Source organism: Mesorhizobium sp. LjNodule214 (genome assembly GCF_964252735.1).
Taxonomy (GTDB): domain Bacteria; phylum Pseudomonadota; class Alphaproteobacteria; order Rhizobiales; family Rhizobiaceae; genus Mesorhizobium.
The window spans coordinates 876,869-987,492 of sequence record NZ_CAXUPE020000003.1; the positions used below are offsets into that span (position 1 = coordinate 876,869).

At 62.4% G+C, this 110,624-nt stretch carries 111 protein-coding genes, 1 tRNA gene and 2 pseudogenes (2 of these 114 running past the window's edge); 75 read left to right on the forward strand and 39 right to left on the reverse strand.

What is annotated here, in order from left to right; genetic code table 11:
• Together ACSQ3Z_RS29610 and ACSQ3Z_RS29615 are read left to right on the forward strand one after the other, a co-directional pair.
• A protein-coding gene (locus ACSQ3Z_RS29610) for a UDP-2,3-diacylglucosamine diphosphatase (protein ID WP_081482303.1) crosses the window boundary here: on the forward strand, positions 1–47 show its final stretch. Its footprint begins 769 nt before the window's first position; 47 of the gene's 816 nt are visible here — the last part of the coding sequence; the start codon falls outside the window, past its left edge; the stop codon is at positions 45–47.
• A gap of 121 nt (positions 48–168) precedes the next feature.
• A complete protein-coding gene (locus ACSQ3Z_RS29615) occupies positions 169–1,383 on the forward strand; it encodes an MFS transporter (RefSeq protein ID WP_436174781.1) in 1,215 nt (404 codons plus the stop codon).
• On the opposite strand, the gene dgcA is transcribed toward ACSQ3Z_RS29615, so the two are convergent.
• A complete protein-coding gene (gene dgcA, locus ACSQ3Z_RS29620; protein WP_436174782.1) occupies positions 1,354–2,337 on the reverse strand; it encodes an N-acetyl-D-Glu racemase DgcA in 984 nt (327 codons plus the stop codon). The two genes, ACSQ3Z_RS29615 and dgcA, sit on opposite strands and share 30 nt — an antisense overlap.
• Before the next feature lie 76 nt (positions 2,338–2,413).
• On the opposite strand from dgcA, the gene ACSQ3Z_RS29625 reads away from it, so the two are divergent.
• The 4 genes from ACSQ3Z_RS29625 to ACSQ3Z_RS29640 are packed head-to-tail and all read left to right on the forward strand — an operon-like array spanning position 2,414 to position 6,494.
• Positions 2,414–3,601 (forward strand): MlaE family lipid ABC transporter permease subunit, encoded by a 1,188-nt coding sequence (locus ACSQ3Z_RS29625; protein WP_436175186.1) that lies wholly within the window; start codon positions 2,414–2,416, stop codon positions 3,599–3,601.
• Position 3,602: 1 nt separating this feature from the next.
• The gene (locus tag ACSQ3Z_RS29630; protein ID WP_436174783.1) at positions 3,603–4,418 is read left to right on the forward strand and encodes an ABC transporter ATP-binding protein; all 816 of its coding nucleotides are present in this window, start codon (positions 3,603–3,605) and stop codon (positions 4,416–4,418) included.
• Between the two features lie 14 nt (positions 4,419–4,432).
• On the forward strand, positions 4,433–5,806 hold the full coding sequence (locus ACSQ3Z_RS29635; protein ID WP_436174784.1) for an MlaD family protein: 1,374 nt from the start codon (positions 4,433–4,435) through the stop codon (positions 5,804–5,806).
• A 37-nt stretch (positions 5,807–5,843) separates the two neighbouring features.
• Positions 5,844–6,494 carry an ABC-type transport auxiliary lipoprotein family protein gene (locus tag ACSQ3Z_RS29640; protein ID WP_436174785.1) on the forward strand — a complete coding sequence of 217 codons (651 nt, stop codon included), beginning with the start codon at positions 5,844–5,846 and terminating at the stop codon, positions 6,492–6,494.
• Between the two features lie 49 nt (positions 6,495–6,543).
• On the opposite strand, the gene ACSQ3Z_RS29645 is transcribed toward ACSQ3Z_RS29640, so the two are convergent.
• Both ACSQ3Z_RS29645 and ACSQ3Z_RS29650 read right to left on the reverse strand, forming a co-directional pair.
• On the reverse strand, positions 6,544–6,999 hold the full coding sequence (locus ACSQ3Z_RS29645) for a macro domain-containing protein (RefSeq protein WP_436174786.1): 456 nt from the start codon (positions 6,997–6,999) through the stop codon (positions 6,544–6,546).
• 133 nt (positions 7,000–7,132) lie between these two features.
• On the reverse strand, positions 7,133–13,357 hold the full coding sequence (locus tag ACSQ3Z_RS29650) for a kinesin (RefSeq protein ID WP_436174787.1): 6,225 nt from the start codon (positions 13,355–13,357) through the stop codon (positions 7,133–7,135).
• Between the two features lie 287 nt (positions 13,358–13,644).
• Between ACSQ3Z_RS29650 and ACSQ3Z_RS29655 the strand changes: the two genes are divergently transcribed.
• The 3 genes from ACSQ3Z_RS29655 (at position 13,645) to ACSQ3Z_RS29665 (ending at position 15,544) form a co-directional block, all read left to right on the forward strand.
• Positions 13,645–14,013 carry an Hpt domain-containing protein gene (locus ACSQ3Z_RS29655; RefSeq protein WP_436174788.1) on the forward strand — a complete coding sequence of 123 codons (369 nt, stop codon included), beginning with the start codon at positions 13,645–13,647 and terminating at the stop codon, positions 14,011–14,013.
• Positions 14,014–14,113: 100 nt separating this feature from the next.
• Complete coding sequence (locus ACSQ3Z_RS29660) at positions 14,114–14,434, forward strand: 2Fe-2S iron-sulfur cluster-binding protein (protein WP_006206096.1); 321 nt, start codon at positions 14,114–14,116, stop codon at positions 14,432–14,434.
• Between the two features lie 81 nt (positions 14,435–14,515).
• A complete protein-coding gene (locus tag ACSQ3Z_RS29665) occupies positions 14,516–15,544 on the forward strand; it encodes an NAD(P)/FAD-dependent oxidoreductase (RefSeq protein ID WP_436174789.1) in 1,029 nt (342 codons plus the stop codon).
• A gap of 14 nt (positions 15,545–15,558) precedes the next feature.
• On the opposite strand, the gene ACSQ3Z_RS29670 is transcribed toward ACSQ3Z_RS29665, so the two are convergent.
• Positions 15,559–17,034 carry an MDR family MFS transporter gene (locus tag ACSQ3Z_RS29670; RefSeq protein WP_436174790.1) on the reverse strand — a complete coding sequence of 492 codons (1,476 nt, stop codon included), beginning with the start codon at positions 17,032–17,034 and terminating at the stop codon, positions 15,559–15,561.
• Positions 17,035–17,268: 234 nt separating this feature from the next.
• Complete coding sequence (locus tag ACSQ3Z_RS29675; protein WP_436174791.1) at positions 17,269–17,886, reverse strand: DUF922 domain-containing Zn-dependent protease; 618 nt, start codon at positions 17,884–17,886, stop codon at positions 17,269–17,271.
• 87 nt (positions 17,887–17,973) lie between these two features.
• Between ACSQ3Z_RS29675 and folP the strand changes: the two genes are divergently transcribed.
• From folP to folK, 3 genes are read left to right on the forward strand one after another with little or no spacing between them, the layout of a single operon-like run.
• A complete protein-coding gene (gene folP, locus ACSQ3Z_RS29680) occupies positions 17,974–18,819 on the forward strand; it encodes a dihydropteroate synthase (RefSeq protein ID WP_436174792.1) in 846 nt (281 codons plus the stop codon).
• A 3-nt stretch (positions 18,820–18,822) separates the two neighbouring features.
• The gene (folB, locus tag ACSQ3Z_RS29685) at positions 18,823–19,182 is read left to right on the forward strand and encodes a dihydroneopterin aldolase (protein ID WP_436174793.1); all 360 of its coding nucleotides are present in this window, start codon (positions 18,823–18,825) and stop codon (positions 19,180–19,182) included.
• The gene (gene folK / locus ACSQ3Z_RS29690; protein WP_436174794.1) at positions 19,166–19,678 is read left to right on the forward strand and encodes a 2-amino-4-hydroxy-6-hydroxymethyldihydropteridine diphosphokinase; all 513 of its coding nucleotides are present in this window, start codon (positions 19,166–19,168) and stop codon (positions 19,676–19,678) included. The genes folB and folK overlap by 17 nt, the downstream gene beginning before the upstream one ends.
• Before the next feature lie 12 nt (positions 19,679–19,690).
• Here the strand turns inward: folK and ACSQ3Z_RS29695 are convergent, their stop codons facing one another.
• On the reverse strand, positions 19,691–20,239 hold the full coding sequence (locus ACSQ3Z_RS29695; protein ID WP_436174795.1) for a DUF924 family protein: 549 nt from the start codon (positions 20,237–20,239) through the stop codon (positions 19,691–19,693).
• 3 nt (positions 20,240–20,242) lie between these two features.
• Entirely contained in the window at positions 20,243–22,081 is a 1,839-nt protein-coding gene (locus ACSQ3Z_RS29700) for a monovalent cation:proton antiporter-2 (CPA2) family protein (protein WP_436174796.1), read from the reverse strand.
• 249 nt (positions 22,082–22,330) lie between these two features.
• Between ACSQ3Z_RS29700 and ACSQ3Z_RS29705 the strand changes: the two genes are divergently transcribed.
• Positions 22,331–22,597 carry a hypothetical protein gene (locus ACSQ3Z_RS29705; protein WP_006206106.1) on the forward strand — a complete coding sequence of 89 codons (267 nt, stop codon included), beginning with the start codon at positions 22,331–22,333 and terminating at the stop codon, positions 22,595–22,597.
• 72 nt (positions 22,598–22,669) lie between these two features.
• Here the strand turns inward: ACSQ3Z_RS29705 and ACSQ3Z_RS29710 are convergent, their stop codons facing one another.
• The 4 genes from ACSQ3Z_RS29710 to ACSQ3Z_RS29725 form a co-directional block, all read right to left on the reverse strand.
• Complete coding sequence (locus ACSQ3Z_RS29710) at positions 22,670–23,224, reverse strand: hypothetical protein (RefSeq protein ID WP_436174797.1); 555 nt, start codon at positions 23,222–23,224, stop codon at positions 22,670–22,672.
• Positions 23,225–23,314: 90 nt separating this feature from the next.
• Positions 23,315–24,412 carry a YcjF family protein gene (locus tag ACSQ3Z_RS29715; protein ID WP_436174798.1) on the reverse strand — a complete coding sequence of 366 codons (1,098 nt, stop codon included), beginning with the start codon at positions 24,410–24,412 and terminating at the stop codon, positions 23,315–23,317.
• On the reverse strand, positions 24,409–25,884 hold the full coding sequence (locus ACSQ3Z_RS29720) for a YcjX family protein (protein ID WP_436174799.1): 1,476 nt from the start codon (positions 25,882–25,884) through the stop codon (positions 24,409–24,411). Before ACSQ3Z_RS29720 ends, ACSQ3Z_RS29715 begins: the two co-directional genes overlap by 4 nt.
• 64 nt (positions 25,885–25,948) lie before the next feature.
• Positions 25,949–26,452: a SixA phosphatase family protein gene (locus tag ACSQ3Z_RS29725; RefSeq protein ID WP_436174800.1), complete on the reverse strand. Its 504-nt coding sequence runs from the start codon at positions 26,450–26,452 to the stop codon at positions 25,949–25,951.
• Positions 26,453–26,685: 233 nt separating this feature from the next.
• Between ACSQ3Z_RS29725 and dksA the strand changes: the two genes are divergently transcribed.
• Complete coding sequence (dksA, locus tag ACSQ3Z_RS29730; protein WP_006202025.1) at positions 26,686–27,102, forward strand: RNA polymerase-binding protein DksA; 417 nt, start codon at positions 26,686–26,688, stop codon at positions 27,100–27,102.
• Between the two features lie 145 nt (positions 27,103–27,247).
• On the opposite strand, the gene ACSQ3Z_RS29735 is transcribed toward dksA, so the two are convergent.
• Complete coding sequence (locus ACSQ3Z_RS29735) at positions 27,248–27,976, reverse strand: hypothetical protein (RefSeq protein WP_436174801.1); 729 nt, start codon at positions 27,974–27,976, stop codon at positions 27,248–27,250.
• Between the two features lie 214 nt (positions 27,977–28,190).
• Here ACSQ3Z_RS29735 and cckA point away from each other — a divergent pair, with 214 nt between their 5' ends.
• Entirely contained in the window at positions 28,191–30,764 is a 2,574-nt protein-coding gene (cckA, locus tag ACSQ3Z_RS29740; RefSeq protein WP_436174802.1) for a cell cycle histidine kinase CckA, read from the forward strand.
• 256 nt (positions 30,765–31,020) lie between these two features.
• On the forward strand, positions 31,021–31,728 hold the full coding sequence (locus ACSQ3Z_RS29745; RefSeq protein ID WP_436174803.1) for a phosphorylase family protein: 708 nt from the start codon (positions 31,021–31,023) through the stop codon (positions 31,726–31,728).
• A gap of 133 nt (positions 31,729–31,861) precedes the next feature.
• Here ACSQ3Z_RS29745 and ACSQ3Z_RS29750 read toward each other — a convergent pair whose 3' ends face one another.
• Positions 31,862–32,167 (reverse strand): ribbon-helix-helix domain-containing protein, encoded by a 306-nt coding sequence (locus tag ACSQ3Z_RS29750; protein ID WP_436175187.1) that lies wholly within the window; start codon positions 32,165–32,167, stop codon positions 31,862–31,864.
• A 219-nt stretch (positions 32,168–32,386) separates the two neighbouring features.
• Between ACSQ3Z_RS29750 and ACSQ3Z_RS29755 the strand changes: the two genes are divergently transcribed.
• From ACSQ3Z_RS29755 to ACSQ3Z_RS29765, 3 genes are all read left to right on the forward strand, one after another.
• Entirely contained in the window at positions 32,387–32,782 is a 396-nt protein-coding gene (locus tag ACSQ3Z_RS29755; protein ID WP_436174804.1) for a VOC family protein, read from the forward strand.
• Positions 32,783–32,860: 78 nt separating this feature from the next.
• Positions 32,861–33,391, forward strand: coding sequence for a gluconate 2-dehydrogenase subunit 3 family protein (locus ACSQ3Z_RS29760; RefSeq protein WP_436174805.1), 531 nt, complete (start codon positions 32,861–32,863; stop codon positions 33,389–33,391).
• A 48-nt stretch (positions 33,392–33,439) separates the two neighbouring features.
• Positions 33,440–35,011: a GMC family oxidoreductase gene (locus tag ACSQ3Z_RS29765; protein WP_436174806.1), complete on the forward strand. Its 1,572-nt coding sequence runs from the start codon at positions 33,440–33,442 to the stop codon at positions 35,009–35,011.
• A gap of 336 nt (positions 35,012–35,347) precedes the next feature.
• On the opposite strand, the gene ACSQ3Z_RS29770 is transcribed toward ACSQ3Z_RS29765, so the two are convergent.
• A complete protein-coding gene (locus ACSQ3Z_RS29770) occupies positions 35,348–35,743 on the reverse strand; it encodes a hypothetical protein (protein WP_436174807.1) in 396 nt (131 codons plus the stop codon).
• Positions 35,744–36,047: 304 nt separating this feature from the next.
• On the opposite strand from ACSQ3Z_RS29770, the gene urtA reads away from it, so the two are divergent.
• The 6 genes from urtA (at position 36,048) to ACSQ3Z_RS29800 (ending at position 42,279) form a co-directional block, all read left to right on the forward strand.
• A complete protein-coding gene (gene urtA, locus ACSQ3Z_RS29775; RefSeq protein WP_436174808.1) occupies positions 36,048–37,358 on the forward strand; it encodes an urea ABC transporter substrate-binding protein in 1,311 nt (436 codons plus the stop codon).
• Positions 37,359–37,479: 121 nt separating this feature from the next.
• Complete coding sequence (urtB, locus tag ACSQ3Z_RS29780; protein ID WP_436174809.1) at positions 37,480–39,096, forward strand: urea ABC transporter permease subunit UrtB; 1,617 nt, start codon at positions 37,480–37,482, stop codon at positions 39,094–39,096.
• Complete coding sequence (gene urtC / locus ACSQ3Z_RS29785; protein ID WP_436174810.1) at positions 39,093–40,325, forward strand: urea ABC transporter permease subunit UrtC; 1,233 nt, start codon at positions 39,093–39,095, stop codon at positions 40,323–40,325. Before urtB ends, urtC begins: the two co-directional genes overlap by 4 nt.
• Before the next feature lie 3 nt (positions 40,326–40,328).
• The gene (gene urtD, locus ACSQ3Z_RS29790; RefSeq protein WP_436174811.1) at positions 40,329–41,075 is read left to right on the forward strand and encodes an urea ABC transporter ATP-binding protein UrtD; all 747 of its coding nucleotides are present in this window, start codon (positions 40,329–40,331) and stop codon (positions 41,073–41,075) included.
• Between the two features lie 70 nt (positions 41,076–41,145).
• A complete protein-coding gene (gene urtE, locus ACSQ3Z_RS29795) occupies positions 41,146–41,841 on the forward strand; it encodes an urea ABC transporter ATP-binding subunit UrtE (RefSeq protein ID WP_436174812.1) in 696 nt (231 codons plus the stop codon).
• A 261-nt stretch (positions 41,842–42,102) separates the two neighbouring features.
• Complete coding sequence (locus ACSQ3Z_RS29800) at positions 42,103–42,279, forward strand: hypothetical protein (protein ID WP_436174813.1); 177 nt, start codon at positions 42,103–42,105, stop codon at positions 42,277–42,279.
• A gap of 14 nt (positions 42,280–42,293) precedes the next feature.
• Here the strand turns inward: ACSQ3Z_RS29800 and ACSQ3Z_RS29805 are convergent, their stop codons facing one another.
• From ACSQ3Z_RS29805 to ACSQ3Z_RS29845, 9 genes are all read right to left on the reverse strand, one after another.
• A complete protein-coding gene (locus ACSQ3Z_RS29805; RefSeq protein WP_436174814.1) occupies positions 42,294–43,445 on the reverse strand; it encodes a GGDEF domain-containing protein in 1,152 nt (383 codons plus the stop codon).
• A gap of 481 nt (positions 43,446–43,926) precedes the next feature.
• The gene (locus tag ACSQ3Z_RS29810; RefSeq protein WP_436174815.1) at positions 43,927–44,733 is read right to left on the reverse strand and encodes a DUF72 domain-containing protein; all 807 of its coding nucleotides are present in this window, start codon (positions 44,731–44,733) and stop codon (positions 43,927–43,929) included.
• Between the two features lie 24 nt (positions 44,734–44,757).
• Positions 44,758–45,228 carry a GNAT family N-acetyltransferase gene (locus ACSQ3Z_RS29815; RefSeq protein WP_436174816.1) on the reverse strand — a complete coding sequence of 157 codons (471 nt, stop codon included), beginning with the start codon at positions 45,226–45,228 and terminating at the stop codon, positions 44,758–44,760.
• 33 nt (positions 45,229–45,261) lie between these two features.
• Positions 45,262–48,183: an excinuclease ABC subunit UvrA gene (uvrA, locus tag ACSQ3Z_RS29820; protein ID WP_436174817.1), complete on the reverse strand. Its 2,922-nt coding sequence runs from the start codon at positions 48,181–48,183 to the stop codon at positions 45,262–45,264.
• Positions 48,184–48,904: 721 nt separating this feature from the next.
• On the reverse strand, positions 48,905–49,195 hold the full coding sequence (locus ACSQ3Z_RS29825) for a hypothetical protein (RefSeq protein WP_436174818.1): 291 nt from the start codon (positions 49,193–49,195) through the stop codon (positions 48,905–48,907).
• 72 nt (positions 49,196–49,267) lie between these two features.
• On the reverse strand, positions 49,268–49,873 hold the full coding sequence (locus ACSQ3Z_RS29830) for an ATP-dependent Clp protease proteolytic subunit (RefSeq protein WP_436174819.1): 606 nt from the start codon (positions 49,871–49,873) through the stop codon (positions 49,268–49,270).
• Between the two features lie 22 nt (positions 49,874–49,895).
• Positions 49,896–50,153, reverse strand: a complete 258-nt coding sequence (locus ACSQ3Z_RS29835) for a hypothetical protein (protein ID WP_436174820.1) — start codon at positions 50,151–50,153, stop codon at positions 49,896–49,898.
• Positions 50,154–50,229: 76 nt separating this feature from the next.
• Positions 50,230–50,544 carry an ArsR/SmtB family transcription factor gene (locus ACSQ3Z_RS29840; RefSeq protein ID WP_436174821.1) on the reverse strand — a complete coding sequence of 105 codons (315 nt, stop codon included), beginning with the start codon at positions 50,542–50,544 and terminating at the stop codon, positions 50,230–50,232.
• Between the two features lie 44 nt (positions 50,545–50,588).
• On the reverse strand, positions 50,589–50,915 hold the full coding sequence (locus ACSQ3Z_RS29845; RefSeq protein ID WP_436174822.1) for a cupin domain-containing protein: 327 nt from the start codon (positions 50,913–50,915) through the stop codon (positions 50,589–50,591).
• A gap of 276 nt (positions 50,916–51,191) precedes the next feature.
• Between ACSQ3Z_RS29845 and ssb the strand changes: the two genes are divergently transcribed.
• The 9 genes from ssb (at position 51,192) to ACSQ3Z_RS29890 (ending at position 60,102) form a co-directional block, all read left to right on the forward strand.
• Positions 51,192–51,713, forward strand: a complete 522-nt coding sequence (ssb, locus tag ACSQ3Z_RS29850) for a single-stranded DNA-binding protein (RefSeq protein ID WP_192178862.1) — start codon at positions 51,192–51,194, stop codon at positions 51,711–51,713.
• 26 nt (positions 51,714–51,739) lie between these two features.
• On the forward strand, positions 51,740–52,138 hold the full coding sequence (locus ACSQ3Z_RS29855; protein ID WP_436174823.1) for a DUF2306 domain-containing protein: 399 nt from the start codon (positions 51,740–51,742) through the stop codon (positions 52,136–52,138).
• 31 nt (positions 52,139–52,169) lie between these two features.
• Entirely contained in the window at positions 52,170–52,595 is a 426-nt protein-coding gene (locus ACSQ3Z_RS29860; RefSeq protein WP_436174824.1) for an OsmC family protein, read from the forward strand.
• Between the two features lie 259 nt (positions 52,596–52,854).
• Complete coding sequence (locus ACSQ3Z_RS29865; protein ID WP_436174825.1) at positions 52,855–53,580, forward strand: hypothetical protein; 726 nt, start codon at positions 52,855–52,857, stop codon at positions 53,578–53,580.
• Positions 53,581–53,830: 250 nt separating this feature from the next.
• Positions 53,831–54,418, forward strand: coding sequence for a hypothetical protein (locus ACSQ3Z_RS29870; RefSeq protein WP_436174826.1), 588 nt, complete (start codon positions 53,831–53,833; stop codon positions 54,416–54,418).
• Between the two features lie 150 nt (positions 54,419–54,568).
• Positions 54,569–56,395: a type I secretion system permease/ATPase gene (locus tag ACSQ3Z_RS29875; protein WP_436174827.1), complete on the forward strand. Its 1,827-nt coding sequence runs from the start codon at positions 54,569–54,571 to the stop codon at positions 56,393–56,395.
• A 65-nt stretch (positions 56,396–56,460) separates the two neighbouring features.
• On the forward strand, positions 56,461–58,128 hold the full coding sequence (locus ACSQ3Z_RS29880; RefSeq protein ID WP_436174828.1) for an HlyD family type I secretion periplasmic adaptor subunit: 1,668 nt from the start codon (positions 56,461–56,463) through the stop codon (positions 58,126–58,128).
• A gap of 2 nt (positions 58,129–58,130) precedes the next feature.
• Positions 58,131–59,153 carry a hypothetical protein gene (locus ACSQ3Z_RS29885; RefSeq protein WP_436174829.1) on the forward strand — a complete coding sequence of 341 codons (1,023 nt, stop codon included), beginning with the start codon at positions 58,131–58,133 and terminating at the stop codon, positions 59,151–59,153.
• A 169-nt stretch (positions 59,154–59,322) separates the two neighbouring features.
• Positions 59,323–60,102: a response regulator transcription factor gene (locus ACSQ3Z_RS29890; RefSeq protein WP_436174830.1), complete on the forward strand. Its 780-nt coding sequence runs from the start codon at positions 59,323–59,325 to the stop codon at positions 60,100–60,102.
• Positions 60,103–60,167: 65 nt separating this feature from the next.
• On the opposite strand, the gene ACSQ3Z_RS29895 is transcribed toward ACSQ3Z_RS29890, so the two are convergent.
• The 3 genes from ACSQ3Z_RS29895 to ACSQ3Z_RS29905 all read right to left on the reverse strand — a co-directional run bounded on the left by ACSQ3Z_RS29895 (position 60,168) and on the right by ACSQ3Z_RS29905 (position 61,832).
• On the reverse strand, positions 60,168–60,797 hold the full coding sequence (locus ACSQ3Z_RS29895; protein WP_436174831.1) for a MarC family protein: 630 nt from the start codon (positions 60,795–60,797) through the stop codon (positions 60,168–60,170).
• A 94-nt stretch (positions 60,798–60,891) separates the two neighbouring features.
• Entirely contained in the window at positions 60,892–61,269 is a 378-nt protein-coding gene (locus ACSQ3Z_RS29900; RefSeq protein WP_436174832.1) for a VOC family protein, read from the reverse strand.
• Positions 61,270–61,301: 32 nt separating this feature from the next.
• Positions 61,302–61,832: a hypothetical protein gene (locus ACSQ3Z_RS29905; protein WP_436174833.1), complete on the reverse strand. Its 531-nt coding sequence runs from the start codon at positions 61,830–61,832 to the stop codon at positions 61,302–61,304.
• 85 nt (positions 61,833–61,917) lie between these two features.
• Between ACSQ3Z_RS29905 and ACSQ3Z_RS29910 the strand changes: the two genes are divergently transcribed.
• Positions 61,918–62,745: a helix-turn-helix transcriptional regulator gene (locus ACSQ3Z_RS29910; protein WP_436174834.1), complete on the forward strand. Its 828-nt coding sequence runs from the start codon at positions 61,918–61,920 to the stop codon at positions 62,743–62,745.
• 178 nt (positions 62,746–62,923) lie between these two features.
• Positions 62,924–65,719: a DNA gyrase subunit A gene (gene gyrA, locus ACSQ3Z_RS29915; RefSeq protein WP_436174835.1), complete on the forward strand. Its 2,796-nt coding sequence runs from the start codon at positions 62,924–62,926 to the stop codon at positions 65,717–65,719.
• Positions 65,720–65,788: 69 nt separating this feature from the next.
• Here the strand turns inward: gyrA and ACSQ3Z_RS29920 are convergent, their stop codons facing one another.
• The gene (locus ACSQ3Z_RS29920; RefSeq protein ID WP_436174836.1) at positions 65,789–65,941 is read right to left on the reverse strand and encodes a hypothetical protein; all 153 of its coding nucleotides are present in this window, start codon (positions 65,939–65,941) and stop codon (positions 65,789–65,791) included.
• A gap of 194 nt (positions 65,942–66,135) precedes the next feature.
• Here ACSQ3Z_RS29920 and coaD point away from each other — a divergent pair, with 194 nt between their 5' ends.
• The 8 genes from coaD (at position 66,136) to ACSQ3Z_RS29960 (ending at position 71,511) form a co-directional block, all read left to right on the forward strand.
• Complete coding sequence (gene coaD / locus ACSQ3Z_RS29925; protein ID WP_436174837.1) at positions 66,136–66,636, forward strand: pantetheine-phosphate adenylyltransferase; 501 nt, start codon at positions 66,136–66,138, stop codon at positions 66,634–66,636.
• A gap of 110 nt (positions 66,637–66,746) precedes the next feature.
• On the forward strand, positions 66,747–67,241 hold the full coding sequence (locus tag ACSQ3Z_RS29930) for a peptidylprolyl isomerase (protein ID WP_436175188.1): 495 nt from the start codon (positions 66,747–66,749) through the stop codon (positions 67,239–67,241).
• Positions 67,242–67,268: 27 nt separating this feature from the next.
• Positions 67,269–67,781, forward strand: coding sequence for a peptidylprolyl isomerase (locus ACSQ3Z_RS29935; RefSeq protein WP_436174838.1), 513 nt, complete (start codon positions 67,269–67,271; stop codon positions 67,779–67,781).
• A 12-nt stretch (positions 67,782–67,793) separates the two neighbouring features.
• Positions 67,794–68,243 (forward strand): DMT family transporter, encoded by a 450-nt coding sequence (locus ACSQ3Z_RS29940; protein ID WP_404276922.1) that lies wholly within the window; start codon positions 67,794–67,796, stop codon positions 68,241–68,243.
• A complete protein-coding gene (gene queA / locus ACSQ3Z_RS29945; RefSeq protein WP_436174839.1) occupies positions 68,243–69,331 on the forward strand; it encodes a tRNA preQ1(34) S-adenosylmethionine ribosyltransferase-isomerase QueA in 1,089 nt (362 codons plus the stop codon). Before ACSQ3Z_RS29940 ends, queA begins: the two co-directional genes overlap by 1 nt.
• Positions 69,321–69,590, forward strand: a complete 270-nt coding sequence (locus ACSQ3Z_RS29950; protein WP_436174840.1) for a hypothetical protein — start codon at positions 69,321–69,323, stop codon at positions 69,588–69,590. Before queA ends, ACSQ3Z_RS29950 begins: the two co-directional genes overlap by 11 nt.
• Positions 69,583–70,713 (forward strand): tRNA guanosine(34) transglycosylase Tgt, encoded by a 1,131-nt coding sequence (gene tgt / locus ACSQ3Z_RS29955; protein WP_436174841.1) that lies wholly within the window; start codon positions 69,583–69,585, stop codon positions 70,711–70,713. The genes ACSQ3Z_RS29950 and tgt overlap by 8 nt, the downstream gene beginning before the upstream one ends.
• A 72-nt stretch (positions 70,714–70,785) precedes the next feature.
• Positions 70,786–71,511: an SDR family NAD(P)-dependent oxidoreductase gene (locus ACSQ3Z_RS29960; protein WP_436174842.1), complete on the forward strand. Its 726-nt coding sequence runs from the start codon at positions 70,786–70,788 to the stop codon at positions 71,509–71,511.
• A 13-nt stretch (positions 71,512–71,524) separates the two neighbouring features.
• Here the strand turns inward: ACSQ3Z_RS29960 and ACSQ3Z_RS29965 are convergent, their stop codons facing one another.
• Positions 71,525–71,944: a DUF4864 domain-containing protein gene (locus tag ACSQ3Z_RS29965; protein ID WP_436174843.1), complete on the reverse strand. Its 420-nt coding sequence runs from the start codon at positions 71,942–71,944 to the stop codon at positions 71,525–71,527.
• 206 nt (positions 71,945–72,150) lie between these two features.
• Between ACSQ3Z_RS29965 and ACSQ3Z_RS29970 the strand changes: the two genes are divergently transcribed.
• The 16 genes from ACSQ3Z_RS29970 (at position 72,151) to glpK (ending at position 88,884) form a co-directional block, all read left to right on the forward strand.
• The gene (locus tag ACSQ3Z_RS29970; RefSeq protein ID WP_120016126.1) at positions 72,151–72,387 is read left to right on the forward strand and encodes an Lrp/AsnC ligand binding domain-containing protein; all 237 of its coding nucleotides are present in this window, start codon (positions 72,151–72,153) and stop codon (positions 72,385–72,387) included.
• A gap of 169 nt (positions 72,388–72,556) precedes the next feature.
• Positions 72,557–73,969 (forward strand): circularly permuted type 2 ATP-grasp protein, encoded by a 1,413-nt coding sequence (locus ACSQ3Z_RS29975; protein WP_436174844.1) that lies wholly within the window; start codon positions 72,557–72,559, stop codon positions 73,967–73,969.
• A 124-nt stretch (positions 73,970–74,093) separates the two neighbouring features.
• Positions 74,094–75,035 (forward strand): alpha-E domain-containing protein, encoded by a 942-nt coding sequence (locus ACSQ3Z_RS29980; RefSeq protein WP_436174845.1) that lies wholly within the window; start codon positions 74,094–74,096, stop codon positions 75,033–75,035.
• A 44-nt stretch (positions 75,036–75,079) separates the two neighbouring features.
• Positions 75,080–75,874, forward strand: a complete 795-nt coding sequence (locus ACSQ3Z_RS29985; protein WP_436174846.1) for a transglutaminase family protein — start codon at positions 75,080–75,082, stop codon at positions 75,872–75,874.
• Positions 75,875–75,905: 31 nt separating this feature from the next.
• Entirely contained in the window at positions 75,906–76,637 is a 732-nt protein-coding gene (locus ACSQ3Z_RS29990) for a peptidase (RefSeq protein WP_436174847.1), read from the forward strand.
• A gap of 105 nt (positions 76,638–76,742) precedes the next feature.
• A complete protein-coding gene (locus ACSQ3Z_RS29995; RefSeq protein ID WP_436174848.1) occupies positions 76,743–78,155 on the forward strand; it encodes a pyridoxal phosphate-dependent decarboxylase family protein in 1,413 nt (470 codons plus the stop codon).
• Positions 78,156–78,281: 126 nt separating this feature from the next.
• Positions 78,282–79,049: a DeoR/GlpR family DNA-binding transcription regulator gene (locus tag ACSQ3Z_RS30000; protein WP_006202078.1), complete on the forward strand. Its 768-nt coding sequence runs from the start codon at positions 78,282–78,284 to the stop codon at positions 79,047–79,049.
• A 138-nt stretch (positions 79,050–79,187) separates the two neighbouring features.
• Entirely contained in the window at positions 79,188–80,714 is a 1,527-nt protein-coding gene (gene glpD, locus ACSQ3Z_RS30005) for a glycerol-3-phosphate dehydrogenase (RefSeq protein ID WP_436174849.1), read from the forward strand.
• A gap of 39 nt (positions 80,715–80,753) precedes the next feature.
• Entirely contained in the window at positions 80,754–81,833 is a 1,080-nt protein-coding gene (locus ACSQ3Z_RS30010; protein WP_436174850.1) for an ABC transporter ATP-binding protein, read from the forward strand.
• Positions 81,834–81,844: 11 nt separating this feature from the next.
• On the forward strand, positions 81,845–82,912 hold the full coding sequence (locus ACSQ3Z_RS30015) for an ABC transporter ATP-binding protein (RefSeq protein ID WP_436174851.1): 1,068 nt from the start codon (positions 81,845–81,847) through the stop codon (positions 82,910–82,912).
• Entirely contained in the window at positions 82,913–83,779 is an 867-nt protein-coding gene (locus ACSQ3Z_RS30020) for a carbohydrate ABC transporter permease (RefSeq protein ID WP_436174852.1), read from the forward strand.
• Position 83,780: 1 nt separating this feature from the next.
• Positions 83,781–84,704, forward strand: a complete 924-nt coding sequence (locus tag ACSQ3Z_RS30025) for a carbohydrate ABC transporter permease (protein WP_436174853.1) — start codon at positions 83,781–83,783, stop codon at positions 84,702–84,704.
• A gap of 2 nt (positions 84,705–84,706) precedes the next feature.
• A complete protein-coding gene (locus tag ACSQ3Z_RS30030) occupies positions 84,707–84,988 on the forward strand; it encodes a DUF2160 domain-containing protein (protein WP_120016135.1) in 282 nt (93 codons plus the stop codon).
• Between the two features lie 79 nt (positions 84,989–85,067).
• A complete protein-coding gene (locus ACSQ3Z_RS30035; RefSeq protein WP_436174854.1) occupies positions 85,068–86,792 on the forward strand; it encodes an ABC transporter substrate-binding protein in 1,725 nt (574 codons plus the stop codon).
• 59 nt (positions 86,793–86,851) lie between these two features.
• Positions 86,852–87,382, forward strand: a complete 531-nt coding sequence (locus tag ACSQ3Z_RS30040; RefSeq protein ID WP_436174855.1) for a hypothetical protein — start codon at positions 86,852–86,854, stop codon at positions 87,380–87,382.
• A gap of 11 nt (positions 87,383–87,393) precedes the next feature.
• The gene (gene glpK, locus ACSQ3Z_RS30045; RefSeq protein ID WP_436174856.1) at positions 87,394–88,884 is read left to right on the forward strand and encodes a glycerol kinase GlpK; all 1,491 of its coding nucleotides are present in this window, start codon (positions 87,394–87,396) and stop codon (positions 88,882–88,884) included.
• 79 nt (positions 88,885–88,963) lie between these two features.
• Here glpK and ACSQ3Z_RS30050 read toward each other — a convergent pair.
• Positions 88,964–89,134, reverse strand: a pseudogene (locus ACSQ3Z_RS30050) (BA14K family protein); the annotation flags it as partial.
• A 124-nt stretch (positions 89,135–89,258) separates the two neighbouring features.
• Here ACSQ3Z_RS30050 and ACSQ3Z_RS30055 point away from each other — a divergent pair.
• The 3 genes from ACSQ3Z_RS30055 (at position 89,259) to ACSQ3Z_RS30065 (ending at position 90,322) form a co-directional block, all read left to right on the forward strand.
• A tRNA-Lys gene (locus ACSQ3Z_RS30055) sits at positions 89,259–89,334 on the forward strand.
• 187 nt (positions 89,335–89,521) lie between these two features.
• A complete protein-coding gene (locus ACSQ3Z_RS30060) occupies positions 89,522–89,947 on the forward strand; it encodes a hypothetical protein (protein ID WP_436174857.1) in 426 nt (141 codons plus the stop codon).
• A gap of 141 nt (positions 89,948–90,088) precedes the next feature.
• Complete coding sequence (locus ACSQ3Z_RS30065) at positions 90,089–90,322, forward strand: hypothetical protein (protein ID WP_436174858.1); 234 nt, start codon at positions 90,089–90,091, stop codon at positions 90,320–90,322.
• 7 nt (positions 90,323–90,329) lie between these two features.
• Here the strand turns inward: ACSQ3Z_RS30065 and ACSQ3Z_RS30070 are convergent, their stop codons facing one another.
• From ACSQ3Z_RS30070 to ACSQ3Z_RS30080, 3 genes are all read right to left on the reverse strand, one after another.
• A complete protein-coding gene (locus ACSQ3Z_RS30070) occupies positions 90,330–90,494 on the reverse strand; it encodes a hypothetical protein (protein WP_436174859.1) in 165 nt (54 codons plus the stop codon).
• Positions 90,495–90,945: 451 nt separating this feature from the next.
• On the reverse strand, positions 90,946–91,248 hold the full coding sequence (locus ACSQ3Z_RS30075; protein WP_436174860.1) for a hypothetical protein: 303 nt from the start codon (positions 91,246–91,248) through the stop codon (positions 90,946–90,948).
• 271 nt (positions 91,249–91,519) lie between these two features.
• Positions 91,520–91,741, reverse strand: coding sequence for a DUF768 domain-containing protein (locus ACSQ3Z_RS30080; protein ID WP_436174861.1), 222 nt, complete (start codon positions 91,739–91,741; stop codon positions 91,520–91,522).
• Positions 91,742–92,068: 327 nt separating this feature from the next.
• On the opposite strand from ACSQ3Z_RS30080, the gene ACSQ3Z_RS30085 reads away from it, so the two are divergent.
• Positions 92,069–92,281, forward strand: coding sequence for an RNA-binding protein (locus tag ACSQ3Z_RS30085; RefSeq protein WP_436174862.1), 213 nt, complete (start codon positions 92,069–92,071; stop codon positions 92,279–92,281).
• Positions 92,282–93,280: 999 nt separating this feature from the next.
• On the opposite strand, the gene ACSQ3Z_RS30090 is transcribed toward ACSQ3Z_RS30085, so the two are convergent.
• Positions 93,281–93,496, reverse strand: a complete 216-nt coding sequence (locus ACSQ3Z_RS30090; protein WP_436174863.1) for a hypothetical protein — start codon at positions 93,494–93,496, stop codon at positions 93,281–93,283.
• A gap of 718 nt (positions 93,497–94,214) precedes the next feature.
• Between ACSQ3Z_RS30090 and ACSQ3Z_RS30095 the strand changes: the two genes are divergently transcribed.
• The 9 genes and pseudogenes from ACSQ3Z_RS30095 (at position 94,215) to ACSQ3Z_RS30135 (ending at position 102,587) form a co-directional block, all read left to right on the forward strand.
• Positions 94,215–94,391, forward strand: a complete 177-nt coding sequence (locus ACSQ3Z_RS30095; protein WP_436174864.1) for a hypothetical protein — start codon at positions 94,215–94,217, stop codon at positions 94,389–94,391.
• 203 nt (positions 94,392–94,594) lie between these two features.
• Complete coding sequence (locus ACSQ3Z_RS30100) at positions 94,595–94,888, forward strand: GYD domain-containing protein (protein ID WP_436174865.1); 294 nt, start codon at positions 94,595–94,597, stop codon at positions 94,886–94,888.
• A 217-nt stretch (positions 94,889–95,105) separates the two neighbouring features.
• Positions 95,106–95,312: a hypothetical protein gene (locus tag ACSQ3Z_RS30105; RefSeq protein ID WP_436174866.1), complete on the forward strand. Its 207-nt coding sequence runs from the start codon at positions 95,106–95,108 to the stop codon at positions 95,310–95,312.
• A gap of 720 nt (positions 95,313–96,032) precedes the next feature.
• Positions 96,033–96,149 (forward strand): annotated as a pseudogene (locus ACSQ3Z_RS30110) (hypothetical protein); the annotation flags it as partial.
• Positions 96,150–96,856: 707 nt separating this feature from the next.
• A complete protein-coding gene (locus ACSQ3Z_RS30115) occupies positions 96,857–97,606 on the forward strand; it encodes a hypothetical protein (protein ID WP_436174867.1) in 750 nt (249 codons plus the stop codon).
• 974 nt (positions 97,607–98,580) lie between these two features.
• The gene (locus ACSQ3Z_RS30120) at positions 98,581–99,723 is read left to right on the forward strand and encodes a hypothetical protein (protein WP_436174868.1); all 1,143 of its coding nucleotides are present in this window, start codon (positions 98,581–98,583) and stop codon (positions 99,721–99,723) included.
• A 198-nt stretch (positions 99,724–99,921) separates the two neighbouring features.
• Complete coding sequence (locus ACSQ3Z_RS30125) at positions 99,922–101,181, forward strand: glycosyltransferase family 2 protein (RefSeq protein WP_436174869.1); 1,260 nt, start codon at positions 99,922–99,924, stop codon at positions 101,179–101,181.
• A 4-nt stretch (positions 101,182–101,185) separates the two neighbouring features.
• The gene (locus ACSQ3Z_RS30130) at positions 101,186–102,136 is read left to right on the forward strand and encodes a glycosyltransferase family 2 protein (protein ID WP_436174870.1); all 951 of its coding nucleotides are present in this window, start codon (positions 101,186–101,188) and stop codon (positions 102,134–102,136) included.
• A gap of 4 nt (positions 102,137–102,140) precedes the next feature.
• Entirely contained in the window at positions 102,141–102,587 is a 447-nt protein-coding gene (locus tag ACSQ3Z_RS30135) for a GtrA family protein (RefSeq protein WP_436174871.1), read from the forward strand.
• 119 nt (positions 102,588–102,706) lie between these two features.
• Here the strand turns inward: ACSQ3Z_RS30135 and ACSQ3Z_RS30140 are convergent, their stop codons facing one another.
• The gene (locus ACSQ3Z_RS30140) at positions 102,707–103,444 is read right to left on the reverse strand and encodes a class I SAM-dependent methyltransferase (RefSeq protein WP_436174872.1); all 738 of its coding nucleotides are present in this window, start codon (positions 103,442–103,444) and stop codon (positions 102,707–102,709) included.
• Between the two features lie 317 nt (positions 103,445–103,761).
• Here ACSQ3Z_RS30140 and ACSQ3Z_RS30145 point away from each other — a divergent pair, with 317 nt between their 5' ends.
• On the forward strand, positions 103,762–105,453 hold the full coding sequence (locus tag ACSQ3Z_RS30145) for a DUF7055 domain-containing protein (protein ID WP_436174873.1): 1,692 nt from the start codon (positions 103,762–103,764) through the stop codon (positions 105,451–105,453).
• A gap of 149 nt (positions 105,454–105,602) precedes the next feature.
• On the opposite strand, the gene ACSQ3Z_RS30150 is transcribed toward ACSQ3Z_RS30145, so the two are convergent.
• From ACSQ3Z_RS30150 to ACSQ3Z_RS30170, 5 genes are read right to left on the reverse strand one after another with little or no spacing between them, the layout of a single operon-like run.
• On the reverse strand, positions 105,603–105,968 hold the full coding sequence (locus ACSQ3Z_RS30150; protein WP_436174874.1) for a hypothetical protein: 366 nt from the start codon (positions 105,966–105,968) through the stop codon (positions 105,603–105,605).
• A gap of 36 nt (positions 105,969–106,004) precedes the next feature.
• Positions 106,005–107,141, reverse strand: a complete 1,137-nt coding sequence (dprA, locus tag ACSQ3Z_RS30155) for a DNA-processing protein DprA (protein ID WP_436174875.1) — start codon at positions 107,139–107,141, stop codon at positions 106,005–106,007.
• Positions 107,138–107,725, reverse strand: a complete 588-nt coding sequence (plsY, locus tag ACSQ3Z_RS30160; RefSeq protein WP_436174876.1) for a glycerol-3-phosphate 1-O-acyltransferase PlsY — start codon at positions 107,723–107,725, stop codon at positions 107,138–107,140. The genes dprA and plsY overlap by 4 nt, the downstream gene beginning before the upstream one ends.
• Positions 107,726–107,781: 56 nt before the next feature.
• A complete protein-coding gene (locus ACSQ3Z_RS30165) occupies positions 107,782–109,068 on the reverse strand; it encodes a dihydroorotase (RefSeq protein ID WP_436174877.1) in 1,287 nt (428 codons plus the stop codon).
• Positions 109,065–110,030: an aspartate carbamoyltransferase catalytic subunit gene (locus ACSQ3Z_RS30170; RefSeq protein ID WP_436174878.1), complete on the reverse strand. Its 966-nt coding sequence runs from the start codon at positions 110,028–110,030 to the stop codon at positions 109,065–109,067. Before ACSQ3Z_RS30170 ends, ACSQ3Z_RS30165 begins: the two co-directional genes overlap by 4 nt.
• 159 nt (positions 110,031–110,189) lie before the next feature.
• Between ACSQ3Z_RS30170 and ACSQ3Z_RS30175 the strand changes: the two genes are divergently transcribed.
• On the forward strand, positions 110,190–110,624 hold the 5' portion of the coding sequence (locus ACSQ3Z_RS30175; protein ID WP_436174879.1) for a DNA alkylation response protein. It continues 1,194 nt past the right edge of the window; 435 of the gene's 1,629 nt are visible here — the first part of the coding sequence; it begins with the start codon at positions 110,190–110,192; the stop codon falls past the right edge of the window.

The following is a 110,624-nucleotide window of genomic DNA, read 5'->3' on the forward strand; positions in this document are numbered from 1 at the left end:
CTTTCATCCCGATGCTCATCGAGGACCGGGTGGTCGAAGCGGCCTGAGGTACGTTCCTGCTCTGGGATTAATCGATTAGTCCAACCGGTTTCGCCCGGTTTTTCTCCATGTTAATGGTCGATCGCGCTGCTGGTCGTCTGGTAGAACGCGGCGCAATTGGATCGATTCATGTCCCTGCCGCCGCTTTCACCCGAACAACTCGTCAAGCCGCGCCATTTCGAACTGCGCATGAGCCTGATCTTCTTCACGCTGTTCGTGTCGCTCGGCACGCATCTGCCCTATTTCCCGCTATGGCTGCAGGCCGAGGGTTTCCATGCCGAACAGATCGCGGTCATTTTGGCCGCGCCGATGTTCCTGCGCGTGGTGACGACGCCGTTGCTGACCGCCTTGGCCGACCGGGCGAAGGACCGCGCCAATGTCTATGTCGTGCTCGTCGCCGCGACGATGGTCATTTCCGCCGGCTATTTCCTTAACCCCACCTACGCCATGGTGCTCGCGGTATCGCTGGCGCTGACCATCGTCTGGACGCCGCATTCGCCGATCGCCGATTCGCTGGCGCTTTCGGGCGTGCGCCGGTTCGGCTCCAACTACACTGCCATGCGCAAATGGGGCTCGATCTCCTATCTCTGCGCCAATATCGCCGGCGGCTTCATCCTGGCCTGGACAGGCCCCAAGGCCGTGCCGGCGATCATCTTCGTCGCTCTTGCCGCCGCCCTTTTGGCCGGGTTGCTGGCGCCGCGCCTCGGCCGTCCGCGCCGCGCTTCGCCGCTTTCGGCCACCGACATCCAGCATTCGGCGCCAAAGCTGCTCAATGCCTACTTCCTGTATTTTACCTTCGGCGTCGGCATCATCACCGCCAGCCATGCCTTTCTCTACGGCTTCGTGTCGATCTACTGGAAGTCGATTGGCATCAGCGATTCCGTCGTCGGGCTGCTGTGGGCCTGGGGCGTGGTCGCCGAGGTTTGCATGTTTTTGTTTTTCAACCGCATTTTCGCCTCCGTTTCCGTCGTCCAGGTCATGGTGATCGCCGGCGTCGGCTCGATCGTGCGCTGGATCGCCTTTCCTATGATCTGGCCGCTTGGCCTTGGCGTTGCCGGCTTCTTTGGCGTCCAGACCTTGCATTCAGTGTCGGTGGCGATGGTGCTGATCGGCCTGCAGAAGATGATCGGTGAAACGGTTTCGGAAGAGCGCACCGGTGCGGCGCAAGGCATCGCCTATTTCTTCAACGGCTTCTTCATGGCTGTGGTCACGCTGGCGTCGGGCCCACTCTACGACCGCCTCGGCGTCGATGGCTTTTGGGCAATGATCCCGATCGCCATCATTGGTCTGGTGCTGATCGGGCTCGCAGCGCGCTCAGCCCCACAGCGCCCTGTCGGGGGGTGAGACCAGCGACCCCTCGTAGACGAGGCCGGGCTCGCGGTCTCGGGCCAGCAACAGCGGGCCGTCGAGATCGACGAAATCGGCGCCTTGGGCCAACAAGACGGCCGGTGCCATCGCCAGCGACGTGCCGACCATGCAGCCGACCATGATACCGAAACCGAGCTCGCGGGCACGGTCGCGCAGCACAAGAGCGGCCGTCAGGCCGCCCGACTTGTCGAGCTTGATGTTGACGGCGTCGTAGAGGCCGACAAGCGCTTCGAGGTTCTTCGCCTCGTGCACACTCTCGTCGGCGCAGATCGGTAGTGGATGCGCGATATGCCGTAAAATGCCGTCGCGGCCCGCGGGAAGTGGCTGTTCGATCAGCGCGATGCCTTGCTCGGCGGCAAAGGCGAGGTTTTCGACGATGTTCTCATCGGTCCAGCCCTCATTGGCATCAAGGATGATGCGGCTGTCCGGCGCCGCCTCCGTCACGGCACGAATGCGGGCGATGTCATCGTCGCCGCCGATCTTGACCTTGAGCAGCGGCCGCGAGGCATTGGCGCGCGCCTGCGCCGCCATCGCCTCCGGTGCGCCCAGCGACAGCGTGTAGGCTGTCTCAAGCGCTCGCAACGGAGCCTTGCAAATGCTGGCCGCAACCGGCTTGCCGCTTGTCTTTGCTTCCAGGTCCCACAGAGCGCAGTCGATGGCGTTGCGGGCGGCCCCGGCTGGCATGGCATCGAGCAGCGCGATCTGGCTGATGCCGCCGGCGATCCTGTCGCTCAGCGCTTCGATCGCGGCTCGCACGCCCTCCATGGTCTCGCCATAGCGCTTGTACGGAACGCATTCGCCGCGCCCGATATGGCCATTGTCGCCGATCGTTACGGTGATGACTTCGGCTTCCGTCTTCGAGCCGCGTGAAATGGTGAAGGCGCCGGCGATGGGAAAACGCTCGGATTCGACCGAAATGACACGCGCCATATTTTTCTTCTCAGGCTATGCGACAACGGCATGCCGGCAAATGACAGGCTGGTCCCGGCAGGCTAAACAGGACGCCATGTTGACCATCGGCAAACGCGACGCAAGCGGCACCGCCGCCAAGGAGCCAAATGGCCAGCCGCGCATCGCCGTCGGCGAGGAGGGCGGCGTTCTCGGCTGCGCCTTTTCCGGAACCTGGACGACACGCACCGTGGCGTTGGTCGACGCGGAGATGCGTCGGATCGAGAAGCGCAACGGTTTCAAGACCTTGGCGCTCGATCTTTCGCATATCGAGAAGATGGACACCGCTGGCGCCTGGCTGATCGACCGCCTGGTCAGCGCCTTCGAGAAGAAGGGCGTCGAAGTCAAATTGCAGGGGCAGAGCGAGATCGCCTCGATCCTGCTTGGTGCTGTCGGCGATGCCGTCCGGCGCGAGCCCGAATCGGGACCGTCCGGGCCGCCCAACATCATCATCCGCGCGCTCGAGGCGGTCGGGCGGCGCGTCTATGAGATGCGCGACGACTTCCTGGCCTCGATGAACATCCTTGGCGCCACCATCCGCGGCGCGCAGATGAAGCTCGGCCGTGGCCATGCCGTCAACCCGGCCGCGGTCTTCAACCAGATCGACCGCATGGGCGTCGGCGCCATTCCGGTCGTGGTGCTGATGTCGGCCATTGTCGGCGCCATCGTCGCCCAGCAGGGCGCCTACCAGCTCAGCTATTTCGGCGCCGACATCTTCGTCGTCGACCTCGTCGGCGTGCTGATCCTGCGCGAGCTCGGCGTGCTGATGACCGCGATCATGATCGCCGGCCGTTCCGGCAGCGCGATCACCGCCGAGATCGGCTCGATGAAGATGCGCGAGGAGGTCGACGCGCTGAAGGTGATCGGCCTGAACCCGATCGGCGTGCTGGTCTTCCCGCGGCTGGTCGCACTGGTGATCGCCCTGCCTTGCCTGACCATCATCGCCAATTTCGCCGCGCTTGGCGGCGGCATCGTCGCCGCATGGCTCTATTCAGACATTCCCCCGGCCGCCTTTATCGACCGTCTGCGCGTCGCCATCGATCTCAGCACGATCTTTGCCGGGCTGATCAAGGCGCCGTTCATGGCCATGATCATCGGCACCATCGCCTCCGTCGAAGGCATGAAGGTCGGCGGCAGCGCCGAATCGCTTGGCCAGCACGTGACCGCTTCGGTGGTGAAGTCGATCTTCGTGGTCATCATCCTCGACGGCCTTTTCGCCATGTTCTACGCAGCGATCGAGTTCTGACATGGCGATTGCGAATGGCAACGGGGCCAAGACGGAGGAGCAGGACGAGAGCGAGATCGTGCTTTCGGTGCGCGACGTCACCGTTGCCATTGATGACAAGCTGATCCTCGACAAACTTTCGCTCGACATCAAACGCGGCGAAATCCTGGGCTTTGTCGGCGCTTCGGGCGCCGGCAAATCGGTGCTTTTGCGCACCATCCTTGGCTTGCTGCGCAAGCAATCGGGGACGATCAAGCTGTTCGGCGTCAACGTCGACAAGGCAAGCGACATCGAGCGCTTGCGCATCGACATGCGCCTCGGCGTTCTTTTCCAGCACGGCGCGCTGTTTTCGGCGCTGACGGTGCAGGAGAACGTACAGGTGCCGATGCGCGAGTATCTCGACCTGCCCAAGAAGCTGATGGACGAGCTGGCCATGCTCAAGATCGAGCTGGTCGGCTTGCCGCCTGACGCAGCGCAGAAATTCCCCTCCGAGCTTTCCGGCGGCATGATCAAGCGCGCGGCACTGGCGCGCGCGCTGGCGCTCGACCCGGACATCGTCTTCCTCGACGAGCCGACATCCGGTCTTGACCCGATCAGCGCGGCCGAATTCGACGAACTGGTGGTCAAGCTGCGCGACACGATGGACCTGACGGTCTACATGGTCACGCACGATCTCGACACGCTGTTCACCGCTTGCGACCACGTTGCCGTGCTCGGCAAGAAGAAGGTGCTGGTCGAAGGCACGATCGACGACATGCTGAAGAGCGAGGAGCCGTGGGTAAAATCCTATTTCCGCGGAAAACGCGCGCGCCAACTTGATCTTGCGGCGCGCGCATAGCCATAAGTGGGGCAATGGAAACCAGAGCCAACTACGTCATTGTCGGCATCTTCACGCTGGCTGCGATCCTGGCGGCCTTCGGGTTCGTCTATTGGACAGCCGCGATCGGCGACAGGGGCGAGACGGCGGTGCTGCGCGTGCGCATTCCGGGCTCGGCGTCCGGCTTGGGGCGCGGCAGCTTCGTGCTGTTCAACGGCGTCAAGGTGGGTGACGTCAAGCGCGTCTATATCGATGTCGACAACCCGACCGTCGCCATCGCCGACACCGAAATCGACCGCATGACGCCGATCACCCAGTCGACGCAGGCCGATATTGGGCTTGCCGGCCTGACCGGCCAGGCCAATATCGAGCTCAAGGGTGCCGACCCCAAGGAGGTCAAGCTGCTCGACCAGGCCGAAAAGGAAGGCAAGGTTGCCGAGATCGTCGCCAATCCATCCGCCGTGACCAACCTGCTGCAGACCGCGCAGGACATCTTCACCCGCGCCGACAAGGTGCTTACGAATCTGGAAGGTTTCACCCAAGACGTTCGCGGTCCGCTGACCCAGACCGTCAAGAACGCCCAGACATTCTCCGATGCGCTGGCCAAGAATTCCGACGGCATCGACAAGTTCCTCGCCAGCGTCAGTTCGCTGTCGGATGAGCTGAAGGGCGTGTCGGGCAAACTCGACGGCACGCTGAAGGCCGCGGAAGGTCTGCTCAACGCCGTAGACAAGGACCAGATCAAGAGCATCGTCGCCAATGTCGACACCGTCACAGGCAATCTGAAGGAAACCTCGAAGCAGTTCGACGGTGTGATCAAGAATGTCGACACGGCGGTCGGGTCGATCAACAACTTCGCCCAGAAGACGCAAGGCACGCTGGACAAGGTCAATGGCGTCCTCGATGGCATCGATCCGGCCGAGGTGCGCACGGCGCTCGCCAATATCCAGAAGGCCAGTGAAAACGCCGACAAGGCTGCCGCCGACATCGCCAAGGTTACCGACAAATTCGCCAACCGGGCCGACGACATCGACCAGACGATCAAGGACGCCAAGCAACTGGCACAGCGCCTCAACGATGCCTCGGTGCGCGTCGACGGCATCCTGGCCAAGGTCGACACCTTGCTCGGCTCAGGACAGGCCGACGGCATGATGGCCGATGCCAGGGACACGCTGAAGTCGTTCAAGCAGGTCGCCGACACGCTGAATGCCCGCCTCGGCACGATCACCGACAATCTCGCTCGCTTCTCGGGCCAGGGTCTGCAGGATGTCGAGGCGCTGGTCCAGGACAGCCGCCGCTCGATCAACCGCATCGAGGAGGCCGTGACCGATCTCAGCCGCAATCCGCAGCGGATCCTGTCGGGCGGCGAGGGCGAGGTCCGGCAATATGACGGCAGGGTGCGGCGTTGACTTCGGCGGCCGTCCACCGCAAGAACATAGACCGCAATTGCGGGTTGATCTTACGATCTGGGGACAACGGGGATCGCGCGTGAAGTCGGTGTGGGTGAGAACGGGCGGATTGACATCGGCTGCGGCACTGCTTGCGCTGACGCTTGCAGGCTGCGCGGCGCTGGGCGGCAAGCCGGCGCCGCTCGATACGTTCGAGCTTTCGGCGCCGTCGATCGACGCGCATGGCCACAGCCGACGCCAGATCCTGATCGCCCAGCCCTCCGCGCTCAAGGCGTTGGACAGCCAGAACATCGTCATCAAGCCGTCCGACCGCTCGATCCAGTACCTCAAGGGCGCGCAATGGGCCGACCGGCTGCCGCTGATCGTGCAGGCAAGGCTGGCCGAGACCTTCCAGCGCTCCGGCAGCTTCGCCGGCGTCGGCAAGCCGGGTGAGGGCCTGGCGATCGACTATCAGGTGATCGTCGAGGTCCGCTCCTTCGAAGTCCGGGTCGACGGCGGCGAGCACGCCGAGGTCGACCTGTTCGTGCGCATATTGAACGACCGCACCGGCGAGGTGCGCGCCTCCAAGACCTTCACCGCGAGCGCGCCGGTCTCCGGCAGCGGCAATCCGGCCTATGTCAGCGCGCTGGACAGCGCCTTCGGCCAGGCGGCGAAAGACATCGTGCGCTGGACGGATTCGGTGATCTGATCAGGCCAAGACTGCCTTGAGGCGAGGATGCCGGAGGTCCTAGGCGGCCTCATCCAGCATATTCGACAAGTGTATGATCTTCGTCCGCGAGTTCATCTTCGATGATCGAGGCTATGGTTTCCCAATCACCTCCAGCCAGACCTGCGCCAATTTTTGGGTAGCCGATCCTTTTGCCGGTGTACTTGGATTTGACGGCCTTCATGACGTTTCGTATCGCCTCGTAGTCGGCTTTCACGCCCTTTCCCTGCCAATGGAGCTGGGTGTAGCCATTGACGACATGGAACATGCGGTTCTCTCGTTTGATCTCCGCAACTGATATGTTGCCCAGCTTGGCAGGGTCGCCCTTTAAGGTTGCGCAATCTGCGACGTACGCTTCGGGAAAACGCTGCTTTATGGAAAGCGCAATCCCTTTGCCCATTTGGCATTGGCAATTGCATCCATGCACAATGACATCGAACCTGTCATCGAGCGCTAGTTGAAGCAGATCACCGCGAATTGTCTGCATCGCTATCAAACTCCGCGCTCAGGTCGGTGCGTGAGAATCCCGATCAAATCGACCTAGGACAATCTAAGGCATCGACCAGAAAGCAGAAAGGGCGGAACCGTGGTCCCGCCCTTTTCAGTTTCCTATCGCCCGCTCAGTGCAGGCGGCCGCTGGCGTGCGCCAGCATGGTGTAGACCTTGCCGGTGTCCGACGTCAGATAGGTCTGCGCCATGATGTTGTCGCGGTCGTTGCGCGACACGTCCTTGAGCAGCTTCTCGAAATCGTCGCAGTAGCGGTCGACAGCGGCGCGGAACTCTGCCTCCGTCTGATATTTGCGGCGGATCTCGTCGAAGGTCTGCTGGCCCTTCAGCGTGTAGAGGCGCCGCGTGAACACGTCACGCTCGCCGCGCCGGTAGCGGTTCCACAGCTCGATCGACGCCTCGTGGTCGATGGCCCGCGCGATGTCGACCGACAGCGAGTTCAGCGACTCCATGACGTGAAGCGGCGAGCGCTGCGCCGGAGCGGAACGTTCTGCGGGCACGGCAGGCCTCGCATCCTCCTCACGCGATGCGCCGGTGAGCAGGTCGCGCACCCAGCCGCCCTGTGGCGTGCGGCCATTGGGATCGCGGCGCGGAGCCGCCTCGGCGGGGCGTTCGAGATCGAGCGTGCCGCGCAGCGTTGCGCCGCCCAACGGCGCCTGAGGCTCCGGACGCTCCGGCTGCTGCGGCGCTGGCGGACGGCGCTGTGGCTCAGGCGCACGCGCAACGGGCGCCTGGGGTGCGGGCCGCAAATTGCGCTGCTCCGCGCTGTCGTTGCCACCGCGGCCCGATTTCGCAACGATGTCCGACAGTTCCTTGAGCGCGTTGATCTGCTCGGAGACGGCGCGGCGGATGGCCGAGGTCGATTCCTTGGCTTCTTCCGGCATCTCGATGACGCCCTTCTTGAGTTCGGCGCGGGTCAGGTCGAGCTCGCTCTTGATCGAGCCGGCCGTACGCCGCATCTCCTCGGTGGCGTCGGCGAAGCGCTTGGTTGCCGAATCGACGACGTCGGCAATGGCGGTGCGGATCTTTTCCGCCGATTCCATCGTCCGGCCCTCGGCATTCTGCATCGTCTGGCCGACCAGGTTCTCGAACGAACGCATCACCTTCTCGAGGTCTTCCGACTTCTTGACCAGGCCGACGGCGAGGTCTTCCAGCGACGACTGCCGTTCCAGCGTGTGCTCCAGGTTGCTCTGGGCCGAGCTCAGCAAGTCCGAAGCGGAAGACAGCAACCTGCTGTGCTCGTCGAACTTGGTGGCGATCGAGGCGACCTCGCGCAAGGTGGCGGACGACAGTTCGGTGAGCCGCGTCGTGTTCGAATCGACCAGGCGTGCCGAACTGGCGAAGGTCTGCGCGGCCTTTTCCGTCGTTGCCGCGAAGCTCTGCGTGCTGCCGGTCAGGCGTTCGTCGACCTGGCCGAGATTGAGCGCCGCCTGGTCGATCAGCTGACCGAGCTGCGCGCTGGAAGTGCTCATGCGGCCGATGAGGTCGGCGACGCTTTCGGCGAGCGTCGAACGCGCGCCTTCGACCGCCGACAAGGTCTCGGCCGTGCGGCTGGCGAGCGCGTTGACGAGGGCCGCGTTTTCGCTGCGCAGCTTCTCGGTCGCCCGCTCGGTGACCTCTTCCATGCTCTTTTGCAGTTCCGAGCCGCCCTGGGCAAAGCGTTCGACCAGCGGCCGCGCCGTCTCGTCGAGGATCCTCGACATTTCGGCCGAGCGCGCCGCGAGCATGGTGTTGAGCTCGCGGGTGTTGGCGCCGATGGTCTTGGCTGCGTCGTTGGTGCTCTGGCCGATATGCTGGCCGACCGCGGTGAAGGTTTCGGCGATCACGTTGGCGCGCGAGATGAGCTGCGCCTCGGCACCCGAAATCTGCTCGTTGAGCTTCTGGCCCATCGTTTCAGCCGTGTAGGCAAGGCGGTTCTCGACGCCGGCGACCTGTTCCTCGACACGGGCGGCTGCCGCCGCAGCGCTCGAAGCCAGGCGTTCGTCGGCGCCCGTCAGCGCCTGCTCGATCTCGCGGGCATGGACGGCCAGGTCCTGACCGGTCTGGCGTGCCCGGTCGGCAACGCGCTGCTCGGTGCTGGCAAACGCGCCGACAATGGTCTCGGCGTGTCCGCCGATCGCGGTGCTGCTGTCGGCGATGCGCGACACCAGGCGCTGGTCCGCATCGTCGAAGATGCGGGCGATCTCGGATGCACGCGACGACAGCGCTTCCGAACCTTCGGCGATGCGCGAGAGCAGGTGCTGGTCGGCGGCATCGAAGATGCGGCCGAGGTCCGTGGCGCGCGCCGCCAGCGCTTCGGCCGATTCGCCGATGCGCATGCTCAGCCGCTGGTCGGCGCCTTCGAAGTTGCGCAGAATGTCGCCGGCGCGAGCCGCCAGCGACTGCGCCGTTTCGACAGCGCGGGCAACGAGCTTTTGGTCCGCCGCGTCGAAGGTGCCGGCGATCTCGCTGGCACGAGCGGCCAGTTGTTCGGCTGTCGCCTCGGCGCGAGCCAGCAGCGAATTCGAGGTCTCGTCGTGCCGGGCAAGCAGCGCGCTGGTGGTGTCCTCGGTACGCGCAAGCAGCGCACTGGTGGTATCTTCCGCACGCGCATGCAGGCGACGATCCGCCTCCTCGAAGGCGTGCGCGATGTCCTCGGCCCTGGCGAGCAGGGCGGCCGAGGTCTGCTCGGCGCGCTCGGCGATTTTGCGGTCGGCGTCGCTGAAGGCGAGCCCGGCCTGCTCGTGCAGGGCGCTGGTGACCTCCATGACCTTCTCGCGCAACTGGCCGGCGACGAAGACGGCGCTCTTTTCCAACACGCTGCGAACACTGTCGACGCCGGTCGACAGCGCGCGCTCCATGGTTCCGGCGCGCTCCTCGATGATGCCGGTCTGGCGGCTGAACGCCTGCTCGATCTTTTCGACATCGGCGGCGATTGCCGCGGAGATGTCCGTGCTTTTGGCGGCGATCTGGTCAATGTGGCCGGACAGGGAGCGGTCGACGTCCTTGCGCGTGTCGGCGAGCTTGGCGAGATCGTCTTCCAGCGCGCGGGCCAGCATGTCGCGGCCTTCGGCCAGCTTGCCGACATGCCCGGCGATGATGTCGTCGACATCGCTGCGGCTGGTCGCGATCTTCTGCAGATCCGCCTCGAGCGCGCGCCTGAGGATATCACGGCCTTCGGCCAGCTTCTCGACCTGGCCGGCGACCAGCCCGTCGATCGAGGAGCGGCTTTCCGCCAGCTTGGCGAGATCGTCTTCCAGCGCCTTGGACAGCGTCGAGCGATCCTGCGTCAGCCTGTCGGAGTGGCTCTGGAGGAGGCCGTTGACATTCTCCAGATCGGCTTCCAGCACCCGTGCGAACTCCGAACGGTTTTCGGTCAGCCTCTGCGACTGGTCGGTAATGGCGCTCCTGATCGTGTTGAGATCGGCCTCCAGCGCGCGCTTGAGGATATCGCGGCCCTCGGCCAGCTTCTCGACCTGGCCGGCGACCAGCCCGTCGATCGAGGAGCGGCTTTCCGCCAGCTTGGCGAGATCGTCCTCGAGCGCTTTTGACAGGGTCGAGCGATCCTGGAACAGCCTGTTCGCGTGGTCGTCCATGATGCCGCTCACGCTCCGCAGATCGTCCTCGACGGCTCTCGACAGCGTCGAGCGATCCTGGACAAGCCGGTTCGTATGATCGGCGATCAGGCTGTTCATATTCTGCAGGTCGTCCTCGATGGCTTTCGAAAGCGTCGAGCGATCCTGGACAAGCCTGTTCGTGTGATCGGCGATCAGGCTGTTCACATTCTGCAGATCGGCTTCCAGGGCCTTCGAAAGCTGGCTGCGCTCGTCCGCCACCTGCTCGGAATGACCCGCTATGGCGCCCTTGATCGTGTTGATATCGGCTTCCAGGGCGCGCTTGAGGATGTCGCGGCCTTCGGCCAGCTTCTCGACCTGGCCGGCGACCAGCCCGTCGATTGACGAGCGGCCTTCCGCCAGCTTGGCAAGGTCGGCCTCCAGCGTCTGCGACAGCAGGCTGCGGTCGTCGGCGAGCCTGACGGAATGACCCTCGATCAGGTTTCTGATGCCCGACAGATCGCCATCCAGCGAACGGCTGAGTTCGCTCCTGTCCTCGGCGAGTTTCGCGGAATGGGTCTCGATCAGGCCCTTGATGCCGACAATGTCGGTCTCCAGGGCCTTTGCCAGGACCGCACGGCCCTCGGCGATCTTCTCGACCTGGCCGGCGACCAGACCGTCGATGCTGGCGCGGCTATCGGCCAGCTTGCCGAGGTCAGCGTCCAGGGCACGCGAAAGAATGCTACGGCCTTCGGCAAGTTTCCCAACGTGCCCGGCAACCATTTCGTCAATGATCGTACGAGCTTGTACAAGTTTGCCGGAGTCCTCATTCAAAGCCTGGGTAAGCCGGTTGCGGCCTTCCTCGAGCTGTTCGAGATGGCTGCCCAGCGAGGCGTCGATGGCAGCGCGCGATTCGTTGACCTTGCGCAGGTCCTCTTCCAGCGCGCGCGAAATGAGACTGCGGCCTTCCGCCAGCTTCTGCACCTGGTTGGTAACGGCGTCGTCGATGCCGGCGCGGTCTTCCGCGAACCTTGCGAGGTCCGCCTGCATGGCCTCGGCCATACGGTCGCGGCTCTCGGCAAGCTTGCGGCTGTGGTTCTCGACGGCTTCCTCGATGCCGACGCGGGCATCCGCAAGCCGCTGGATATCGCTATCGAACGACCGCGAGACCACATGCCGGGCCGCTTCCATGCGGCCGGCGAAATCGCCGGCGCGGGCTTCGAGCATCGACGAGGTGGACGAGATGATGTCGGCCATGTCGGCGCCGATCTGGGTCTTGCCCTGATCGATCATCGACGACAGCGCGTCCTTGCTCTCGGCGAACGTATGGGCGATTTCGCGCGCGCGCTCGACCAGCGTCTCGTTGATCTGGCGGGCGCGGGCCTCGAGTGCTGCGTTGAGCTTCTGCGTGCCGGTGTCCAGTGCCTCGGCGCGGGTCTGGAACTCGCTGATCAGTGCCTGGCCGCGTTCGGCCAGGGTGCGCTCGATGCCGTCGAGGCTGGCCTCGAATTCGGAGCTCAGCGTGCGCGCAGCACCGCCGAGCAGAGACACCATGCCGGTGGTGCGGTCGTCGAGCAGGTCGGTCAGCGAGCGGGTAAGGCCGTCGGTCGTGTCCGTCAGCTTGGCGATGCGGGTATCGAGCAGCGAGGCGAAGGCCTCGCCCGAGGTGGACAGCTTGTCGGTGATCGTATCGAGACGGCCTTCGACCGAATCGAAGATCGACATCGAGCTCTCGTTGATCCTGTCGATCAGCGTGTCGCCGGAATTGGTGATCGTCATCGACAGCTTGGTCGAGGCATTGAGGATGCTGTCGCGGATGATGTCGCTGGCCGAGCCGATTTCGTCCCGGAGCGTCTCATGGGCGCCGGCAATCGAGGCACGCACGCGCTCGGCGTGAGTGACGACAGCCTCGCGCTCGCTGCCAAGCCCGTCGACCAGCGAGCGGATACGGGCTTCATTCTCCGAATAGGAGCGCTCGATCTGGTTGACTTCGCTGTGGACCAGCGTTTCGAGCTCGACGGCGCGCGCAAGCGTGCGTTCGATGCCTTCGCCCATCGCCGCCACTTCACGGCGAACGGCCTGGCCGATCATCATGACGCGATCCTGGGCGAGGTTTTCCGGCTCGGCGAGGCGGAACGCCACTTCCGTCATGGACTGCGCGGCAATGCGCATTTCCTGGGCGCGGCGCACCATGGCCGCGAAGGCCCAGAACAGGATGATCGGAATGATCGCCGCGACCGCCAGACCGATCAGCTCGGGGCGAGCGAAGAACTGGTCGAGGGTGCGGATCTTCCAGATACTCGAGCCAAACAAAAGGTTCGCGAGGCCACCGGCACCGGCGATCCAGGCCAGCGAAATGAACGCCACCACCCAGTAGATCGTGCTCGATGCGCGCCGGTTGAGGCCGTGCAGAAGCGTCCGGTAGTCTTTCTGGCGGTCGTCATTGGCGGGTGTGAAGCCCGCCGGCTGCGTGCCGTTGCGGTTTTCCACCGGGCGCAGCTCGGTCGGCTTGGTCGTGGCCGACGTCGTTCCGTTCTGACCCTGATTCCCGTTCTGGCTCAGATTTGCGGTCTGGTTCAGATTGGCGGTCTGGCCTTGATTGACCGCCGGCTCGGCTTTCTGGCTGCGCCCTTCGCGCGCCAATTCGTCCGCCGCCTGCGAAATCTGCGCTTCCAGATCTTCCATCGACGCCGCCATATCGAGGCCGCCGTCGCCATCTCCGCTCAAATCCAGGTCGAGCGCTTTTTCGAGTTCCCTGGCTACGTCGCTGTCGAGACTACGTGTCGTCGTTGGTTTCTTCGCCATGCCTTCGCTACCCTGTACTAGCTGCCGAGGGACTTATGATTTTGGCCTGATTCTGGCTTCTCTTATCCCGTGCAGGAGGCTGAAAATGGACCCTCGTATCGTAATGACACACAGGGGTAAAGAAAACCTGCATTCGCGACGATACGTAAAACTTTAAATATAGGGTTAACGCAGACGTGATTTCGCCGCCTCCATCGCAACATTTTTCCGGGCCAATCATTAACCCGTTAGCTACGCGAATGGCCTAGATTTCCCGGCCAGTCAAACCTCAAGGAGCTGCAATTCTCATGCGCGGCGAAAGCGGCATTGCCTTCTCCATGCCCGGCGGTGATGTGTCGGGAACGGCCCGGTCTCGACCTGTGGATCTCGCGCATCTCGCGCGCCAGACGATGGGCGATCGCGGGCTCGAACAGGAGGTGCTGGCGCTGTTCGTACAGCAGGCGCTTTCCGTGCGCGACAGGATCCTCGAAGCCGACGTCAAGGAAAGGCTGCTTCTGGCGCACGGCCTGAAAGGCTCGGCGCGCGGGGTGGGGGCCTTCGCCATCGCCGATTGCGCCGCGGCTATCGAGGAGCAGCCGGAGGACGTCAAAACCCTCGGGCGGCTTGGCGTCCTGATCGAGGAAGTGCGCGATTTCATCGCCGCCATCAATCGGTAGGTTGGTTTTCCAGAAAAACGTCACGGAGCGGCGCTTTCGCGCCGCAGTTGACTTGTCCGGCCAAGTGATTATCTCGGCTGGAACTCCCTTCAGGTGACAAATGACCAAGCTGACCTTCATTGCCCATGACGGCACACAATTCGACGTGGACGCCGAAAACGGCTCGACCGTCATGGAAAACGCCATCCGCAACGCCGTGCCGGGCATCGAGGCCGAATGTGGTGGCGCCTGTGCATGCGCGACCTGCCATGTCTATGTCGACGAGGCCTGGACGGCTGAGGTCGGCGAGCCGGAGGCGATGGAGGAGGACATGCTGGACTTCGCCTACGAGGTCCAGCCCAATTCGCGGCTGTCCTGCCAGATCAAGGTGCGCGACGCCCTTGACGGCCTGGTGGTGCGCGTGCCTGCCCGCCAGGGCTGATATCAGGATTTTTCCCGCCGCCGCTTGGCAGCGGGTCAATGCTCATGCAGTGTCGCGCCAGTTTGGCACAAGGCGCAACGCATGACCGACACGATCAAGACAGACGCACTCATTGTCGGGGCAGGGCCGGTCGGCCTGTTCGCCGTGTTCGAGCTCGGCCTCTTCGACATGAAGTGCCATCTGATCGACATCCTCGACCGCCCCGGCGGCCAATGCGCCGAGCTCTATCCGGAAAAGCCGATCTACGACATTCCCGGCTGGCCGTTGATCACGGCGCAGGGCCTGGTCGACAAGCTGCTCGAGCAGATCCACCCGTTCAAGCCGGACTTCACCTACAACCGCATGGTCTCCAGCCTCGAAAAGCTTGAGGACGGCACCTTCCGCGTCACCACCGACGAGAACGAGGTGTTCGAGGCCAAGGTGGTGGTGATCGCTGCTGGCGGTGGCTCGTTCCAACCCAAGCGACCGCCGATTCCGGGCATCGAAGCCTATGAAGGCAAGAGCGTCTTCTATTCGGTGCGCCGAATGGAGGATTTCCGCGGCCATGATCTCGTCATCGTCGGCGGCGGCGATTCCGCACTCGACTGGACGCTGAACCTTCAGCCGGTGGCAAAGAGCGTGACGCTCGTCCACCGGCGCCCGGAATTCCGCGCAGCACCGGACAGCGTCAACAAGATGTACGCCATGCACGAGATGAAGGAACTGGACTTCCAGGTCGGCCAGGTCACCGGTCTGACCGGCGCCGACGGCCAGCTTGCATCCGCGATCATCAAAGGCCCCGAGGGCGACGTGGAGGTGCCATGCACGCGCATGCTGCCCTTCTTCGGCCTGACCATGAAGCTCGGACCGATCGCCGAATGGGGGCTCAACCTGCATGAGAACCTGATCCCGGTCGACACCGAAAAATTCCAGACCTCGGTACCCGGCATCTTCGCCATCGGCGACATCAACTGGTACCCCGGCAAGCTGAAGCTGATCCTGTCGGGTTTTCACGAGGTGGCGCTGATGGCGCAGGCGGCCAAGCGCATCGTCAGTCCCGGCGAGCGCATCGTATTCCAGTACACCACTTCGTCGACCAGCCTGCAGAAGAAGCTCGGCGTTCACGACTGAGGGTTGCTGAGGCCCTATTCGGCGAGCACCGGCGCCGCGGCTTCGTCGCGGCCGCGCAGCGGCTTTTCCGGCATCAGCGCGAGTGCGGCCAACGCCAGCACCAGCGTGACGGCCGCGACCAGGAAGATCATCACGAACGGCATCACCGACGTGACCTGGCCAGCGGTCAGCGAGCCTTCCTCGGCAAGCGGCAACCCGTATCCGAGAGCGACGGCGCCAAGCATGGCAACGCCGAGTGCGCTGCCCAGCGAACGCAGGAAGGTCAGCACGCCGGTGGCAACGCCGAGATGCATGCGGTCGACCGCGTTCTGCACCGAGACCGTGGCGACGGGGAACGTCGTGCCCGTGCCAAGCCCGATTGCCGTCGTCAGCAGCTCGACCACCAGCAGGGACGCATGTCCGGCGACGAGGCTGAGCAATCCCAGACACAGGATGGCGAAGGTCACGCCAACCATGGCGATCCGCTTGTAGTGGACAAAGCGCGGGATCATGCGCCCGCTGAACGTTGCGCCGGCGACGGTGCCGAGCAGCAGCCCGAGCATGGCGGTGCCCGACTGGCTGACCGAGAGGCCGACGATCGATTGCAGGTAGACGGGCAGGTAGACGGCTAGGCCGATATTGGCGGCTTGCAGCAGGAACATGGACAGCGTGCCGGCCCGAACGATCGGATTGGCGAGCACTTCGAGCGAGATCAGCGGTTCGGCCGCTCGCAGCAGGCGTAGCGCGAAAGCGCCCCAGAAAGCCGCCGAGCAAGCGACAAGTCCGAGGATTTCGCGCGATAGCCAAGGATAGGCGCTGCCGCCCCAGTTCAGCGCCAGCAGCAGCAATGCCGTGGCTACGACGAGCAGCAGCGCGCCGAGCGCATCGATGCGATGGCGCTTGGCGGCAATCGGCAGCTTCTTCAGCGGCCTGTTGATGATCGCCATCGCCAGAAGGCCGAGCGGGATGTTGATCCAGAAGATCAACGACCAGTGCAGGTGCTCGGCGAAGGTGCCGCCGAGCAGCGGCCCGGCGATGCTGGCGACCGCCCATGTCCCGGAAATCCAGGCGGCATAGCGCGCCCGCTCGCGCGGCGGCACGAGGTCGCCGATGACCGTTTGCGTCAGGGCGAATAGGCCGCCGCCGCCGGCGCCCTGGATCGCCCGGCCGACCACCAGCATCAGCATGTTGGGAGCCATGGCGCTGACCAGCGATCCGATGAGGAAGATGAGGATCGCGGCATAGATGGTCGGGCGACGCCCGTAGACGTCGGAGATCTTGCCGTAGAGCGGCGCCATGGCGGTCGCGGTCAGGAGGTAGGCCGTGACGATCCATGGCAGATATTCGGCATGGCCGAGCGCGTGCGCAATGGTCGGCAGGGCCGGCGCGACGATGGTCTGGTCAAGGGCCGCCAATAGCATCGACAGGAGAACGCCGCCGATGATGGCGTTCTTTTCGCTCTCCGTCAGCGGCGATGCCGCTCCCGTCAGTCTGTCGACAGCCTGGTCCATATTCCTGGTCTTTCATGGGCTTGCGGCGCGCTGCCATGGGCGGCCGGCCTGGCCGGTCCGGTGCGTCTGCCGCGTCGATTGGTTATCTCGTGCTTCGAGGGTTCCGCGCTTGCGAACCTGACATATGTCGTTCCGTATAGGCCGATTTCGACAGGGGCTCGAAAGTTTTTCCGGCCTGGCACTATGCTTCGGCGAAATTGGCTTGCGTCGTTTACGCTCCTCACCGGGCGAAAATCAGGCCGGCGGCAGCCGACCATTCTCGATGCCCTCGATCCGGTAGCGCAAGAGCCGCAGGATGCGGCTTTCGAAATTGACGCTCTCGACGCGGTCGAACCGCAACTGGTCCTGGTCGTGCTCGGCGAGTTCAGCCGCGGTGATCGCGGCCGCCTTCGCCTTTGCCGCCGCGCAGGTCCTTTGCGGATAGCTCGCCTTCAGCGCGTCCTCGAGCTGCTTGCCATGGTTCTTGGCGATCTCGACATGGCGCTCCTCGTGGCGTTTGATGTCGGCGAACAGCGTGTCCCAGAACAGCCGCACATCCGGGCCTGCCTTGCGCGAACGGCGCCATTCCGGAAGGATCACCTTGACCTTCACGGTCACGATGGCGTCGGCGATGCGGCAGGAGCCCGGCTTTTCCGCGTAGCTGACGCGGGTGGTGAACGCCATTTGCGTGGCGCCCGGATGCCTCGACCCGGTGCTTTTCACCTGCGGCCCGTTCTTCGACAGCTGTTTTTCGATATCGTCGAGCGTGCGGCCGCCAATTGCGAAGTAGCTGTAGGTCTTGACCAGATTGGCCGCACCCGCCGGCAGGGCGGTCAAGGCGAGCATCAGGGCGCAGAGCAGGTGTTGTTTCATCAGGTTGCCTCTTTAGCCACCTTGCGTTACGGCCGTGCCCGGCGCAACGGATTTGATTTCCGGCGGATCAAAGATGGTTGATGGGCGATGACGACAAGGCGGTGGCAGCTGGCGCACGGACGTCATCTCGATCTTGGCGGCAAGGCCGTGGTCGTTGGCATCCTCAACGTCACGCCGGACAGTTTTTCCGATGGCGGCCTGTTCGCCTCCCGCGAGCAGGCAGTGGCCCAGGCGCGCCGCATGGTCGAGGAGGGGGCCAAAGTCATCGACGTCGGCGGAGAATCGACCCGGCCCGGTGCGTCTCCCGTGACAATCGAGGAAGAGCAGGCCCGCGTGCTGCCGGTCATCGAGGCGCTTGCTGGTCTCGGCGAAGCGCTGATTTCGGTCGATACCTATCGCGAGGACACCGCCCGGCTGGCCGTCGCCGCCGGCGCGCACATCGTCAACGATGTCTGGGGCCTGCAGCGCGAACCGGGTATCGCCCGCGTCGCCGCCGAGACCGGGGCCGGACTGGTCATCATGCACACTGGGCGCGACAGGCAAAAACTGCCCGACGTGATTGAGGACCAGTTCTTCTTTCTCAGGAAATCGCTGGAGATCGCGCATGCCAGCGGTGTTGCCGACGTCCAGATCGTGCTCGACGCCGGCTTCGGCTTCGCCAAGGAAACGGCGGAGGAAAACCTCGATCTGATGGCGCGGTTTTCGGAGCTGGCGGCACTAGGCTACCCGCTGATGGCCGGCACGTCGCGAAAGCGTTTCATCGGCAACGTCACCGGGCGCGACGCGATGGACAGGGCTGCGGGCACGGCGGCCACCAGCGTTATTTTGAGGCTCAAGGGCGCGCATTTGTTTCGCGTCCACGATGTCGCAATCAACGTGGACGCTCTGGCTGTCACCGATGCTATGCTGGCGCGCGAAATTCCGGGAAGCTGAGCCATGTACATTATCCGCATGAAGAACTGCGCCTTCTTTGCCCGCCATGGCGTGCTGGACGAGGAGGAGACGCTTGGCCAGCGCTTTTATGTCGATGCGGCTTTGACCGTTGAGCCCGGCCGCGCGCTCGTCGACGATTCCATCGACGATACCGTCAATTACGGCGTCGCCTTTGCGGTCATCGAAAAGATCATCACCGGGCAGCGGCGCTTTCTGATCGAGGCGCTGGCACTGGAGGTGGCACGGGCGCTGACTGCGCGGTTTCCGCAGATCAAGAAGGCCGAGATCACCGTGCGCAAGCCAAACGCCCCGGTGCCCGGCGTGCTCGATCATGTCGAGGTGACCGTTGTCTGGCCAGAATAACACCGTCTATCTCAGCCTCGGCGGCAATCTCGGCGATCCGGCCAAGTCGATGGCGGCCGCGCTGCGCATTCTGGACGGCGACGACAAGACCCGTGTCGTTGCGGTCTCCTCGCTCTACTGCACACCGCCCTGGGGCAAGCTCGACCAGCCAGATTTTCTCAATGCCGCCGCGGCGATCGCCACGACTCTCGCGCCGCGCGCATTGCTCGACCTTTGCCTCGATGCCGAACGCCGGCTGAAGCGGGTGCGCGAGGAACGTTGGGGCCCGCGCCTGATCGACATCGACATCCTGGTGTTCGGCGACCGCATCATCCACGAAACCGGCCTGGAAGTGCCGCATCCGCGCATGCTGGAGCGCGCCTTCGTGCTGGCGCCATTGGCCGAGATCGCGCCGGAGCTTGCCATTGGCGGCAAAAGCGTGTCGGAGCGGCTGAGCAGCGTCGACATCGCAGGAATAGAGAAATTGCCGTCGGGCCGGGACTGGTGGCTGGCCTGACGTCGCCCGAGATCAGCCGGAAAACCCGCCGCCATCGAGAAACGCCTTTTCCTCCGGCGTCGTCGCGCGGCCCAGCATTTTATTGCGATGCGGGAAGCGGCCGAAGCGCTGGATGATGTCGCGGTGCTCCAGCGCATATTTCACATAGTCCGGCGCGTTGGCATGGGTAAGCTCGACCGACCTTTCCTGGTCGGCGAGCAACTCCGAATGCTCATAGGGCAGATAGAAGAAGACCCGCAGGTCCTCCTCGAGCAAGAGGTCGTGGCCAGCGGCGATGGCCTTGCCGGCAAAATGCCTGGCCAATTCGTCGGTCGCATACATATGGCCGGTGCCGCGAAAGCAATTGCGCGGAAACTGGTCGAGCAGGATCATCAGTGCCAGCGACCCCTCGGCATGCTCCGACCAGGCATCGCATTCACGCCGGGCGACAGCGTAATGCAGGTCGAGAAACCGGGCGTGGAAGTCGGTATCGAAGGCGTCGTCCTTCTCGAACCACGCATCTTCGCCGGCATCGCGCCAGAATTTGGCGACTGAAACAGCCCGCTTGTCCGGTTCGGTCATTGCTTACTCCTCAGCAGACTCGGATTTGTGCAGCACGCCGGCGGTCTCCTCGTTGAGTGCCTGGCCGGCACGCCGCGGCGGCGTCAGCGGCGCCGGAATCGGCGTGCCAATATTGCCCTTGAGGAAGCGCGCGCCGGCACGAACGCCTTCGGCCAATTGCGTTTCGAAGCGGGCGGTGTCACGGCGGCGGACGTCCTCGATCACCTCGGCGACGTCGTCCGGGTCGATACCCAGCGCCTCCAGGGCGGAGCCGCCGAAGACAAGCGCCGATTCGAAGGTTTCACGCAGCTGGAAGTCGACGCCGGCGCGAATGAGCTGCAAGGCGGTGCCGCGATCGAAGGCGCGCGCCAGCACCGTCAGCAGGGGAAATTCGGCCTTGATCAACTGGGCAATGCGCACGGCGGCATCGGGCTTGTCGACGCAGATCAGCACCGCGCGTGCCCGGCCGGCGCCCGCCGCACGCAATATGTCCAGCCGCGTGCCGTCGCCATAATAGACCTTGAAGCCGAAATCGGCCGCCGCCTGGATCATCTCGACCTCATTGTCGATGATCGACACGTCGATCCCGCGCAACAAAAGCGGCTGGCTGGCGATCTGGCCGAAGCGGCCAAAGCCGATGATCAGAACGCTGCCGGAAAGGTCCGCGGCGACATCGACTCCATCGAGCGACTGCTCGTCGCGCGGCGTGAGATAGCGCAGCGCGATGATGGCTAACGGCGTCAGCACCATGGAGATGATGACGATCGCGGTCAGCGTCGCATTCGCCTGGCTGTCGATGATGCCGACCGCCGCTGCGGCCGAATAGAGCACAAAGGCGAATTCGCCGCCTTGCGCCATGAACACGGCGCGTTCGAGCGCTTCGCGATGATCTGTCTTGAGCATGCGGGCGACCAGGTAGATGCCAAGCGCCTTCATCACCATGTAGGCGACGACATAGATGGCGACGATGCGCCAGTTCACTGCCACGACATGCAGATCGAGCGACATGCCGACGGCGAGGAAGAACAGGCCGAGCAGGATGCCACGGAACGGTTCGATGTCGGCCTCCAGTTGGTGGCGGAACGTCGATTCGGACAGCAGTACGCCGGCCAGGAATGCGCCCATCGCCATCGACAGTCCGGAGAGCTGCATGGCTAGAGCCGACCCCAGGACGACCAGCAGCGCGGCCGCCGTCATCACCTCGCGGGCCCGGGCATCCGCCAGGATGCGGAAGAACGGATTGAGCAGGTAGCGACCCGCCACCACCAGCCCGACGATCGCGCCAAGGCCGATGCCGATTTCCGTCAGCCGTTGCGACAGGCTCATTTCGGCGCCGCCCGGTGCCAGGAAGGCGATCAACGCCAAGAGCGGCACGATCGCCAGATCTTCCAGCAACAGAATCGATACGATGCGCTGGCCCTTGGGCGTGGCGATCTCGCCGCGCTCTTCCAGCAGTTGCATGACGATCGCCGTCGAGGTCAGCACGAAACCGGCGCCGGCGACGAACGATACCGCGATCGGAAAGCCGCCGGCCAGGCCGACACTGGTCAGCAACAAGGCGCAGACTCCGACCTGCAGGGCGCCGAGGCCGAAGATTTCGCGGCGAAGGCCCCAAAGCCGTGACGGCTGCATCTCCAGCCCGATGATGAACAGGAACATGACGACGCCGAGTTCGGCGACATGAAGAATGGCTTCCGATTCGGAAAAGATGCGAAGTCCGAACGGCCCGATCACCACCCCGGCCGCGAGATAGCCGAGAATCGAGCCTAGCCCTATGCGTTTGAAGATCGGAACGGCCACCACGCCGGCGGCAAGCAGCGCCACCACCTGAATGAGTTCGCTGCCCGATGCTTCCGCCGCCATGCCTGCTCGTCCGTTTCCTGGAGGTTCCTCGCATATGCTGCGGAATCGAGACCAAGGATAGGGACTTCGGCCGGGATCGAACAGAGCGAATCGGCGTGGCGGCCTGGGCACTGTTGCAGCCGCGTTACACAAGTTTATGCGGTACTCGCGTTGCGTGTCGCCACAATCAGCGGTTAAGGGACGCTCGGCTTCGGCCATTGGAGGGGGGCGACGATCAAGTCGCCGCCCTTTTTTGAGGAGATGACTGACATGAAGAAGTTTTTGCTCGTTGCCGTGGGTGTTGCGGCGCTTGCCGGTTCGGCCTGCTCGAAGGCGCCTGAGTGCACCGCCGAAATGGCGACAAAGAAGGCGCAGGACATGACGACCGCGTTGCAGGAGGCCATCACCAAGGATCCGTCCAAGGCGGCCGATCTGACGGCCAAGGTGCAGGCGGTGACGACCAAGTATCAGGGCGCCACGACGCTGGACGAGGCCTGCAAGGCTTATGATGAGCTGACGGCCACCATCAAGGGCTGATTGACCGTTCGGGGATTGAAGAAGGCGGTGGCTCTGGTGGGCGCCGCCTTTTTTATTGCCCGCTGCTGGGTCTCAGTTCGGCGTGATGGAGCCGACTTCGACGGCGTCGACCCGCTTCAGGCTCATGCCGATGACCGGCACCAGCTGCTCGTCGACGCGCACCGCGACCGTCACCGTCATCGAGTTGTCGTCGGGAATGCGGGCCTGCATGACACCGCGCAGCTGTTTGCGGTTGATGGTGAAGACGACCTTGTGGGCGTCGACGACATTGCCGCCGATAATGTCGAGGCCTGATCCCGCGGCGCCGCCCATGAAGTTGCCCTTGTAGCCGTCGCGGCCCTTGCGTTCGACGGACGCCGACATTTTCTGGGTGAACATGCCGACCCGGCATCCGCCGTCGAGCGCCATGCCGGTCTTGCCGTCGGGCGTCGAGCCGTTGAAACTGCAGGTGAATTTCGTGCCCTTGTACTTGCCGGCGACGATTTCGCCGGGACCGACCCACTTGCCTTCCACCGATTGAAAGAACTGCTTGTCGGGTTCCGCGCCAAACGCCTTTTCAGCGAGGCCGAGAGGGGCTGCAACCGCGACCGCGACAGGCAGGACGCTGGATAGAATTACGCTTTTCATCGACCACACCCGGCAACAAGGAAGCTGTTCTTGGAACACTTCCGACCATGAACAAGATTGGTTAATGCTTGGTGACTGTGGGGCGCTTCTTCACTTGCCGGGGGCCGATGTTTCACTTTCTTTCTTTGTCGCGAACGATGTCAGCGCGGACAGGAAATCGCCCAGTCCCGGCCGCCTGGCGGCGATGAAGGGCAGGGGCCGCGCCGTCTCCATCGCGGCTATGCCGATGCGTGCCGTCATCATGCCGTTGACGACGCCTTCGCCGAGCTTTGCCGATAGGCGTGCGGCGAGGCCATGGCCGATGATCTGCTGCACGAAACTGTCACCGACCGCTATCGAACCGGTGACCGCGAGATGGGCAAGAACGCTGCGCGCCAGCCGGAAGAAGCCGAGCGTGCCCGGCCGGCCGCCGTAAAGTTCCGACAGGCGGCGAATGAGCCGCCCGGCCTCGAATACGACATAGGCGACGTCGACGACGGCCCGCGGGCTGACCGCCGTCACCAGCGAGACGCGCTTGGCCGCTTCGAGGATCATCACCTTGGCCCTGATATCCAGCGGCCCGAGGATTTCGGTCTCGGCCAGCCGCACCAGATTGCCGCCGTCGATGATCTCGCCGCGCAGTTCGGCCAGCGAGCGCCTGCCGGCCGCGGTTTCGGGTTTTGCCGCGACAAAGGCCGAAAGCTCGTCGACGACGGCCCTGGCGGCCTTCGGATCGTCGCGCGCCACGGCATCCAGCGACCGCTTCTGCAGTTTTTCGACCTCGGCGAGGCGGGCAATCGCCAGGAATTCGCGCACCAGGATGACCACCAGCGCCAGCACCGCGATGGCAGCCATTCCGGCCGCCAGCCAGCCCAGCCATTCGGCGCGCTCGAACAGGTCGCGTATGAGCTGGTCGGTCCACAGGCCGACGGCCAGCGAAACCAGAACACCCATTGCGCCGAAGAACAGCCTGCCAAGCAGCGAACGCTTGCGCGGCGCGGTAGCCGGCGGCGGTTCGGCGGCGACGATGTCGGGTTCGTCGAAAACATCGATCTCGGCCGGCACGACGACAGCGACGCCGGCCGCAGCGGCGCGCGGCTTGCGTGTCTGCGGCGGCTCGGCATGGGCGCGGCGCGTTTCGCGCGCCTCCTGCTTGGGCTCGGTCTCCGGCTCGATGCGGAATGCCGCGGGTCTGCGAGGCGCTGTCATGCCAGTTGGTCTCCGATCAGGAACTGCAAGGCGCGGTCGAGCCTGATATGCGGCAGCGAGAGCGTAACGCCTTCGGCCGTGCGCTCGAGCTTTGGCGGACGAAAGCGAACGAAACGGATCGCCGGGCCCTCGCTGTCTGCCTGCTGCGACTGAGAAACATCGAACACTGCATCAGCTTTCTCGGGTAAATCACCAGGAAATATGGCAGTTTCGGCTTTTCCGTCGAATGTATCGCCATTGATCCTTTCGCCCTTGAGCGGTGTGCCGATGATGACGGGCAGGGTTTCCCGGCCCTGTTTGACCGTGCCTTCGCGGGTCGCGCGTACGGCCGCCATGGCGACCACGTCGACATCGGCGCCGGTGAAATTCGCCCGCGCCACCGCCCGGTCGGCCAGCCGGCGCACGATCGCCTGCAGCCGGTCGTGGCTTTCGTGATGCAAATGATCCGCTTTGGTCGCAGCCACCAGGATGCGGTCGATGCGCCGCGAGAACAGGTCGGTGAGGAAATTGCCACGGCCGGGCCGGAAGCAGGAGAGGATTTCGGTGACGGCGCGTTCCAGGTCGGCCATGGCGCCGGGGCCGGCATTAAGTGCCTGCATGGCGTCGATCAGCACGATCTGACGGTCGAGGCGGGTGACGTGCTCACGGAAGAACGGTTTGACGACATGCGTCTTGTAGGCCTCGTAGCGCCGTTCCATCATCGCCTGTAGCGACCCGGAACGCGGCCGCCGGTCGCTCGGCGTCGGCAAGGGCGAGAAGGTCAGCGCGGGCGAGCCCTCGAGGTCGCCCGGCATCAGGAAGCGGCCCGGCGGCAAGGTTGAAAGCGCCCGTTCGTCGAGCTTGCATGCCTTGAGATAGGCGGCAAAGCTCTCGGCGAGGCGGCGCGCTGTCATTTCGTCGGCGTCGGCGTTCGGATCGATCGTGGCGGCAAGCGCCCGCCAGGCTTGAGAAAGGTCGGCGCGCACCGGCAGCGCCGCCGTCTCGACCGCCTCACGCGAAAAATCGGTGAAGGATTTGCCGAGCAAGGGCAGGTCGAGCAGCCATTCACCGGGGTAGTCGACGATATCGATCGACAGTTTGCCGGCCGAAAACATGCGATTCCAGCTGGAAGCCGATTCGTATTCGATGGTCAGCCTGAGTTCCGAGATGGCGCGCGTCGATTCGGGCCAGATGCGATCGTTGACCAGGGCGGCGATATGATCCTCGTACTGGAAGCGGGGGACCGCATCATCGGGCTGTTCTTCGAGGAAAGCCCGGGCAATGCGCCCCGATTTCTGCGCCTCGAACAACGGCAGGCGCCCGCCATGGATCAGATTGTGGACAAGGGCCGAGATGAACACCGTCTTGCCGGCGCGGGAAAGACCGGTCACGCCCAGCCGCAGCGAAGGGGAAAAGAGTCCGGCGGCCCGGCCTGAAAGTGTGTCGAGCGCAATCTTGGCTTCGTCGGAGAATGTGGTCAGCGATGATGCCAAAATGGGGTCTCTCGGGCGCTTGTCAGGCTCCGATATAGGCTTTGGAATTGTGGTTTGAAATGGTTCAGAGGTCGGCAGGCGTGAGAAAGGCTTCAAGATAGCCATTGCCTTGCGCAGCACTGGCAAGGGCGCCGGCGAAGCGCACGACCGCGAGACCGGATGTAGGAAAACCGTGGTTCATCATGCCACGGGCAGCTTCCTCGCCGTCACCAGAGACCGCCATGGCCAGGTCCTCCGTCATCGGATTGTGGCCGATGACCAGCAGCGAGCCGGGCCCGCCATTGTCACGGATGAGGGTGAGGTAACCGGCGGCGTCCTCGCTGTATAAAGTGTCGAAGAACAGCACCCGGCCGGTGTCGGTCTGCCCGGCCAGGCCTTCCAGTGTCTGGCGCGCCCGCTTGGCGTTGGAGCAGAGGGTGATGTCGGGAACATAGTTGCGCACCCGCATGGCCTCGCCCATCAACTCGGCGTCGGCCATGCCCGATGCATCGAGCGGTCGATCGAAGTCACGGACGCCCGGCAACGCCCATCCGGCCTTGGCATGCCTCAACAGGTAAAGTCTGCCCACGGCTCCCTCACGCCACAAGACACCGGCCCGATTAGCCATCAGAACGGCCCGCTGCACAATGGCCGGCACCACTCAAGCACAACAAATCATGTCAGAATTCGCTCGCGCCCTTGAAGCAGAAGGGTTCCACGATCAACTGCTAACATTTGCGTGACTCTATCGCCGATTGCGCTTGTGCAGGCTTCGGTCCGCGAATATATAGGCGCCAAAATTGGGGTTGTTGGGTGAGTCGAATGAACGACATCGTTACCGCCGATTACGTACCCTCCGAAGACGAGCCGTTCATGAACGAACGGCAGAAATCGTACTTCCGCCTAAAGCTCGTCACCTGGAAGAACGACATTCTGCGCGAAGCGCGCGAAACTCTCGAAATTCTGCAGCAGGAAAACGCCAACCATCCCGATCTCGCCGACCGCGCCTCGTCGGAAACCGACCGCGCTATCGAGCTTCGTGCCCGCGATCGCCAGCGTAAGCTCATTTCGAAGATCGATTCGGCGCTGCAGCGCATCGACGAAGGCACCTACGGCTATTGCGAGGAAACCGGCGAGCCCATCGCGCTGAAGCGGCTCGATGCGCGCCCGATCGCGACCTTGTCGATCGAAGCGCAGGAGCGTCACGAGCGCCGCGAGAAGGTTTATCGCGACGACTGACGCGTGCAAAACCAGGCAATTTCACATTCATGGCCGGGTTTCCCGGCCATTTTTGTGTCTGGCTGATCCGGAGCAATGCCGGGAAAAGTGCGCAGCGGGTTTCCGTCCGGAATTGCTCAAAAACAAAGGGTTGAGCGCTTCAGCTCTAGCGCTTGTGGTTGGCCAGTTCGCCGAGAAGCTTCGTCATCTCGTCGTCGAGCGATTGCGGTGGCGCATTGGCCGCCGTTTTGCTCGCAGGCCTGGGGTGCGAGTTGTCCAGCGAGACCTCGAGTTCCTGCATCAGCGTGTCGTCGATGGATTCGTGCTTTGCCGGCGCTGGCGTATGCCTGGCGGTGCTGATGGTCGATCCATAGGCCGGTAGCGGCGTGACATTGCTCGCCTGATAGTTGGGCACGGCCGGTTTCGGTGCCGGCGCCGGCGTGACAGGGCGGGGTCGGGCAGGGGCCGGAGCGGCGGCAACCGGCTGCGGTGGCGGCGCCTGCTTTGCCGGTGCCGGGGCGGGCTGGACCGCGCGCGGCCGCGGCGCCTGGGCCTGCTGCTGGCCGCCATCTCCGGTCAGCGCCGGGCGGCGCGGTGCCGCCAGCCTGATGTCGCGTTCGACGACGACGTCGGTTGGGCCGCCGATCAGCAGCAGGTGCTCGATGTCGTCGCGGCGAACCAGCACCAGCCGGCGGTGGCTGTCGACGGCGGTGGCATCCATGACGGCGAGCCGCGTCTTGCGGTTCCTGCCGCCGGCGACGAACGTCCCGAACGTCAGGCTGCGGACAAGCTTGATGATGAGCAGAACGACGACCAGCAGAATCAGCGCGGCAAATGTCCACAGGATTGCTGCGACATATCCAGGACCCGCCACGCCATCCAGCCACTGCAGCATCGGTGCCCCCAAATCGGCTTTTGAAGTGACGCGACACTAGACTGTAGCGGCAGGCCACCGCAAGTTACCTTTCACGCTTCGTGGACAGCTTGAAACAGCAGCAGCCGAACGGCGCCATTTTTATCTGACATTTGCGGCCGGGGCCTTTTCCGGAATAGGAGAATGTGATTCAACCGGGCAGCGCCGGTAGACCGGATTCACGAGCAGGGGGCACATGGCCAAGGAAACGCGCGGCGATTTCTATCCGGTACCTATCGTCGATCAGAACGCGCGTCCGGGCGCTGTCACCCGGCTCATCATCTTCATTGCCGTCCTGACCGGCGCCGCGATCATCTTCGGGCTTTTCCGCGAGCGCCTTGGCGATCCCTTCCTGCTTGGAATGCTGGGCGTGCTGGCGATGATCGGCGTCGGCTTCCTGTTCGCCACGGCAATCGGTTTCGTTCAGGTCGCGCCGCGCTCGACCAGCGACGAACTGTCGAAAGCCTTCGTCGATTCGATGTCGCAGGGCCTTCTGGTCACCGACACCAAAGGCCGTGTCGTCTACGCCAACCGCGCCTATGCCGATATGACGGGCGCCGGCTCGGCAACCGACCTCAAGACGGTCGAAGGGCTGCTTTCCGACGTTCCCGAGGCTTCGATGACCATCTACCGGCTGGCATCGGGCCTGCGCGACGGCCAGCCGGGCGACGGTGAGTTCAGGCTTGCGCAGTCAATCAAGCCCGGCGCCGAGCCCGGCGCGCGCTGGTACCGCGCCCGCGCCCGCACCTTCGCCGTTCCCGGCCAGCGTTTGCCCATGCTCGCCTGGCAGCTTGCCGACATCTCGCAGGAGCGGGCCGAGCAGGAGCGCTTCTTCCTCGACCTGCAAAAGGCCATCGACCACCTCGACCACGCGCCGGCCGGCTTCTTTTCGGCCGACCAGGAAGGCCGCGTCACCTATATCAACGCCACGCTCGCGGAGTGGCTGGGCATCGACCTTGCCAGCTTCACGCCCGGCGCCGTCACTTTGCCGGAGATCGTCGCCGGCGACGGCATGGCGCTGGTCCGCTCGGTCAAGGCCGATCCGGGCACGACCCGCAACGCCGTCATCGATCTCGACCTGACGACGATGACTGGCGAGGCGCTGCCCGTGCGCTTCATGCACCGTGTCTCGGCGAGTCGCGAGGGCATTGGCAGTCCGACCCGCACCATCGTGCTGAACCGCACGCAGGGCGAGGATGCTTCCGCCGATCTTCGCGCCTCGGAGGTCCGCTTCACCCGCTTCTTCAATTCGACGCCGATGGCGATCGCCGGCGTCGATGCCAGCGGGCGCATCCTGCGCACCAATGCGCCGTTCCTGTCGCTGTTTTCCTCCGTCGTCGACCGCGACGCGGTCGACCGCCGCGTGCGGCTCGACACGGTCATCCACGAGCGCGACCGGCCGGCCTTTGCCGAGGCCTTCGAAAAGGCGCGGCAACGGCAGGCCGACATCGAGCCGATCGACACACTGCTGCCCGGCAATGACAATCGCCACATCCGTTTCTACGTCAATGCGGTCGCCGACGGCACCGGCGGCGAGGGGGCCGAGGAATCGGCCATCGTCTACGCCGTCGAGACCACCGAGCAGAAGGCGCTCGAGGGCCAGATGGCGCAGAGCCAGAAGATGCAGGCGGTCGGCCAGCTTGCCGGCGGCATCGCTCACGATTTCAACAATGTGCTGACCGCCATCATCATGGCATCCGACCTTTTGTTGACCAACCACCGGCCGTCGGATCCGTCCTTCCCCGACATTATGAACATCAAGCAGAACGCCAACCGGGCAGCGTCGCTGGTGCGCCAGCTTCTGGCCTTCTCGCGCAAGCAGACCTTGCGGCCGGAAGTGCTCAACCTGACCGACGTGCTTGCCGACCTCAGGATGCTGCTCGCCCGCCTGGTCGGCAACGACATCAAGCTGAAGGTCGACCATGGTCGCGACCTGTGGCCGGTCAAGGTCGATATCGGCCAATTCGAGCAGGTGGTGGTGAACCTCGCCGTCAACGCACGCGATGCGATGCCGGCCGGCGGCGACCTCACGGTGCGCACCCGCAACGTCACGGCGGAGGAATGCAAGACCTTCTCCTATCGCGAGCTCACCCCGGCCGACTATGTGGTGGTCGAGGTCGAGGACACCGGCAGCGGCATCGCGCCCGATGTGCTGAAGAAGATATTCGAACCCTTCTTCACCACCAAGGAGGTCGGCAAGGGCACCGGCCTCGGCCTGTCGATGGTCTACGGCATCATCAAGCAGACAGGCGGCTTCATCTTCTGCGATTCCGAAGTCGGCAAGGGCTCGGTGTTCCGCATCTTCCTGCCGCGCCACATCGCCGAGGTCAGGGCGGCAAGCGAGTCCGGCGAAGCGCCGGCGGCCCCTGTCAAGGCGGCCGACTCGGCCAAGGATCTGTCGGGGTCGGCCACCGTGCTGCTGGTTGAGGACGAGGATGCCGTGCGCATGGGCGGCATGCGGGCGCTGACGTCGCGCGGCTACACCGTCCACGAGGCCTCTTCGGGCGTCGAGGCGCTGGAGGTGTTCGAGGCGCTCGGCGGCAAGGTCGACATCGTCGTTTCCGACGTGGTGATGCCGGAAATGGACGGACCGACGCTGCTTGGCGAGTTGCGCAAGCGCCAGCCGGACATCAAATTCGTCTTCGTCTCGGGCTATGCCGAGGACGCGTTCGCCAAAAACCTGCCGGCCGACGCGCATTTCGGCTTCCTGCCGAAGCCGTTCTCGCTCAAGCAGTTGGCCACGATCGTCAAGGACGTGCTGGAATCCTAAGGCAATTCCAGGAAAAGTGCGTAGCGGTTTTCCGTCCGGAATTGCGTAAAAACAAATAGTCGCCTGCCCGCCCGAATGTGAACGATCACACAGACGTCCGCGCCATGCCGTTTACAGGTGGCGGCGCCGGAGAACGAGCCGTCCGTTCATAACCAGTGAGGTCCGGCCACTGGAGCTTCGCAATCGCCGCTTGCGCATCGACGCCAGCCTGCCATGATTGCGGTGAAAAACGCGGCGGGGATTTGGGGTAGATGCCGTGACGCCGCACAATGAGGCTGGCAAGGGCGATTATGCCGAAACGGTGCTGTTGCCGGGTGACCCGCAGCGCGCCGAGTGGATGGCTGAGACCTTTCTGGAAGCGCCGCGCTGCGTCAACCGCCGCAGGGGCGCGCTTGGCTTCACCGGGTTGTTTCGGGGCAAGCCCGTCAGCATCCAGTCGACCGGCATCGGCGCCTCGTCCTTCCTGATCTACGCCCACGAGCTGTTGGACTTCCATGGTGTCAAAACGCTCATCCGCACCGGGACCTGCGGTGGCCTGAGCGAGAAGGTAGCGCTGCGCAGCGTCGTCATTTCCAGCGCCGTCCGCGCCGAGAGTGAACGCAGCGGCCAGGTCTTCGGGCTGTACGAACCGGCGGGTCCCGATCCGGCGCTCCATGCGCTGGCGTTGCAAAGGGCTGCGGACCTCGGCATCGTGTGGAGCGCGGGGCTGACGGTCTGCAGCGACATATTCTATCACCCCGACGGGCGCGCCCGCTTTGCCGACGCGCAGGCGCTTGGGGCAGTGGCGGTCGATATGGAAACCATCGCCCTCTACCGCATCTCAGCCCATTTCGGTGCGCGTGCCCTGTCGCTGCTGAATGTGGTCGACCATATCACCACCGGCGAGCAGACCGACTATTCCGAACGCCAGGCGCTTTTCACCGACATGACGCGGCTGGCGCTCGAAGTCGCCGCAGACAGCTAGAGCAATTCCAGGAAAAGTGTGAAACGGTTTTCCGTCCGGAATTGCGTCAAAACAAACAGAACCGGCGGGCTTTACGGCGCCAATTCCTTACGCACCGCCGCCACATCGTCGGATGAGACTGCCGGACTCCGCGTCAGGCGGCTTCCCGCTTCGGCGTCATCTGTTCTTCCACACCCGGCCGATGGCCGCGCAGATAAAGCGCGCAGGTGGTGCGCAGCATCGACGCGAAGTTGGGGATCTGGCCATTGATCTCGATCGCCTCGTCATAGAGCTTCGAGATGAATTTCGGTGTCGTCAAACCTTGGCTGTCGGCGATCTCGTCGAGCAATGCCCAGAACGTTGCCTCGAGTTGGATACTGGTCGAGTGCCCGTCGATGCGAATCGACCGGTTGATCTGGCGGTAGCCTTCCGGGTCCTGCCCGGCAAAAACCCTGCACATGCTTACCTCCCATTTTGTTGGTTTTGGGCGCGACCGGCAGAGATCGGCACCTTTGAGCAGTCGCTTATCTTCAATCGGAAAACAGAAAACAGCAATCGGACTTTCGTCTTTGGCAGGAATGGCATCGGGCTTGCGGGAGTTTTTCGTGGTAACCGGCTGCCACCACCTTTTCCCATCGCCGCCCATAATCGCTCCAGGCACGCAGCAACGGAGACTGATTTGGCGAAGGCGATCCACACCATGATCCGGGTTCTCGACGAGACCCGGTCCGTCGATTTTTACCGGAGCGCCTTTGGGCTGGACGTTGCCGACCGGCTCGATTTCGAAACCTTCACGCTCATCTATCTCAGCAATGCCGACATACCCTTTGAAGTCGAATTGACCGTCAACAAGGGCCGGCAGGAGCCTTATGCGCTGGGTGACGGCTACGGCCATTTGGCGGTTTCAGTCGCCGACCTGGACAGCGAGCATGACCGGCTCGGCGCGCTTGGCTTGAACCCGAAGAAGATCGTCGAGTTCAGCCGCGATGGCGCATTGCTGGCGCGCTTCTTCTTCATCGAGGATCCCGACGGCTACAAGATCGAGGTCCTGCAGCGTGGAGGGCGCTTCCAATAGGGGATATCGGCCGCGCCAACCAGCGCGGCGCCAGCAACGGCACCTCTTGGGGTGCGAACAGCCAGCAGGGAGGAAACTATGGTCACGATCTATGAAAGGAAGCCCGGACTGTCGCGGCGCGAGCTTCTGAAACGCGGCGGCGCCAGCGCATTGCTCGTCATTTCAGGCAGCGCCGTCATCAGTCCGCAACATGCCTGGGGCCTCGAGACATCGGCACTGAAGCCCGAAACGATGGTGACGCTGATCCAGATGGCGCGCGACATCTACCCGCACGACCAGGTGCCCGACAAATATTACGCCATCGCCGTCAAGTCGCATGACGAGCAGGCCGGCAAGGACCCGGCCCATAAGGATCTCATCGAAAACGGCATTGCCGATCTCGACAAGAAGGCCGGCAGCGGCGGCTACCGCGGGCTTGGTTGGGAGGAGCAGCGTGTTGCGCTGCTGAAGGACATCGAGGCCTCACCGTTCTTCCAGGCCGTGCGCGGCGGCCTCGTCGTCAGCCTCTACAACCAGAAGGAGGTCTGGCCGATCTTTGGCTACGAGGGCGAATCCTATTCCAAGGGCGGCTACATCGCGCGCGGTTTCGACGACATCGAGTGGCTCTGAGCCTCGTTCGTCTCCAACCGCATCAGTCAGACATCATGGGAGGAAACCATGGCAGCACCATTTGATCTCAACAACGACGGCGTCGTCGTCATCATCGGTTCGGGCGCCGGCGGCGGCACGCTCGGCAACGAACTAGCCCAGAAGGGCGTCGATGTCGTCATCCTGGAGGCGGGCGCCCGTCACGAATATGATGATTTCGTCAACGACGAGTGGGACTCCTTCGCCCAGCTTGCCTGGACGGACAAGCGCACGACCTCGGGCGACTGGCGGGTGGCGAAGGATTTCCCCAACCTGCCGGCCTGGATCGTCAAATCCGTCGGCGGTTCGACCACGCACTGGGCGGGCGCCTCGCTGCGCTTCCAGGAGCACGAGTTCAAGGCGCTCTCGACCTACGGCAAGGTGGAAGGCGCCAGCCTGCTCGATTGGCCGATCACGCTCGCCGAGATGGAACCCTACTACGCCAAGGCCGAAGCCAAGATGGGCGTCACCGGCACCAATGACTGGCCAAGGCTGCCGGGCAATAACAACTTCAAGGTTCTGAAGGCCGGCGCCGACAAGCTCGGCTACAAGGAATGCCACACCGGCAACATGGCCATCAATTCGGTTGAGCGCGATGACCGCATGTCCTGCCAGCAGACCGGCTTCTGTTTCCAGGGTTGCAAATGGGGCGCCAAATGGTCGACGCTCTACACGGAGATCCCCAAGGGCGAGGCGACCGGCCATCTCGAGGTCCGGCCGAATGCCATGGCGGTCAAGATCAACAATGACGCCTCAGGCAAGGTGACGGGCGTCGTCTATGCCGACAAGGACGGCAAGCTGCAGGAGCAGAAGGCCCGCATCGTCGCCGTCGCCGGAAATTCGATCGAAAGCCCGCGCCTGCTGCTCAATTCGGAATCGAGCAAATTCCCGCATGGGCTCGCCAATTCGTCGGGGCAGGTGGGCAAGAACTACATGCGCCACACCACCGGTTCGGTCTACGCCATCTTCGACAAGCCGGTGCACATGTATCGCGGCACAACCATGGCCGGCATCATCCGCGACGAGGCGCGCCATGATCCGTCACGCGGCTTCGTCGGTGGCTATGAAATGGAGACGCTCGCGCTCGGCCTGCCGTTCATGGCTGCCTTCCTCAACCCTGGTGGCTGGGGCCGCTCCTTCACCACCGCGCTCGACCACTACGACCACATGGCGGGTCTATGGATCGTCGGCGAGGACATGCCGCGTGCGGAAAACCGCATCACGTTGCATGCCGACGAGAAGGACGAGCATGGCATGCCGATCGCCGACGTCCATTTCGACGACCATGCCAACGACACCGCAATGCGCGATCACGCCTACAAACAAGGCCAGGCGCTCTATGCGGCGGTCGGCGCCACCCGGACTTTCCCGACGCCGCCCTATCCCTCGACCCACAATCTCGGCACCAACCGGATGAGCGAGAAGGCGGCCGAAGGCGTCGTCAACAAGCATGGCCAGACGCACGACATCAAGAACCTGTTCGTGTCCGACGGCAGCCAATTCACCACCGGCGGGGCAGAAAACCCGACGCTGACAATCGTCTCGCTGGCGATCCGCCAGGCCGACTACATCGCCAACCAGATGTCGGAAAAGAGCATTTAGAGCAATTCCAGGAAAAGTGCGTTGCGGTTTTCCGTCTGGAATCGCGTAAAAACAAATACTTAGCGCGGTTCAGCTTTTCTATCAAAAGCCAACCGCTCTAGGCATACCCTCCTGACTGCCTGTTGGCGCGGAACATATCTGGCATGTTCCGCGCCCCTTTTTTGCCATGCTGCGTTATGCGCCGACCGGCTGCGTATCCTTGCGGCGGATGGCGACAACCGAGGGGCGTGGATGGTGACGGCGCACCGCTGCCTAGTGCTTCGGCAACATCCCGATGACATGAGAGGAAAACGTTTCGCCGCGACGGTGCGGCAGGCCAGCGCCAGGCGTCGCCGCTCAGCTCTTCGTACAGGTCGAAGCAGTAAAGGCGCCGTCGGGCTGCTTCATGATGATGTCGAAGGAGGGGCTGGTCTGGCCGTCGAGCGTAGCTTGCGTCAGCGAGATCGAGTTGCCACCGGTGGTGTAGCCGCCAAGCGGCCCCAGCCAGCTGATCACGCCGTTGGCGTCCATCTGGTAATTGTAGGCTTGCGGCGCGGTCCCGAACGTCACCGGGCCGGTATAGACATTGCCCTTGATGGTGATGTCGCCGAGGTTGAGGAACAGGCCGAGCAGGTAGACCTCGCAATGGTAGGTTCCGTCGGGCAGCTTGCCGTCGGTGAAGTCGGCACGTGCGCTGCCCGTGCCGGCAGACAGAAGCAAGATGCTGAAAATGCAGGAAAGCCTGGATGCCATGACGTCGCTCGTTGAAGGCCGACCTTGCCCCATTTCCATGCCGCGCCGCAACCGTTGACGCAAATCGTCGTGATGTCGCAGGCTCAAAATTTAGGCATTGGCCAAATTTGGGCAAAATCTAGGCAAGTGTGCGCAATTTCTCCTCATTCGGGCTTTTGGTCGGCACCATTCATGCTTGGCGTCTAATATAGTAACCGGCTGATAAGGCTGGGATATCCCGGCGTGACCGACCTCGTTTCACAGTTTGGCACGGTGGTTGCATAGCTTTGTTGCGGTGCAATCAACCAGCTCGGGAGTGTGGAATATGAGGGGAAATTTCTCAAAAATAACAAAAATGTTTTCGGCAAGCGTGGTTGCTGCCGGCCTGTTGGCGTCGGCTCCCGCGAGGGCGGCGGACGACACGATCAAGGTCGGTATCCTGCATTCGCTGTCGGGGACCATGGCGATTTCGGAGACGACGCTGAAGGATGCCATGCTGATGCTCATCGAGGAGCAGAATGCCAAGGGCGGTCTGCTCGGCAAGAAACTCGAGGCGGTCGTCGTCGATCCGGCGTCCAACTGGCCGCTGTTCGCTGAAAAGGCGCGCGAGCTGATCTCCAAGGACAAGGTCGCCGCCGTGTTCGGCTGCTGGACCTCTGTGTCGCGCAAATCGGTGCTGCCGGTCTTCTCAGAGCTCGACAACATCCTGTTCTACCCCGTCCAGTATGAGGGCGAGGAAAGCGAGCGCAACGTGTTCTACACGGGTGCCGCACCCAACCAGCAGGCGATTCCCGCCGTCGACTACCTGATGAGCGAGGACGGCGGTTCGGTGAAGCGCTGGGTGCTCGAAGGCACCGACTATGTCTATCCGCGCACCACCAACAAGATCCTCGAAGCCTATCTGAAGGCGAAGGGCGTCGCGGCGGAAGACATCATGGTCAACTACACGCCGTTCGGCTTCTCCGACTGGCAGACCGAGGTCTCGGCAATCAAGAAGTTCGGTTCGGCCGGCAAGAAGACCGCCGTCGTCTCGACCGTCAATGGCGACGCCAATGTGCCGTTCTACAAGGAACTCGGCAACCAGGGCATCAAGGCCGAGGACATCCCGGTCATGGCCTTCTCGGTCGGCGAGGAAGAGCTTGCCGGTCTCGACACCGCGCCGCTGGTCGGCCATCTCGCCGCCTGGAACTACTTCGAAAGCATCGACACGCCGGAGAACGAGAAGTTCATCGCCGACTGGCACAAGTTCATCAAGAACGACAAGCGCACCACCAACGACCCGATGGAAGCTCACTATATCGGCTTCAACATGTGGGTGAAGGCGGTCGAGAAGGCTGGCACAACCGATCCGGACAAGGTCATCGACGCCATGATCGGCGTCTCCGTTCCGAACCTGACCGGCGGCTATTCGACGATGATGCCGAACCATCACATCACCAAGCCGGTGCTGATCGGCGAAATCCAGGCCGACGGCCAGTTCGAGACGGTGTCGCAGACCCCCGGTCTCGTGATGGGCGACGAATGGTCCGACTACCTGCCTGACTCCAAGGACCTGATCTCCGATTGGCGCGCGCCTTTGTCCTGCGGCAACTTCAATGTTGCCACCGGCAAGTGCGGCGGCAAGGGGACCAACTGATCCTCCCGGGTCTGACCGGTCGCGGATTCTTCCGCGACCCAGGCCGCGAAGCGTCCGGGCGAGCTTCTCCTCCAGTCCGCCCGGACGCGCAATTCCAGATCACAGAAGAGTATCTGAACGGATGATCCTGTTGCGCGCTCTCGGCCTCACGCTGTTGTTCCTGATGGCAAGCCTGTTGCCGTCGAACGCAGCCGAAGCCGATCTGCGCGCCATCATCGCCAAATTCGCGGCGGGTACCGGCTTTTCGGCCACCGAGGCAGTGGTGCGTGAACTTGCCGCCACTGGCGACCCTCTGGTCGAACGTCCGCTCGCGGCACTGGCCGAGGGCAATCTCTACATCCGCAAGTCCGATGCCGCGGTCTTCGTCGGCAATGAAAGCGGCGACGGCGTCGCTCTTCTCGACCCGCTGAGCGGCGAGAAATCGGCCGAGGCCGCCAAGGCCGACCTCACCAAGATCAAGGTCAATAACACGCTGCGCCGCGTCATCCGCGATGCGCTGGGCACGCTGACGCTGCGCGCCAAGGATCCGACCGTCCGCATCGCCGCCGCCGACACCATGTTCAAGACCCCCGATGCCGCCAACATCGGGCCGCTCGACGCGGCCATCGCCGCCGAAACCGACGCGAACGTCAAAGCGCTGTTCGAGCAGGCCCGCGCGGCGTCGGTTCTCGTTTCCGACAAGCCCGAGGCCGACAAGCTCGCCGCTGTCGCCCTGATCGGCGCGCGCGGCGATCGCGACGCGCTCTCGCTGCTCACCTCGGTGGAAGCCAATTCGCAGGGCGCGGTCAAGGACGCGGCGACGGCCGCGATCGGCGCCATCAATGCGTCGCTGGCGCTCTGGGATGCCGGCCAGAACATCTGGTACGGCATCTCGCTGGGCTCGGTGCTGCTGCTCGCGGCGATCGGCCTCGCCATCACCTTCGGCGTCATGGGCGTCATCAACATGGCGCATGGCGAGATGGTCATGCTCGGCGCCTACACCACCTTTGTCGTCCAGCAGGTGATCCGCACCTCCTTTCCCGGCCTGTTCGACTGGTCGCTGGTCATCGCCCTGCCACTGGCTTTCCTCGTCGCCGCCTTGGTCGGGCTCATCATCGAGCGCGGGGTCATCCGTTTTCTCTACGGCCGGCCGCTCGAAACCCTCCTGGCAACCTGGGGCGTCTCGCTGATCCTGCAGCAGGCGGTGCGCAGTATCTTCGGACCGACCAACCAGGAGGTCGGCAACCCGTCCTGGATGTCCGGCTCCGTCGACATAGGCCAACTGGCCGTGACCTGGAACCGGCTCTGGATCCTGGTCTTCGCGCTCGGCGTCTTCGCCGTGCTGCTCTATGTCATGAAGCGCACGCCGTGGGGCCTGCAGATGCGGGCCGTCACCGCCAACCGCCGCATGGCCGCCTCCATGGGCATCAGGACACCCTGGGTCGACGCACTGACCTTTGCGCTCGGTTCCGGCATTGCCGGCATCGCAGGTGTGGCGCTCAGCCAGATCGACAATGTCTCGCCCAATCTCGGCCGCGGCTACATCATCGACAGTTTCATGGTCGTCGTCTTCGGTGGCGTCGGCAACCTCTGGGGCACGCTGGTCGGCGCCTTTTCGCTCGGCATCGTGAACAAGTTCCTCGAACCCTATGCCGGCGCGGTGCTCGGCAAGATCGTCGTTCTCGTCCTCATCATCCTGTTCATCCAGAAACGCCCGCGCGGCCTGTTCGCGCTGAAGGGCAGGGCGGTGGAAGCATGATCACCGGACGCTTCTTCGCCGCGGGTGCAGACCGCCGCATCGCCATCACGATTCTGATCCTGCTAGCGGCCGCCTTTGTCGTGCCGCTGCTCAATCTCACGGCGTCGCCGGCGAGCGCCTTCTATGTCCCGTCCTACATCGTTGCGCTCACCGGCAAGTATCTCTGCTACGCGCTGCTCGCTTTGGCGCTCGACCTTGTCTGGGGCTATTGCGGCATCCTTTCGCTCGGCCACGGCGCCTTCTTCGCGCTCGGCGGCTATGCGATGGGCATGTATCTGATGCGCCAGATCGGTTCGCGCGGCGTCTACGGCAATCCTCTGTTGCCCGATTTCATGGTGTTCCTCAACTACAAGGAACTGCCGTGGTTCTGGTACGGCTTCGACCATTTCTGGTTCGCGGCGATCATGGTGTTGGCGGTGCCGGGCCTGCTCGCCTTCGTCTTCGGCTGGTTCGCCTTCCGCAGTCGCGTCACCGGCGTCTATCTGTCGATCATCACCCAGGCCATGACCTACGCACTGCTGCTTGCCTTCTTCCGCAACGACATGGGCTTTGGCGGCAATAACGGCCTGACCGATTTCAAGGACATTCTGGGCTTCAACGTGCAGACCGACGCGACCCGCTCGGCGCTGTTTGCGGCCAGTGCCGTAACCCTTGCGCTTGGCGTCTTCGTCACCTGGGCGATCGTCGGCTCCAAATACGGCAAGCTGCTGATGGCGGTGCGCGATGCCGAAAGCCGCACGCGCTTCCTTGGCTGGCGGGCCGAGAACGTCAAACTGTTCGCCTTCACCGTGTCGGCGGTGATGGCCGGCATTGCCGGCGCGCTCTATGTGCCGCAGGTCGGCATCATCAATCCCGGTGAGTTCGAGCCGTCCAATTCGATCGAAGTCGTGGTCTGGGCCGCGGTCGGCGGACGCGGCACCATCGTCGGGCCGATCATCGGCGCGCTGCTCGTCAATGCCGGAAAATCCTGGTTCACTGGCGCGCTGCCGGAGTTCTGGCTGTTCGCGCTCGGCGGATTGTTCGTCGCCGTCACGCTGTTCCTGCCCAAGGGCATCATCGGCATGTGGGACAGCTGGCGCGGCAACGCCAGGGCAATGCGGGCGGCCTCGATTGCCGAGGAAGCCGGCAGCGATCCCGACGACGCGCCGCCGCCAAAGGTCGTTCGCAGCGCAGCGACAAGACCAGGCGACTGGTCCGCGTCCGGCCCCGAACCACAGCCGGCGGAGTGAACGATGTCGAAGTCGAACACCATCCTCTATCTCGACGGCGTCTCGGTCTCCTTCGACGGTTTTCGCGCCATCAACAATCTTTCGTTGGTGCTCGACAAGGGCGAGATGCGGGCGATCATCGGTCCCAATGGCGCCGGCAAAACCACGATGATGGACATCGTCACCGGCAGGACGCGGCCCGACGAGGGCGAGGTCTTCTTCGACGGCCAGATCGATCTCACCAAGCACGACGAGGCCGAGATCGCCATGATGGGCATCGGCCGGAAATTCCAGAAGCCGACCGTCTTCGAAAGTCACACCATCGAAGAGAATCTGATGCTGGCGCTGAAGGGCCCGCGCTCGATCTTCCCGGCGTTGTTCCACCGCCGCTCGTCGGCCGAGGCAAGGCGGATCGACGACATCCTCGGCATCATCCGGCTCGGCGACAAGCGCAACGAACTGGCCGCCAATCTCAGCCATGGGCAGAAGCAGTGGCTGGAGATCGGCATGCTGCTGGCGCAGGATCCAAAACTGCTGCTGGTCGATGAGCCGGTCGCCGGCATGACCGACGCCGAGACCGAAGAGACCGCGCGCCTGCTGAAGGACATCGCCCGCGACCATTCGGTCGTCGTCGTCGAGCATGACATGCATTTCGTCCGCGAGCTTGGTGTCAAGGTCACCTGCCTGCACGAGGGTTCGGTGCTGTCCGAAGGCTCGCTCGATTTCGTCTCTGCCGACGAGCGGGTCGTCGAAGTCTATCTCGGGAGATGATCATGGTCTGGCGGGTTTCGTTCCATCGTTTCGACCTGTCCTTCTTCAAGCGTTGGAGAAGGCACTGACCATGCTCGAAGTCTCCAACGCCACATTGCATTACGGCGCCGCCCAGGCGCTGCGCGGCGTCTCGCTCAGCGCCGGCGCCGGCAAGATCACTTGCGTGCTCGGCCGCAACGGCGTCGGCAAGACCAGTTTGATGAGATCGATCGTCGGCCACCACCGGCTGACGAGCGGAAGTGTTGCCTTCGAGGGGAAGGCGCTCGACCGGAGCGCGGCGTATGACCGCGCCCGGTCGGGCATCGCATTCGTGCCGCAGGGCAGGGAGATTTTTCCGCTGCTGACGGTCAAGGAAAACCTCGAATCGGGCTTTGCACCGCTGAAGCGTGCCGAGCGCAACATTCCAGGCCACGTCTTCGAGCTGTTTCCGGTGCTGAAGCAGATGCTGTCGCGCCGCGGCGGCGATCTGTCGGGCGGCCAGCAGCAGCAGCTCGCCATCGGCAGGGCGCTGGTCATGCGGCCGAAGCTCTTGGTGCTCGACGAGCCGACCGAAGGCATCCAGCCCTCGATCATCAAGGATATCGGCCGCGCCATCCGCTATCTGCGCGACCAGGCCGGCATCGCCGTGCTCCTCGTCGAACAATATCTCGACTTCTGCCGCGAACTCGCCGACGAGGTCAACATCATGGACCGCGGCCAGATCGTCCATACTGGCCCGGCGGAAGATCTCGACAGGGCGGATGTCAGGAAGTTCCTGACGGTGTAGACCGCTCGTCGGCCTTTCTTCTCCGGCGGCTTCAGTCTTTCTCCGATCATGCTGTCTGCAACTCTGGCGCGCCAAGAACTACATGCTACTCTTTGCTTGGCCTTGGTGAGTCGGCCACTTTTCCGTACCAGTCTGTTTCGGGTCAGATCAAAGGGACGGCGCGGGCTCGGCGGCAAGTTCCACGCAAGCATGGCCTCCTATCCTCCTCCTGCGATCTGAGTTGTTCAACGCGTTTGGGCAATCTGGCTAGGGGAACGGCCAATGGAGCGTTTTGTCGAGGACTACCAGAAACGGCGGCTCACCGAGCGCGTCGACATCATCACCGCCATCAACATCCTGAGGTCGCAGGGCTACGATCTCGACGAACTGATCGGCGAGATCACCAAGGTCTTCTACGTCGACCTCGACGCCTACAACGAGATCGTCATGGCGGCGTGACGGCTGGCGAACAGCTAGCTCGCGCGCCGGAATGTTGAAGCAAAGACACGGTTTCGGCCGCCGTGCTTGGCGGCATAGAGCGCCTTGTCGGCGGCGCTGAGCACCTTGTCGAAACTCATGCCGTCCTTGTTCCCGAAAGCATAGCCGGCGCTGACCGTGCATGACAGCGGGCGCGTCTCGGTCTCGATCCGCCGTGCGGCGAAGGACGCACGGATGCGTTCGGCGGCGAATTCCACCTTCTCGGGCAAGGTGCGCTTCATAACCAGCGCGAATTCCTCGCCACCCATGCGCGCGGCGGCATCGTTCGGCAGCAGATTGTCGGTGAGCTCCTCGGCGAACACTTTCAGCACTTGATCGCCGGTGGCATGGCCGAACTCGTCGTTGATGGCCTTGAAGCCGTCGAGGTCGAAGACCACCACGGCCGTGAAGGCACCGACCGGCGCATCGCCATGCAGGTCGAACAAGGCGCGGCGGTTGAGCAGGCCGGTCAGCGGATCGGTCAGCGCATTGCGGCGATGATGCTGCGCCAGACGCCCCTGGTTGAGCGCCAGCGACAGCGCGCCGATGCCGGTCATGCAGGCGATGACGATGACGAGGCTGAGATCCTCGGCCCAGTTGCTCGGCGCATGGCCGAGCACGAGCTTGCCGTCCCGCGCCAGAACCGTTGCGCACAACAGGAAGGATACGGCGGTGATCGAATAGAGCGAGGCGACGCCGATGATCGGGACGGGGGATTCGCTGCGCCCCTTCCAGTATTCGAGAGCTGTGGCAAACAGTAGCAGCGCGGCAAAGGAATTTTCCAGGATGAAGCCCAGCCCGTCATAACCGAGCGCCATCGGCGGCAGGGCCACGGCCAGCGAGATGCCGGCGCCGAGCGCGATGCGCGGCAGCGGTGAGCGGCCTGTCGTGAACTGGTAGGCCGCACCCAGCATGGTCGAGAAGCCGAGCAACAGCAGAGTGAGCGTGGCGAGGCCGAGCATTGGTCCGGGCTTGTCGATATAGGCCTTGTAGGCAAAGACGTCGCCGACGACCAGCAGCACGCTGACCGCCCAGGTCAGCAGGAATTTTTCCGAGCGCGCGGTCAGCCAGATGCCGAACAACGTCAGGCTCAGGCAGGCGGCGGAAAAGCCGACGGCGAGCAGCAGTGAGTTGTAGTCGAGCGCCATGCCTCGTCCTTGCCCGCGCTGGTGCAGCTCAGCGCCCGGTTGGATTCATGCAGCAAGGAGGTATCGATAAGGTTACGATATCGGCGAAGATGTCGAGATTCCGCCTGGTTAGAGGATGGCCACCGACAAAAGCAGAATGAGGCCAACCCCCATCATCAGCAGTCCCGGCCAATTCTGTGAAAGGCCGAGGAAACCGAGCCCGCGCCGGCCTGGCTCGAGCGTTGGGCCCCGGGTTGCGAGATGTGGCATCGACCGATCAGAGGCTGCAGGCGCCGGACCGCTAAGCCGCCCCCGCCTGAGGACTGCACCCGCCATGTACACAACGCCAGCGACAGTCAACAACGCTCCAATGAGGATGACAGCCATCTTCCTCGCCTCTGATCGCGTCCGCGGGCGACCGCCCGGTTGCCCGCAATGCAAACGATCAAGATGCCTTGCAGGTTCCGACTGGGGCTGCTGAATGCGGTGAAGGCTCGCTGCTTTATTCCGTCACTCGCTTCATCAGCGCCATGGCGCCGAAGGGCGCGCGCACCTTGCCTTCGGTGATGAAGTAGGCGAACACGTCGCGCGGCTTGACCGGCGCCTCGGTCGAAGGGTCGGCGCGCGGCAGATCGGCAGGCGCCTTGCCTTCCGCCCAGGTCTTGGCGCGAGCGGCCCATTCGTCGAGACCCTTCGGCGCGTAGCAGTCGGGATTGTCGTCGCTGCCGGTCTGCAGCCGCGCATAGATGAAATCGCCGGTGATGTCGGCAATCGCTGGATATTTGGCATGGTCGGCATAGACGATCGCCACCTTGTATTTGCGCGCAAGTGCTGGGAATTCCGGCACGATGAAACTGTCGTGCCGCACTTCCACCGCATGGCGCAACGCGACGCCATCCTGCTTTTCCGGCAGCAGCTTGAGAAAGGCTTCGAAATCGACCGGATCGAATTTCTTGGTCGGCGCGAACTGCCACAGGATCGGCCCGAGCTTGTCACCGAGCGCCGCCACCCCGGAACCGAGGAAACGCGTCATCGATTCACCGGCCTCGCCGAGCACGCGCCGGTTGGTGACGAAGCGGTTGCCCTTCAGCGAATAAACGAAGTCATCAGGCGCCTCGCTGGCCCATTTGACGAAGGTCGGTTCCTTGAAGCTGGAATAATAGGTGCCGTTGACCTCGATGCTCGGCACCTGACGGCTGGCGTATTGCAGTTGCTTCGCCTTGGAAAGCTTGTCCGGATAGAAGGACGTGTCCCACGGCTCGAAGGTCCAGCCGCCCATGCCGGCGCGGATTTTTCCCTGGCTGCTCATCGTCGTCCTCCCAATGTTCGAAAATCAGACCACCACGGCGCTGTCGACGGGCTTAGCCATGTCGACAACTGTCCATCCTGGCCGGTAGGGATTGGGCCGTCGACCCGTTTCCCGGAAACCATAGGCCGCGTAGAGCGCAATGTTCCGCTCCATGCGCGAATTGGTGTAGAGCCGCACCTCCGGCAAGCCCCACAGCCGCGTCTGCTCGTCGGCGAAATCGAGCAGCCTGATGCCGAGTTTCTTGCCCTGGAAGGCCGGCGCGACCGCGACGCTGAAGATCATCGCATGGTCGGGATGCCGCTCGATAACGATCAGCCCGGCCAGGTCGGAGCCGCTCTCCAGCAGCCAGACCTCGCCGCGTTCGATCCGCGGTGCATAGTCCTCGGTGACCGGGATCGGCGGCGCGCCCAACAAGGCGGTGTAGGGTGCATAGGCGGCTTCAGTCAGCGAGACGACAGTTTGCTGGTCACCGGCAAGCGCTTGTCTGATAGTCATTCAAAAACTCTCCAGACACCGCGCGCTGTCCGCCTACTCCGCCGCCTGAGCCCTCTTCCCCGGACGCCGCTCGAGCAGCTCCTTGAGGAACTGGCCGGTGTAGCTGCGCTTCTCGCGCACGACCGCTTCCGGCGTTCCTGAGGCGACCAGCTCGCCGCCGCCGTCGCCGCCCTCGGGGCCGAGGTCGAGCACCCAGTCGGCGGTTTTTATCACCTCGAGATTGTGCTCGATCACCACCACCGTGTTGCCCTGGTCGACCAGTTCGTGCAGCACTTCCAACAGCTTGGCGACGTCGTGGAAATGCAGGCCGGTGGTCGGCTCGTCGAGGATGTAGAGCGTCTTGCCGGTCGCCTTGCGCGACAATTCCTTGGCGAGCTTGATGCGCTGCGCCTCGCCGCCCGACAGCGTCGTCGCCTGTTGGCCGATATGGATATAGCCGAGGCCGACCTGCTTCAGCGTCTCCAACTTGTCGCGCACGCCGGGCACGGCGGCGAAGAAGTCGACGCCTTCCTCGACCGTCATGTCCAAGACGTCGGCGATCGACTTGCCCTTGAACAGGACATCGAGCGTCTCGCGGTTGTAGCGTTTGCCGTGACAGACGTCGCAGGTGACGTAGACATCGGGCAGGAAGTGCATCTCGATCTTGATGACGCCGTCGCCCTGACAGGCCTCGCAGCGGCCGCCCTTGACGTTGAACGAGAAGCGGCCCGGCTGATAGCCGCGCGCCTTGGCCTCCGGTAGGCCCGCGAACCAGTCGCGGATCGGCGTGAAGGCGCCGGTATAGGTGGCCGGATTCGAACGCGGCGTGCGGCCGATCGGCGACTGGTCGATGTCGATCACCTTGTCGAGGAATTCGAGACCCTCGATGCGATCGTGATCGGCCGGATGCTCGCGCGAGCCCATGATGCGGCGCGACGCCGCCTTGAACAGCGTCTCGATCAGGAAGGTCGACTTGCCGCCGCCCGACACGCCGGTGACCGCGGTGAAGGTGCCGAGCGGGATTTCCGCCGTCACGTTCTTCAGATTGTTGCCGCGCGCGCCGACGATCTTCAACCGCCGGTTCTTCTTGGCTTCACGCCGCACCGCCGGAGTCGCCACTTCGAGCTCGCCCGACAGATATTTGCCGGTGATCGAGGCCGGCGTCGCCATGATCTGCTGCGGTGTTCCTTGAGCGATGATCTCGCCGCCATGGATGCCCGCGGCCGGACCGATGTCGACGACATAGTCGGCATGCAGGATTGCATCCTCGTCATGCTCGACGACGATGACCGTGTTGCCGATGTCGCGCAGATGCTTCAGCGTATCGAGCAGGCGGGCATTGTCGCGCTGGTGCAGGCCGATCGACGGTTCGTCCAGCACATAGAGCACGCCGGTGAGGCCGGAGCCGATCTGCGACGCCAGGCGGATGCGCTGGCTCTCGCCGCCCGACAGCGTGCCGGAATTGCGCGACAGCGTCAGATAGTCGAGCCCGACATCGTTGAGGAAGCGCAGCCGCTCGCGGATCTCCTTCAGCACCCGCACGGCGATCTCGTTCTGCTTGTCGTTGAGCTGCGCCGGCAGGTCGGTGAACCACTGGTCTGCCTTGCGGATCGACTGCTCGGTCACCTCGCCGATGTGTTTTCCCGCGATCTTCACCGCCAGCGCCTCCGGCTTCAGCCGGTAGCCTTTGCAGACGGGGCAGGGCGTCGCCGACATGAAGCGCTCGATCTCCTCGCGCATCCAGGCGGATTCGGTTTCCTTCCAGCGCCGCTCGAGATTGGGGATGACGCCTTCGAAAGTCTTGGTCGTCTTGTAGGAGCGCAGGCCGTCATCATACTGGAAGGTGATCTCGCGCTCGCCCGTGCCGTGCAGGATGGCTTCCTGGGCTTCCGCGGCCAGGTCCTTGAACTTGTCGCCGAGCTTGAAGCCATAGGCCTTGCCCAGCGCTTCCAGCGTCTGCGCGTAATAGGGCGAGGTCGATTTCGCCCACGGGCTGACCGCGCCGTCGCGCAGCGAGACGTTCTCGTCCGGCACGACCAGATTGCCGTCGATGGCGCGCTGGCTGCCGAGACCGTCGCAGGTCGGACAGGCGCCGAACGGATTGTTGAACGAGAACAGCCTGGGCTCGATCTCCGGAATGGTGAAGCCGGACACCGGGCAGGCGAATTTTTCCGAGAACAGGATGCGCTCATGCGTCTCGTTCTTCGACTTGTTGACCGAATCCTCGCCGGTCTGGCTGGCGTCGAGCGGCCTGTCGGCGAATTCGGCCACGGCCAGGCCTTCGGCAAGTTTCAGCGCCGTTTCGATGGAATCGGCAAGCCGGGTGGCGAGGTCGCCGCGCACCACGATGCGGTCGACGACGACGTCGAGGTCATGCTTGTACTTCTTGTCCAGAGCCGGCACGTCGGCGATCTCGTAGAAGACTCCGTCGACCTTGACGCGCTGAAAACCCTTCTTCTGCAGTTCCAGCAGTTCCTTGCGGTACTCGCCTTTCCTGCCGCGCACGATCGGCGCCAGGATAAACAGCCGCGTGCCTTCCTCGACGGCCAGCACGCGGTCGACCATCTGCGACACCGTCTGGCTCTCGATCGGCAGGCCGGTGGCCGGCGAATAGGGAATGCCGACACGCGCGAACAGAAGCCGCATGTAGTCGTAGATCTCGGTGACGGTGCCGACCGTCGAGCGCGGGTTCTTTGAGGTGGTCTTCTGCTCGATGGAGATGGCAGGCGACAGACCGTCGATCTGGTCGACGTCGGGCTTCTGCATCATTTCGAGGAATTGCCGCGCGTAGGCCGACAGGCTCTCGACATAACGGCGCTGGCCCTCGGCATAGATGGTGTCGAAGGCAAGCGACGACTTGCCGGACCCAGACAGGCCGGTCATGACGATCAGGCTGTCACGCGGCAGGTCGAGATCGACATTCTTCAGGTTGTGTTCGCGCGCCCCGCGAATTGAAAGGTATTTATGGTCGGCCATTGCCGGTCGCCGCCTCAGGTCTGGAATTCGTGGGATCGGCGGGTTTTCCCGGCCATCCCCTATGTAGGTATTTTTGCCGCCACGTCGAGAGACGCCACAAATCTCGACAGAAGCGTTTAACCGTCTTTCGCGCGAGGGGGCAAGCGGAAAGAACAAAGGCCGAACACGCTCCTGACAAAGTGCTGTGAAGAACCGGAAAGGCGGGCACTCCGTTGAGCAGGTTCCGGCATACTGCCTTACCTGGACGTAACCTCCCGGCGATCACATTTTCCGTAACCGGCTATTCAAAGGTTGACGCTGCCGACTCAGGGGCGCAGTGTCCAGCGGTCAACGGAGCCGGCCGTCTTTCGATGGCCTCGCCGCCTCAGGCGGCTTGCGAGACGCCGCAGGCTTTTGCGATTTGCGCTTCGGACGACATTGTCGCAACGGACAGAGGAGTGGAGCATGACGCCACCGGACAGTCCCTTGAGGCTCCAGATATGGCTGGAGCCGCGGCAGGCATAAGTGCCAGGGTGGGCGTGAGCGCCCGACCCGACAAACCGTGACCTGCCTCCCCTGACAATCAGAGACCACTGGTCGGATCGTCGGCTGAATGCCGCGAAGCATCCGAAATCAAAGTCGGTATAACACTACCGACACATTGGATTTAAGATCCATAAAAGGCCCCGTCCGTTTGCGGAAGCAGCGGCGGGGCCGTTCGTTTGAGGAGATGACCCGAAAGCTACCGGCCGGATGGCTTGATCGCGCCGGCGCCGATATCGACGGTGATGCTGCCGGAAATCCTGACATCGGTGTCGCCGATCTTGAACTGACCGCTGCCGCCGGCAGGGAGCGCGTCGTCGGGTTCGGGCTGAGGAGCCGGCTTGGCGATGCGATAGTCGCTGGTTACACCGGGCAGCGCGCCTTTCTGGGTCGAACTGTCCTCGGCAAAGGCGGCTCCAGCCAGCATGCTGGCGCTCGCGAGGGCGGCAGTGACGGTGCAGAAAAGTCTGGACAAGCGGATGTCGGTCATTGCCGAACTATAGGGTCGCGGCGCAGGCGAGGCCAGACCGCCGCGATCAAATTGCTGCGCGCCCCAGGCTCCTCAAGCAGCCCTCTTGCGGGTGTCGAAAACATGGTCGACGAGACCCCAGGCCTTCGCCTCTTCGGCGGTCATGAAATAGTCGCGGTCGAGCGTGCGTTCGACCTCTTCGTAAGTACGCCCGCAATGATGCGCGTAGAGCTCGGTCATGCGCCGCTTGGTGCGCAATATGCCCTCGGCATGGCGCTGGATGTCGGAAGCCTGGCCCTGGAAGCCGCCCAGCGGCTGGTGCAGCACGATGCTGGTGTTGGGCAGCGCGATGCGCCGCCCTGGTGTGCCGGCCATCAGCAGGAAAGAAGCCATCGAGGCGGCAAAGCCCATGCAGACGGTCGATACCGGGCAGGAGATGTATTGCATCGTGTCGTAGATGGCGAAGCCGCTGGTCACCACGCCGCCCGGCGAGTTGATGTAGAGCGAGATCTCCTTTTCGGGATTATCCGATTCCAGCGACAGAAGCTGGGCGCAGACCAGTGCCGATACGCCGTCGTTGATCTCTCCATTGATGAAGACGATGCGCTCGCGCAGCAGCCGCGAAAATATGTCGAAGGCGCGTTCGCCACGGCTCGATTGCTCGATCACCATCGGCACCAGATTGGCAAGGCCGCTCATCTTCTTTCTCCGATCTCGTTGGTCAGGCCGCGCGCAGCAGCATGTACGGCGCATTCGCGGCGACAGGCAGTTTGGATTGGGGTGCATCGAGCGACAGCCGGCAGCCGGCGCCTGCCATGGCGACCACGGGCGTTGCCGCCCGGGCGAACCCGTCATGGACAATGCGCAGATGCGTGCCGCCCGAAGCCGTACGGTCGAGGGTAAACGTGACGATGCTGTCGAGCGCTTGGCTGGCATCATCCAGGCCGCGAGCAGCTTCGGCTCGGTCAGCGCGCGCCACACTTTCTCCGGCGGCTCCGGCAATTCGAATTCGAATTCGAGCGAGTCCGCAGCACTTTTAGCATGTTCTTTCAGTGTCATTGGTCCATGTCCTTCAAGACAACCTTCAGCCTTTCGATGCGCTCCGGCCAGAACGCACGGTAGCGCTCGATCCAGCCGAGCAGCGGGTCGAGCCCTTGCGGATCGGCACGGTAGTAGGCGTTGCGGCCGGCCCGCCGCTCGGTGACCAGGCCGGCGCCGCGCAGCACCGCCAGATGCTGGGAGACCGCCGGCTGCGACACCGTCATGCCGGTGCGCAACTCCGACACCGTCATCTCGCTGGCGGCAAGCCGCTCGTAGACGGCGCGGCGCGTCGGGTCGGCAAGGGCGCGAAAAATCTCTGCTTCGATCATGCTCAAAGCATAAGTGGATACTTATCGATTTGGCAAGTGCTGTTTTATGGCGTCGCCGGAAGCCAGCGTCTCACCGGCTCGGCAGATCCGTCAAAAATTGCCTCGAAGATCGGGGATGCCAGCACGGCATGGATGTGAAGCGTCTCGGTGCCGACGTTCCGAAAACCGTGCTTCCTCTCTGCGGGCACAACAAGCGACTGTCCCGCCGTCAGCGTCATGCGGTCGTCGTCGATCCACATTTCGGCGGTTCCGCTGATGACGGTAAGCACCTCTTCGACCGAGTGCCAATGTGTCGGAGCCCCGACACCCGGCTGAACCCATTGTTCAAATAGGCAGAGTTGGCTGGCACCGTTGCCGGCGGAAACCTGCATCCGGGTTTCCACGCCTGCTCGCCACGGCTCTCGCGGATGACCCATGTGTGCGATGACCCTCATTCGCAGCCGCCGCCTTTCGATCCCGACATATCGCAATTTCAAACGGGCACCCTACCTCTTGCTGACATTCCTTGACAGCCGGGAGTGACAAGAATAGAACAAAAAAAGAACAAAAACCTTGTGGGAAAAGGCAGCCACAGCAGGCGGGGATTGTCCGTAGCCTGTAAGGTGCGGTCGGCAAAAATTTGTTTCGGATGAGCGCGGAGAAGTATGATGGCGGGTAGCATCAACAAGGTCATTCTGGTGGGCAATCTCGGGGCGGACCCTGAAATCCGCCGCCTGAACTCGGGTGAGCCGGTCGTCAACATCCGCATCGCCACGTCGGAAAGCTGGCGCGACAAGAATTCCGGCGAGCGCAAGGAAAAGACCGAGTGGCACAACGTCGTCATCTTCAACGACCAGATCGCCAAGGTTGCCGAGCAGTATCTGAAGAAGGGCATGAAGGTCTATGTCGAGGGCCAGTTGCAGACGCGCAAATGGCAGGACCAGACAGGCAATGACCGCTATACGACCGAGATCGTGCTGCAGAAATTCCGCGGTGAATTGCAGATGCTCGACGCGCGCGGCGAGGGCGGCGGCCAGGTCGGCAACTATGCCGGCGGCGGCAACAGCAGCCGCGGTTCCGATTTCGGCCAGTCCGGCCCGAACGAAGGTTTTAGCCGCGGCGGCGGTGGCGCCAAGGGCGGTGGCGGTGGTGGTTCGTCGCGCGAGCTGGACGACGAAATCCCGTTCTGAGCCAATCGACTGCAGGAGTGGGCGCCATGTCGCTGGGACCGCTGCTTACCGCGCCCCCTCCCATTCCATGGCATGCGTTCGCGGCCTTTGCCGCGCTGGCTGTTGGCGGAGCGCAACTGGCGCTGCCGAAAGGCACGCTGCGCCACCGTGCGATGGGCTATGTCTGGGCCGCGCTGATGCTGGTCATCGCCATCTCGAGTTTCTGGATCCAGCAGATCCGCGTCTTCGGCCGCTTCAGCCCGATCCATCTGATGTCGATCCTGGTGCTGGTCACGGTACCGTTGGCGGTCTGGCACGCGCGCACCCATCGCGTCGAAAAGCATCGCCGCGTCATGATTGCGCTCTATGTTTTCGCTCTGATCGGCGCCGGCGTGTTCACGCTGATGCCGGGCCGCATCATGCACGCGGTCGTGTTCGGCCAGTAATCAGCGCGATGCACTTGCAGGGAAGAATCCAGTGAAAGCACGCGTGAAATGGGTCGAGGAACGCACCTTTGTCGGCGAGTCCGGCAGCGGTCATAAAGTCGTGCTGGGCACCGCTTTCGGCCCTGAAGGCAGGACGCCGGGTCCGAGCCCGATGGAACTGGTCCTGATCGGCACCGGTGGCTGCTCGGCCTATGACGTGGTCCACATCCTGGAAAAGGGCCGCGAGGCGGTCGAGGACTGCGTCGTCGAGCTCGACGCCGACCGGGCGGAAACCGAACCAAAAGTGTTCACCCGCATCCACATGCATTTCATCGTCAAGGGCCGCGCGCTGTCACACGACAAGGTGAAGCGGGCGATTGATCTGTCGATCGAAAAATACTGCTCGGCGACTGCGATGATGGCCAAGACAGCGGCTGTCACCCACGATTTTGAAGTCATAGACACCTCGGCGAAGTAGCGCTGGCGGTTTGCCGCGTGAGTTGAAACCGCGTCGGGGGACTCTCGACTCGTCGAACATCCGGAATTGCCCGTACGGATTAGTCTCAACGAGTGATACCGCCAAGAAGCAGCGTGGTCTCAGTGCCTGCGGGCCAGTGCTCCAGGGATTCCTTCGTTGCTTCCTGCATCGCGGCATCACCCGACTTGGCGTCTATCACTGCGTTTTGGAAGATGGGATGCTGGGTCGCTGACGTCGACATGAACCATGGAGGCGCACGATGGAGCCTGATGAGAAGGCCAAGAACGACGCCACGGTGGGTGACCACTCGAAAGAGAACGGGGCCGCCGAAGTCGCCGCACTCGACCACGACGAGCACGACATCTCCGAACATGGTGTCGCGGATCCTGGTGACCTCGACATCGGCGTGAACCAGGTCTCGGAGACTGGCGACGACGTCGGTATGGGGGTATCGATCATCGGTTCGCAGCCTGCCACCGTGAAACTCGACGCGGAGGTCGACCAGGACGGCGAGATAGATCAGGACGCGGAGATCGCGAGCGAAACGGGCGTTTCCGGAGGCCGGCACATCGAAGTCGCGGCCGATCAGAGGCCCGAGGTCGATCAGAGGATAGAAGTCGATGTCGAAGTCAGCGAAGACGACGGGATTATCATCGTCGAAATCGACGCCGAGGTGGAAGACGATGTCGAAATCGAGAGCGATCTGGATGTCGACGTCGACGATGACGACGAAGACAGCCTCGATGCCGAGATTAATCAGGAGACTGAGACTGACGGAAACCTCGATGTCGATGTGGAAGTCCGCGATGACCTCGATGCCGAGGTCGATGTAGACATCGCCACCCTCATCAAGACCGCCTTGCTGGGCGCCGTGGATGTCACGGAGAACGATGATGTGACCGAAATCGATGTCGACCTGTACGAGAAAGCCGCCGCCGATGGAGATGTCGGGGTCATCGTCGACTTGAGCGACATCGACGCCTGAGTTTTCACGGCCAGAGCAATTCCAGGAAAAGTGTGCAGCGGTTTTCCGTCCGCAATTGCGTAAAAACAAATACTTAGAGCGGTTTTGTCAGAACCGCTCTAAGGGAAAGCAAGCCGGGGTTCGCCCCGGCTTTTTCGTGCTTCGACTTGCGCGACTGCAGCGCTTCGACTTTGGGTTACCCGGAGTGGTCCACCTGTTCGGGTCGTCCATCATCCATAGGGACGAGCCAACTTGCATTGGGAATTGCCAATTGGGCCGAATGCTCATTGGTAACTATTTTCCACGGCGTGAAACAGGGATGATTGCGGCATCGGCGGGCTGTCACAGGATCCGCTTGGATCGTAACCGTCGGTCCGCTCCGCAAGCAAAGCGCTCGCCAGGGCGGCTGTCCTCGAACAGGGAGGGTGAACCCTTGTCTAAGAAAGCTTACGGCAAATTTGATCCGACCGAATTCAACATCGACGTCGATGCCGACATCGACCAGAAGCTCGATCAGGACCAGGATCAGGATGTGGACGTCGATACCGACCAGGACTCCGACGTCGATATCGACAACGAAAATTATGCTGACATCGACAACAAGACCGACCAGGACGCAGACACCGACAACGACGCCAAGGCTCGCGCCGACGCGGACGATGAAGGCGATGCAGACGCGACGGCCGACGCCGACGGCGACGCCGACAATGACAACGATACCGACATCAAAGTCGATCAAGACAACGACAACGACGTGGCTGTCGACCAGACACAGGCCGTCGACGTCGATGTCACCCAGGATCAATACGCTGAACAGGACGCCGACATAGACGTGAATTTCGACTTTGCCTTCGCCTGATAAGTCTTACTCGTAAGGGGCGTCCGGATTTCATCCGGGCGCTTCCCGAGGCGGCCTGTAACGAGCGCACGGCGGTGAGTGCGGCCTCGGGCTTGCCCTTCCGCCAGCGCCAGGCCGCTACTCTGACGCCGTCGCGGAGACATGTCAGCCATGAGTTTTCCCAAGGCCTTTGCGACGACCGAAGTCGAGCGCGCATTCCATCATTGCAGGGTCTCGCTGCTCCTGGTCTTCGTGCTCAGCTTCTTCGTCAACCTGCTCGCTCTGACAGTCCCTCTCTATCTCCTGCATGTCTATGATCATGTCCTGTCGAGCCACAGTCTCGACACGCTGGTAATGCTGACCGTGATCGTGATCGTGGCGCTGGCGGTGCACGCAACACTCGAAGCCCTGCGTCGCGCGATACTCGCCCGGATCGGCGTCTGGCTCGACGACCGGCTTCAGACCTCCGTTCTTGTCGCGGCTGTCCAGTCGGCGTTGCGTAGCGATCCGGCCGCGGCGGCGCAGGCCTGGCGTGATATCGGTGGCCTGCGCTCCTTCTTCGGCGGCAGCGCCTGCACTTCTCTGTTCGATCTGCCCTGGACGCCCATCTTCATTCTGGCAATGATCATATTGCATCCACTTCTCGGCCTGATCGGCCTTGTCGCGTCAGTTGTCCTGTTCGGGCTGGCGATGCTCAACGAAGTAGCGACTCGCAAGCCATTCGCCCGCTCCAGTGCCGCCTGGGCAGAGAGCCAGCACCGGTTCGAGGCGCTCCTGCGCAATGTCGAGGTCATCAGCGCCATGGGCATGCTGCCAGGGGTGGCCCGCCTGCTGAATGACGATCAGTCACAGGCGAAAGAGGCTCAGCTCTCGGCCGCCGCACGCGCCAACGTCATCCAGTCCCTTGCTCGCTTCGTGCGGCTACTCGCTCAAGTCATCGTCATGGCCTGTGCCGCTTGGCTAGTGATCCTGCAGGATGTCAGCCCGGCGGCGATCTTTGCGACGTCGATCCTGCTCGGGCGGTCCCTGGCGCCGGTTGAGGCCGCCATCGGCACCTGGAAGGCGGTTTCGAGCGTGCGCCTGGGCTACGTCCGTCTCAGGAAGATCATGGCGGCGGCGCCACAGCCTCGAAAAGCCATGGAACTGCCACGCCCCAATGGGCAGTTGTCCGTTGAACAGGTAACCTTCCTGCCGCCAGGCGCGAACACGGCGGCGTTGCGCCGGCTGAGCTTTGTGGTCAACCCGGGGGAGATCCTGGGAGTGATTGGTCCGTCCGGAGCGGGAAAGTCGACCCTTGGACGCCTTATCTCCGGCACGATCGCTCCAACTGCGGGGCATGTGCGCCTTGACAGCGCGGACATGGGGATCTGGCTGGCCGCCGGCGGTCACCGACACTTCGGATACCTTCCGCAGGACATAGAAATCTTCGGCGGCACTGTTCGGGAGAACATAGCCCGCCTGCAGGATGCGTCGGCCGATGAGGTGATCGCCGCCGCCGCCATGGTGGGGTTTCACGACACGATCATGCGGCTTCCGCTGGGCTATGAGACCGATATCGGCGAGGGCGGCATGAGGCTGTCCGGCGGGCAACGGCAGAGGCTTGGCCTTGCGAGGGCATTCTTCGGACATCCTCGCGTCATCGTGCTGGACGAGCCGAACGCCAGCCTCGATTTCGAAGGCGAAGAGGCCTTGCGGCAGGCGATCCAGGAGATGCGCCGACGGGGATCGACGATCATCATCATCGCCCAACGGCTTCGCGTCCTGAACATGTCCGACAAGGTTCTGGTGCTCGACAATGGCATGATGAACGCCTTCGGGAACCGTCGGGAAGTCGCCGGCAAGATCAAGACCGTGCGCGCCACCGTTCCGACCGGGCAACAACAGATCATCACTGCCCGCAGTAGCGTCAGGCAATTGGGTCGTGAGGGCGTCCTGGAGCCCGCAAGGCACAAGACAGCGAAGAGGCCCGTTCCAGGGGAGCAATCCGGCGTGTCGTGAAACACTCAAGGCACATAGTTGCACTCTGCCTGGCGGCTGTCCGCTCGCAGCGGTCGGGAACGCTGATGCGCCGCTCGCGCCTCATCGGCGCAAAGGTCCTGGCGGACGCCGGCATTTTCGTGATCGGCTTCGGCGCCGCCTGCCTTCGGTGGCTGGAGTCGACGAGTGACTCGGCCAGACAATGGGTCTCATCGGCAAGGACGTGCCTGGCCGGCATCACTGCCAATTTTCCTTCAATCGTGCCGGTCGGTGACCGGCTGCGCGCAGGCTGGATGGCTCTCGGCGCGGTGATGACCAGGCTCCGAGGAAGCGTGGGAGCAGCCAGCTCCCGAAACGGAGAAAGCAGGCGCTTCAGCAAAGGGCTCTGGGTGGAGCGCGCCACGATCGGCTGGAACCGCACCGTCACCAATGCGCTTGCTTCTATCCCGGCGCTACCGACGACGCCGTTTCATCGCCTGCGTCTGCTTTTCGCGAGCGCCTTTGCAGTCGTCGGCGTGTTCATGATCGGCTTCGGCGTCTGGGCGGCCTATGCCCCGTTGGAAAGTGCTGCAATCGCCGCGGGTGCCATCGAAGCCGAGTCGAGCCGCAAGACCATCCAGCACCTGGAGGGCGGCATAGTCGGGCGCATTCTGGTAAACGATGGCGATGAGGTGGTCGCCGGCCAACCCCTCATCGGCCTTGACGACACCAAGGCTCGCGCCACCGTCCAGATGCTCCAGATGCAGCTCTGGGACGCGCAGGCGCTGGAGGCACGCCTGGTGGCGGAGCGCGACGACCGGGAGCGCATCCAGTTTCCGCAGGACATCGTGGCGGCGGCCCGGCAGTATCCTGCCGCGGCGGGAATTGTCGCAGGGCAGACCCGGATTTTCGACACCCGCCGCAGGCTCAATTCATCGCGGATCGACATGATCCAGCGGCGCATAGCCCAGACCGAGCAGGAAATCGCCGGGCTGCGTTTTCAGGCCAATGCGGCCACGTCGCGTGCGACGATTGTCAAGGGAGAGATTGCCGACGTCGCCCCCCTGGTCGCCAAGCGTCTTCTGACCCGCTCGCGTTTGCGGCAGCTGGAACGTGAACAGGCGGAGATCGATGGTCGGATCGGCGAGGCAACGTCCCAGATATCACGTGCGGAGCAGGCGGTCGGAGAATCGCAGGCGATGATCTTCAAGCTCGAGAGCGACCATCAGAGCGAGGTCGCGCAGAACCTGCGCGATACCCAGGCCCAGATCCTGCAGTTTATTGAACGCATTCAGGCGGCAAGGGACGTGCTCGCCCGAACGATGGTTCGCGCGCCGGAGGCTGGCACCATCACCGATCTGCGGATCCATACGACCGGAGGGGTCATAGCCCCCGGCGAGCCGTTGCTAGACCTCGTGCCGAGTGATGACCGCCTCATCGTGCTGGTCCAGGTCAAGCCGGAAGATATCGACCTGGTTCGTCCAGGTCTCCCAGCCCGCGTCCGGCTGCTGTCCTACAAGCATCGCCGCGTGCCGCCCGTGGAGGGCGTCCTCACCTATGTCTCTGCAGACCGTTTGATCGATAGTGAAACGAGACGGCCCTACTATACCGCCCGTGTCCGGATCAGCGAGGCTTCCCTGCGCGCATTGCCGGAGGTCGATATCATGCCGGGAATGCCTGTCGAAGTGCTGATCAAGACAGGACAATTCACGGTAGCCCATTACACACTGCGCCCGGTTTTCGACGCCTTCGATCGTGCCTTTCGGGAGGATTGACGATGTATCGCGTCGACCCGGGCACTCGGCATCTCCCGCCCGCCATTGTATCCGATCCGGATGAAATCGTCGGACCGGAGATGGCGCTTGCTGGCAGCTTTGTCGATGCTCCCGCGTTGGCGCCCCCAGCCGCCGTATCAGCAACACAACCGGCAGGCGATTTGCTCGAGCAAGACACCGATTGGGAAGTCTCACCGATGACGATAAAGGGGCCGGCGTCGTCCATCGTCTCCCATGGCACGCAGACACTAGGGGGAGGCGCCGAGTGGCCCCATTTCATGCCCGAGAGCTTCACTCCGCCAAAACCCCCGGTGCTCGCCCATCGGGACGTGGCCAGCGAGCCCGCCCACCCCGAGGAAGGGCAGGATGGGCGAGCCGGGTTTGAAAGCGATGACGCCAGCCGGCCGCACGATGCCGATGGCGTGCCTTCCGAAATCGACGACGTCGACAGCATCAACGTCACGCAAGTCGCGCTGGTTGACCAGGACGCGAGCATCATCGTCAACGGCTATGTGGGCGACGTGGTCACGCGCCTGCTGGTCGACCAAGACCTGATGATGGACCAGAACGCGGACATTGGCTTCACCATCGACGGCGACGGACATTTCATCGTTCTGATCGATCAGGACATGCGCATAGATCAGGATGTCCAGATCGACGTCGATATGTTCGACGTCGACGGTGTGCTCTATGTGGATATTCTCCTGCGTGACACGATCGAGATTGAACAAGACACGGCTATCGACGTGCGCATCACCGACGGACCTCCCGGCGGCACGGTCGACGTGAACCAAAGCATCGTGATGGATCAAGATGTGGACATAGACATCGACATCGAGGACGAGTTGGAAGAGCGCTATGTCGTGGATGTGGATGTCCTGGTCAGCCAGACGATCGACGCCGATCAAGATGCCGTCGTGGACATCAAGGACTGGAATGGGGAGATCGACATGGATCTGGACGCCATCCAAGCGGCGACCGTAGATCAGCAAACCATCGTGCAGGCCGATCTTGTGTTGATCTAGCCCACCCGACGTTCATCGAGCTCGTCGCGACCAGTTCGGGGTCCGAGGGTCGGTGACCACTGCCCCGCGATTCAAACGAATTTGAATCAAATGCGCTCATTCTTAACCATATCCCGAACTATCGGTAGATTAGCGCGAGCTAACACGATTAGATGCCCTTGGGGCGGCAATGACGGGGAAGCAATTGACTCTCTCGTTTTCGGCCGAACAGAACGGCTTAGCGCATGACCGCCCTTCCATTGTCGTTATCGACCACCATCCGCTATGGCGAAGTTGCCTGGCCCGGATTCTTAGCGCCGAGTTCCAGGAGTTCGCCGTCCTGGAAATCGAGACCGCGCACCACTGGGATTCCATCATCGGCAAAGACATCAGACTCGTCGCTCTCAACACAGGGAGCTTGATCGTCACGGACGAGCGAGTGCTGGAGAACCTCGCCTACCTTCGTCGATCTCTGCGCGAGGGACATCTCGTGCTCCTCACGGAGATCGACGAGTCGACGATAACCGATGCGATGATCTCCGAACTCAGCAGATATGGCGTAAGAGGCTACATTGCAGCTTCCGCCTCCGTCGAGATCGCGCTCGCGGCGTTTCGGCTTGTGATGGCAGGCGGGGTCTATTTTCCACGATCGGTGATCATGGACTGCTCCGACTGGACGCCGGTCTCACCTGACAACATCGTCGCCCTGCAACCGGCCGCGACCATAATTGGAATGGCGCCTGCCATCGCCAACACGGCCTGCGCCATATTCACGGAACGCGAGCGACAGGTTATGGCATCCCTGCTACGTGGCCTGTCGAACAAGGTCATCGCCAGCGAACTGAATCTGTCGCAGAATACGGTCAAGTCGCACATCTCGCACATCATGCGCAAACTGCATGCGACGAACCGGACCGAAGCAGTCGTACTCTCTCAGCACGCCGGACCCGTTACAAATGGAGGGTTGTAGCGGGGCATTTCCGATGCGCCCTCGGCTTCGGCTGTTGAACTGGATCGGCCGCGCCGGGGTTTGGGTTACCCCGCCATCAGCGCCTTGATGCCGTCCGCCACGAACTGCACGGCCAGGGCCGCCAGGATGACGCCGAGCAGCCGGGTCAGGATCGAGCGGCCGGTCTGGCCGAGGATCCGGTCGATGCGCTCGGCCAGCACGAACACCAGATAGGTGATGGCGAGGCAGAGGAAAATGATGCCGACCAGTGCCGCCTGCGCGCCAAAACCCTGAAACGAGCCGGAAAGCAGCACCGTCGCCGAAATCGCGCCGGGGCCGGCGATCAGCGGGATCGCCAGCGGAAAGGCCGCGATGTTGTGGATCATGTCCTTGGTGATGGCGACGTCGCCGATCTTTTCCTTGCGGTCCTGCCGCCGCTCGAAAACCATTTCGAAGGCGATGAAGAACAACAGGAAACCGCCAGCGACGCGGAAGGCCGGCAGCGTGATGCCGAACACCGACAGGATCGATGCGCCGGCAACCGCGAACAGCGCCATCACCAGGAAGCCGATGGTCGAAGCGCGCACCGAAACCTGCTGGCGCTCCTCGCGGTTCATGCCGCGTGTCACGGCGAGAAACAGCGGCGCCAGCCCGGGCGGATCGATGGTCACCAGGATGGTGACGAAGGCGTTGAATAGGCTGTCGAAGCTCGGCATCTTTCACCCCTCCCGCCGGGCAAGGCCCGTACCCCTCAATTGGTAGAGCAAAGCAGGGGCGCTGGAAACAGCGCGGGAGGAGGATTTGAGCCGGCTAGCCGGCAGCGCTGCAATAGGCTTCGATGCGGTAGCCATCCGGGTCGATGACGAAGGCAGCATAGTAGTTTTCGCCATAGTCGGCGCGCAGGCCGGGCGCGCCATTGTCGCGGCCGCCTTCGCTGAGCGCTGCCGCGTGGAACGCATCGACACTGGCGCGCGTCGGCGCGGCGAAGCAGAAATGCAAGCCGGACTTCGCGTCCGCCGTCACCGGCCGCGGCGCTTCGTTCACCCATAGCGCCACTGTCTTCCCGCCATAGCCAAGCGAGCCGGGTGACTGGCTGAGGCATGTGTAGCCGAGCGGTTTCAGCGCGGCGTCATAAAAATGTTTCGCGGCATTGGCGTCGCGGACGCCGATCGAGACGTGGTCAAGCATAGTTTCCTCCATGTTTGCAAATGGTTGGTTGATCAGGCTGGAGTAACGCGGCGCGCCAGGAACTCGACCTCGAGGCGCCAGTCCTCGCTGCCGTCATGCGAACACTCGCCCAGCCATCGGAACGAGTTTTCGGTGATCCGGAAAAAGCTCCAGCGTACGGAGGAGCCGCGGGCGTCGACACCTTGCTGGACGATCGTGTCGCCTTCGGCACGGCCGAGCTGGCGGCTGAAATACTGGTTGCGCGGATCGCTCCAGAAAATGTGCCAGGCATCGACGCCGGGATCGTAGACGCGCAATGTCGTGCCATAGAACGTCCACGTGCCGAGCGACGGCAAGGGATCGGCATCGCGCGCGGGCAGGATCCATACGTCCTGGATTGCCTTGCCTTCCAGGACCCAGCCGAAATGCACCTCGCCGCGCCCGGTAAGAACCGTGCCGTCTTCGAGGTGGCGTGTGGCATCGAAAGTCCAGGCGCCGACGAAGCGGCCGTAAAGGTCCAGCTTTTCGGCCAGGTCGGGGTAGGGTCCGTCGCTATGCAGGGCTTCGGTAAAGGGATCGGTCATGGTTGCTGCCTCGTTTGTCAGGAGACCGCGACCAATAGGGGCATGGCAGGGTTCTGCGCTTGGGAAAAATTGCTATCTTTCGGCCATGACGACGAGCGAGCAAAACCTTGCATCGGGGCAGGGCTGGCACGTGGCGGACGTGGTGTGCACGGCCGGCGCCGGCGACAGCCCGTTCGAGGAAGAGCACCGGACCTTTTGTGTTGCCGCTGTGACTCAAGGCACCTTCCGCTACCGCACGCGCCAGGGCACGGCGATGCTGGCGCCAGGCGCCATCCTGCTCGGCAATCCCGGCGCCTGCTATGAATGCGGCCACGAGCATGGCGCCGGCGACCGCTGCCTCTCCTTCCATTTTACCCCGGCCTATATGGAAGGCATCGTCGCTGAGGTGCCTGGAGCGAGGCGGCTGGGCTTTGGGGTGCCTCGCTTGCCGCCCTTGCCGGCGCTGGCGCCGCTGCTGGCGGAGGCGGAGGCCGCGCGCGAGACGGCCGACGGCGACGTGTTGGAGGAACTCGGTCTGCGCATTGCCGGAGCGGTGGTGGCCGTTGCCGCCGACGCCGCGCATGTTGGCCGCGCGCCGAGCCGCCGCGACCAGAAACGCGTCACAGAAGCTGTGCGGCGGATCGAGCTCGATGCCGACCGGCCAATCTCGCTCGCAGAACTTGCCAGCTGCACGGCGACCAGTCCCTACCATTTCCTGCGCACCTTCCGGCATGTCGCCGGAATGACGCCTTACCAGTTCCTGCTGAAAACCAGGCTGCACCGGGCCGCGGTGCGGCTGCGCACGTCGGACGAGGCGATCTCGACCATCGCCTTCGAGGCCGGCTTCAACGACCTGTCGACCTTCAACCGCCGCTTCCGGCGTGAAATGGGGCAGGCGCCCGGCGCCTATCGCGCCCGTCGGCGTATCGCCTAGCGTTCACCCGCTTTGCCCGGCGGCGGCGAAAAGCGCCTTGGCCATATCGTCGCAATTGACGGTATCCTTTTGAAATTGCCGCCGAAATTGTCTTTGGAAAAGCCGTCGCTGACGTTGGAGTTTCGGCCGCGCTTCCTATATAAGCAGCCAGTGATTCCTGACTGGATTGTGACCTGATTTGACCGACCAGAAGACACCGCGCGGCGCCGACGGCGGCCCGACCGGCATCGAGCCGATATCCATCATCGAGGAGATGCAGCGCTCCTATCTCGATTACGCCATGAGCGTGATCGTCAGCCGCGCGCTGCCGGACGTGCGCGACGGCCTGAAGCCGGTGCATCGCCGCATTCTCTATGCCTCGCATGAGAGCAGCTACCACTGGAACCGCAAATATGTGAAATCGGCCCGCCCGGTCGCCGACGTGATGGGTAAATACCATCCGCATGGTGACGCCTCGATCTATGACGCCCTGGTGCGCATGGCGCAGGACTGGTCGCTGCGCGTGCCGCTGATCGACGGGCAGGGCAATTTCGGCTCGATCGACGGCGATCCACCGGCGGCGATGCGCTACACCGAGTCGCGCCTGACCAAGGTCGCGCATGAATTGCTCGAGGATATCGACAAGGAAACCGTCGATTTCCAGGACACTTACGACGCGTCGGGCAGCGAGCCGAAGGTGCTGCCGGCGCGATTCCCCAACCTTTTGGTCAACGGCTCCGGCGGCATCGCCGTCGGCATGGCCACCAACATCCCGCCGCACAATCTCGGCGAAGTCTGCAACGGCGCCATCGCCCTCATCGACAATCCGGCGATCGACCTGCCGGCGCTGATGGAGATCATCCCCGGGCCGGATTTCCCGACCGGCGGCATCGTGCTCGGCCGTTCCGGCATCTACAGCGCCTATTCGACCGGCCGTGGCTCCATCGTCATGCGCGGCAAGGTCAACATCGAACAGCGCGGCAACGACCGCGAGTCGATCATCATCACCGAGGTTCCCTACCAGGTGAACAAGTCGTCGATGATTGAGAAGATGGCCGAACTGGTGCGCGACAAGCGTATCGAGGGCATTTCCGACATTCGCGACGAGAGCGACCGGCAGGGCTACCGCGTCGTCATCGAGTTGAAGCGCGACGCCGTCGCCGACGTTATCCTCAACCAGCTCTATCGTTTCACGCCGCTGCAGACTTCCTTCGGCGCCAACATGGTGGCGCTGAATGGCGGCAAGCCGGAACTGCTGACGCTGACCGACATGCTGAAGGCCTTTGTGGCTTTCCGCGAGGAGGTGATCACCCGGCGCACCAAATTCCTGCTGCGCAAGGCGCGCGATCGCGCCCATGTGCTGGTCGGTCTCGCCATCGCCGTCGCCAACATCGACGAAGTCATAAAGCTGATCCGCAGCGCGCCGGACCCGCAGACCGCGCGCGAACAGTTGATGGAGCGGCGCTGGCCGTCCGGCGACGTCGAATCGCTGATCCTTCTTATCGACGATCCGCGCCACCGCATCAACGAGGACGGCACCTACAACCTGTCCGAGGAGCAGGCGCGCGCCATCCTCGAGCTGCGTCTGCAGCGCCTGACCGCGCTCGGCCGCGACGAGATCGCCGACGAATTGAACACGATCGGCGCCGAAATCATCGACTATCTCGACATCCTGTCGTCTCGCGCCCGTGTCCAGCAGATCGTCAAGGACGAGCTTGCCGCCGTGCGCGACGAGTTCGGCACGCCGCGCCGCACCGAGCTCTCCGAGGGCGGGGCGGATATGGAAGACGAAGACCTCATCCAGCGCGAGGACATGGTCGTCACGGTCAGCCATTCCGGCTACATCAAGCGCGTGCCGCTGTCGCTTTATCGGGCGCAGCGCCGCGGCGGCAAGGGCCGCTCCGGCATGTCGACCAAGGAAGAGGACTTCGTCACCCGGCTGTTCGTCGCCAACACGCACACGCCGGTGCTGTTCTTCTCCTCACGCGGCATCGTCTACAAGGAAAAGGTGTGGCGCTTGCCGATCGGCAACCCGCAGTCGCGCGGCAAGGCGCTGATCAACATGCTGCCGCTGGAGCAGGGCGAGCGCATCACCACGATCATGCCGCTGCCGGAGGACGAGACCAGCTGGGGCGAGCTCGACGTGATGTTCGCCACCACGCGCGGCACCGTGCGCCGCAACAAGCTGTCCGACTTCGTCCAGGTCAACCGCAACGGCAAGATCGCCATGAAGCTGGAGGAGGAAGGCGACGAGATCCTCGGCGTCGAGACCTGCACCGACAATGACGACGTGCTTTTGACCGCAAGCTCCGGCCAGTGCATCCGCTTTTCGGTCGGCGATGTGCGCGTCTTCCAGAGCCGCAACTCGGTCGGCGTGCGCGGTATCGCCATGGCCGAAGCCGACAGGGTGATTTCCATGGCGGTCATCGAGAATGTCGATGCTCCGCCGGCTGAGCGCGCCGCCTATCTCAAGCGAGCGGCGGCCGAACGGCGGCTCGCCGCAGGCATTGCCGCTGGTGAAGAGGAAGAAATCGCGCTGACCAATGAGGAGATCGGCGAGGAGACGGAACTTTCCGACGAACGCTACGAATTCCTGAAGGCGCATGAGCAGTACGTGCTGACGGTGACCGAATATGGCTACGGCAAGCGCTCATCGTCCTATGATTTCCGCCTGACCGGGCGTGGCGGCAAGGGCATCCGGGCCACCGACGTCTCGAAAGTGGCCGAGATCGGCCGGCTGGTTGCGACCTTCCCGGTCGGCAATGACGATCAGATCATGCTGGTCTCGGACGGCGGCACGGTCATTCGCGTGCCGGTCGAGGGCATCCGTTTCGCCAGCCGCGCCACCAAGGGCGTGACCATCTTCAACACCGCCGAAGACGAGAAAGTGGTGTCTGTCGAGCGGATCTCGGAACCGCAGTCGGACGAGGAAGAGATCGTCGAGGGCGAGGCGGATACCGCAGGCGGCGACGCCGGTCCGGACAACGCCGAATAGGCCTGCAAACAGCGACGCCGGCCCGATGGGCCGGCGCGGTCGAAACTACCAGGCAAGATGCCGGTGAATTCAGTAGTGGCGGTACGGCTTGCGGGGGCCAAAACCTTCGAAGCGCTTCGTGGTGGCCCTGGCGCGAACGCGCCCAGCTTCCTGATGCAGCCCGAATACAGTGGCGATCAGCATGGCGACGGTCATTGCGGTGGCTAGCATGTAGATCAGCATGTGCGTGTTCTCCTGCGCCTAATAACGGTTAGATGGGGATTTGGTTTCATCATCTGAAGTGGCAACCTAGTGAACGCTGCGTGAAGCCTTCGTGATCAACGCATTCATCTGTCGTTCATGTCTGCGAAAAGGTTCACGGACCTGATCTCGATCGGATTTGCCTTCCGCCCGCGCGCCCGCTAGAAGCACCAGCCATGACCGAACGCATCGCCCTCTATGCCGGCTCCTTCGACCCGCTGACCAACGGCCATCTCGACGTGCTGAAGGCCTCGCTGGCCGTCGCCGACATCGTCTATGCGGCGATCGGCATACATCCCGGCAAGAAGCCTCTGTTTTCCTTCGAGGAACGGGTGAACCTGATCGAGACCGCAACAAAGGCGGAATTCGGCAGTGACGGCGCCCGCATCAGGGTCGTCGCCTTCGACGGGCTGGTGATCGATGCGGCCAGGAGAGAGGGCGCCTCGATCATGATCCGCGGCCTGCGCGACGGCACCGATCTCGACTATGAGATGCAGATGGCCGGCATGAACGAGACCATGGCGCCGGAACTGCAGACGGTTTTTCTGCCCGCCAGCCCCTCGGTCAGAACCATTACCGCCACACTTGTCCGCCAGATAGCTTCGATGGGAGGCGACATCCGCCCCTTCGTGCCGGCGGCGGTTGCCGGTGCGCTCACCGCCAAATTCGCAAAATAGGTTTCTCGGAGAAGATCATGCAGCTGAAAAAGCTCGCCTCGTTCCTCGTTGTGCTTGCCGGTCTCGTGACCGCATCCGTTTCGGCCTTTGCCGCCGATGCGGAAAACACCATGATCATCACGCTGAAGGACGGCGATGTCACCGTCGCGCTGCGGCCCGATCTGGCACCCAAGCATGTCGCGCAGATCAAGAAGCTGGTGCGCGAAGGTGCCTATGACAATGTCGCCTTCCACCGTGTCATCGACGGCTTCATGGCGCAGACCGGCGACGTCAAGTTCGGCAACATGGAGAAGGGCTTCAACTCCCAGGCTGTCGGCACCGGCGGCTCCGATCTTCCTGACTTGCCGGCCGAGTTCTCGCAGAGCGAACGCTACAAGCGCGGCGTGGTCGGCATGGCCCGCTCGCAGGATCCGAACTCGGCCAACTCGCAGTTCTTCATCATGTTCGCGCCGGCGCCGCCGCTCGATGGCCAGTACACCATCGTCGGCAATGTCGTCAGCGGCATGGAACTGGTCGACCACATCGAGAAGGGCGACGAGGCCGACAACGGCACGGTCACCGACCCCGACAGGATGATCAAAGTGCGCATCGCCGCCGACAAATAAATCTGTTTTTTCAAAAGGATATCTGACATGGCTGAGATCAAGGACCGCGAGAACGCGCTCATCATGGAAACGACCAAGGGCCAGGTCGTCATCGAACTTTTGCCCGATCTGGCGCCCGGACACGTCGCCCGCATCAAGGAACTGACCCGCGAAGGCGCCTATGACGGCGTGGTCTTCCACCGCGTCATCGACGGCTTCATGGCGCAGACCGGCGACGTCAAGTTCGGCAATTCCTCGAAGCCGACTTTTGCGCCGTCGCGCGCCGGCATGGGCGGCTCAGACAAGCCCGATTTGAAGGCCGAGTTCTCCAACGCCAACCACGGCCGCGGCACCTGCTCGATGGCCCGGGCGCAGAACCCGAATTCGGCCAACTCGCAGTTCTTCATCTGCTTCGACGATGCCGCCTTCCTCAATCGCCAATACACGGTCTGGGGTCAGGTCATCGAAGGCATGGACAATGTCGACAAGATCAAGCGCGGCGAGCCGGTGCAGGATCCCGACAAGATCGTGTCGCTGAAGGTCGCGGCCGACGTCAAGTAAGGCGAAACGACGATGATGGGCGCTGTCTGGTCCTTGCTCGGCATACTGTCCGGCGCCTTCATCGCCGTACAGGCGCCCATCAATTCGCAGCTGGCGCGCGGCCTGGGTCTCCCGGTCGCCGCGGCTGCGTTCTCGTTCCTGTCGGGCGCGATTGTGCTCGGCATCATCGCCGTCGCGGTGGTGAAGCTGCAGGGCATCTCGCTCGATTGGAAGGCACCGGCGCCATGGCTGTTCGTCGCCGGCGGCATGCTCGGCGGCTTCTATGTCACGCTTTCGACCATCCTGACGCCACGCATCGGCGCCGCCGCCCTGATGGCGTTCCTGGTTGCCGGGCAGTTGCTGGCCGGCATGCTCATCGATCGCGCCGGATTCCTTGGCGTCGCCGTGCGCGAGATTTCGCTCGGCCGTGTCGCCGGTGCAGTTCTGCTGCTGGCCGGAGCGTTGCTTATCCGGCTCTACTGATGCGCGTCGATCTCTTCGATTTTGACTTGCCGGAGGAGCGCATCGCGCTGCGTCCGGCCGAACCGCGCGACAGCGCGCGCATGCTGGTGGTCAAGCCCGGCCAGGGGCTCGACGACCGGACGGTGCGCGACCTGCCATCGTTTCTCGAAGCCGGCGACGTGCTGGTCTTCAACGACACCAAGGTCATTCCGGCGCAGCTGAAAGGCATCAGGCGGCGCGGCGAGGCGCAGGCGCAGGTCGAGGCCACGCTGCATATGCGCGTGGCGCCGGACCGCTGGCAGGCTTTCATGCGGCCGGGCAAGCGCATCGCCGCCGGCGACCGCATCCATTTCGGCCATGACGGCAATTCCTGCTTCCTCGGCCAGCTCGACGCCACGGTGATCGAGAAGGGCGAGGCCGGCGAGGTCCTGCTCGGCTTCGATCTGTCTGGCGCATTCCTCGACGAGGCACTGCACGCCGTCGGCCATATCCCGCTGCCGCCCTACATCGCCTCCAAGCGCGACGACGACGAGCGCGACCGCAGCGATTACCAGACAATCTACGCCAAAGAGGAGGGCGCGGTCGCCGCGCCCACCGCCGGCCTGCATTTCACGCCGGAGCTGTTTGCAGCACTCGACGCCAAAGGCATCGAGTGCCGCTTCGTCACCTTGCATGTCGGCGCCGGCACCTTCCTGCCGGTCAAGGCCGAAGACACCGCCGACCACAAGATGCATGCCGAGACCGGCTCGGTCAGCCTGGAGACCGCAGAGGCGCTGAACGCTGCGAAGGCGAGGGGCGGACGCATCATCGCTGTCGGCACGACCTCGCTGCGCCTGCTGGAGAGTGCTGCGCGAGAGGACGGTACGCTCTCCGTATGGTCTGGGCCGACCGACATCTTCATCACGCCCGGCTACCGCTTCAGGACGGCCGACATGCTGATGACCAATTTCCATCTGCCGCGCTCGACTCTGTTCATGCTGGTTTCGGCGTTCTCAGGACTCGATACGATGCGCGCGGCCTATGCGCATGCCATCGACAACAGCTACAGATTCTACTCCTACGGAGATGCCAGCCTGCTTTATCCAGCGGAGACGAGCGATGGACGATGACCTCGTTAGCCTTGACCGCGACGCCCTGATCGCGGAAGTGAAGAAATTGCGTGCCGGCATTCGCCAGCATCGCGATGCCACCGGCCACGACCTCTGCTGGCATCATCCCGATCTTTGGGATCTTTTGCCGGAAAAGACCGAGCCGGCGATCGCCGTGCCGCCCTGGCCAAAATTCATGCGCGGCTGCATCCGCTACCGGCAGTCGCTGGACGAACAGGCTCCGGGCGCGCCGGTGCACGACAAGGAATTCAATGGCTGACGCGTTCTCGTTCAAGGTGCTGGCCACCGACGGCAAGGCGCGGCGCGGCGTGATCGATATGCCGCGCGGCGAGATCCGCACGCCGGCCTTCATGCCGGTCGGCACCGGTGGCACCGTCAAGACCATGTACATGGATCAGGTGCGCAGCCTCGGCGCCGACGTCATCCTCGGCAATACCTATCATTTGATGCTGCGGCCGGGCGCCGAACGCGTGGCGCGGCTCGGCGGCCTGCATGAATTTGCCCGCTGGCCGCATCCGATCCTGACCGACAGTGGCGGTTTTCAGGTGATGTCGCTCTCGAAGCTGAGGAAGCTCACCGAAAAAGGCGTCACCTTCCGCTCGCATATCGACGGCGCCGCCTATGAGATGTCGCCCGAACGTTCGATCGAGATCCAGGGGCTGCTTGATTCCGACATCCAGATGCAGCTCGACGAATGCACGGCGCTGCCGGCCAAGGAGAAGGAAATCGAGCGCGCGATGGAACTGTCGCTGCGCTGGGCCGAGCGCTGCAACACGGCGTTCGGCGACCAGCCGGGCAAGGCGATGTTCGGCATCGTCCAGGGCGGCGATGTGCGGTCGCTCAGGGTGCGCTCGGCGCAAGCGCTGAAGACGATGGAGCTGAAGGGCTACGCCGTCGGCGGCCTGGCTGTTGGCGAGCCGCAAGCGGTGATGCTCGATATGCTCGACATCACTTGCGCCGAATTGCCCGAAGACAAGCCGCGCTATCTGATGGGCGTCGGCACCCCGGACGACATCATCAAGTCGGTGGCGCGCGGCATCGACATGTTCGATTGCGTGATGCCGACCCGGGCCGGCCGCCACGGCCTCGCCTATACCAGGCGCGGCAAGGTCAATCTGCGCAACGCCCGCCATGCCGACGATCCGCGCCCATTGGACGAGGAGAGCGACTGCCCGGCCGCTCGAGACTATTCGCGCGCCTATCTGCACCATCTGGTGCGCTCGCAGGAGGCGCTGGGCGCGATGCTGCTCACCTGGAACAACCTCTCCTATTATCAGAAGCTGATGCAGGACATCCGCGCCGCGATCGAAGCCCAAGCCTTCGAAGCGCGTGCAGCCGAGATTTCAGAAGGGTGGGCGCGGGGTGATATTCCTGCCCTTTGAGCGGCGCCTTACCAGCGTCATGTGATTGACGGGCTGGTTGCCGGCGCGCAGAGTTCCGCTGAGGGGCGTGTCATGACCGTGACATATGACTTTGGCGGCAAGACCGCGATCGTAACTGGCGGCGCAAGAGGCATCGGCAGGACCGTCGCCCAGCTATTGGCGCGGTCGGGAGCTGACGTCTGGATATGGGATGCCGATGTCGTGCCGGCCGACGGAACCCACAGCCAGACGGTCGACGTAACCAAGGCGAGCGACATAAAGAACGCCCTGACCGAGATTGTCGCCAAGGCCGGCCGGATCGACATTCTGGTCAACAATGCAGGCTATCTTGGCCCCTACCGCGACTTCGAAGCCTTCGACCCGGCCGAGTGGCAGCGCATCATCGGTGTGAATCTCATCGGCGTGTTTGAGATCACGCACCAGGTTTTGCCGGTCATGCGAAAGACCGGGAGCGGCCGCATCGTCAACATGGGGTCTCTCGCGGGCAAGGAAGGATTGCCGAGCCTTGCAGCCTATTCCGCGGCGAGCGCGGGCGTCATTGCTTTCACCAAAGCCCTGTCGCGAGAGGTTTGCGATACCGACATCCGCGTCAATTGCGTCGCGCCCGGCCCAATCGATACCGATCTTATCAGGCGTCTTGGAAACAAGGTCGTCAGCGACATGATCGGCGCCAGTCCGCTGAAACGGCTTGGGTCCGTCGATGAGGTTGCGGCGTTGGTACTCTGGCTGTGTTCCGATGCCAGCAGCTTCAACACCGGGGCCGTGTTTGACATGTCTGGCGGCAGGGCCCGGTACTGATATCGACTTTGCCTCAGGTGCTGACCGAGGTCGACGCGCGCAGGCTGCAGCCGGTGATCTGGAAACTGCCGTCCGGCTGCTGCTCCAGCGTGTACACAGCCTCGTAGTCCTTGCCGTCGGGCCCGACGATCAGCACCTGCTGGACGATCGAGGTCGGTCCGGTCTGCTGCACCTTGCCGAATGAATAGTTCTGCGGCTGGCGCACCGGCGCGTAGCCGTTGGTGACCATGTTCATGAAGGTGTCGACGGTCGGGAAGATGCGTTTCACATTCGGCGCCGCGTAGCTGTAGGCGGTGGCGCCGTCATTGGCGATGAAGGCTTTCAACTGACTGTCGATGACCGTCTGCGCCGCCTTGATCTCGGCATCGCCGGCAAACGCCGAAGACGCGAGAATGAACGGAACGACTGCGAATGCCAGTAAGGTGCGGCGCATGGCCTGCCTCCGGTGTCCCCAGGAAAATCGCTGCTCGAGGACGACACTATACCATACGCATTTCGGTGCTTCGCGGTTTCAACAAGGGCGGAACAATCGCGACGATACCGCAGCGGCGGCTACCTGAGCGCCCAAATGCTTGAAAGCCGGGCGGCAGTCTGCCACAAGGGCCGCTTATTCGCGCAGAGACTAGGCAGGACCCGGCAATGAAGGCGTTTTTCGTGCAGATAAAGTGCGACCTGGGCAAGGCCTATGATGTTGCCAGCGCGCTCGCCGACGCCGAGATCGCCTCGGAAATCTACTCGACCGCCGGAAATTACGACCTGCTCGCCAAATTCTATGTCGAGGACGAAGAAGACATCGGCCACTTCGTCAACGAGAAGGTGCAGATTCTGCCCGGCATCAAGGACACGTTCACCGTCGTCACCTTCCGGGCCTTCTGACCGAATCGAGGCTTGCCCGGGCGCGAGGCAGAGCCTGACCCGACCCTGTCGGCGCTGCCTTAATCTTAGGCAGTTGTGACATACTGACCGCCGCCATGCCCCAAATCACCGATTGCGCTTGATTTTCTCCGGCGACGCCAGTGAAATGGCGTCACAGGGGAGTATGCGATTGGCAGCGTTCGACGAAATGCTTCCGGAAGTTTCCGGATTGAGAAAACCGTATTCGGCTTACGACCGCTGGCTGAAGGAGCAGGATCCGGCCAGGCTTACCGAGAAAATGCAGGACGCCGAGCGCGTCTTCCGCAAGACCGGCATCACCTTCGCCGTCTACGGCGAACAGGAAGCCTCGGAACGCCTGATCCCCTTCGACATCGTTCCCCGCATCATCTCAGGCAATGAATGGCGCCGGCTGACGCAAGGCATCGAGCAGCGCGTGCAGGCGCTCAACGCCTTCCTCGACGACATCTATCACCGCCAGGAGATCCTGCGGGCTGGCCGTGTCCCAAGGGAGTTGGTTGCCAAGAACGAGGCCTTCCTGCCGGAGATGATCGGGGTCAGGCCGCCGGCCGGTGTCTACACCCACATTATCGGCGTCGATATCGTCCGTATCAGCGAGAACGAGTTCTACGTGCTGGAGGACAATGCCCGCACGCCGTCCGGCGTCTCCTACATGCTGGAGAACCGCGAGACGATGATGCAGCTCTTCCCGGAGCTGTTCCAGCAAATCAAGGTGCGGCCGGTGGAGAACTATCCGCAGCTGCTGCGCCAGTCGCTGGCGGCGGTCAGGCCGCAGAGCACCAAGGGCACGCCGACCATCGCCGTGCTGACGCCGGGCAGCTTCAATTCCGCCTATTTCGAACACGCCTTCCTGGCCGACCAGATGGGCGTGCAGCTTGTCGAGGGGCAGGATCTGCGTGTCATCGACGGCCATGTCGCCATGCGCACGACCGAAGGCTACAAGCAGATCGACGTGCTTTACCGCAGGGTGGACGATTCTTTCCTCGACCCGCTGACCTTCCGTCCGGACTCGGCCCTTGGCGTACCGGGAATCATGGACGTCTACCGCGCCGGCAACATCACCATCGCCAATGCGCCGGGAACGGGCATCGCCGACGACAAGGCGATCTATTCCTACATGCCAGAGATCGTCGAATTCTATACCGGCCGCAAGGCGATCCTCGGCAACATCCCGACCTGGCGCTGTTCCGAGCCGGACAGTTTGAAATATGTGCTCGAGCACATCCACGAACTGGTGATCAAGGAAGTGCATGGCTCCGGCGGCTACGGCATGCTGGTCGGGCCGGCGGCGACCAAGAAGGAATGCCAGGATTTCGCCAAGAAACTCCAGGCAAAGCCGTCGAGCTACATCGCCCAGCCAACGCTGGCGCTGTCGACCTGCCCGATCCTGACCGAAAAGGGCCTGTCGCCGCGCCATGTCGACCTCAGGCCCTATGTGCTGGTTTCCGACCGCATCCAGATCGTGCCTGGCGGCTTGACCCGCGTGGCGCTGAAGGAAGGTTCGCTGGTCGTGAATTCCTCGCAAGGCGGCGGGACGAAGGATACCTGGGTGCTGGACGACTGAGATGGGGGAGTAGTCAGTAGTGAGTAGTAGAGGGGACAGGGCAATGCCGGATTCGATCGAGATGCAAACATTCACTATTCATTACTCACCATTCACTGCTCACTAGCCCGAAGGGCCGTTTCCCATGCTTCTCGGCCGCACCGCCAACGGGCTCTACTGGATGAACCGCTATATCGAGCGGGCGGAAAACATGGCCCGCCTGGTCGATGCCGGCCTGCGCATGGCGCTGACGCGCACGCAGAACGCCTCGGAAGAGTGGAATTCGGTGCTGCTCAGTGCCGGCTCCGACGTTACCTTCACGCAGAAATACCAGGACTACACGGCAGCTAATGTCGCCGATTTCCTTTTGCGCGACACGTCGAACCCGTCGAGCACGATGTCGGCGATCGAGACGGCCCGCAACAATGCCCGCATGGTGCGCACGGCGCTGACGCGCGAAACCTGGGAAAGCATCAATGAAGCCTGGATGTCGCTGAAGCGGATGCTGGCGAAACCCATCGACGAACGCGATCTGCCGAACGTGCTCGATGCCATCAAGCGCGAGACGGCGCTGATCCGCGGCTCTTTCTACGGCACCATGCTGCGCAACGAGATCTTCGATTTCTCGCAGCTCGGCACCTATGTCGAACGTGCCGACAACACGGCGCGCATCCTCGACGTGAAATATTACGTGCTGTTGCCCTCGATCTCCTGGGTCGGTTCCACGCTAGACAACTATCAATGGGAATCGATCCTGCGTTCGGTCTCGGCGCACCGCTCCTATCGCTGGGTCTACGAAGCCGACTACAAGCCGACCAACATCGCCGACTATCTGATCCTCAATGTCCGCATGCCGCGCTCGCTGACCTTCTGCTACCGCTTCCTCGCCGAACATCTGAAATTCCTCGGCGACGACTATGGCGAACGCCATGCCTGCCATGCGACCGCCGACAAGACGCAGGCCATGCTGAGGGCGGGCTCGATCAAGGATATATTCGACACCGGCCTGCACGAGTTCCTGGCCAATTTCATTCGCGACAACACCCGGCTCGGCGACGAGATCGCGCAGGACTACAAGTTCTACTGAGTACGATCCCGCAAGATCATGCTCGCAAATGGAAAATGACGCCCATGCGGCTCAAGATCACCCACCGAACCGAATACCGCTACGATGCGCCGGTTCAGTATCTGCTGCAGCGCCTGCGGTTGCTTCCGCTCAGCGGGCACACGCAGACCGTGCTGTCCTGGGAACTGAAGATCGACGGCGCGCGCGAGGAAGTGCGCTTCACCGACCATTTCGGCAATGACACGCGGCTGCTGAGCGTCGAGGGCGAGCAGCATACCATCACCATCGAGGCATCGGGCGAAGTGGTGACGCGCGACACCACGGGCGTTTCGGGACCGCATCAGGGTTTTGCGCCGCTCTGGCTGTTTGGCCAGGAAACGCCGTTGACTGCCATTGGCGAAGGCATTCGAGACCTTGCCGCCTCAGTGGGCAAGGGCACCGACATCGAGAGGCTGCACCGGTTGATGGCCGTCATCGGCGAGCGCGTCGCCTACAAGCCTGGCGCCACCAATGTGATGACGCCGGCCGAGGAGGCGCTGGCGCTCAAGACCGGTGTCTGCCAGGACCACAGCCATATCTTCGCCGCTGCCGCGCGTGCCATGGGTTTTCCGGCCCGCTATATCAGCGGCTATCTGATGATGGACGCGACGGTCGAGCAGGCGGCGAGCCATGCTTGGGCCGAAGCGCATGTTTCGGGGCTCGGCTGGGTCGCCTTCGATGCCGCCAACGGTATTTCCCCCGACGAGCGCTATGTGAGAGTGGCAACCGGCCGAGATTATCGCGACGCCTCGCCGGTTTCGGGGATCAGGCTGGGACAAGCGCAAGAACAGCTTGCGGTCACCGTCACGGTAGAGCAGTAATTCCAGCGGAATCGCTGCTAAAAGAGAATCGATGACCTATTGCGTCGGCCTGAAGATCGATCGCGGACTCGTGTTCATGTCGGACACGCGCACCAATGCCGGCATGGATTCGATCTCGACTTTCAAGAAGATGCATGTCTGGGAGGAGCCGGGCGAGCGCGTCATCGTGCTGATGTCGGCCGGCAACCTGGCGACGACGCAGGCCGTCGTCAGCCTGCTCGACGAGCGCACCAAGGCGGTCGCCGACCGCCACGCAACCCTGCTCGAGACGCCGTCCATGTACCAGACGGTGCGGTTGGTCGGCGACACGGTCAAGGAAGTCATCGCCCATTCGTCGCCGGCGGGCGAGAAGGCGGATTCCTATTTCAATGCCTCCTTCATCCTCGGCGGACAGATCAGGGGCAGCGCAGCACGCCTGTTCATGATCTATCCAGAAGGCAATTTCATCGAATCAACCGACGACACGCCGTTCTTCCAGATCGGCGAGACCAAATACGGCAAGCCGATCATCATCCGCGCCTATGAAAAGACGATGAGCCTTGCCGAGACGGTGAAGCTGCTGCTGGTGTCGTTCGATTCGACGCTGAAGTCGAACCTGTCGGTCGGCCTGCCGCTCGACCTGCTGTTCTACGAGAAGGACGCCTTCAAGATCAGCCTGAAGAAGCGGATCGGCCAGGACGATCAATATTACCGGACCATCTCGGATGGCTGGTCGAGTGCGCTGAAGGCTGCCTTTGCCAGTCTGCCTGACTTTCCCGGGTAGGGCGTTTTCGGCTTCACGGCTGTTGCTGCATTATATTTAACGTGTTAATCACAATGGCAGAAGATGCTGGCTGGGAACCGGCCACCATGCGTTTCGGGAGGATGCATGAACAACGATGAGTTCCGTGCGTGGTCGAGGCGCGCCGCCGACTGGGGTGCGGACTATCGCGACACGTTGCGGGAAAGGCCGGTTCGGCCGGCGCTTTCGCCGGGAGCAATCTTCCGCAGCATCGAAGCCTCGCCGCCTGAAGCGGCCGAATCGATGGACCGGATCTTTGCCGATTTCGAGCAGAAGATCGTGCCCGGTATGACGCATTGGCAACATCCGCGCTTCTTCGCTTACTTCCCGGCCAATGCGGCCCCTGTCTCGGTGGTGGCCGAATATCTGGTCTCGGCGATGGCCGCGCAATGCATGCTGTGGCAGACCTCGCCGGCAGCGACCGAACTCGAGACGCGCACCGTCGACTGGATGCGCCAGGCGCTCGGCCTGCCCGACGGGTTCTCCGGCGTCATCCAGGACTCGGCCTCATCGGCAACGCTGGCGGCCGTGCTGACCATGCGCGAGCGTGCGCTCGACTGGCAGGGCAACAAAAAAGGGCTGGCAGGGCAGGCGAGGGTGCGCGTCTATTCCTCCGACCAGGTGCATACCTCGATCGACCGCGCGATCTGGGTCGCCGGCATCGGCGAGGAAAATCTTGCCCGCATCCCGGTCGCCGGCCGTTTTCGCGCCATGGATGCGGCAGCACTTGAAGCGGCGATCGTCTCTGACCGTGAGGCCGGCATGCTGCCGGCGGGCATCATCGCTTGCGTCGGCGGCACCAGCACCGGCGGCACCGACGACATAGCCGCGGTCGCCGCGGTTGCCAGGCGGCACGGGCTTTATCTGCATGTCGATGCCGCCTGGGCCGGATCGGCGATGATCTGCCCGGAGTACCGGCATTTCTGGACCGGCGTCGAACAGACCGATTCCGTCGTCTTCAATCCGCACAAATGGCTGGGCGCGCAGTTCGATTGCTCGATCCAGTTCATCCGGCAACCGGAAGACCTCGTTCGCACGCTGGCCATCAAGCCGGATTATCTGAAGACCCACGGCCATGACGGCATCATCAACTATTCCGAATGGTCGGTGCCGCTCGGCCGCCGGTTCCGTGCCCTGAAACTCTGGTTCCTGTTGCGCGCCCATGGCCTGGAGGGCCTGCGCGCCATGATCCGCAACCATGTCACCTGGAGCGAGGGCCTCGCCGCGCGCCTGGCAAAGGAGACGGATTTCGAGATCGTCACCGAACCGATGCTGTCGCTGTTTTCGTTCCGGCATCGGGCAGGGGCGGGCGCCGATCCCGACGAACACAACCTTCGCCTGGTCAACGCCATCAATGATGATGGCCGCATCTATCTCACCCAGACACGCGTTGATGGCCGCGTCGCGGTCCGCTTCCAGGCCGGCCAGTTCGAGGCGACGGCGGCCGATGTCGATGCGGCATTCGATGTCGTGACGGAAATCGCACGCGGGCTTGCTTGAAACGACCCCGGCAGCCGCGCGCGGGTTTGTCTTCGCAATCGGATGATTGTCATTAGCCGGCTTATGCCTTTTCATCGCTTTCGTTTTCAGGTATAGACAAGAAAAACGAAAACGGGAGGCTTTCTGATGTATCTGTCGCCGCGCCACGCCGAAATCATCCAGATGGCCAAGGACCAGGGCCGCGTCCTGGTCGACGATCTGGCAACGCATTTCAACGTGACGCCGCAGACCATCCGCAAGGACCTCAACGATCTCTGCGACCAGCGGCTGCTTTCGCGCATCCATGGCGGCGCGCTTTTCCCGTCCGGCATCGAGAACATGGAATATGAGGCGCGGCGCAAGATCGCCGCCGACGAGAAGGAGGCGATCGGCCGTGCGGCGGCCAGGCTGATTCCCGACAATGCCTCACTGTTCATCAACATCGGCACCACGACGGAATCGGTCAGCAAGGCGCTTCTGGACCACAACGGCCTCATGGTCATCACCAATAACATCAATGTTGCCAATAGGATGCGCGTGTATCCTTCGATCGAGGTGGTGATTGCCGGCGGTGTCGTTCGCGGCTCCGACGGCGGCGTGGTCGGCGAGGCGGCGGTCGATTTCATCCGGCAGTTCAAGGTCGACTACGCAGTCATCGGCGCTTCGGCCATCGACCATGACGGCGCGCTGCTCGATTTCGACTTTCGCGAAGTGAAAGTAGCGCAAGCCATCATCGCCAATGCCAGGCACGTCATCCTGGTTTCCGACCAGACCAAGTTCGAACGCACCGCACCCGTTCGCATCGGTCATCTGTCGCAGGTCAACACCTTCATCACCGACCGTTGCGACATCCCTTCGGTACGCAAGATCTGCCAGGAGGCGGAGGTTCAGTTGATCGAGACGGCGCTCGGCTAGGCGGTTTTTGAGGTCGCATCACCGCCCTCTCACATGTCCGTGATATTTCGTTTGACATTCGTTCCCATTTCGAAATAATCCCGAAACGGTTTCGCAAATGACCAAAAATGCTGCAATGCGAAATCGCTGGAGGACTTCTTGGACGCATCTCCGATCCATGACATTTTCGTCATCGGCGGCGGCATCAACGGCTGCGGCATCGCCCGCGACGCCGCTGGGCGTGGCTTTTCGGTTTTTCTGGCCGAGATGAACGATCTGGCCAGCGGAACGTCGTCCGGCTCGACCAAGCTGATCCATGGCGGCCTGCGCTATCTCGAATTCTATGAATTCCGCCTGGTGCGCGAAGCGCTGATGGAGCGCGAGGTGCTCTGGAAGAACGCGCCGCACATCATCTGGCCGATGCGCTTCGTGCTGCCCTACGCCAAGGGCCTGCGTCCGGCCTGGCTGATCCGGCTCGGCCTGTTCCTCTACGACCATATTGGCGGGCGCAAATTGCTGCCGGCGACCAAGACGCTGGACATGGCGAAGGACCCGGCCGGCAAGCCGCTGAAACCGCTGTTTCGCAAGGCTTTCGAGTATTCCGACGGCTGGGTCAACGATGCCAGGCTGGTGGCGCTCAACGCGCGCGATGCGGCCGACCGCGGCGCAACCATCCGAACCCGCACGAAGGTCGTCAGCGCACGCCGCGAGGGTGATCTCTGGGCGATAAGGCTGGAAGACGTCCACACCGGGCAGGCCGAAGAGGTCAAGGCGCGGCTTCTGGTCAATGCCGCCGGCCCTTGGGTCGACCAGGTGCTGTCGGCGACGGTCGGCCTGAACGACGTGCACAATGTCCGCCTGGTGCAGGGCAGCCACATCGTCATCAACAAGAAGTTCGACGATCCGCGCGCCTATTTCTTCCAGAACAAGGATGGCCGCATCATTTTCGCCATCCCTTATGAGGAAGAGTTCACCCTTATCGGCACCACTGACCGCGACTATCCGGGCGATCCGCACGAGGTGAAGATCAGCGACACCGAGATCGACTATCTGTGTGCTGCGGCAAGCGAATATTTCGCGCAAGGCGTCAAGCGTTCGGACATCGTCTGGACCTATTCCGCCGTACGCCCGCTCTATGACGATGGCGCCTCGAAGGCACAGGAAGCGACCCGCGACTATGTGCTCAAGGCCGACGGCGGCGAGGGCGCAGCCCCGATCATCAACGCCTTTGGCGGCAAGATCACCACCTATCGCCGGCTGTCGGAATCGATGCTGGAAAAGATCGAGGCCTTCCTCGGCAAACGCGGCAAGCCGTGGACCGCCAACGCTCCTTTGCCCGGCGGCGATTTCCCGGCCACCGGTTTCGACTTCGAAGTGGCGAAGCTGAAGACCGCCTATCCGTTTCTCGATGCGCGCCTGGCCCGCCGCCTGACCCGCCTTTACGGCACCCGCGCTCGCACGCTGCTGGGCCTCGCCAGGTCGAATGCCGATCTCGGCCGGAATTTCGGCGCCGACCTCTACGAGGCCGAGGTGCGCTATCTCGTTCAAAACGAGTGGGCGATGACGGCGGAAGATGTATTGTGGCGCCGGACCAAGCGCGGCCTGCAGTTGAGCCGCGAGCAGGCGGGTGCACTGGACGAATTCATGCGCGGAATAAGCCGGCGCCATGTCGCGGCGGCAGAATAAGGATGGCTGGCTGATGCAGAAAGCCTGGGAGGAGGCATCATGCTGGAACTGAGAAACGTCACCAAGACGGTCGGCGCCGCGGAGCATATCCGTGACGTGTCGCTGACGCTTCAGCATGGCTCGCTCAACGTCCTGCTTGGACCGACGCTGTCTGGCAAGACCAGCCTGATGCGGCTGATGGCCGGCCTCGACGTGCCGACCTCCGGCTCGGTCTGGTTCGACGGCAAGGACGTCACCGGAATGCCGGTGCAGAAGCGCAACGTCGCCATGGTCTACCAGCAGTTCATCAACTACCCGGCGATGACGGTCTACGAGAACATAGCCTCGCCGCTGCGCGTGGCCGGCACCGACCAGGCAAAGATCGACAAGGAAGTGCGCAACGCAGCAGGACTTCTGAAGCTGACGCCCTATCTCGACCGCACGCCGCTCAGCCTGTCCGGCGGCCAGCAGCAGCGCACGGCTCTTGCCCGCGCCATCGTCAAGAACGCCAGCCTGGTGCTGCTCGACGAGCCGCTCGCCAATCTCGACTACAAGCTGCGCGAGGAATTGCGCGCCGAGCTGCCGAAGATCTTCGCCGCTGCCGGCACCATCTTCGTCTACGCCACGACCGAGCCGCATGAAGCGCTGCTGCTCGGCGGCAACACGGCGACGCTTTCGCAGGGAAGCATCACCCAGTTCGGGCCGACCATCGACGTGTTCCGCAAGCCGGTCGACCTGGTGACGGCAAAGACCTTTGCCGACCCGCCGCTCAACACCATCGTGCTGGCCAAGAAGGGTCCGGATTTCCTGCTCGAGGGTGGCGTCAAATTGCCGGTACCGGCCGAACTCGCCGGCATTGTCGATGCCAACTACACGATCGGCTTCCAGCCGCACCACCTGTCGCTCGAGCGGCCAAACGCCGCCGCCGTGCCGGTGCGGGCAAAGGTCACCATTACCGAGATCACCGGCTCGGAGAGCTTCATCCATCTCGACTTTGCAGACGCGCGCTGGGTCATGCTGACCCACGGCATCCGCGATTTCGAACCCGACGCAGAGGTCGAGGTGTTCATCGATCCGCGCCACATCATGGTCTTCGACGAGCACGGCCGCGCCGTGGCCGCGCCGAAGCTGGCGGCATAGGGAGGCAAGCGATGGCGCGCATCGACGTCAACCATATCAGGCACTCCTATCTGCCGAACCCGCAGAACGACGCCGATTTCGCCCTGAAGGAAGTGCACCACACTTTCGAGGATGGCGGCGCCTATGCGCTGCTCGGTCCGTCCGGCTGCGGCAAGACCACGCTGCTCAACATCATCTCGGGGCTGCTGCACCCCTCGCACGGCCAGCTGCTGTTCAACAGCAAGGACGTGACCAGGCTGTCGACGCAGGAGCGCAACATCGCCCAGGTGTTCCAGTTCCCGGTCATCTACGACACCATGACCGTCTACGACAATCTGGCCTTCCCGCTGCGCAACCGCGGCGTGCCGGAGGCCGACGTCGATCGCAAGGTGCGCGAGACGCTCGACATGATCGACCTCGCCGAACTGGCGAAAAAGAAGGCGCGCGGGCTGACCGCCGACCAGAAGCAGAAGATCTCGCTCGGCCGCGGCCTGGTGCGTTCGGATGTCAACGCCATCCTGTTCGACGAGCCGCTGACCGTCATCGACCCGCATATGAAGTGGGTGCTGCGCTCGCAGCTGAAGCAGCTCCACCGTCGCTTCGGCTACACCATGGTCTATGTCACCCACGACCAGACCGAGGCGCTGACCTTCGCCGACAGGGTCGTGGTCATGTATGACGGCGAGATCGTCCAGATCGGCACACCGGCCGAATTGTTCGAGCGGCCGCGCCACACCTTCGTCGGCTACTTCATCGGCTCGCCCGGCATGAACGTCATGCCGGTGGCGATTGACGGCAAGACAGCGACGATCGGCAGCCAGCGCATCGAACTGCCCGGCGTGCCCAAGGCGGGCGCAGGCGCCATCGAGCTCGGCATCCGCCCCGAATATGTCAGGCTCGGCCGCGATGGCATGTCGGTAAAGATCAGCAAGGTTGAGGATCTCGGCCGCCACAAGGTGGTCCGCGCCAATCTCGAAGGCCGCGAGATCGCTGCCGTCATCGGCGAGGACGAGACCGTTCCTGCCGATCCGAAAGTGCGGTTCGACCCGGCCGGCATCAACATCTATGCCGATTCCTGGCGCGTCGAGATGGGGGCATAGATGGAAAAGACCTGGAACAACAAGGCCTGGTTCATGGTGCTGCCGGTGCTGCTGCTGGTGGCGTTCTCGGCGGTGATCCCGCTGATGACGGTGGTCAATTATTCGGTACAGGACACGTTCGGCAACAACGTCTTCTTCTGGAACGGCTCGGACTGGTTCACCGAAATCCTGGAGTCGGAACGTTTCTGGCTGTCGATGGTCCGCAACCTGATCTTCTCCGCAATCATCCTCGTCATCGAGATTCCGCTCGGCATCTTCATCGCCCTCAACATGCCCAAGAAAGGCTGGGGCGTGCCCGTCTGCCTGGTGCTGATGGCCCTGCCGCTGCTCATCCCGTGGAACGTCGTCGGCACGATCTGGCAGGTGTTCGGCCGCATCGACATCGGCCTGCTCGGCTATACGCTGTCGGCGCTCGGCTTCGACTACAACTACGTCAACGACCCGACCGACGCCTGGGTGACGGTCATCCTGATGGACGTATGGCACTGGACGAGCCTCGTCGTTCTGCTTTGCTACGCCGGCCTCGTCTCCATACCGGATGCTTATTATCAAGCCGCCAAGATCGATGGCGCGTCGCGCTGGGCGATCTTCCGCTACATCCAGCTGCCGAAGATGAACCGCGTGCTTCTGATTGCCGTGCTGCTGCGCTTCATGGACAGTTTCATGATCTACACCGAGCCCTTCGTCGTCACCGGTGGTGGCCCCGGCAATTCGACGACGTTCATGTCGATTGACCTGGTCAAGATCGCCGTCGGCCAGTTCGACCTCGGGCCGGCAGCCGCCATGTCGATCATCTACTTCTTGATCGTCCTGCTGCTGTCATGGGTGTTCTACACCGTCATGACCACCGTCGATGCGGAGGGCTGAGATGAGCGGCGCCAACGAAAGAACGACGAGGCAGGACCGAGTGAGCGGGACGGCGGTTTCGGACGGGCTCGCCAGCACCTTGTCGCAGGAACAGATCGCGCGGCTGATGCGCCGGCGCGGCGAAGAATCCCGGTTCTGGTGGCTGGTGCCGACGATCTACATCATCGTCCTGATGCTGCCGATTTACTGGCTGGTCAATATGAGCTTCAAGACCAATCAGGAGATCCTGGGCACCTTTTCGCTGTGGCCTCAGCACCCGACCATCGCCAACTACATGGTGATCTTCACCGACCCGTCCTGGTACAAGGGCTACATCAATTCGATCATCTATGTCGTCATGAACATGGTGATCTCGGTTTCGGTGGCGCTGCCTGCCGCCTACGCCTTCTCCCGCTACCGATTCCTCGGCGACAAGCACCTCTTCTTCTGGCTGCTGACCAACCGCATGGCGCCGCCGGCGGTGTTCGCGCTGCCGTTCTTCCAGCTCTATTCGGCCTTCGGCCTGATCGACACGCACATCGCCGTGGCGTTGGCGCACTGCCTGTTCAACGTGCCGCTGGCGGTCTGGATCCTCGAAGGTTTCATGTCCGGCGTGCCGAAGGAGATCGACGAGACGGCCTATATCGACGGCTATTCCTTTCCGCGCTTCTTCCTGAAGATATTCATGCCGCTGATCGCGAGCGGCATCGGCGTGGCCTGCTTCTTCTGCTTCATGTTCTCATGGGTGGAGCTGCTGATCGCGCGTACCTTGACCACGACCGCCGCCAAGCCGATCGCGGCGATCATGACGCGAACGGTCTCGGCCTCGGGCCTCGACTGGGGCGTGCTCGCCGCCGCCGGCGTGCTCACCATCTTGCCAGGCGCGCTCGTGATCTGGTTCGTCCGCAACTACATCGCCAAGGGCTTTGCCCTGGGGAGGGTATGACCATGAACCTCACCTGGATGGCATGGACGCTGCCAACGGCGCTGTTTTTCATCACGATCCTGGTGCTGCTCTGCGGCATGGCGGTCTGGGAATACGCCTCGCCGGGCGGCAATCCGCGCGTAGGCATCCTGCGCTTCGAGACGACGCGCGGCGACCGCCTCTTTGTTTCGCTGCTCGGCAGCGCCTTTATCCATCTCGCTTGGCTGGGTCTTGTCGGACCCAACCTGTGGTGGGCTCTCGCTCTCTCCGTAGTCTACGCCGTCGGCGTGTTCCGCTACGTATAGAGGGGGAAACTGTTGGAGCGGCCGCGTGCCGACGGCCGCTCCAGATCGCACTTGAAACCTGAAAAGTGGAGGAAACGAAATGCGAAGGCAATTTTTAACATCAACGACTGCGCTTGTCCTGCTCTGGGGAGCAGGCCAGGCCTACGCCGGAATGGATGAAGCCAAAACCTTCCTCGATACCGAAATCAAGGACTTGTCGACGCTCGATCGCGGCGCGCAGGAAGCCGAAATGCAATGGTTCATCGACGCCGCGAAGCCTTTTGCCGGCATGGACATCAAGGTGGTCTCCGAACCGATTGCAACTCACGACTACGAAGCGAAGGTACTGGCCCCGGCCTTCACGGCCATCACCGGCATCAAGATCACACATGACGAGATCGGCGAGGGTGATGTCATTGAAAAGCTGCAGACCCAGATGCAGTCGGGCGAGAACATCTATGACGCCTATGTCAACGACTCCGACCTGATCGGCACCCACTGGCGCTACCAGCAGGTGCGCAGCCTGACCAAGTGGATGGCGAATGAGGGCAAGGATGTCACCAACCCCAACCTCGACATCGCCGACTTCATCGGCACCAAGTTCACGACCGCTCCGGACGGCGATCTTTACCAGCTGCCCGACCAGCAGTTCGCGAACCTCTACTGGTTCCGCTACGACTGGTTCAACGACGAGAAGAACAAGGCCGACTTCAAGGCCAAGTACGGCTACGACCTTGGCGTTCCCGTCAACTGGTCGGCCTATGAGGACATCGCCGAATTCTTCACCGGCCGCGAGATCGACGGCAAGAAGGTCTATGGCCACATGGACTACGGCAAGAAGGACCCGTCGCTCGGCTGGCGGTTCACCGACGCATGGCTGTCGATGGCCGGTAACGGCGACAAGGGCCTGCCCAACGGTCTTCCGGTCGACGAATGGGGCATCAAGGTCAACGAGAAGTCGCAGCCTGTCGGCTCGTGCGTCGCGCGCGGCGGCGACACCAACGGCCCGGCTGCCGTGTATTCGATCCAGAAGTACCTGGATTGGCTGAAGGCCTATGCGCCGCCGGAAGCCCAGGGCATGACGTTCGGCGAATCCGGCCCCGTCCCGTCGCAGGGCACGGTCGCGCAGCAGATGTTCACCTACACCGCCTTCACCGCCTCCTTCGTCAAGGACGGGCTGCCGGTCGTGAACGCGGACGGCACCCCGAAGTGGCGCTTTGCTCCGTCGCCGCATGGCGTGTACTGGAAGGATGGCATGAAGCTTGGCTACCAGGACGTCGGTTCGTGGACGCTCCTCAAGTCGACGCCTGACGATCGCGCCAAGGCCGCCTGGCTCTATGCGCAGTTCGTCGTGTCGAAGACGGTCGACGTGAAGAAGAGCCATGTCGGCTTGACGCTCATCCGCGAGTCGACGATCCAGGACAAGAGCTTCACGGAACGCGCTCCGAAGCTCGGCGGCTTGATCGAGTTCTACCGCTCGCCGGCCCGCGTCCAGTGGTCGCCGACCGGCACGAACGTGCCGGACTATCCGAAGCTGGCACAGCTCTGGTGGCAGGCGGTCGGCGATGCCTCGTCGGGCGCCAAGACGCCGCAGGAGGCGATGGACTCGCTCTGCGCCGAGCAGGAGAAGGTCATGGAACGCCTGGAAAAGGCAGGCATCCAGGGCGATATCGGCCCGAAGATGGCCGAAGAGCATGACCTCGCCTACTGGAACGCCGACGCGGTCAAGAACGGCCATCTCGCGCCTCAGCTCAAGATCGAGAACGAGAAGGAAAAGCCGGTCACCATCAACTACGACGAACTGGTGAAGAGCTGGCAGAAGTAAGTTTCTGCAACTACAGTTTGCCGGGGCGCAATGCCCCGGCAAACGCTACGGAGCCACCGTTGATTTTCTCGCTTTTTCGGCGCGGTGCACCTTGGACTCCAGCTGCCGTCAGTGAGAACGGGGAGGTGCTTTTCACCCCGGAGTTCACCCACGAACTGGCCACACTGCGCCTTTCAGACAATGGATATCGCAGCGAAATCGAGGCCAGGACGAAGCTCGCTTCGAATCAATTGGACCTGATCTTGCAGAATCCGGAGTTGCGGATGGGTTATGAACTTGTTCCAGAAATCATAGCGGAATACGCGTTAAGAAAGATCTCTGCTCCAAGGGACTTTGAATACGTGCTTGGCGACCGGCACGGCCGACCTCACTCTTTCAAAGTCGCCCAGCACCCAGCGTTTCAATCGGTCCATGATAATCTCGCGCACGAGCTGCTGCCGGCTTCCGCAGTGCGAACCATCGCAGAAGGCTCCAGCTATGCAGCTGCAGTATCCAGAGCGCTGAATGCGGGCGAGAAGTTGGAAAACCTGTCTGTCTGCGTTGCACCCATTGGGTTGCACCTTCATCAAGGCAGGCTTGTGATCAAATAGGATTGCCGAACTTGACCAGATACATCCTAGCCATCGACCAGGGCACGACATCGAGCAGGGCGATCCTGTTCGACGACAAGATGAAGGTTGCAGGCACAGGCCAGCAGGAATTCACCCAGCATTATCCGGCCTCCGGCTGGGTCGAGCACGACCCGGAGGAGATCTGGGGAAGCGTCGTCGCCACGGTGAAGGCCGCGCTGAAGAATGCCGGCAGCGCAGCTTCGGACGTCGCCGCCATCGGCATCACCAACCAGCGCGAAACCGTCGTCATCTGGGACAGGGCGACCGGCAAGCCGATCCACAATGCCATCGTCTGGCAGGACCGCCGCACCGCGCCGCTGTGCCAGAAACTGAAGAAGCAGGGCTTGGAAAAAAAGTTCACCCGCAAGACCGGCCTGCTGCTCGATCCCTACTTCTCCGGCACCAAGATCGCCTGGATGCTGGACAAGGTGAGGGGCGCCCGCAAACGCGGCGAGAAGGGCGAACTGCTCGCCGGCACCATCGACAGTTTCCTGATCTGGCGGCTGACCGGCGGCAAGGTCCATGCCACCGATGCGACCAACGCCTCGCGCACGCTGGTCTACAACATCGAGAAGAATGCCTGGGACGACGAGTTGCTTTCCATCCTGCGCATCCCGGTCGCCATGCTGCCGGAAGTGAAGGATTGCGCTGATGACTATGGAGTCACAGAGAAAAACCTGTTTGGCGCCGAGATAAGAATCCTTGGCGTCGCCGGCGACCAGCACGCCGCGACCATTGGCCAGGCCTGTTTCGAGCCGGGCATGATGAAGTCCACCTATGGCACCGGCTGCTTCGCGCTGCTCAACACCGGCGCCGACTTGGTGCGCTCGAAGAACCGGCTGTTGACCACCATCGCCTACCGCCTGAATGGCAAGACCACCTATGCGCTGGAAGGCTCGATCTTCATCGCGGGTGCCGCCGTGCAATGGCTACGCGACGGCATCAAGGTGATCGGCAAGGCCGAGCAGAGCGGCGCGCTGGCGGCAAGCGCCGATCCGACGCAGGATGTCTATCTGGTGCCGGCCTTCGTCGGCCTCGGCGCACCGCATTGGGACGCCGCGGCACGCGGCGCTATCTTCGGCCTGACCCGCAACTCCGGTCCGGCCGAGTTCGCCCGCGCGGCGCTGGAATCCGTCGCCTACCAGACCCGCGACCTGCTCGATGCCATGCGCAAGGACTGGAAGGGCGCTTCAGCCAAGACGGTGCTTCGGGTCGATGGCGGCATGGTGGCGTCCGACTGGACCATGCAGCGGATGGCCGACATCCTCGATGCGCCGGTCGACCGGCCGACCATCCTGGAGACGACCGCTCTCGGTGCTGCCTGGCTTGCGGGCTCGAAGGCGGGGGTGTGGCCAAAGGCTAAGGAATTCGCCAGGAGCTGGGCGCTCGAGCGGCGCTTCAAGCCGGACATGGAGGCCGCAGTCCGTTCGGCCAAGCTTGCCGGCTGGCGCGATGCAGTGCGCAGGACCTTGAGCTCGTAGTTCTGCCGGCAAAATGAAAGCCCGCACCGTCACCGGCACGGGCTTCCATCAGCCTCCCGTGTTCGATCCGTCCAGAACCCTAGTACGGCGAATAGCACTGCTGACGCGAGCCGTCATAAGGCTGGAAGGTGTTGTCCCAGGCGCGGTAGGATCTGTAGCGGTCGTAGTACCACCGCACATGCGCGTCGCCGCCGCGATAGACCCGGTTCTGGTTGTTGATGATTGCGCCGGTGATCAATGCGCCCGAAGCCCGGTGGCACCATGCCGAGCCCCGGGAAAATCCGCCTTCCATGCCCCGCTTTTTCCGGTTGACCGGCCGAAGCACTCTCCCTATGTTCCGCGCAATTTCGAGGGCAGCCTTTTCGCGCCCGCGGGAGCGCGTAGCTCAGCCGGTAGAGCAACTGACTTTTAATCAGTAGGTCATGGGTTCGAATCCCATCGCGCTCACCAAAAACCCAATAAAATTAATGAGATGCAGAAGGTGAGCCGGCGCTTTGCCATGTTCGTAAAACCTGTGTCCGCGCAGTGTCCGCAAAAAGGGCAGGGGCAGAGAATGAATCGTGGCGTGGCCCCTCCATTGATTTCCCGAGGCTTCCTGCGACTATCGGCAGGTCGATGCGACATAGGGGATCGCTCAATGGATCTAAAAGACTTCATCTCAGCAAGTTTGTTGCAAATAATCGAGGGCGTGAAGAACGCTCAGGCCGAAGCGGGCGGAGACAACATCAACGCAGCGCAATTCAGCCAGCAACCGGGCGGGAACATCATCCACGCTGGCGAATATGGCCTATTCAGCCGAGTTGATTTCGATGTTGCGGTTTCGGCCGAGACCGCGGGGAAAGGTGGAGTTGACCTGAAGGTCTTCGGCGTTGGCATCGGAGCAGGAGCCGATAAGAAAGCCACAGCCGCAAACTGCATAGTTTTCAGCGTCCCTGTCCGCTTGCCATACGGCGACCAGAACGTGGCGAAGGAGATCTCCGATAGACGGGCCGCTGCCGAGAAGGAGCGGCAAGAACGCCGGGCACGTAGCCGAAACACGCGTACAAGCTTTTGGATGGAATAAAAGTCGGATTCACTGGCCTCCGATCATTGGGGGTTCTCGATGCCGACTTCTTCACTGTGTGGCGGGTCGGCCGCGGGCTCCATTTGAGCGCCGGCGAAAGTGACGAGCGACCTGCCGGGGTAAGGCTGAGAGGAAGGGGAAATGATCGCAACCCTGAACATCGTTGGACTGCTACTGTCGCTAGTCGGGGTCATTGTTCTGTTCCGATACGGAATGCCCTATAGAGTGCGGAGCGGCGGCTTCGACGTCATTGTCATCGAGCAGACAAATCAAGACGAAATTGCCCTTGAAAGGCGATACGATTACTTCGGGATCTGCGGCTTGGTGTTGATCATTTTGGGCACCGGCCTCCAAATCGTCGCCAACATCGTGTGAGGGCGCTCTAGCGCCTCTTCGGCTTCGGCGTGGTCTCCTCGATCTGGACCTTATCGCCGATCTGCTTGGCCAGGGCTTCTGCTTTGGCCTTGTCGTTCGTGGTCAGCACCGTGCGCCAATGCGGCTTCTCGAACACGCTCACGACATAGGTCGTGACAGGCTTGTCGGTCATCCTGCTTAGATCATTTGGGGTGTTCCGATCATATTAGCAGTAGCGTATATATTAACCAGCCGGCGCCGCCACTGAGCCCCGCCGGTTAGGCCCGGTATTTGCTGGCCTACCCCGCTCGCGAGTGCCGGGCCGCGCCCCATTCAGCGCCGCTGCATTAACCACTTGCGCCGACAAGGCGGAGCCAAAACCAATGTGCGGGGTTTACCTGCATGGAACATTCTCAACACAGATTCTATTGCCACATTGAGGCCGGTGGAACGTGGGGCGTTTGGGACCGCATCACTAACAGGCCGGCCAGGTTGGGAGGACGCGATCTCCTCGGTTGCAAACCCCAGAGAGCTGAGGCTGCCGAAGGCGTTCTGACGCGGATTTATGACAACGGATTGGAAGCGCTCGGCGTTCGCATAGCTGGGATAGCGCGCTAGCGCTTTCCTCGGCTTCGCCCCGTTTCTTAGCGATCTCGATCGGCCTTACCGAACGTCGGCTTCCAGTCGCGGTTGCGCTCCTCTTGCTGGCCTTTGTAGTCAGGAATGCATGTGAAGAACACCGCGCGGCGGTTGCGGCCCTCGGCCTTGCATTTCGAGCAACCAAAGAGCCCGACCAAATCCTGATGCATTGCGCCGTGATCGGGATCGAGCCTGTCGATCAGTGCCTGGATATCGAGCTTTGTCGATTTGCAGCACATCGGGTGCCCGCAATTGACGTAGACGGTTTCGCGGGCTGCCAAGGTGTCGGCGAGGGTCTTCTGGGGCATGGCGATCTCCGTTGAAGGGTTCGCCGCAACGGAGGATTATATTCCTACATCGATCGAGCGGGCAAGGCCGCATTGCGAAAACTCGCCGGGCGAAGACCCCAACCACCTCGAGCCCGGCGAGCCTAACCTGATCAGAGTATGCGATCAGGACCGGGATCAACCGGCAAGCTAGCAGGTGCAAGATGGATGCCAGGATTTGCTCCCGGAATGGGACACGGGGACCTGCGCTCGCCGTGACACGCGTTGCACATCTGAAATAGCGAAAGTTCGGTCAGTCCGCCAAGCCTGGGCCATGGTAGTGGGCCACGGCGTCTAGGATCGTTTCGTAGACGCTACCCGTGCCCACGATTTCTGCCCCCTCGATTCCCTGCTTTTGAGCATCGGCAAACAGTTTATCGGTCGCCTTGCCCGCGGAGATGACGTCAGCGCCGGCGACGTCGGGCACGTTGTCGGCAAGCCACCGTTCCAGGAACTCTCTTCCGCGAGTGGTCATAACCGTTAAGTTCGGATCGGTCGTCAGGTTCCCAGCAAAACGCCGATTCGACTTCGGCTCATCCGATTTGAGAGGCAGAGGAGCCAGCCCTTCGGTTTTGCTAAATTAGGGTTGACGTGTATAATCGGGTATGCCGACAAATTCCCCTCTCTGTCGGCTTAGGCCCGGCGGCCGAAACACCCACCCCAACCGCCCTCGACCGCCGGACCGCGGGTGTGCATTTGTTTAGCCTGCAGTCAAAGCTGCTTGATCCCCTCAAGCCCCGATTGAAATCCGCGTAGCCTGTGGCAAAATACAAGGCAGGGTTGGCAATTGAGGGCGGCCCTTATGGCTTTGACACGCTACAGCGGTGTATTCGAGCCTGCCGATCTGGACTTGCTCCAGCGGGTGTTTGACCAACTTTGCAGAGAGCGCCGTCTAGCCCAAAAAGACAGGGAACAGCGGGAAGCCCTCGCCGAGGAAGTCGTCATCATTTTCCAGAATGGCGTCATGAACGAAGCGGAGCTATGGCAGTCGCTTTCGAAGCGCCGCAGGGCCTAGGCCCGGCAGCCGGGGGATGAGAGGCGACTGGAGATCGCCGGCAAGCTTTTGGGCGTTAGCCTTGGACATAGCTGTGCCACCCCGGCCAAGATGGATCTTGGTCCGCCGCCGCGTCGACCTATTTGCAGGAAAAACCCCCTTAACCCTTACCGCAAAACATGGCCGAGAATCGGGCTGGACACAATACGCATTCAAGCTTTAATTTTTCCTTCCGCAGTCGCAACGCGTTTTCGCCTAGTTAAGTAAGGCGTTTTCGCCTAAGTTGTCAAGTTTGATTATGCGAAAACGCCAATTTGTACTCTCACCATATTTCGGCTGGACTCTAAGTGTAGTCTGTAGAATCCATATCAGCAGCAAGAACACGGGGGCTGAACCCATACATGACGCGCTTATCTTCGATGACATTTCCAAAATCATTGCAAAGCCGCGGAGCGGCTGGCGCCGGATGGCGTTCGCCGTCGCCGTCGAATATGGCGGCAAGCTGGTGGCTGGTCTGGTGATGGGCCTTGGGTTCGCGATCGGCCTGGCGCTGACTGGCTGAACCGTCGCTGGCCTAGAAAGAGGCCATCTGGAACGAGTTGGCACCCGACTGAGTTGATCTCCGTGAGGTGATCAAGATGCCAGTCAAGAAAGAAGACTACCGGACAAACAGGGCCGACTACCTTATCGCGAAGAAGCCGATTTTAAGGACTGAGCCCACGCCGAAAAAGAACGCGGGTCGGCTTCATGATCAGCGTTCAGCTAGACTCTCCGAGAACCCCTCAGAGACGTCCGAGAGGCACAGATCGAGCCGTTCCGACAGATGATCTGTTTTTTCGCGTCTAGAGGATCGCTGAATGCGTCGGGTCCGCTGCCGGGGAGACAGCGGACTCAAACTCGGGCCAAGAGGGGACAAGGCCCTTTATGATCCCTATGCGGGGATCATGGTGATAACACGGGGCGGGTACAAACGTTCCGTCGGCTGAAAGATATATCCGGTCGATTGCGACAGCGCTCATGCTAGTCGTCCAAAAGTGGAGTCTCATTGTGACGATTGCCATCATCAGGAGGCCATATCTGCCTGTCGCCCAGCATCAAGCGGTAGCGCCGGTCCAGATGATTGATGACCTCGTGCGCTTCGGCCGTCGTGTAAAAGATGGCTATGCCTTCCACCGTTTCGCCGTCGACGCGCTCAAGGCGATAAGCATCCTGCCGCGGAGGGTCTTTGTAGGCCAATGATAAGCGCTCCCCAAGAGGGGTATTTTAGGCGCGTTTCATGAACATTTCTTAAGGCGGCAAAGCGAGCAGCCATCTGGCGCCTCTTTCGGGCTTCGGCGCGATCTCTGGTTTAGCGCTCTGGCTTGGCGCCATCGAAAAAAGTCGGTTTCCAATTGCGGTTCCGCTCTCGCTGCTGGCCTTCGCAATCCGGAATGCATGTGAAGAACACCGGGCGGCGATCGCGGCCCTCGGCTTTGCATTTTGAGCAGCCAAAGAGGCCGACCAAATCCTGATGCATGGAGCCGTGATCCGGTCCAAGCCTGTCGACCAGCGCCTGGATATCGAGCTTTGTCGATTTGCAGCACATCGGGTGTCCGCAATTGACGTAGATGGTTTCGCGGGCGGCCGAGGGTCTCGGCGAGGGTCTTTTGGGGCGTGGCGATCTCCGTTGAAGGGTTCGCCGCAACGGGAGGATTATATTCCTGAAATCGATGGCGCCGGCAAGTGCCGCGTTCATCCGATGGCATGGGACAGGGCCGGTGAAGTAGTGGTCTCTACACCGGCCCTTTTTCCGCGTTGCTGGAGAACTTGTCGGGTCGGCGTCCGGCCGTTAGCTCCAATTTCTTAGGCTCGATAGCCCATTATATTTAATGGCGCTGGCAAGGGCTGTAGAGTATCCTTGCGCGTATAAGTTGCGGGGCTGACCTATGAAAAGGCGATATTGGGGGGCAATTGGATGAACGAGCGACCGTGGAAGACTTCGGTCGAGACCGAGGAACTTGGAAATAGGCACTACGTGCGGGTCATCGAGGACGGCACGGTAAGCATCAAGGGCTTCCGTTCCCAGGCAGATGCCAAAGCCTTCGCCCAAGGCGAACAAGCGCGGCTCGGCCAGGCGTCGCGGAAAGACTAGCCCGGCCTGTTTGGCTTAATTGCGTTATTGCTAATATAAGTATAGTCTGATTGACGCGGGAGGAACCAAGCCCCACCGCAGTGGTGGTGCGGCCTTGCACCGCAAAAGGTTGCCACCGTGCCGACCACTCTCGTGTTGTCGTAGTTTCGGGAGACGGCGGACGCGCCGTGAGTGCCCGCCCGCTCCCTATTTGGGAGGAATCAATGGCTTATTACGTATTGCTGTCGAATTTCACAGATCAAGGTATCAAGAGCATCAAGGACACGCAGAAGCGTGCCGAGGCTTTCAAGGCGATGGCCAGCAAGAGCGGCGTCAAGGTTCACACGCTGTTGTGGACGCTTGGTCAGTATGACGTCGTGGCGATTGCAGAAGCCGAAGACGAGATTGCCGCGACCGCTCTAGGCCTGTCAATCGCATCGCTAGGCAACATCAGAACCCAGACATTGAGGGCGTTCGACACGGCAGATATGGCCAAGATCTTGGCAAAGATGGCCTGACCGCCACTGTGCTGCAGGTGCGCCGGCGATCGAAGCCGACTGCCGAGCGGAAAGGCGGGGGCTCCTCTTTTCCTTGAAGCGAAAACTCTGGGGCGAGGCCAGTAACGCTTGTCGTCCTGGGCCGCCATGAGTCCACAGTGAGGTTGCGCAAGAATCGGGTGGCGGAGCGCTGACAGATATGCCGGAATTTGAGCACCCTGGAGGGAGGGGCTTCCCGATGCGCACGGCAGCAGCACTGCGGCTTCGATCGATCCGACAAGTGCTGTTGCCACTGATGGGGTTTACCGACTGGCACGAAGGTGTCAACGCGGCGGGCACCCCCGTTTGGAAACGCTACATCGCGGGAACTGACTCATGGGAGTTCCGTCCGATGACGCCCGAAGAGGAAGCCGAGGCTTTCTGGTGGTGTCATCCACCGTATTGAACCCGTCTAGCGCTTTTCCTTTTGGCGCGGCGTGATCTCCCTGATCTGCACCTTGTCGACGATCTCCTTGGCTTGCCCCGCGTCCTTCGTTCGCATGCTACGCCGGCGCCGTCTGGCGCTATATGCAGCGCGACTATGATCGGCATGTGCGCCCTACCTCTGATGGCATTGGGCTATACGTGCTACTGCGTTAGGCTTTGCGCGCGACAGCCCGCTGCCGGGGTGACACAGGTGGCGCGGGCCGTCGACTCAAGCGCTAGAACGGCCAGTCGGTCGAGCGTCCAGCCCATTTTTGTAAATCCGCACGAGCACGTCGCGAGCAGACTCGGCGCGCTCCCGAGTGCAGCCCATCAGTATTTTTCCGCCCAAGGTCGCGGGCTCGCCGGCAACGTCATCCCATACCGTCCAAGCACCAGTCGGCTCGAGAAGGCAACTAAATCTACCTGGGCTTTCTTCCATCACCCCATTCCCCAACGGGAGGAGCCTTTCATTATTTTAGCAACTACGCAAGTAAAGGCCGACGCGAGATCACTGCCTCATTTGGTCAAGGTTAATTGCGATGCAGAGGAGAGCCGGCTCAGCGAAAGTGGTAAGGAAGCATAGGGCTGGCTCCTAGCGCCTCTTCGGCTTCGGCATAATCTCCTCGATCCGCACGAAACGCGTTAGCGTATGCCGTGATCGCAGAGTCTGATTTTCGAATTGTTCAGTAGTAGTTGCAGGATGGGGGGACGGCTCTACGGACTGGACGCTCTGCGCGGGGTTGCGGCGATAGCGGTCGCCGTCCATCATCTGGCGCGCACCTATCATCTTCCGGCCCTGCCACTAAACCCCGCGATCGCTGTCGACCTGTTTTTCATCCTGTCCGGCTTCGTCATGACTAGGACGTATGAAGACCGACTGCGCAGAGGCGCATCTCTGGCGCTACCGGCAGCGCGACATGGTCGGCATGGCCGCCTGCCTGCCGATGGCCTGCATGGGCGCCTACGTCGTGTTTCGCTAGCCGTGAGGCTTCATCCGGCTTAGGCGTGATCTCTTCCGATTTGCACCTTGTCGCCGATCTCCTTCGCGATACTTGGCCGTCCAATCGGGACCGCGACGGGTGAATATCCGCACGCCCTCGGCATCCCTGACGATCTGGGAACGCTAGCCGTCGAATTTCACTTCATGCAGCCACCCGTCGCCCTCCGGCGGCTTCTCCAACAAAAGAGGAAGCGATTCGCAGGGATGATGAGTGGCTGCTTTCCACGATCTTTAAGATCAGCGATCCTGTCGATCCGACACCATTCTTACAGTGCTTCTGCAATGCACTGCCAGAACGACCCCTAATCACAAAAACCCAGGAAGCTGAACCTTTACTCGATCCACAAGGCAAGAAGGTGAAGAGCTATTGCCTTGAAACCTCGATTGGTCGATTGCGAGCAACTAAGACGTCTGAGGGTATGCTCCTTACACCATTCGAAGACATCGACATATCCACAAAAAAAGGTGGACAGGCTTTCCTGAAGACTGCCCATGTATGCATTCCACTCGAGTGGGAGTGTAGTATGGAGCATATTGGATACGCAGAGTACGCCGCCACCGTTGGAACCGAGATGCTTCGAGAAATGTCGAAGCCAAAACAGATTTACTTTCACGCAAGGTTCACACACCCGAGTATGGGACTCAACGAGCCTGACGGTTATTGCTTTCTGTTTCGACTAGAAGATCAGTCCGAACTCTTTCTGATAATATCTGACAGCGGCGCTATCCTTACGGCGCCCGAACCGCCATTTGAAATCATTGCCGGCAAGTCGAAAGAGGAAACAGAAAAAGCACTGGCGGATTTTCGTGCCAGAAATCGCGAAGAGCTCAATCCGATGCGCGCTACCGCGAAAGTTCCGGTTTACATCCCCAAACACGATAGGCCTGCCCGAGAAGTAGCTGAGAGGATGGCTGCGAATACCGTGGGCAAAGTCCGCCGTTCTCAAGACAATCGGTACAACCGCCGAAGGCATGGCAAGAGCTATCCTTCCGGTGGTTTGTTTTACTGGGCCAAGATTATTGCCGGCATCGCGGTGATTGTTGGCTTCCTAGCCTTTCAGATCTATCCCGCGCTCGTGGACTGCAACATCAGCGACGACTCCCGACAACGCATCCTGATTAACCTGTTGAAGGACGGCGAGCGATGGTTCTGCAGCATGACGATGCGGCCGGCTGGCGAAAGGCAAGGCGATGAAAGCAGTCGCCGGCCTGGCTATCCTGATCGTCCTGGCGATTGGCGCGCTTCTCTCGCAAGCGCGCGGGAGCAAAAGTGATTATGTCCTCAGCGCCAGACAGGTTACGTTACGTTGGAACGAAAGGGGAAAGACGATGAAAACGTTGCTGGCAATAGCCGCCGCATTCGGCCTCTCCATATCCGCCGCATCCGCAGAGTGCCCTGGGCATTCGAAGGCACAGGCATCGGTCGACACACAGACGAAGACTGCGAGTGTCGCGCCCGCCGACACTGCAACGACCGCGGATACTCAGACGATCAAGAAAGAAGTGCCACCGGAGACCGAATAGCGGTTAAGCTCAGTCACCGGAGGCCGCGCAGCGACTGCACGGCTTCGGCCTGCAAGGCGCGGGAGCCGCGTCAGCCCGCCACGGACATGCTGGCTGCGCAAGTTCACGATGTCTTTGAAGGCATTGCCGGTCCGGGTACCTGAAGCCCCCGGGCGATTCTCAAACGGAGGTCGCCGGACACAAGGACCCAAAGCTGATCTCACAGGCAATTTGGAGCGCTTTCTGGCAGACGCGGAACGGCTACAGACCCCCTCTCTACATTAGCAATCACTTGTATTTCCCCTAAATCAAGATCATGCTGAGCCAGACGGTGTGGGGCCACTGGATCGGGATTAGGTGCGTTTGAAGGGGTAAAGCGCCATGGAATTCGCAAGTTGCTTTGACCAAAGCGGAACTGTTCTTGCGTCGACGATCTTCCTTAGCATCACAGCGGTTTTCATAATCCTGGCCGCATTTGCCGCTGCGCGTTTGATTGCAACGTCAGGCGCAGGTTCCATCGAACGGCTTCGGACCGCGTAAAGCCAGCGAGGGACCTCGCCCGCGCCCTGTTGCGGCGCACGAATGCACCCGTGCTCGTCGGCCTCGACAACCGTGGGGCGGGCCAATCTGTAATCTGCTTTGCCTGTGATCGATTGGTCGCCCCGTCGGGAACACTTGGCAGCCTCAACCTTGTCGCCACACAGGTCGATGGCTAAACTCAGCCTTCCCAAGGGAGGGCTCGCACATGGCACTTCACCTTTCGGCGGAAACTGTAGCTCCCAGAGCGGCGGCAACTCAAAAATATCTCTTCGGCCCGGTTGCCGACTTCCTCATGCTCGGTGGCAGCGCATTTCTGATCCTGCCGTTTCTGTTTTTGGTGCCGCTTGAGTACGAAGGCGCAGTGGCCGCAACGATGGTCTTTGTGGCCTACCTGATAAACTATCCCCACTTCGCCCACTCATACCAGCTTTTCTACCGCAACTTTGGCCGCAAGGTGAGCGGGGACGGATACGACAGGGGCCTCCAGCTTCGCTACATTTTCGCCGGCATCGTCGTTCCCGTCATCATGGGCGCGTTCTTTGCGTATGGCGCGGCGGCGGCGAACGCACGCCTGCTGGGATATGCAACCAATGCGATGTTCTTTTTCGTCGGCTGGCATTACGTCAAGCAAGGCTACGGCATGCTGATGGTGGATGCCGTCCTGAAGCGCAAATTCTTCGACGATCGAGACAAGAAGGTGCTGCTGGTCAACAGCTATGCCGTGTGGATCCTGGCATGGCTTCAGACGAATACGGCGGTTACCCAGGGCAAATATTATGGCCTGGAATATTACACGTTTGCGGCCCCGGCGTGGATCACCAACATTGCCGTGCTGACGGCCATTGCCTCCACGGCGGCCACGGTTCTGATGCTGGTCAATCGCTGGCGATCAAACGGCGGCAACCTGCCGTATAACGGCGTCGTGGCCTACGTCGCATCGCTTTACCTTTGGATTCTGATTGCGAGGATAAACCCGCTCTGGCTGCTTGTTGTGCCCGCGCTCCACTCGCTCCAGTACCTGGCGGTGGTCTGGCGGTATCAGACCAATGTCGAGCGCGACGATCCCGGCGCCGTCGGAGATCCGCCGCTGAAGCTCCTGGCCTTTCTTGGCCCGCTCTACAGGCTGCGGGTCTTGGGATTCATCGTCGGTGGTGCCGCACTTGGATATCTCGGTTTCTGGCTGATCCCGTTCGTGCTGACGGCTTTGATCCCGTACGATAAGCAGGTGCTTGGGTCATCGCTTTTCTTCTTCATCGTGCTGATATTCATCAACGTGCATCATTACTTCCTGGACAACGTGATGTGGCGTCGCGGCAACCCGGAGGTGTCAAAGTATCTGTTCCGCTAGGCTGTTCAGCGACAGCCCGCTATGAGAGCTGAAACCTCACCAAGAATACCAGATAGCACCCAACTGGATCGACAGTGCAAAGCTCTTGTATATCATTAACTTGTTCTTGTTATATCGCAGGTGGGGTAGCAAGAATGCGTGGGGTGCATGTCCGAGGTTGTCGGTATAGCTGACGCCTGGGTTGCAGCGGGTGGCACGATGGCTGAAAAGTCAGATTTTGCGGCGGTCCAGACCGATCTGGGCAGTCCGCGCGCCGATGAAGCGGGGGCTCCTGTTGTATCGGCGATTATCCCTTGCCTGAACGAAGAGCGCACGCTCGGCATCTGCATTCGCAAGGCTCTTGATGTCTTCGCCAAGCGTGGCGTCACGGGTGAGGTGGTGGTTGGGGACAACGGGTCAAGCGATCGATCGGTTGAGATTGCCGAGGCCCTCGGCGCGCGTGTCGTGCACCAGCGGGTCAAAGGATACGGCGCGGCGATCAGTGCGGCGGCTGAATCTGCGCGAGGCAAGTACCTGATCATGGCAGATGCAGACGATTCCTACGACTGGAGCGAACTCGGCCACTTCATCGACGCGTTGGAGGATGGTGCCGACCTGGTCATGGGCAATCGCTTTGCGGGCGGTATCGAGCCTGGCGCCATGCCTCCGCTGCACCGATATCTCGGCAATCCGGTGCTTTCAATGATTGCCCGCTGGCTTCACCACTCTTCGGTACACGATTTCCATTGCGGCATGCGGGGTTTCACCCGCGATGCGTTCCGCAAGATAGGCGCGCGCTCGCCCGGCATGGAATTCGCCTCGGAGATGGTCATCAACGCGCATCGCGCAGGCCTGGTGATCCGCGAAGTGCCGATCAAACTCCATCGGGACAAGCGTGACCGCCCACCTCATCTGCGCTCATTCCGCGACGGTTGGCGACACCTGCGGCTGATCGTAGCCCATGCGCCCGATACCATGTATCTCATACCGGGCGTGACCTTGCTGGTGCCTGGCATTGTTGGCCTTGCAATCCTTGCTGCTGGGCCTGTTCGCATCGGTGGGTGGTATTTCGGAATTCACTTCGTCGCGCTCTCAGCCATGGCGACTCTGATTGGCCTTTCAGCCATCTTGTTCGGGATGCTGGCCAAGGTCGCGATCGCAATCTACCAACCAGTCCACGGAGGTAGACTTGTGCCCAGGCTGATGCGCGGTCGCCCGTTGGAATGGCTGCTCTTCTCAGGTGGCGTGCTTGCCGTGGCTGGCTTTGCCGCGGACGTATTGCTGGCGCTACGCTGGATTTTTGTCGGCGGGCCAATGGAGCAGTCGGTGCACCTGACCTTTGTCATCACCACCGCCTGCGTGGCCGGCATGTCCATGGTGCTATCCGGTTTCGTGCTCAAGCTGTTGCTTGATAATTTGGATGACAGGCATGCGTTCCAATCATCCGACTGCCTTCCGAGCGGAAACTCGAGCAGGTAGCTGCGTGATCGAAAAGCCATTTCTGAGTGTCGTCATGCCGGTCCACGAAGGAGCGGTATGGATTGGCGCGACACTTGACTCGCTGGCTGCTGAGCCGACCGACGGCCTGGAGATAATCGTTATCGACAGCAGCCCGACGAGCACCACCGCTGCCATTGTTGAGCAATTTGTCCACCGATTGCCACTTCGGCTGGTTCAGCGAAGGGATCTCGGGCCGTGGCAGACGAAGACCAACCTGGGCGTCGAGCTAGCGGCCGCTGATCACGTCTGCATGCTTCACCAAGACGACCTGTGGCTGCCCGGGCGCGTTGAGGCTGCTCGCCGCTGGCTTGCAGACGGATCCGAAGCCGTGCTTCATTTGGCCCCGACCGCTATCGTCGACCGCTACGGCCGGCGAATGGGGCGGTGGAACTGTCCTTTGCCGGCTGACCAGGTGCTCGGAGCTGAATTCCTGCTAGAACGGCTGCTCGTGCAAAATTTTGTCTCGGTGCCCGCGCCGGTATTCCGACGAAGCGCATGGCTGGCGTGCGGGGGCTTGGATGAGGGACTCTGGTATACGGCGGATTGGGACATATGGGCGAAGCTCGCCAGTACGGGACCGGTGACCTATCACGACGAGATCACGACGGCTTTTCGGGTTCACGGCAGCTCGCTGACTGTTACCGGATCCCGCGACGCGAGCGAGTTCCGGTCACAAATGCAGATTGTCTTGGAACGCCATTTGCACCGACTTCCGGCGAGCAGTCGCCTTCGGGTAGAGCCCGCCGCCCGTGCGTCGATCAGCGTCAATGTGTTGCTGGCTGCTGCGTCGGGCGGCAACTTGAAGGCCTTGGTTCGCGCGACCGGTGTTGTGCTGTCGCTCGGGCCGATCGGAATGAGGCGCTATTTGCGCGACTCACGGTTGCGTGAGCGCACCGTGAGCCGACTTCGCGCGAAACTGACAGGAGCTTTTTGAGCCAATGCCCAGGCCTGCTATGGATTCCGGTGAGCAGGTGGGGGAGAAGCGTGCCCGTGAAAGACCACTTTTGGAACGAGGGTGGCGATACACGCTGGTGGGGTTGGTGTGCGCCATTGCGCACAACGCCATCATGATTGCTGTCGATCAAGTGGGGGTGCATTACCTGCTTGGCACCGTGATTTCATTCTTGGCTGTGACGCCTATCGGATACGCACTGCACAGCCGCTTCACCTTTGCCGAGCCTCTTCGCCTGAAGGCATTCACGCGTTTCGTAGGAGGCGTGGCCACGGCCTATCCAGTCTCGGTGGCCATGATGATCGTCCTCTGTTCCGGCCTCGGTCTTAGTGTTGCGATTGCGACACCGATCGCCACCGTCGCTCTATTCGTCTGGAATTTTGCAGCTGCGCACTGGGCCATCCTGCCGCGGCTCTATCTGCGGCGGCGGTGACGCGCGTATCGAGCGGCTTCTGAATCGACGCCCTGATCCGGCGATTAGGACGTGCGATCAAGATCGCTGCAATCCTTGCCATTTCTGATTTCCTTAAACGGCGAGCCGGTGTTTGCTGGTTATTCCTTGGTGGCAATCACCCTAATTGCTGTCGGATTGCGTGCCAGGACTTCCCCTAGGACTTGCAATGGGTGCGCCAAGATACCCAGTAGCAGCCAGAACAGATTGTTAGTTCCTCCGAAAATGTTGGCGAATGATCTCCCCATTGTCGGAACAGTCACCCCATGCACGGACTCAACTTTAAGGCCGTTGCGCTGCATCAATCTAACTAGTGAGCCCCGGGTAAAATGGTGCCTGTGGTACGGCAGGTACCAAGCATCCCAAAACTTTCCGAACGCCGTAGCCCACACACAATCGATGTTCGGAACCTCGATCACGACCTTGCCGCCTTGGCGCGCGTACCCGGATATGGTCGTGAGCAATCCAGCGGCATCATCATCATGTTCCAAAACGTGCAATGCCATGACGATGTCAAAGCTTTCCCTGCAGGAATTGAGTTCCGAAGGATCGAGATATGACCTTTCACCCAGCTCGACCGGAGGTTCGGCGTGCATGTCGGCACCAATGACTTCCGACGCACCACCAACCATTTCACCAAGGACTCTTGTGAACTGTCCGCTTCCGCAACCAAAATCGAGAATCCTTCCGTCCGCGCCGCCAAGTTGCCGCAATAATTTTCTGGCCTGTGAGCGGAAGGCAATATCCTTGATTGCGTGTGAGAGGCCTTTCGCGTCAGGCTGAAAATCCTGACTCTCGCGGTTTTGGTAGAGAAAGGCCACATCCGGCAACGGCGGCATGGAGACGCCGTGACCACAACGCATGCAACGGACAACCTCGGAGTGCCCGAACTTGCCGCTACGATCCAGGAATTTGCCTAGCGACACATACTGGCAAGTTCCCGAATCATCACCAAGGCAGGCCACTCGGAGTACCCCTTAACTGTGCATCGCCGTCCGGATTGGCACAAGACAATATCAACATTCCATTCGAGTGCTGGCAACAGCTAATGCAATTACCGCGAGCTGCCTTGTGAGCGCGCATTTCATGTGCACAATGCGCCTTCTACAACGATCAGGCTCGCCGTGGCTGCAAAGAATTTGGCATCGCAGATTCAATGAAAATAGAAGCGGGGCGATCAGGTAATGATGAGGCGTTACCCAGAATTGCAACTGCATTTATAAATACCGCCGTCGCTATAAAGATCGTCATTCTATTCGTCCTCGCGTACAATAGCCGCTTCGTCATGGACGAATTCGTCCAACTCGGATGGGCCAAATATTTCTCCAGCGGCCTGTTCGTTACGATCTGGCATGCCAAGGCGGTCGGTTATGCAGTTTTTTACGAGATTGCCCACCTGATCGGCTGGGATGCCACGTCGATTCTGCTTGCAGGCCGCATGCAGACCGCATTGCTGGCTTGCGGGACCATCGCTTCCGTCTACGCATGCGCTCGCGCTCTTGGCGAAAACCACGTCCGCGCCATGGCAATCGTCCTCATCCTCCTGTGCTTCTCGAATTTCATGGAGCGCGTCTTTCGAACCATCGCCGAACCACTGGCGGTGTTCTTCGCTGTGGCGGCGCTGCTGGTCATCCTGCGCGCACGTGCATTGACAGGACCGCAGCTTGTTATCGCCGGCGTCATAAGCGGCTTGGCTTTCCTCGCGACTCAGAAATCAGTCTATTTCAATGTTGCGCTTGGGCTTGGCTTGGTCGCTGACGCATCTTTGAACAGACGCTACGCGACAGGTGCAGTGCGCGGGGCATGGCTCGTGCTTGGATGGACTGTTCCGATAATTGCCTATTGCTTCATCTTCGGCGGCAGCGACCCTGTTCCCATTGCCAAGAACCTCGTATTCGGTCCGGTCGAGGTAGCGACGCGTGGGGGCGGTGAATACGGGGGGCTGAGGCGCTTCGTGCTGCAGACGCTCCTGCGGAACTACGTCCTTTATGTCCTCTGTTTCGCCGGCATGGCTCTGTCTCTGATGCAGATCACGAAACTCGATGAACGAAGGCGAGTTGCGTTGATCTTCACTGTCGTCATCACCGTGCTGGTTTTCGCGCACGACCAGCCGTGGCCCTACGTGTTCATTATGGCTCTGCCATTCATGTCACTGTGGTCGCTGACACTGCTCGACGGCATCGCAACCCACGCGCGTTACCTGCGCCTTGCATGGGTGGCACTGATCACAAGCATGGCCATAAGCTACGTGAGCAATGTCATTTATCTACGCACTGACAACAATGCGGCCCAACTTGAACTGGTCGCGCGTGCAGAGTCGTTACTCGCACCCGATGAGCGTTATTTCGACGGTATCGGGATGTTGCCCAATCGGCAGGAGCCGACGATTTTGTGGCTCGACAGGCACTCTATATTCGCGACCTTGCGGGAAGGCAGGAATTCCGAGGCCTACAATGTCTTTAGCAAGTCTCCGCCGAAGATGATCCTGTGGTCTTACCGGATGGACAATATCTATCCCGTGGTCGCGCCTCTGATTGCGAACAGTTACGTCAGCGTCGCCCCAAATCTCAGGATCGCTGGCTGTCGCCTTAATCCCGGTGAGAAGAAGTTTTTCGATGTCCCGATTGCCGGAAGCTATGCGCTCTACAGCGCAACCGGGACGCCCTTGCAAGGATCGGTCGAAATTGACGGCGCCGTGCTTCATCCGCCATTTCACCTTGAGACCGGATCAAGAACCCTGACATTGCAAGCCAGCTCAGGCGAAGCATTGCTGCTGCCGACAGGTTCCTACGCCGGACACTTCAAGGCGGGCAGTGACATTGATCTATTTGCCAACATCTACGACTGAGTCGATTCACGGTTTCGCGCTTACGGCAAATGCATTGCCGACAAGAATAATGTTTAGCCGGTTGCACAGCAGCTGGACCCTGAAGGTGCTCACATTCCTACATTCGCGGGGACGAGCCGGACGCGCAAGGCGCCGCGCTCGCACAAGGTCTAGCCGCCAGCGCCGTCATCCATCATTGTGTTGGTGAACGCCTCATAGGCCGTGCTGCATGTGTTGGAACGCGGACAATCCTTCACGATGAGCACGGGCGCCACCGTAAGGATCGCGGCAACCAGGATTTGCAGGCCGAGAGTGATGGCTTTCATCGTCTTGCCGAACAGGACGGTAAACATGAAATAGAGACCCTGAGCCATGCAGGCCGCCGTCAGAATGCCCAGAAGCGGGCGGGTGGCTGTTGCAAAAGGGGTTATGTAACCGTCCGGAAAACCTACCATGCTGAGTTCCATGGACCATTGCAGGGCCAGCACAACGCTCAGCCCCGCCCAGACAAGAGCGGCCGTGCGCGTAAACAGCATTTGCTTCGACCCTTCGCCGGCGGTTGGCTCCAAACGTCAAGCCCCTGCGAAAACCAGCGAGACATTGCCGCCGGCGTGGCGCTCCAGCCGGCCGGCGAGGTCGAGCTCCAGCAGCACCATGGAAACCTGCGCGGCGCTAAGGCCGGTATGGCGGATGACCTCGTCCACCGCGACCGGCGTCGGGCCGAGCACTTCGAGCACACCGGCACGCTCGTCCTCGCCGGGCGGCGGCGTTGCCGACAGTTCGGGCGGCTCGGCAAGCGGCGCCGTCCTTGGCGGCCGGGTGCCGGCGAGCGGCGCGATCGCGCTTGCGATGTCGGCCGCTTCGGTAACGAGCGTGGCACCGTCCTTGAGCAGGCCATTGGAGCCGGCGGCGCGCGGATCGAGCGGCGAGCCGGGCACGGCAAAGACCAGCCGGCCCATCTCGCCGGCCAGCCTGGCGCTGATCAGCGATCCCGAGCGTTGCGCTGCTTCGATCACGACCAGCCCGAGCGCAGCGCCGGCCACGAGCCGGTTGCGGCGTGGAAAATCCTGCGCGCGCGGCTGCCAGCCGAACGGCATTTCCGAAATGATGGCGCCGCCGCGCTCGGCGATCTCGTTGCAGAGACCGGCATTTTCGGGTGGGTAGGGCAGGTCGAGCCCGCCGGCCAGCACGCCGATCGTTCCCGTTGCTATGCTGCCCTGATGCGCCGATGTGTCGATACCGCGCGCCAGCCCGGAGACGATCGCGTAGCCGTCGCGGCCAAGATCCGCTGCCAGCATCCGTGCCATCTTGATGCCGGCAAGCGAGGCGTTGCGGGCGCCGACGATGGCGACCGCCGGCAGGCGGAACACCGCGGCCTCGCCTTTCACGGCGAGCAGCGGCGGCGGGTTGTCCATGTTTTTCAGCAAGGGTGGATAGTCGGCCTCGCCGATGCCGACGAAGCGGGCGCCGGCCTGGCCGGCCGCCTCCAGTTCCGCTTCGGCCTCGGCGACCGAAGGAATGCGGGCAATGCGGCTGGCGCCGCCGGAGATCATCAGCTCGGGCAGCATCTCGAGCGCTGCCTCGGCCGAGCCGAAACGGTTGATGAGCTGGCGGAAGGAGGCCGGGCCGACATTCGGTGTGCGGATCAGGCGAAGCCAGCTCAGCCGCTGCCGGTCGCTGAGGCGCGGCCCGACGGCAGGCTTGCTCACCCCTTGGCTCCGATCTTGCCCTCGGTGCCGGCAAGCAGCCGCGAAATGTTGGCGCGGTGTTTTGTGATGGCGATCAGGCTCATCACCGCGAACAGCCCGGCAATCTCGGGCGTGCTCAGGAAATAGAGCGCGATCGGCACGACCACGGCGGCCACCAGTGCCGCCAGCGAGGAGTAGCGGAACAGGAAGGCGACTGCGAGCCACACGACGGCGAAGATCAGCGCCACTTGCCAGGCCAGCCCGATCAGCACGCCGAGATAGGTGGCGATGCCCTTGCCGCCCTTGAAGCCCAGCCAGGCCGGGAACAGATGGCCGAGAAAGGCACCAAAGCCGGCCCAGAGCCCGAAGTCCGGCCCGAAGCGGGCAGCGATCAGCACCGCTGCCGTACCCTTCAGCGCGTCGAGCAACAGCGTCGCCGCGGCGAGCCCCTTATTGCCCGTGCGCAGCACATTGGTGGCGCCGATATTGCCGGAGCCAATCTTGCGCACATCGCCGAGGCCGGCGGCACGGGTGACCAAGAGGCCGAAGGGAATCGAGCCGAGCAGATAGCCGAACAGCAATGCCAGGATGACGCCGTAACCCATTGTTTCCCCCCGCGTTTCCCCAACCGATCGGAATAGCGCAATGCGCCGTGGCCGATCTAGGCCGAAAACACTGTGCGGCCCGCCACCATCGTTTGCAAGACCTTGCCCTGCAGCCGCGCGCCTTCGAAACAGGTGTTCTTCGAGCGCGAGCGGATGCCGCTTTCGCTGACGATCCACGGCTCGTCAAGGTCGATGACCGCCAGGTCGGCGACGGCGCCAGGCTTCAGCGTGCCGCCGGGCAGGCCGAACAGTCTTGCCGGCGCGGTGGACAGCGTCTCGATCAGCCGCAGCAGCGGCACATCGCCATTGTGGTAGAGTCTGAGTGCCGCGCCCAGCAGCGTCTCCAGGCCAATTGCGCCGGCCGCCGCATCGGCGAAGGGCAGGCGTTTGGTGTCGACGTCCTGCGGATCGTGCGAGGAGACGATAATGTCGATAGTGCCGTCCTTGACCGCCTCGATCATCGCCAGCCGGTCTTCCTCGGCCCGCAACGGCGGCGTCAGCCGGAAGAAGGTGCGGTATTCGCCGACATCGTTCTCGTTGAGCGACAGATTGTGGATCGAAACGCCCGCCGTGACATTGGCGCCGTCGGCCTTCGCCCGCGTCACCGCTTCCGCCGCCATCGCCGTCGAGATCTTGGCCGCGTGATAGGCGCCACGCGTCAGCCGCGCCAGCGCCAGGTCGCGCTCCAGCGGGATCGATTCGGCCTCGCGGGGAATGCCGGCCAAGCCAAGCCAGCTTGCGTAGAGGCCTTCATTCATGACGCCTGCCGAGGCGAGGTCGGCATCCTGGGTCTCATGGGCGATGACACCGCCGAAATCGCGCGCATAGGTCAGCGCCCGGCGCATCACCAAGGCGCTTGAAATGGTGTGGCGCCCGTCGGTGAAGGCGACCGCGCCGGCTTCGCGCAACAGACCGAATTCGGTCATCTCGCGGCCGGCAAGACCCTTGGTGATCGCCGCCGCCGGGAAGATGTTGACCACGGCCGTGTCCTTGGCGGTGCGCAGCACAAACTCTACCAAAGCGACATTGTCGATCACCGGATCGGTATCGGGCATCATCACGATGGAGGTGACGCCGCCAGCCGCCGCGGCGACACTTGCCGAGGCAATCGTCTCGCGGTGCTCGCCGCCAGGTTCGCCGATGAAGACGCGGGCGTCGATCAGGCCAGGGATGACCGCTTTGCCGGCGCAGTCGACGACGATGGCGCCCTCCGGCATGCCCTGGTTCAGGGCGGCCTTGCCGGCAGCAACGATCTTGCGGCCCTCGACTATGACGGTGCCGATCTCGTCGACACCACGCGACGGGTCGACGATATGCGCCTTGCTGAAGACCGTTGTCGTCATGCGCCGCGCCCCTCATGGTTGCGGCGCGGGTCGAGCAAAGCTTCCATCACCGCCATGCGCACGGCGACACCCATTTCAACCTGCTCCTGGATGACGCTCTGCGGACCGTCGGCGATTTCCGAGGCGATCTCGACGCCGCGGTTCATCGGCCCCGGATGCATGACCAGAGCGCCGTCCTTGGCCGCCTTCAGCTTTTCGGCATCAAGGCCGAAATAGCGGAAGTACTCGCGGATCGAAGGCACGAAGGCGCCTTCCATCCGCTCGCGCTGCAGGCGCAGCATCATCACCACGTCGGCGTCCTTCAGTCCTTCTGCCATCGAGCGGGCGACGATCACGCCCATTCTCTCGATGCCTGACGGCAGCAGCGTCGAGGGTGCCACGACGCGCACCTGGGCACCCAGCGCGTTCAAGAGCATGATGTTGGAACGCGCCACGCGCGAATGCAGGATGTCGCCGCAGATTGCCACGATCAGCTTCGACAGCGGTCCCTTGGCACGGCGGATGGTCAGCGCGTCGAGCAGCGCCTGCGTCGGATGTTCATGCGCGCCGTCGCCGGCATTGACCACCGAGCAGCCGACCTTCTGCGCCAGAAGTGCCGCCGCCCCCGCCGACTGGTGGCGGATGATCAATATGTCGGGGCGCATGGCGTTCAGCGTCATCGCCGTGTCGATCAGCGTCTCGCCCTTCTTCACCGAGGAACTCGCCACCGACATGTTCATGACGTCGGCGCCGAGCCTTTTTCCCGCAAGCTCGAACGACGATTGAGTGCGGGTCGAGGCTTCGTAGAAGAGGTTGATCTGGGTACGGCCGCGCAGCGTCGAGGCCTTTTTCTCCGGCTGCCGCGAAATGGCGACGGCCCGGTCCGCCCGGTCGAGCAAAAGCTCGATATCGGCGGGGGAAAGATCGCGGATGCCCAGAAGATGGCGGTGGGGATAGAGCGGCAGGGACGAAGCGTCGGTCATCTCAAGGCGCTGCTATAGGGTGCAGAATTCCCTGCTGCAAGCACCGGCTTTGGATTGCGGCCTTTCTCCCCGGTATTTTCGTCGCGCGCCTTGCGCGGCTTGGGCTATAACCCGCCGATGGCTTCGGATTCGACCGACCTTCGATGACAAGGACAAAGCGTGACCGACGACGTGACCAACCAGCCGCCGCCGCTGACGGGCGGCAACGCCTGGCGGGGCGATCCGTTGCTGATCCAGCTTGCCGAGCGCTTTTCCGATCCGGTGCGCAAGGATCTCGATGGGCTTGGCCGTTTCGTGCTGACGCAGGAAGCACAGGAACTGGCCCGGCTTGCCAATGTCGAGACACCGAAGCTCAGGACCCACGATCGCCAGGGCCGGCGCGTCGATCTGGTCGAGTTCCATCCCGCCTACCATGCGCTGATGCGCCGTTCCGTCGCCAACGGACTGCATTCCTCGGTCTGGGAAAATGGCGACGCCGAGATCGGCCGCCGCCACCAGGTGCGCGCCGCCCGCTTCTACATCACCGCCGAGCTCGAAACCGGCCACCTTTGCCCGATCACCATGACCAGCGCTTCGCTGGCAGCGCTGATGGCA

What these genes read in the sequence shown, in the direction of transcription:
- ACSQ3Z_RS29615 (WP_436174781.1), top strand. Translation starts at nt 169, where the DNA reads ATGTCCCTGCCGCCGCTTTCACCCGAACAACTCGTCAAGCCGCGCCAT.
- dgcA (WP_436174782.1), bottom strand. Translation starts at nt 2,337, where the DNA reads ATGGCGCGTGTCATTTCGGTCGAATCCGAGCGTTTTCCCATCGCCGGC.
- ACSQ3Z_RS29625 (WP_436175186.1), top strand. Translation starts at nt 2,414, where the DNA reads ATGTTGACCATCGGCAAACGCGACGCAAGCGGCACCGCCGCCAAGGAG.
- ACSQ3Z_RS29630 (WP_436174783.1), top strand. Translation starts at nt 3,603, where the DNA reads ATGGCGATTGCGAATGGCAACGGGGCCAAGACGGAGGAGCAGGACGAG.
- ACSQ3Z_RS29635 (WP_436174784.1), top strand. Translation starts at nt 4,433, where the DNA reads ATGGAAACCAGAGCCAACTACGTCATTGTCGGCATCTTCACGCTGGCT.
- ACSQ3Z_RS29645 (WP_436174786.1), bottom strand. Translation starts at nt 6,999, where the DNA reads ATGCAGACAATTCGCGGTGATCTGCTTCAACTAGCGCTCGATGACAGG.
- ACSQ3Z_RS29650 (WP_436174787.1), bottom strand. Translation starts at nt 13,357, where the DNA reads ATGGCGAAGAAACCAACGACGACACGTAGTCTCGACAGCGACGTAGCC.
- ACSQ3Z_RS29655 (WP_436174788.1), top strand. Translation starts at nt 13,645, where the DNA reads ATGCGCGGCGAAAGCGGCATTGCCTTCTCCATGCCCGGCGGTGATGTG.
- ACSQ3Z_RS29660 (WP_006206096.1), top strand. Translation starts at nt 14,114, where the DNA reads ATGACCAAGCTGACCTTCATTGCCCATGACGGCACACAATTCGACGTG.
- ACSQ3Z_RS29665 (WP_436174789.1), top strand. Translation starts at nt 14,516, where the DNA reads ATGACCGACACGATCAAGACAGACGCACTCATTGTCGGGGCAGGGCCG.
- ACSQ3Z_RS29670 (WP_436174790.1), bottom strand. Translation starts at nt 17,034, where the DNA reads ATGGACCAGGCTGTCGACAGACTGACGGGAGCGGCATCGCCGCTGACG.
- ACSQ3Z_RS29675 (WP_436174791.1), bottom strand. Translation starts at nt 17,886, where the DNA reads ATGAAACAACACCTGCTCTGCGCCCTGATGCTCGCCTTGACCGCCCTG.
- folP (WP_436174792.1), top strand. Translation starts at nt 17,974, where the DNA reads ATGACGACAAGGCGGTGGCAGCTGGCGCACGGACGTCATCTCGATCTT.
- folB (WP_436174793.1), top strand. Translation starts at nt 18,823, where the DNA reads ATGTACATTATCCGCATGAAGAACTGCGCCTTCTTTGCCCGCCATGGC.
- ACSQ3Z_RS29695 (WP_436174795.1), bottom strand. Translation starts at nt 20,239, where the DNA reads ATGACCGAACCGGACAAGCGGGCTGTTTCAGTCGCCAAATTCTGGCGC.
- ACSQ3Z_RS29700 (WP_436174796.1), bottom strand. Translation starts at nt 22,081, where the DNA reads ATGGCGGCGGAAGCATCGGGCAGCGAACTCATTCAGGTGGTGGCGCTG.
- ACSQ3Z_RS29705 (WP_006206106.1), top strand. Translation starts at nt 22,331, where the DNA reads ATGAAGAAGTTTTTGCTCGTTGCCGTGGGTGTTGCGGCGCTTGCCGGT.
- ACSQ3Z_RS29710 (WP_436174797.1), bottom strand. Translation starts at nt 23,224, where the DNA reads ATGAAAAGCGTAATTCTATCCAGCGTCCTGCCTGTCGCGGTCGCGGTT.
- ACSQ3Z_RS29715 (WP_436174798.1), bottom strand. Translation starts at nt 24,412, where the DNA reads ATGACAGCGCCTCGCAGACCCGCGGCATTCCGCATCGAGCCGGAGACC.
- dksA (WP_006202025.1), top strand. Translation starts at nt 26,686, where the DNA reads ATGAACGACATCGTTACCGCCGATTACGTACCCTCCGAAGACGAGCCG.
- ACSQ3Z_RS29735 (WP_436174801.1), bottom strand. Translation starts at nt 27,976, where the DNA reads ATGCTGCAGTGGCTGGATGGCGTGGCGGGTCCTGGATATGTCGCAGCA.
- cckA (WP_436174802.1), top strand. Translation starts at nt 28,191, where the DNA reads ATGGCCAAGGAAACGCGCGGCGATTTCTATCCGGTACCTATCGTCGAT.
- ACSQ3Z_RS29750 (WP_436175187.1), bottom strand. Translation starts at nt 32,167, where the DNA reads ATGTGCAGGGTTTTTGCCGGGCAGGACCCGGAAGGCTACCGCCAGATC.
- ACSQ3Z_RS29760 (WP_436174805.1), top strand. Translation starts at nt 32,861, where the DNA reads ATGGTCACGATCTATGAAAGGAAGCCCGGACTGTCGCGGCGCGAGCTT.
- ACSQ3Z_RS29765 (WP_436174806.1), top strand. Translation starts at nt 33,440, where the DNA reads ATGGCAGCACCATTTGATCTCAACAACGACGGCGTCGTCGTCATCATC.
- ACSQ3Z_RS29770 (WP_436174807.1), bottom strand. Translation starts at nt 35,743, where the DNA reads ATGGCATCCAGGCTTTCCTGCATTTTCAGCATCTTGCTTCTGTCTGCC.
- urtA (WP_436174808.1), top strand. Translation starts at nt 36,048, where the DNA reads ATGAGGGGAAATTTCTCAAAAATAACAAAAATGTTTTCGGCAAGCGTG.
- urtB (WP_436174809.1), top strand. Translation starts at nt 37,480, where the DNA reads ATGATCCTGTTGCGCGCTCTCGGCCTCACGCTGTTGTTCCTGATGGCA.
- urtC (WP_436174810.1), top strand. Translation starts at nt 39,093, where the DNA reads ATGATCACCGGACGCTTCTTCGCCGCGGGTGCAGACCGCCGCATCGCC.
- urtD (WP_436174811.1), top strand. Translation starts at nt 40,329, where the DNA reads ATGTCGAAGTCGAACACCATCCTCTATCTCGACGGCGTCTCGGTCTCC.
- urtE (WP_436174812.1), top strand. Translation starts at nt 41,146, where the DNA reads ATGCTCGAAGTCTCCAACGCCACATTGCATTACGGCGCCGCCCAGGCG.
- ACSQ3Z_RS29800 (WP_436174813.1), top strand. Translation starts at nt 42,103, where the DNA reads ATGGAGCGTTTTGTCGAGGACTACCAGAAACGGCGGCTCACCGAGCGC.
- ACSQ3Z_RS29805 (WP_436174814.1), bottom strand. Translation starts at nt 43,445, where the DNA reads ATGGCGCTCGACTACAACTCACTGCTGCTCGCCGTCGGCTTTTCCGCC.
- ACSQ3Z_RS29810 (WP_436174815.1), bottom strand. Translation starts at nt 44,733, where the DNA reads ATGAGCAGCCAGGGAAAAATCCGCGCCGGCATGGGCGGCTGGACCTTC.
- ACSQ3Z_RS29815 (WP_436174816.1), bottom strand. Translation starts at nt 45,228, where the DNA reads ATGACTATCAGACAAGCGCTTGCCGGTGACCAGCAAACTGTCGTCTCG.
- uvrA (WP_436174817.1), bottom strand. Translation starts at nt 48,183, where the DNA reads ATGGCCGACCATAAATACCTTTCAATTCGCGGGGCGCGCGAACACAAC.
- ACSQ3Z_RS29825 (WP_436174818.1), bottom strand. Translation starts at nt 49,195, where the DNA reads ATGACCGACATCCGCTTGTCCAGACTTTTCTGCACCGTCACTGCCGCC.
- ACSQ3Z_RS29830 (WP_436174819.1), bottom strand. Translation starts at nt 49,873, where the DNA reads ATGAGCGGCCTTGCCAATCTGGTGCCGATGGTGATCGAGCAATCGAGC.
- ACSQ3Z_RS29840 (WP_436174821.1), bottom strand. Translation starts at nt 50,544, where the DNA reads ATGATCGAAGCAGAGATTTTTCGCGCCCTTGCCGACCCGACGCGCCGC.
- ACSQ3Z_RS29845 (WP_436174822.1), bottom strand. Translation starts at nt 50,915, where the DNA reads ATGCAGGTTTCCGCCGGCAACGGTGCCAGCCAACTCTGCCTATTTGAA.
- ssb (WP_192178862.1), top strand. Translation starts at nt 51,192, where the DNA reads ATGGCGGGTAGCATCAACAAGGTCATTCTGGTGGGCAATCTCGGGGCG.
- ACSQ3Z_RS29855 (WP_436174823.1), top strand. Translation starts at nt 51,740, where the DNA reads ATGTCGCTGGGACCGCTGCTTACCGCGCCCCCTCCCATTCCATGGCAT.
- ACSQ3Z_RS29865 (WP_436174825.1), top strand. Translation starts at nt 52,855, where the DNA reads ATGGAGCCTGATGAGAAGGCCAAGAACGACGCCACGGTGGGTGACCAC.
- ACSQ3Z_RS29875 (WP_436174827.1), top strand. Translation starts at nt 54,569, where the DNA reads ATGAGTTTTCCCAAGGCCTTTGCGACGACCGAAGTCGAGCGCGCATTC.
- ACSQ3Z_RS29880 (WP_436174828.1), top strand. Translation starts at nt 56,461, where the DNA reads ATGCGCCGCTCGCGCCTCATCGGCGCAAAGGTCCTGGCGGACGCCGGC.
- ACSQ3Z_RS29885 (WP_436174829.1), top strand. Translation starts at nt 58,131, where the DNA reads ATGTATCGCGTCGACCCGGGCACTCGGCATCTCCCGCCCGCCATTGTA.
- ACSQ3Z_RS29890 (WP_436174830.1), top strand. Translation starts at nt 59,323, where the DNA reads ATGACGGGGAAGCAATTGACTCTCTCGTTTTCGGCCGAACAGAACGGC.
- ACSQ3Z_RS29895 (WP_436174831.1), bottom strand. Translation starts at nt 60,797, where the DNA reads ATGCCGAGCTTCGACAGCCTATTCAACGCCTTCGTCACCATCCTGGTG.
- ACSQ3Z_RS29900 (WP_436174832.1), bottom strand. Translation starts at nt 61,269, where the DNA reads ATGCTTGACCACGTCTCGATCGGCGTCCGCGACGCCAATGCCGCGAAA.
- ACSQ3Z_RS29905 (WP_436174833.1), bottom strand. Translation starts at nt 61,832, where the DNA reads ATGACCGATCCCTTTACCGAAGCCCTGCATAGCGACGGACCCTACCCC.
- ACSQ3Z_RS29910 (WP_436174834.1), top strand. Translation starts at nt 61,918, where the DNA reads ATGACGACGAGCGAGCAAAACCTTGCATCGGGGCAGGGCTGGCACGTG.
- ACSQ3Z_RS29920 (WP_436174836.1), bottom strand. Translation starts at nt 65,941, where the DNA reads ATGCTGATCTACATGCTAGCCACCGCAATGACCGTCGCCATGCTGATC.
- coaD (WP_436174837.1), top strand. Translation starts at nt 66,136, where the DNA reads ATGACCGAACGCATCGCCCTCTATGCCGGCTCCTTCGACCCGCTGACC.
- ACSQ3Z_RS29930 (WP_436175188.1), top strand. Translation starts at nt 66,747, where the DNA reads ATGATCATCACGCTGAAGGACGGCGATGTCACCGTCGCGCTGCGGCCC.
- ACSQ3Z_RS29935 (WP_436174838.1), top strand. Translation starts at nt 67,269, where the DNA reads ATGGCTGAGATCAAGGACCGCGAGAACGCGCTCATCATGGAAACGACC.
- ACSQ3Z_RS29940 (WP_404276922.1), top strand. Translation starts at nt 67,794, where the DNA reads ATGATGGGCGCTGTCTGGTCCTTGCTCGGCATACTGTCCGGCGCCTTC.
- queA (WP_436174839.1), top strand. Translation starts at nt 68,243, where the DNA reads ATGCGCGTCGATCTCTTCGATTTTGACTTGCCGGAGGAGCGCATCGCG.
- ACSQ3Z_RS29950 (WP_436174840.1), top strand. Translation starts at nt 69,321, where the DNA reads ATGGACGATGACCTCGTTAGCCTTGACCGCGACGCCCTGATCGCGGAA.
- tgt (WP_436174841.1), top strand. Translation starts at nt 69,583, where the DNA reads ATGGCTGACGCGTTCTCGTTCAAGGTGCTGGCCACCGACGGCAAGGCG.
- ACSQ3Z_RS29960 (WP_436174842.1), top strand. Translation starts at nt 70,786, where the DNA reads ATGACCGTGACATATGACTTTGGCGGCAAGACCGCGATCGTAACTGGC.
- ACSQ3Z_RS29965 (WP_436174843.1), bottom strand. Translation starts at nt 71,944, where the DNA reads ATGCGCCGCACCTTACTGGCATTCGCAGTCGTTCCGTTCATTCTCGCG.
- ACSQ3Z_RS29970 (WP_120016126.1), top strand. Translation starts at nt 72,151, where the DNA reads ATGAAGGCGTTTTTCGTGCAGATAAAGTGCGACCTGGGCAAGGCCTAT.
- ACSQ3Z_RS29980 (WP_436174845.1), top strand. Translation starts at nt 74,094, where the DNA reads ATGCTTCTCGGCCGCACCGCCAACGGGCTCTACTGGATGAACCGCTAT.
- ACSQ3Z_RS29985 (WP_436174846.1), top strand. Translation starts at nt 75,080, where the DNA reads ATGCGGCTCAAGATCACCCACCGAACCGAATACCGCTACGATGCGCCG.
- ACSQ3Z_RS29990 (WP_436174847.1), top strand. Translation starts at nt 75,906, where the DNA reads ATGACCTATTGCGTCGGCCTGAAGATCGATCGCGGACTCGTGTTCATG.
- ACSQ3Z_RS29995 (WP_436174848.1), top strand. Translation starts at nt 76,743, where the DNA reads ATGAACAACGATGAGTTCCGTGCGTGGTCGAGGCGCGCCGCCGACTGG.
- ACSQ3Z_RS30000 (WP_006202078.1), top strand. Translation starts at nt 78,282, where the DNA reads ATGTATCTGTCGCCGCGCCACGCCGAAATCATCCAGATGGCCAAGGAC.
- ACSQ3Z_RS30010 (WP_436174850.1), top strand. Translation starts at nt 80,754, where the DNA reads ATGCTGGAACTGAGAAACGTCACCAAGACGGTCGGCGCCGCGGAGCAT.
- ACSQ3Z_RS30015 (WP_436174851.1), top strand. Translation starts at nt 81,845, where the DNA reads ATGGCGCGCATCGACGTCAACCATATCAGGCACTCCTATCTGCCGAAC.
- ACSQ3Z_RS30020 (WP_436174852.1), top strand. Translation starts at nt 82,913, where the DNA reads ATGGAAAAGACCTGGAACAACAAGGCCTGGTTCATGGTGCTGCCGGTG.
- ACSQ3Z_RS30025 (WP_436174853.1), top strand. Translation starts at nt 83,781, where the DNA reads ATGAGCGGCGCCAACGAAAGAACGACGAGGCAGGACCGAGTGAGCGGG.
- ACSQ3Z_RS30030 (WP_120016135.1), top strand. Translation starts at nt 84,707, where the DNA reads ATGAACCTCACCTGGATGGCATGGACGCTGCCAACGGCGCTGTTTTTC.
- ACSQ3Z_RS30035 (WP_436174854.1), top strand. Translation starts at nt 85,068, where the DNA reads ATGCGAAGGCAATTTTTAACATCAACGACTGCGCTTGTCCTGCTCTGG.
- ACSQ3Z_RS30060 (WP_436174857.1), top strand. Translation starts at nt 89,522, where the DNA reads ATGGATCTAAAAGACTTCATCTCAGCAAGTTTGTTGCAAATAATCGAG.
- ACSQ3Z_RS30065 (WP_436174858.1), top strand. Translation starts at nt 90,089, where the DNA reads ATGATCGCAACCCTGAACATCGTTGGACTGCTACTGTCGCTAGTCGGG.
- ACSQ3Z_RS30070 (WP_436174859.1), bottom strand. Translation starts at nt 90,494, where the DNA reads ATGACCGACAAGCCTGTCACGACCTATGTCGTGAGCGTGTTCGAGAAG.
- ACSQ3Z_RS30075 (WP_436174860.1), bottom strand. Translation starts at nt 91,248, where the DNA reads ATGCCCCAGAAGACCCTCGCCGACACCTTGGCAGCCCGCGAAACCGTC.
- ACSQ3Z_RS30080 (WP_436174861.1), bottom strand. Translation starts at nt 91,741, where the DNA reads ATGACCACTCGCGGAAGAGAGTTCCTGGAACGGTGGCTTGCCGACAAC.
- ACSQ3Z_RS30085 (WP_436174862.1), top strand. Translation starts at nt 92,069, where the DNA reads ATGGCTTTGACACGCTACAGCGGTGTATTCGAGCCTGCCGATCTGGAC.
- ACSQ3Z_RS30095 (WP_436174864.1), top strand. Translation starts at nt 94,215, where the DNA reads ATGAACGAGCGACCGTGGAAGACTTCGGTCGAGACCGAGGAACTTGGA.
- ACSQ3Z_RS30100 (WP_436174865.1), top strand. Translation starts at nt 94,595, where the DNA reads ATGGCTTATTACGTATTGCTGTCGAATTTCACAGATCAAGGTATCAAG.
- ACSQ3Z_RS30105 (WP_436174866.1), top strand. Translation starts at nt 95,106, where the DNA reads ATGCGCACGGCAGCAGCACTGCGGCTTCGATCGATCCGACAAGTGCTG.
- ACSQ3Z_RS30115 (WP_436174867.1), top strand. Translation starts at nt 96,857, where the DNA reads ATGGAGCATATTGGATACGCAGAGTACGCCGCCACCGTTGGAACCGAG.
- ACSQ3Z_RS30120 (WP_436174868.1), top strand. Translation starts at nt 98,581, where the DNA reads ATGGCACTTCACCTTTCGGCGGAAACTGTAGCTCCCAGAGCGGCGGCA.
- ACSQ3Z_RS30125 (WP_436174869.1), top strand. Translation starts at nt 99,922, where the DNA reads ATGGCTGAAAAGTCAGATTTTGCGGCGGTCCAGACCGATCTGGGCAGT.
- ACSQ3Z_RS30135 (WP_436174871.1), top strand. Translation starts at nt 102,141, where the DNA reads ATGCCCAGGCCTGCTATGGATTCCGGTGAGCAGGTGGGGGAGAAGCGT.
- ACSQ3Z_RS30140 (WP_436174872.1), bottom strand. Translation starts at nt 103,444, where the DNA reads ATGCCGCCGTTGCCGGATGTGGCCTTTCTCTACCAAAACCGCGAGAGT.
- ACSQ3Z_RS30145 (WP_436174873.1), top strand. Translation starts at nt 103,762, where the DNA reads ATGAAAATAGAAGCGGGGCGATCAGGTAATGATGAGGCGTTACCCAGA.
- ACSQ3Z_RS30150 (WP_436174874.1), bottom strand. Translation starts at nt 105,968, where the DNA reads ATGCTGTTTACGCGCACGGCCGCTCTTGTCTGGGCGGGGCTGAGCGTT.
- plsY (WP_436174876.1), bottom strand. Translation starts at nt 107,725, where the DNA reads ATGGGTTACGGCGTCATCCTGGCATTGCTGTTCGGCTATCTGCTCGGC.
- ACSQ3Z_RS30165 (WP_436174877.1), bottom strand. Translation starts at nt 109,068, where the DNA reads ATGACGACAACGGTCTTCAGCAAGGCGCATATCGTCGACCCGTCGCGT.
- ACSQ3Z_RS30170 (WP_436174878.1), bottom strand. Translation starts at nt 110,030, where the DNA reads ATGACCGACGCTTCGTCCCTGCCGCTCTATCCCCACCGCCATCTTCTG.